A 113,629-nucleotide genomic window follows, 5' to 3' on the forward strand; every position below is an offset into this window, starting at 1 on the left:
TCGTACTCGCCGTCGGCGGCTACGCTCACGGAGCCGCCATCGCCCGCGGCCGCATCGTCGGCCCTCGCCGCACGGCCGCCCAATGCCAGGGCCACCGCGCCGGCGGAGCCGGCGGTTAACAGCTGCCGGCGCCTCAATGACTCCGGACTATCTTTCTTGCCGAGCTTCTCACTCATGTTGTTTCTCCTGGTTTGTCGCCGGGGATCCGATCTCGCGGTCGAGAAACGCCTTCACGGCGCGGCCGGTCGCTTCCGGCCTTGAAATATGCAGGAAGTGCCCGCCGCCGTCGAAGATGATCTTCTCCGTGCTTGCAGCGTTTTTCATCGCATCGACGAACGCCTGCGCCGTTTCCGGCGAGAGCGCCCTGCTGTCGCCACCCCACATGACCAGCGCCGGGGCGCGGACCCGGGCCAGCACCCGTTCCGGGTTCCCCCGCTCGTACATCTGCGTGGCGATGAACCCTTCCCGGTCGCGGCCGATGACGTTCCAGTAGTCGGTCTTTCGCCGGATCAGTTCCTGGGTAATGTTGCCGTGCTCGTTCACCGAGTAACGCAGGTTGACGCCCATTTCCTCGGTCGTGTAGCGTTTCGGCACGAACGCCGCGGACGGGTCACGCACGCGCTCGGTGGTGCCCCCGCGGCCGCCGTATTCGATGCCCGCCGAGTTCAGCAGGATCAGGGCCGTCACGCGATCGGTACGGGTACCGGCATACCGGAACGCAACGAGCCCTCCGTACGAGGCGCCGGCGATCGCGAAACGCTCTATCCCCGCGTGGTCCATCAGGCTGTCCACCAGCGTCATGAACCGGTCGATCGAATAGTTGCCGCTCGGCACCGGACCGGTCAGGCCGAAGGCCGGAAGATCGAGCCGCACGACGCGATAGTCGGCACTCAGAATGTCCACCCAGACGTCGTAGTCCTTGAGATCGCCCGTCGAACTGTGCACGAGCAGCACCGCGGGGCCCGATCCCTCGTCCTTGTAGTGGACGTTTATGCCGTCGTTCCCTTCCAGCACGACGAACCGGGAATCCGGGTCCGCGTACTGCGCGACGATCTCCTCGTAGCTGATCGTGCCGGCGGAAGACGGTTCGGCGCCGGGGTCCATCTCCGGGGAACAGGCAAATGCCGCCAGCGCGGCAACTGCCGCGAGACAGGCAGGCAGCGCGGCCCGGTTCGGACCCGTTTTCATGCTTCTATCCCTCAAGCGCGCCCGCGGGGTCGTCGTAGATCTCCGGGTGCCTCGTGCGGATGAGTTCCCGCAACCTTGCCGGCATGGAATCGAAAGACGAAACCTTGCGGCCGAAACCGCGCGAGACATAGTCGCCGGGCCTGTCGCCCATGCCCATCCAGGGCAGGTAGCTCAGGATGTCGTTGAAGTGCCAGGTTGCGGGCGCATTCAGGACTTCGGGGTTGGCCACGTCCTTCAGCGAACCGTGATAGGTGCTCCAGTCGTTGCCGCGAAATGGCCGGCCGGCCTCCGGCGTCTCGGGTTCCATGCGGAAAATGGCGTCGTCCCGAACCCATACGTCGTCACCCTCGATCACGGCCGGGCCGAGCGGATGGATGCGGATACTCCTGAACCCTTCCCCGGCCGGTCGCTCCTCGGGGGACTCGTCGATGCTGCGCACCTGTGTCGCCGGCCTCGCGGGAAAATAGCCGACTTCGGCCTCCTGGCCCGTAAACGGGTTGTTGAAGGTTTCCAGAAATTCGCCGGTCTCCAGGTCGGTGTAGAAGACCATGCTGATGGCTGTCGTCTCGTATGCGCCGTTCTCGTCGACATCCCGGGTCTTGAGCAATGCGCCGACATGGACGTCCCATAGCGGGGTCGCTATCTTGTCCACCACGGCCATCCGCAGCAATTTCGCCCACCAGTAGACAATGCTGTCGTCCATCGTATGCGCCAGCTTGCGCGTGATCATCAGCGTGTGGTGCGGATCGGACGGATCCAGATCCAGCAACTCCGCCCGCGCCGGCTGCGCCCTGACCAGGGGTGCCGCGGCGGCGGCGCCGATAAGTCCCAATGCCGTTCTGCGTTTCATGAAACCTCTCCTGATTTGTCAGCGGCCAATAATACGGCCGGTATTCAGAGCCGGTCGGCCACCTCCAGCGCGACCCGCTCGGCGGACTCCATCGCACCTTCCATGCCCCGGTTCATCGTGGCCGTGTGTTCGCCGCAGAAGTGGATCCGGCCATGAGGCCGGGCCATGTCAGGGAGCAGTCCCTGCACCTGGCCGGGGCCGAAGATCGCCCAGTCGCCCGCGTTGTGCGGATCCAGCCACCAGGAATGAAAGCCGCCCGGTTCCAGCGCTCCCCTGGCGGCCGGACGCAGCCGCTCGATCTCGCGAATCACCCAGGCCTGCGCATCGACGGGTCCCAGGCGATCGAGCTGATCCGCGACCCAGCCGCGGGTGTTGACCACCAGTCCGGTGACTTCGTCCGGATTCTCGCCGAAGCGCTGCCCGAACACCACGCCCAGCCTGCCGTTGGTCCACATGGACGGCGAAAGCCCATCGTCTTCCCAGAATGGCCGTTTGGGCACCAGAAACACCAGCGTGTTGCGCATATAGGCCAGCGTGCCTACCGCCTGGCGCTGAATGCCCTCAAGGGAGGGCGAGATGGCCATGTCCCTGACCTTCGAGAATGGCGCCGAACACACCACGAAGGGCGCGCGAAACGAGTCGCCGCCGCGACACCGGACCCGAACGCCATCGCCAAGGTCCTCGATACTCACGACATCCTGCTCAAACCGGATTTCCCGCTTGAGCGCTCCCGCCATGGCCTCGGGCAGGCGCTGATTGCCGCCTTCCACGGCGTAGGCCGCCGGCCCGATTACGGTCTGCTCGCGTATCCAGCGCTCGTTGAACAGGTACATCAGCGCCGAAACGTCCCAGGCGGATGTCCCGTAATACGGATTGGTGTCGTAGGCCGTGCGGACCTCGCCGTCGCTCAGGCCCTGGTCCAGGAAGTAGTCGTGCAGCGGAACATCCAGCGAACCGAACTTCGGGTTGAGCCAGTCGGAGGACACGGGCAGCGGATTGCCCGAAGCCGTACGCGCGGCAATCAGCTCCCAGGGCATCCTGTCGCGGAACCCTTCGGCGAACGGATTACCCGGCGAACGGACCCATTCGGCCCGGCTAAGCAAGGCATCGTCATGGACCAGCTCCGGCGGCGGTCCGCCGAACAGGCGCGGGGCATAGTCCACCAGCGTGACATCCAGCCTTTGCGCCATCGCGATCATTCGCGCATAGCCGCTTGCGATGGTGTTGCCGCCCACCTCGGGATGGCCGGGCAGGTCGTAGAGGGTATGCAGGCGGCCCCCGACCCGCGCGCGGCTCTCGATAATCTGCACCGACGCGCCCAGCTCCTCCAGGATCAGTGCCGCGTAGAGACCGGACAGGCCGGCGCCGACGATCAGCACGTCGGGAGGCGCCGAAACCCCGCCGCCGGTCGTGCGGTCCGGCTGACCGGCGCCCGCTGACGGCGCCCGGGCGGCAATCCCGGCAAAACCCGCCAGCGATATCAAACCGCTACTGAAGGCCCTTCGGCTCAGCATGAAATAACAAGCCCCCTACCGTTTGGGACTCTAGCATGCCGTCGGGAAGCCCGGTGCGATTGCAAACGACCTGCGGCCTGTCTAGACTCGCGGGTTGGGAGTAAGCGCATCAACCGGGAGGACCGTCATGCCGCACCACTTCGATTCACCGTTCAGCCGGCGCAATATCCTGTTGGGGGGCGCCGCCCTCGCGGCCGCCTCGGCCCTGCCCGGCTGCGGCCAGGGCCAGGACCAGAACCAGGTCCAGAGCGGGGACCAGGACGGGGCACAGGACCGGATCGACTACGACTGGATGAACCCGATGGACAACCTTGAAGCGTATTTCAAGCTGACGAATTCGCTGAAGGACCGGGACTGGGTGCATGGCTGGTACTCGGGCCTGGTGTTCGGAATGCTGCCGAACAACACGCCCGATGCGCTGTTCGGCCTGGAAGGCTTCGGCCTGGGCTACACGGTGCGCCAGGAGGACGGCGCGTTCGCCAGCTTCTGGAAGGAAGTCGGCTTCTACAAGGACCTCAGGACCAACGAGATCATCGAAACCTGGGAAAACCCGTACACCGGGGAGACCAACAAGGTCATGCACATCCACAACCGCATGGTGAAGGGCGTGTTCGGGACCAATTTCCGCTCCCAGGCGCCGGTCGGGGACCAGGCCGGCGAAATGTTCTTCAAGTTCCCCAATTACCGGGCGTCCGACGACCCCAGCAATCCGTTCATCCTGAACTGGCAGACGAGCGGCGACCAGACGTCCGTGTGGCTGGACTTCCGCGGCGTGGTGCCCAACCTGCTCGACCCCGAGGTCTGGGTTCGGGAATCAACCGGCGAACTCCTGCCCGTTTGCGAAATGTTCGAGTACGTATGCAACGACGACGATCTTCGCAACCCCGCGCTGGATCGCGTCAAGCACAGCGGTTCCTGGATCCGCCTGGCCCCCTGGCTGCCGTGGCAGATGATGGGCCGGCACGAGGGCCGCCTGTTCTATCGCTGCACGACCCGGGGCCTCGGCAGCCTCGACGAATTGCCGGCAAACATCCTCGCCTACGCGGAGCAGAACTATCCGGAATACCTGGTCAACGAGCTCGACGAGGACATGCCCAGCGAGTCGTCGTTCGAGGTCTACATGAAGGAGAACGAGCCCGCCCCCACGTAAGCCCGGAAACGTGATCCGGGAGGGAAGGCGTCCCGCCTTCCCCGGAGGGCGGGACGCCGCGAAGGACATGCCTCCGCTCCCAGGGTCAGTCGTCGCTGGCGGCGGCATCCATCAGTTCGCCCAGGCGCATTTCCAGGCTTTCGCCGCGCAGGTCGCGGGCGACTGTGGCGCCGTCGGAAGCGAGCAGAAAGCTGGCGGGAATCGCGTTGATCCGGAACAGGCTGGCGACAGGGCTCTCGAACGCCAGTCCGTCGGTGACGTTCAGCCAGGGAATGTCGTAGCGGTCCCCGGAGGCCTCCCGCCAGTCTTCCGGTTCGTCGTCGAGATTGAAGGCGAGTATCTCGAAGCCTTCGTCCCCGAAGCGCTCGTAGGCGGCCTGAAGGTACGGAATCTCGGCGAAACACGGCGCGCACCAGGAGGCCCAGAATTCCAGCAGCGTGTAGCGGTTCCCCGCGAGCACGTCGGCCACGCGCACTTCCTCGCCGGCCAGGTTCAAGGCGGTTATTCCCATGACCGCCTGCGCCAGGAAGGCGGCGCGTTGTTCGGCCAGCGCCCCGAGCAGGTCGAAAGTGCGGCTTTCGCCCAGCAGAGACTCCAATTCGGCCAGGATCGTGATCTGCTCTTCGTCCTCGCCATCCAGCCAGGCGTTGCGCAGCGCCATGAGCCGCGCGACGGGATCGTCAAAATCGCGATAAATCACCTTCAGGGATTCGGTCGCCATTTCCCCCGGCTCCGCCATGGCGCTGCGGATCAGTTCGTCGTAAGGGCCGCCGGTAAACGCCAGGGCGCTTCGGTCCGCATCCCAGGCCAGCTCATGGCGGACGCCCGGCTCGACGATCGCCCGAACCCGGAGTCCCTCGGCCGGACCGGCCTCCGGCAGCCTGATTTCGACCTGCATGACCTCGCGCAGGCCAGTCTCCAGGGTGGCCTTGCCGTCCCTGACAACGGCGCTTCCGAGGACCTCGAAGCCCGCTTCGCTGCGCGGATCGGAATAACCCAGTTCGATGCGCGCCCCGTCGAACCGCTCAAGCCCGGCGGCCCTGACGACGATGCCGTCCTGCGCCGCCGCGGCGGCAGCCATTGCCCACAAAGCCAAGGCGGACAGTGCCGCGTCAAACAGATACCTTCGTATCAGAGCCTTTCTCCTAGTGCCGTGTCAAGCTCATATTGCCGCATCAGAGCGGGCGTAGCGTGTCCCTGCAAGGCGCAGTCCGCAGGGAATACTGCCTGTATTGCCCAGGGCTGCAACGCCGCAGGGGCGCGCTACGCCCGCTCCCGAAGGGCGTGACTCCCCTGGCCCGTGGCCGCGTTGCGCCCCTGGGCAATGGAAGACACCATTCCCGGCGGGACGCGCCTTGCCACGAACCAGGGGAGACACGCTGATGCGGCAATATGAGCTTGACACGGCACTTGTCTTTCGGCCTCCGAAGTCTTCACCGGCAATGGTACGCCCTCCGCCCCAGAGCATAAAATTCACGGCCGTCCCGCGATGAAGAAAGCGCTCAGCAAACTCCTTGAACAGGCCCTGCTCCCGGTAGCCGGGGAACACGCCGGCCGGTTGCGGCATGCGGGGCTGGAACAGGCCCGGGATGCGCGCAATGGGCACTATGCCTCGAGCGCCGCGATGCAACTTGCCGGCCGGCTCAAGCGTCCGCCGGCGGACATTGCCGAAGAGATTGCCGCGGGACTTTCGCAGCATTCGCTGATCGGACGCGTCGAGACCGCCGGGCCCGGATTCATCAACATCTGGCTGGATCCCGAAGCACTGCAGGCCGAACTCGGCCGAATTGTTGCGGACGGCGAGGCCTATGGGTCCAGCGATCTCGGCGCGGGACGGAAGGTGCTGGTGGAATTCGTCTCCGCCAATCCCACCGGGCCCCTGCACGTGGGGCATGGCCGGCTCGCGGCGGTCGGCGACTGCCTGGCGAGCCTCCTTGAAGCCACCGGCCACGAAGTCTGGCGCGAGTACTACGTCAACGATGCCGGGCGGCAGCTGGCGGTGCTGGGTCTCTCCGTGTGGCTGCGGATGGTGCAGCGCGAGAACGACGGCGCGCGGTTTCCCGACGGCGCGTACCGGGGCGAGTACGTTCTTGACCTGGCAAGACGCATGGCCGGCGAGTTGCCGGAAGCGGCCGAGGCGGCGCGGAAAGGGATGGAATGGCCGAAAGACGAACCGCCGGACGGCAAGGACGCCGACGGATACGTGGACGCACTCGTCAACGCCGCGCGCGAAACCCTGGGCGACGAACTGTTCGTCGACATCGGCCGCCTGGCGGGCGAATGGGTGCTGGACGACATTCGCGACGATCTCAATCAGTTCGGCGTGCAGTTCGATCACTGGCAGTCCGAGCGCGAACTGGTGACGGGCGGAGAAATCGACGCCTGCCTGAAGAGACTCGCCGGCGTCACCTACCGGCGCGACGGCGCACTGTGGTTTCCCGCGGAAAAATACGGCGACGAGAAGGACCGCGTGGTGGTTCGGGCCGACGGCCGCAGCACCTATTTCGCGTCCGACATCGCCTATCATTACGGCAAGCGCAAGCGTGGCGCGGACGTGCTGCTCGACGTGCTCGGCGCGGACCACCACGGCTATGTCGGACGCGTGCGGGCCGGTCTCGAGGCGCTGGGCGAACCGCCCTCGAGCCTGGAAGTCCGGCTGGTGCAGTTCGTGGCCCTGTACCGCGGCGGCGAACGGGTGGCCATGTCCACCCGCGGCGGCGAGTTCGAGACCCTGCGGAACCTGCGCGAGGAAGTGGGCGTGGACGCGGCGCGCTTCTTCTACGTATCCCGGGCAGGAGAACAGCATCTTGATTTCGACCTCGATCTCGCCAGGAAGCAGTCCAACGACAATCCGGTCTATTACGTGCAATATGCCCACGCGCGCGTTGCCAGCCTGTTCGAAAAGATGCAGGCGCGAGGCATGGACTTCAGCCAGGATGAGGGCGCGGAGCACGCCAGCCTGCTTGAGCACCCGCGGGAGATCGACCTGATGCTGGCGCTGGCGCGGCTGCCCGAGACCGTGGAGCAGGCAGCCGTGCAACGGGCGCCGCAGGTGCTGGCGCATTACCTGATCGGCCTGGCCCAGGCCTTCCACGGCTGGTACAACCACTGCAAGGTGCTGGACGCCGAATCCGGCCTGCGCGGTGCGCGGCTGCTGCTGGCGCAAGCCAGCGGCCAGGTCCTGCGCAACGGGCTGGGATTGCTGGGCGTATCCGCGCCGAGGAGCATGTAGGCATGGCAAGGAACAAGAAATCCGGCTCCGGCGGCTGGCGCGGGGGCCAATTCGTGGCGGGAATCGTGGTGGGCCTGGTTCTGGGCCTTTGGGGCTACCCCATGTTCAGCGAGTGGTGGTCGCAGCCTTCGTCGGGCACGCCGGCGGACAATCCGTCGTCTTCTCCAACCTTCGATTTCTACGATATTCTCGAGCGTGGCGAGGAGGTCGTCGAGGAGACCCTGGCTTCCAGGCCGGAGCCGGCCGCAGAACCTGCGGCTGCGGAACCCGCCGGCGGGGCGCCCGCGTCCGAGTCCGTTCCGGAAACGGTGGCTTCGACCGACACCGAGCCTGCCGCGCCGCAGGTTACGGATACGGAGCCGGAACCCCCGGCGCCCGATCCGGTGGATACGCCGGGCATGTACGTCCTGCAGATGGGCGCGTTCGTCCGCCAGACCGAAGCCGAGTCGCTGAAGGCCAGGCTGGCGCTGGTGGGCATGACGGCACGCATTCAGCCGGTGATGGTCGACCGGCAAACCTATTACCGCGTCCGGATCGGTCCCACCGACGATCTCGTGCAGCTGAACGCGGACCGCGCGCGGCTGCAGCAACATCGATTCGACTCCATCCTGCTGAAGCTGGTCCAATAGCGTTGATTTCCGCCTCAAGGGCCCGCGCCTGCCGCGAGGCCATTCGACAAGGCTTCCCCTGGCGCGCCATTGCCGATACGCCCACGCCCGTGGACCGCCACGTCTCGCTGGCCGGGGAACTCGGCGCCCGCTCGGCCTGGATCAAGCGGGACGACATCAGCGGCGTAAAGCACGGCGGCAACAAGCTCAGAAAGCTCGAGTTCCTGCTGGCCGACGCGCTGGAGGGCGGTTACCGGGGCGTGCTGACCTACGGCGCCGTGGGATCCAACCATATTCTCTCCACCGCGCACGCCGCCCGCAGCCTCGGCCTCGATTGCTGCGGCATCGTCCGTCCGCAGCCGCCCACTCCCTACGTCGAGGAAACGCTTCGCTGCCACCTCCTGCTGGGCACCCGGCTGGTGGCGGTAACCGACCCGGAGGCGACCGAGCGGGAGCGGGAACGGATGCTGGCCGAAGGGGGCGCCTGGTACGAGGTGCCGCTGGGTGGCTCCTCGGCGCTGGGTTGCCTGGGTTACGTCTGCGGCGCGCTCGAACTGGCCGAACAGGTCAAGGCCGGCGAATGTCCCGCACCGGACCTGATATACCTGCCCTGCGGGTCTTCCGGCAGCACGCTGGGACTCGACCTGGGACTTTCGCTGGCCGGGCTGCCCACGCGCATGGTGGCGGCCCGCGTAGTGTCCGAAAGCATGATGCCGATGAGCAGAGTCCGTTCGCTGGCGGGGCAATTGAGACAACTGCTGGACGGCGTCTGCCCCTTGCCGGAAGACGAGCCCCTGAGCCGCGTGGAGTTTCGCACCGAGTTTCTGGGTACGGGCTACGCGCTGCCCACCGACGAGGCGCTGGCGGCAATCGAATTCATGAAGCAGGAAACGAACACGCAGTTGGAGTACACGTACTCGGGGAAGGGCGCTGCGGCCATGCTGAGCGACGGACGCAAGGGACGCCACAAGGACCTGAACGTGCTGTTCTGGAACACCTACAACTCGCGGCCCGCGCCCGCCGGCCTGCCGCCCCTGATTCGCGAAGGGTTGCCCGAGGTCATCCGGGCGAGTCTGCCGCCGGCCTAGCCTGCATATTGCAGCTGTCCGCGCCGTGAGCGACTCGCTGCCCCCGGAATTTCTGCCGCTGCTGGCTCTGGCGGGCTGCGCGGCGGGTTTTCTGAACGTAATGGCGGGCGGCGGTTCGCTGCTTACGCTCCCGGTACTGCTGCTGGCCGGCGTACCGGCGCCGATCGCCAACGGGACCCTGCGCATATCCATCGTCGCCCAGAACCTGGTGGCGCTGGGCACCTTCCGTCGTCACGGTTTCAGCGAACTGAAGCAAGCGCTGTTCCTGTCGCTGTTCGCCTGCGCCGGCGCGGTGGGCGGCGCGTTGCTGGGCGTGCGGATGAGCGGGCCGTGGTTTGACCGCATCGTGGTTCTGACGATGGTGGTCTGCACGCTGCTGATCCTGCGTCGCGGGAAGACCGGGAAGGCGCCGGCGCCGGGTCCCGGCCGCCGCTGGCTGGGTTACGCGGCCCTGGTGTTTGCCGGCGCCTGGGGCGGCTTTATCCAGGTGGGCGTGGGGTTCCTGCTGATGCCCGCGCTCAATCGCATTCTCGGCATGGACCTGGTGCGCGTGAACATGTACAAGGTCGTGATCATCCTGCCGTACACGATCCTGGCGCTGGCGATCTTTGCCTGGCAATCGGAAATTCTGTGGCTGGCGGGCCTGGCGCTGGCGCTCGGCAACTCCACCGGGGGATGGCTGGGCGCGCGGCTTACCGTCTCCAGGGGAGAGCCGCTGATTCGCGCCGTTTTCCTCGTCGCCGTCGCGGCGATGGCCGCCAGCCTGCTCCTTCGCGGTTAAGGCGTTACGGACCAGGTATAGGTTTGGCTGCGCAAGAAGAGGCCGAATCCAAGGCGGCCGGTCACGTTTCGGCTCCACCAACCCGATTCGTCCGGAAACAGCCGTGCCTGCACGGAGAAAGTATGCGGTTCTCCCGGCTGAAGTTCATCCTGTCCGACCAGGGGCTGATCGGCCACGTAGCCGATCTTGCGCAGGGCGGAGAACATCGTCGCGAATTCCGCGCGGGCGTCGGCTGACGGGGAACTGACGACAAAGCGTTCGGCCTCGCGGTCGAATTCGAGGTAAACGGTGCGCACCACCAGGGTCAGCTGACTGTCGGGAATCACGGGCCTTGGCCGGGCGACGGCGAACTCCACCTCGACCCTCAGCCTCAGTCCCGCGCGCAAGAGCCGCTCGGCCTCGTCATCCAGCTCGATGTCCACCCGCGTGGTAACCAGCCAGCTGTCTCCGTCCGCGCGCGCATAAGCCAGGCGCACGTCAAGCTCCGAAGCCTGCGCCGCCAGTGGAAGACAGATCAGGCACAGCAGCGCAAGACCGCGCCGGCGGCCGGGCGAATCAGCGAATCTGAAGCGGCTTCTCAAGCAGCGCATTGAAATGTCCGTCGGCGCAACGCCTCCCGGGCAATGTGTGATAGCCGTGTCGCGCCAAGGGCAGCGCCCATCCCCCGGTGACGCCGCCGCAACTCCTCACTTCACGGGCCAGGCCCCTATTTTCGCCCAGAAAGCGCCGGATTACATCAACGGTTTCTTCCGGCAACACCGAGCAAACGCTGTACAAGAGGCGCCCGCCGGGCTTTAGCAGCGGCCAGAGGCTTTCGAGCAGCCGTCCCTGCGCGCGGGCGAAAGGCGCAATGTCGTCATCGCGGCGCAGGTGCTTGATGTCCGGATGGCGGCGAATGACGCCGATTGTCGAACAGGGTGCGTCGAGCAGAATGCGGTCGAAAGCGACACCGTCGAACCATTCCCGGGGACGCAAGGCGTCGCCGCGACGAACGGTGGCGTTCAATCCGAGCCGTGCGAGATTCTCTTCAAGCCGCGCGAGCCTTTCGCCGTCGACATCCAGCGCCACCAGCTCGCCCGGTTCCGGACACAACTCCAGCAATTGCGCGGTCTTGCCGCCGGGCGCCGCGCAGGCGTCCAGGACCCGCATGCCGGGACGAACGCCGAGCAGTGGCGCCGCCAGCTGCGCGCCGGCGTCCTGAACCGACACCAGGCCCTCGGCAAAACCGGGCACATCCCGCACCGGAACGGGAGGATCGAGCTGCAACGCGCCCGGCAGATCGTCGGGCAGGACGAAACGCCACGGGCCGGCGCCGGTGGCCTGCGCCCGGTAGGCCTTGCGCCCGATTCTTGCGCGATTGACCCGCAGCCACATCGGCGGCTTGCGGTTGCCGGCCCGCAGAATCGAACGCCAGTGGCCCGGCCATGCGGCCTGCAATCGGCGGATCAGCCACCCGGGATGCGAGTAGCGCCCTTCGAGGCTTCGGTCGGTCGCCTTTTCCAGTCGATGGCTTTCGCGCAGATAGCGGCGCAGGATTGCGTTGACCGCGCGCGCCCGGGCCGGGCCGAGCAGCGCCTTGCCCGCGGAAACGCAGGAACTCACGGCGGCATGGTCCGGTATCCGCGTGCGGACAAGCTGGAACAGCCCGACGGACAGAAGCGCGCCAAGCTTGCCGGACGGACGCGGCCGCTCCATCAGTCTTTCCAGCAACTGCGCGTGCCGATGGTGCCAGCGCAGCGCGCCCAGCGCCAGTTCCGAGGCCAGCGCCCGCCGCTCGGGCGTCAGTTCCGAATACCCGGCCGCGTCAAGCGCGCGAGGGTAGCTCCGTCCCTGCAGCACGCCATGTACGGCCAGCGCGCTTACCCGCCGGGGACCGGCGCCGGTTCCGCTCACGTCAGTACCGCTCCGGCCAGAGGGGCGCCGCGCGCCGCGTCGCTTGCGGGCATGCGGCGGCGGCCCGGCAACTGGACCTCCAACACCCGCAACACGCCGGAGACGGTCGCAACGTCCATCCCGTCGCGGGAAATACCAAGGACGCGACCCGGCTCGCCCGCGGAGCCATCCAATGCCTGCGCCTTCCAAAGGCGCAGCGGCCTGTCCTCCCACATCGCGTGCGCGACCGGCCAGGGATCGAAAGCGCGCACGCGGCGGGCAAGAGCTTCGGCCGGCCGGGTCCAGTCCAGGAGGCCCTGCCGTTTGGTGATCAGCGGCGCATAAGTGGACAGGACCGCATCCTGCGGAACCGCTTCAAGCTCACCGGCGAGGATTGCGGGAAGCTGCTCGAGCAGCAGATCGGCGCCCAGCCGGGCCAGGCGCCGCTCCAGGGCCCCTGTGGTCTCATGCGGTTCAATGCGGGTGCGCCGGGCCGCCAGCAGCGGGCCCGTGTCCAGGCCGGTATCCATTTGCATCAGCGTTACCCCGGTGTGGCCGTCGCCGGCCAGGATCGCCGCCGCTACCGGCGAGGCGCCGCGCCAGCGGGGCAGCAGCGACGCGTGAATGTTGACCGCGCCCAGCGCGCATGCATCGAGCGCGGCGGCCGGCAGGATCGATCCGTAAGCTGCAACCACCAGAAGGTCGGCGCCGAAGTCCTCAAGCTGCCGCGTCAGTGACGCGTCTTCCCAGTCTGCCGGCTGCAGCAGGGTCAGCCCGGCCTGCCGCGCCCATCTCTTGACCGGCGAGGCCGCGATCCTGCGACCGCGGCCGGCGGCGCGATCGGGCCGCGTGATTACGGCCGGAATGACATGGCCCGCGCCGTGCAGCGCGCGCAGCGCTGCCAGCGCAAAATCCGGCGTGCCTGCAAACAGTAGCTTGGCAGGCGCGGTCATGGTGTAGCGACAGTGAAGGCCGCGCTAGAACTCCAGGACCGCCGGCTTGCCGGTGCGCTCGGCTTTCTCCAGGCGTTTGCGCAGCATGCGGCGCTTGAGCGGCGACAGATAGTCGATGAACAGCTTGCCGTCCAGGTGATCGATCTCGTGCTGAATGCAGATCGAAGCCAGTCCCTCCAGTTCCTCCTCCACCGGTTCCATTTCGGTCGTGTATGCCCGAACCTTCACCCGCTCGGCGCGCGGCACCTCGGCGGTGAACTCGGGCACCGACAGGCAACCCTCCTCGCTCACGATCTCGCCCTCGGAGGAAACGATCTCCGGATTGACATAGCAGCGAGGCGTGTCGCGTTCCTCCGAAACGTCCATGACCAGCACGCGCTCGGCGACGTTCACCTGGATCGCCGCAAGACCTACGCCCTTCGAGGCGTACATGGTCTCCAGCATGTCGTCGGCCAGGCGCCGCAACCGTTCGCCGGCCACCGCGACCGGCTTTGCCTTGCGGCGCAGCCGGCGGTCCGGGAAGGTCAGTACTCGCAGTTCCGCCATCGGTACGGTGTCAAGTTCGTGGATGTGGTATTTTCCCACAGTCACCAAAGGATGTCCCGCATGGAAGCAAAACCCTGGATTACCCTCCAATTGTGTCCCGCGCTGTCGCCGTTGCTGCGGCGCAGGCTGCTCGAGCGCTACGGCCAGGCGCAGGCCGTCATTGCCGCACCGGGCGCCGAACTGCTCGAAGCGGGCGTGAAGCCGACCGTTCTCAAATGGCTTCGGCAGCCGGACCCCGCCGTGATCGGCCCCTGTCTCGACTGGCTCGCCGGCGAGGACGCTCACGTGGTGCCGTTCACCGACGAACGCTTTCCCCCGCTATTGCGCGAGATTGACGATCCGCCGGCGGCGCTGTTCGCCCTCGGACAGGTGGCCGCGCTGGCCGAACCGCAATTGGCGATCGTGGGAAGCCGCGCGGCAACGCCGCTGGGACGATCGACCGCAATGGACTTTTCCCGCTCGCTGGCGCGCCGCGGCCTGGCCATCGTCAGCGGGCTGGCGGAGGGCATTGATGCGGCCGCGCACGAAGCGGCCCTGGAGTGCGGCGGCATCACGGTCGGCGTCTGCGCCACGGGTCTGGACCGCGTCTATCCGCGGCGCAACGAGCAACTGGCGCGCCGCATAATCGCGAGCGGTGCATTGATCTCGGAAAATCCGCCGGGCATCGAACTGCAGCATTGGATGTTCCCGCGCCGCAACCGGATCATCAGCGGCATGTCGGCGGGCGTCCTGGTTGTTGAAGCGGCCGCGCGCTCGGGGGCGCGCATTACGGCTCGCGCCGCGGCCGAGCAGGGCCGGGAGGTTTTCGCCGTGCCCGGCTCGATACACAGTCCGCAGTCGCGAGGCTGCCACGCACTGATCCGCGCGGGCGCCAAGCTGGTCGAGCGGCCCGGGGACGTGCTGGAAGAGTTGCCGGCCCTGCTGCAGATCGGCGGCGCGGAAGCGCCGGCGCAGGCGGCGCTCGAACCCGCTCCCGGAGAACTGCCTCTGGTGGGCGGGCTGCTGCGACAGGGACCCATGGGCATGGACGAACTCGTGCGCCGGACCGGGCTGGACGCGTCCGAGCTTTCCGCCGCGCTCACGCGCATGGAGCTCGAGGGCCGCGTGCATTCGCTGCCGGGCGGCCGGTTTCAATACGGCCGCTGAACAGTGCTAGGATGCGCGCTCGATTTCAGTAGACTCCGTGTAGTAAAGCGCAACAGTCAGATGATTCCATCCAGGACAATCCGGACCATGCGGGTCCTTCCCACGTGACGCGCGCCGCGACCGCAAAGGCCGCGGGGGGCCTTATCGTGGTCGAATCTCCCGCCAAGGCGCGGACGCTGCAACGCTATCTCGGCAAGGATTACCGCGTGCTGGCCTGCAACGGGCATGTGCGGGACCTGAAGAGCGGCGGACTGTCCATCGACACCAAAAAGGGCTTCGCGATGGAGTTCGAGCCGGTGGAGAGTTCGAAAGCGGCGGTGGCGCGGATCCGCAGCGCGCTGGCGAAGATGCCGGCGCTTTATCTCGCCACCGATCCGGACCGCGAGGGCGAGGCCATCGCCTGGCACCTGCTGGAGCTGTTGTCCGACGCGGGGGCGCTCGATGACAAGCAGGTGCACCGCGTGGCCTTCAACCAGATCACGCGCAGCGCGGTCAACAATGCGGTCGACGATCCCCGCGACGTGTCCATGCCGCTGGTGGAGGCCCAGAAGGCCCGGCGCTGCATGGACCGGCTGCTCGGATTCACCCTGTCGCCGCTGCTGTCGCGGATACTCACGCGCGGCCTTTCGGCGGGTCGGGTGCAGAGCCCCGCCCTGAAGCTGATCGTGGAGCGGGAAAAGGAAATCGAGGCGTTCAGGCCGCGCGAGTACTGGAGCGTCACCGCGCACCTGGGCAAGGGCGGCCAGGACTTCGAGGCCGCCCTGGTGGAGCTGAACGGCGAGAAGCTGAAAAAGTTCTCGCTGGGCGATGCCGCGGCAACCGGACAGGCCCGCGACGCGCTGCTGGATGCGATGAAGGAGGGCGCATCGGGCGACGGGCCCGGAGTGTTGACCGTGGCGAACGTCAAGCCCACCCGGGCCAAACGGGGTCCGCCCCCTCCGTTCACGACCTCGACCATGCAGCAGGCCGCTTCCCGCCAGCTCGGCATGCAGGCGCAACGCACGATGCGGGTGGCCCAGTCACTGTACGAAGGTATCGATACCGGCAGCGGGTCTGTCGGACTGATCACCTACATGCGCACCGATTCCGTGCAGATGGCGCGCGAAGCGGTGCAGGAGATCCGTGAATACGTCGTCGAGAAACTGGGCGCCGGTTTCGTTCCCAAGTCGGCGCGCCGGTATCGCACCAAGACCCGCAACGCGCAGGAGGCGCATGAAGCGATCCGGCCCACGAGCATCGCGCGCGCACCGGAAACGCTCAAGAGTCATCTGGATTCCGACCAGTACCGCCTCTACGACATCATCTGGCGGCGCGCCGTGGCCAGCCAGATGAGCGACGCCCTCTACGACCGCGTCAGCGCAGAGTTCACTCCGGGCAGGGCAGCGGCGGGCGCCGCGGAGACCATCCCGGCGGGACGCTTCCGGGCCACCGGCAACACGCTCGCGCATCCGGGCTTTCTCAAGGTCCTGGCGCGTTCGGCGGACAGCAGGGACAAGGCGCTGCCGCCGCTCGCCACGGGAGAAACGCTGGACGTGCGCGAACTCGCGACCGAACAGCACTTCACCGAGCCGCCGCCGCGCTACACCGAGGCAAGCCTGGTCAAGGCGTTGGAAGACCACGGCATCGGACGGCCTTCCACCTACGCCGAGACCCTGCGCAAGATCCGCGACCGCGAATACGCGGTCATGGAAAAACGCAATTTTGCGCCTACCCAGAAGGGCAGGATGGTGGCCGACTTCCTCACCCGTCATTTCAACGACTACGTCGATTACGACTTCACCGCCGGCATGGAGGAATCCCTGGACGCCGTGGCCAATGGCGAGAAGCACTGGGTCCCGGTAATGGACGAGTTCTGGAGCCACTATTCGGAGCAGCTCGCGGAGAAAAAGCGCACGCTGAAGGGCATCGAGGAACGCCCGCGCCGGCTGCTCGGCGAGCACCCGGAAAGCGGAGAATCCGTCTACGCAAGGCTGGGCCCCTACGGGTACTTCGTGCAAGTCGGCGAGCGCACGGAGGACCACCGACCCCCGGTGGCCACCCTGCGCGAGGGCTTCAATTACGAAGACATCACGCTGGAACAGGCGCTGGAACTGTTGCGGGGACCGCGCCTGCTGGGAACCGATCCGGCCACCGGCCAACCGGTCTATGCCGGCAGCGGTCGCAGCGGCCCCTACGTGCAACTCGGCGAAAGGGGCGACGGGGAGAAACCGAAATATGCCTCGCTGACCGACGGGTTGAGCGAGGAGTCGGTGACCCTTGAGGATGCCCTGAAGCTGCTTTCACTACCGCGGGAGCTGGGGCCGCACCCGGAGACAGGCGACACGGTCTATGCCGGGCGGGGGCGATTCGGACCGTACGTGCAGCTCGGCGAACGCGGCAAGGAAAAGCCCAAATACGCGTCGCTGCCGCCGGAAATCTCCCCTTACACGGTCACGCTGGACGAGGCGGTCGGCCTGCTCCGCCTGCCCCGCGAACTCGGAAAGCATCCGGACAACGGACGGCCCGTTTTCGTCGGCTGCGGGGTCAAGGGACCGTACGTCCAGATCGGGGAACGCGGCGGCAAGACGCGGCCCCGGTACATCCGCCTGCCGAAGCCCCATTCGGTGTTCACGCTGACGCTGGAGGAAGCCCTCAAGGTGCAGCCGGCCCGGCGCGCCAGGCGGCCGGCGATCAGGGAATTCGAGGACGACGGAATCAGGATACTGGATGGCCGCTACGGCCCGTACGTGACCGACGGGTCACGCAACGCTTCGGTGCCGCGCGGTCAGGATCCGGCCGCCCTGTCGTTGGAGCAGTGCCGGGAACTTCTGAAGAATGCGCCGAAGAAAAGATCACGCAGAAGGCCCGCGCGACGCTGATGCGAACATCGGCCGCGGCGCCCGCATCCTTCGCGCCGGCGGCGTGATCGCCTATCCGAACGAGTCGGTCTACGGGCTCGGTTGCCTGCCCGGCAACGAGGCGGCTGTCGAACGCGTGCTGAGGCTCAAGGGCCGCGACCGGTCGCTGGGCCTGATCCTGATCGCCGGCGAATGGGAACAGTTCGACGGCTGGGCGGCGGAAGTATCCACGGCGCCGGACTTGGCGGAGTTGCGGGAAAGCAAGGGGATTACCTGGGTGGTGCCTGCTTCTTCAGACACGCCGGAATGGATCACCGGCGGACGCGACACCGTGGCAGTGCGCCGGAGCCTGCATCCGCTGGCCGCGGCCCTGAGCCTGACGCTGGACTCTCCGCTGATTTCCACGAGCTGCAATCCGCACGGCAGGCCGCCCGCCCGAAACGAGGCCCAGGCCCGAAGCTATTTCGAGGCCGAGGTCGACTGGGTGATGCCCGGCGAGTGCGGCCCGCTCAAGGGGCCGAGCGAAATCCGCGACGCCGCCACCGGAGCGGTGCTGCGACCGGCATAATGGCGCCGATTGCAGAAGAGTTTTGCTCGCAGCGGGGGCGATGCCCATGATCACATTTGCCGAAGAGACTCTGGCGCTTCTTCTGGACGACAAGACCGGCACCTTCCTGCCGATCGGGAAGTACGCGCTGGAGCATGCGCTGGTGGGCGGCGTCCTGATGGACCTGGCGTTCGCTGACCGCATAGACACCGATCCGGAGCAATTGATCCTGATCGATGCGGCGCCCACGGGGAACCCCATGCTGGACCGCGTGCTCAAGCGCATCAGTAACAGCAGTGAAACCCGGGACACCGCCGCCTGGCTGGAAATAATTTCCGAGGAGCAGGGCGAATCGATACAGGATCAGGCCATCGAAAGCCTGATCGAGCGTGGCGTGCTGGAGCGCCGGGAAGAGAAGTTCCTGTGGGTGTTCCGTTCCCGGCGCTATCCGATGATGGACGGCAAGATACAGCGCGAGGCCCGGCAGCGCGTGGTGGGCGTGCTGTTCTCGGGCGACATTCCCGATCCCCGCGACATCGCCCTGATCTGCATCGCCGACGCCTGCGGCGTGCTCAAGACCGTCTTCGGCGACAAGGAACTGGACGAGGTCTCGCCGCGCCTCGAACAACTGCGCAAGATGGACCTGATCGGCCGGGAACTGATCACCCAGCTTTCCGTCTGGCGCTGGTCCGGGACAATCACGCGAATCTAGCCCCAGGGAAGACCGGTAAAGGCTTCCTGGCATTCCCGGTGCCGAAAGCAGCTCACCAGGTGATCGTTGATCAGGCCGCAAGCCTGCAGGTGGGAATACATGATGGTCGAGCCCACGAACTTGAAACCGCGGGCCTTGAGATCGGCCGATAGCCGGTCGGAAAGTGGCGAGGTGGCGGGCACTTCGTGCTGCTCGCGCCAGTGATTGACGACCGGTTCGCCGTCGACGAAGCGCCAGATATAGCGAGCGAAGGATCCGAATTTCTCGCGGACATCAAGAAAGCGGGAGGCGTTGTTGACCGCGGCTGTGATTTTCTGCCGATTGCGGATAATTCCCGGATCGGATACGAGGACGTCGATTTCCCTGTCGCCGAACTTTGCCACGCGTAGCGGATCGAAGCCGGCGAAAGCCTTGCGATACCCCTCCCGCTTGTGCAGTACGGTCCTCCAGGAAAGCCCCGCCTGGGCCGATTCGAGGATCAGGAATTCGAAGTGGGTGGGATCGTCCAGAACGGGCAGACCCCATTCCTTGTCGTGATAGGCCTGGTATTCGTCGCTTACTCCGAGCGACCAGGGACACCTTTCCCGCATTGGGGCCGCACTCCGTTACATGTACAAACGAAACAGCGCAGCCAGGCCGTCTGCACTGAACATGGACCCCGTGGAGAACCCACGGGCCGCTTCCAGGCGCTACGCCCCCCCGCTTGGCTGCCGGCTCAACTAGGCCGGCGGACTTGGACGACACAGCCGGCGAGCCCGCGAGCCCGCCGGCTGTCGTCCTGTAGTGCTACCGAAGTAGCGGCGACTTATTCCTCTTCGCCGCAGCTACCTTCGCCGCAACTGCCTTCGTCGTCGTCGCCGTCGTCGTCATCGTCGTCGCCATCGTCGCCATGGCCGTCCATCAGTGACGGAAGCTCGGGCGCATGGGAGCCGTCAATGGCTGCAGCGGCCGGGCCGGCAACGCCGGCGGCGAGGGCTGCGCTAAGGGCAAGGGCGAGTAGTTTGCGTTCAGGACTGGTCATAAAAATGCCTCCAGTTTGTAGCGTTGTTTCCCTGTTCAGGGATATTTAAGGCCGCGCACCCGTAAACGAATACGCAGCCGATTCGGGAATGTATCCTCCCGCTGCCGAAGTCTAGCACACGGTTTCCACGCTACCGGCCCACAGACTTCTGCGGTACGCTTCGCTCCGACAGGCGCTCCGGATTCAGATTGGTCCCAGGAAAATGTCCGCACTCTACGCCGTAATGGGGTATCCGATCGGCCACAGCCGATCACCCGAAATCCATGCCCGCTTTGCCGCGCAAACCGGTCTGGACATGGAGTACCGGCGCATCCAGGTACGCCCGGGCTCCCTGGCCTCCGCGGTGGAGAACTTCAGGGCCCAGGGCGGACTCGGTTGCAACGTCACCGTGCCGCTCAAGGAGGAGGCTGCGGAGTTGAGCGACGAGCTCGGCCCCGAAGCCGGGCAGGCAGGAGCGGTGAATACGCTGACCGCAGGCGCGGGTGGCCGGATGCGGGGGGACAACACGGACGGATTGGGCCTGATTCGCCATTTGCGCACAAACCTGGGCGTAGAACTTGAAGAAACCAGGGTGCTGATCATCGGCGCCGGCGGAGCCGTTCGCGGGGTACTTCCGGCGGTGCTGGCCGAGGGCGTCGGAGAGACCATCGTCTTCAACCGCACGCAGGAACGCGCCCGGGAACTGGCGCGCCGATTCGCTTCGCTCGGGGCCATACGTGTCGCTGCTTCCGGCAAGCCTAGGCTTCCGGCGGTGGATCTTGTTATCAACGCCAGTTCAGCGGGAATCTCGGGTGAGCCGCCCGGCCTGGCTCCCGCATCGGCAAGAGGCGCGCTGTGCATGGACCTGGCTTACGGACGGGCCGCGGAGCCCTTCGTTTCCTGGGCGCGGGAAGGCGGCGCGCGCGCCGCTCACGACGGCTGGGGAATGCTGGTGGAACAGGCGGCCGAGAGCTTCAGAATCTGGCACGGCACGCGCCCGGACACGACGGAACTGCTTGAACCCTGATCCCGGAGCGAGCCGCGCCGGCGACCGTCGGATCACCGCATCGTCACGAGTTCTTCGGCCGCCGTGGGATGGATGGCCACGGTGTCGTCCAGGTCGGACTTGAGCGCACCCATCCTTATCGCCACCGCAAACCCCTGAAGCATCTCGTCGGCGCCGGGTCCGGCCAGGTGGCATCCCACGACTCTTTCCTCTTCCCCGGCCGTTACCAGTTTCATGCGCGCCTTCGGCTTGCTATCGGAAATACCGTAGAACAGGGAAACGAAATCGGCCCGGTAACAGCGCACCGCATCCCCATATGCCTCGCGCGCCTCTTCCTCGGTAAGGCCGACGGCGCCCAGCGGCGGGTGGGCGAACACCACGGTGGGTATATCGCGGTATTCCATGCGCCGCTCGGGCATTCCGCCGAATTGGCGGTCCGCCCAGCGGCGCCCGGCGGCGATGGCTACCGGAGTCAGTTCATGATGCCCGGTCACATCGCCCAATGCGAACACGCCGGGCGCCGTGGTTTCCTGCCATTCGTCCACCTCGATTGCGCCGCGCCCGTCGCACTGCACATCGGCGAGGTCGAGATTCAGGCCGGCAGTGCGCGGACGCCTTCCCACAGCCCACACGAGGGCGTCGAACGGCCCGCTGCGTTCTCCCGAAACGGCCGTCAGACAAAGACCCTCGGCATCCCTCTCGACGGCAGCGGGCACGAAACCCGGGGCGATCCGCACCCCCGCCCCGGCGAGCCCCTCCATGCAGGCCTGCTGCAGGATCTCGTCGAAGCTGCGGAGCACCGAGTCGCGCCTGAGGTGCAGGGTCACTTCCGTGCCGAGACCTCGGAGAATCCCGGCCAGTTCCACCGCGATATAGCCGGCGCCGACAACTGCCGCGCTCGCCGGCCGGCGTTCGAGTTCGAAGAACCCGTCGGAAGTGATTCCGAATTCGGCCCCCGGAATCGTGGGGACGATCGGAACCCCGCCGGTGGCGATCAGAATCCGTTCGGCGGAATAGTCCTCGCCGTTCACGGCCAGTACGCGCGGAGCGGAAAAAGTGGCGTGTCCGGAAACGCTGTGCACGCTGCGCCGCTCAAGGTTGCTCGCATAGATGCCGTTCAGCCGGCGGATGTAGCGTTCGCGCCGTCTGACCAGTGCCCCGAAGTCGTGGCCGTTCACGGCAAGATCGAAACCGTAATCGCCACCATGCCCCAGCTCCCTGGCCAATTCGGCGGCATGCCACATGATCTTCTTGGGCACGCAGCCACGATTGACGCAGGTGCCGCCGAGACGCCCGGATTCAATCAGCGCCACCCGCGCGCCGTATTCGGCCGCCCGCTGCGCCGCGGCCAGGCCGCCGCTGCCCGCGCCCACCACGATCAGGTCGAACTTGTCCATGCGCGGGAGCATAACGCCTTCGCTCCCGCGCCTTGTCTTGACCCGGCAACAAAAATTGGCGAAAGTGCACGGCTGGCGGGGCGAAAAGTTGATACCCGCCGCCGAAGCGGATGAGTGAATTATTTGACTATTACCGTCCGAGCCTGACGGTACGGGGGATCGAGCGGCGGTTTCCGGCGCGGCGCGTCTTTTGCGTAGGCTGGAACTACGCGGACCACATCAAGGAGATGAACCGTGAGAATGTCCCGGAGCCGCCGGTATTCATGAAACCCGCGGATGCGCTGCTGCCGGGCGGCGGCGAGGTGCCCTTTCCGCCGCGCACCAAAGACCTGCAGCACGAAGTGGAACTGGTGGTCGCGCTGCAGGGGGGCGGGCTCAACATCTCCGCGGACGACGCGATGGGCCATGTGTACGGCTACGGTGTCGGGATCGACCTCACGCGCCGCGACCTGCAAAGCGAGGTCCGCGAAGCCGGCGCCCCCTGGGAAATCAGCAAGAGTTTCGACTACTCCGCCCCGGTGAGCACACTGCGGCGCGCTTCCAGCATCGGGCATCCCGCCAAGGGCCGCATCTGGCTGGCCGTCAACGGCGCGGTCCGGCAGGAGGCCGACATAAGCCACATGATCCACAAGCCCATGAACCTGATTGCGCAGATATCCACGTTCTTCGAACTCAAGCCCGGCGACCTGATCTTTACCGGCACGCCGGCCGGCGTGAGCCGTCTCAAGCCCGGCGACCACGTCACGGCCGGCATAGACCGGGTGGGAGACGTCCACATCCGCATGGGCCGCCTGCGCGCCTGACCGGCTTCCCGCCGAATTCCCGGCCATGATGATTGCAAGCTGGAACGTCAACTCGGTGCGCGTGCGCAAGGAGCATGTGGCGGACTGGCTTAAGTCGCAGGCCCCGGATGCGCTGGGCCTGCAGGAACTGAAATGCCGAGACGAGGATTTCCCCCTGGACGACTTTGAAGACCTCGGTTACCGGTGCCTGGTGCACGGGCAGAAGACCTACAACGGCGTGGCGCTGCTGACCCGCGATGAAGCATCGGAGCCGGTTGTCGGAATACCGGGGCTGGACGACCCGCAGGCACGGGCGGTCGCGGCGACGGTCGGCGACGTTCGCGTGATCAACCTGTACGTGCCCAACGGCAAGGAGGTCGGTCACGATCACTACCATTACAAGCTGCGCTGGCTGGATGCGCTGACCGAATGGGTCCGCGCCGAACTGCAGCGCTGGCCGCGGTTGGCGGTGATGGGCGACTTCAATATCGCGCCGGACGATCGCGACGTGCACGATCCCGAGGAGTGGCGCGACAAGATCCTGTGCAGCGCGCCGGAGCGGGACCGGCTCCGCGCGCTCGAGGATCTCGGCCTGAAGGACAGTTTCCGCCTGTTCGAGCAGCCCGAGCAGACGTTCAGCTGGTGGGACTACCGGGCGGCCGCGTTCCGGCGCAACCGCGGTCTACGCATCGACCTGGTCCTGCTCTCGGAGGCGCTGGGCCCCGCATGCGCAGAGGCCGGCATCGACAAGGCGCCGCGCAAACTCGAACGCCCCTCCGACCACACCCCCGTCTTCGCCCGCCTCACCTCCTGACCCCTCCCGCTTGCTGTGTTCTACCCGGTGCGCGGAGCTTTCCTCCGCCCCTTCTTTCCGGAGACGCCATCCTGGCTCGATTCTCGCTGTCCCTGCTCCAACGCTCCTGAAAGAAGGGGCGGAGGAAAGCTCCCAAAGGCGCAGCGCAAACCCTTCAACCGCGCCGGCTAAAGCCCTTCGTTCGTCCCCCTCCTCGTGGGAGCGTTGGAGCAGGATAGCGAGAACCGAGCCAGTGAGCGCCGATACCCCGGCGCGAACAGCGTCTCCAACGAGGAGGGGGACGAACGAAGGGCGAGGAAGCAGGAAGAGGGGTGGGCTTAGTCGACGGTGACGGACTTGGCGAGGTTGCGGGGGCGGTCCACGTTGTTGCCCTTCTGCACCGCGACGTGATACGCGAGCAGCTGCAGCGGCACGGTGTAGAGAACGGGCGCCTGCAGCGCCGACGGCGGCGCCGGCAGCCGGAGCGCGATCATGCCGTCTTCGTGCCCGAGGTTGGCGTCGGGGTCGGACACCACGAACAGTTGTCCGCCCCGCGCGCGGACTTCCTCGAGATTGGACCGGAGTTTGTGCAGCAGGCCGTCGTTCGGGGCCAGGGCCACGACCATCATCCGGTCGTCCACAAGCGCCAGCGGACCGTGCTTCAGTTCGCCCGCGGCATAGGCCTCGGCATGGATGTATGAAAGCTCCTTCAGCTTGAGCGCTCCTTCCATGGCCACGGGCCACATCGGACCGCGACCCAGGAACAGCACGTGCTCGCGGCCCCGGAAATGCGCGGCCAGTTCCGCTAGGCGCCCGTCCATCTCCAGCAACTGTTCGATCAGACCGGGCAGCGCCGCGGCCTCCTGCGTCAGGCTGCGTATCTCCGCCTCGCTGCCGCCCCGGGCGCGGGCCAGCGCCAGGGCCATCATCGCCAGCGCCGCCAGCTGGGTGAGCAGGGCCTTGGTTGAGGCTACGCCGACTTCCAGGCCGGCGCGCGTCAGCAGGCTGTGCTCGACGTTACGCACCAGGCTGCTGGTCGCGACATTGCTCAGGGCCAGCACGGCCTGGTAGCCCCGTTCGCGGGCGGCCCGGGTTGCCGCCAGCGTGTCCGCCGTCTCTCCCGACTGGGAAATGGCGAGGAACAGGCAGTTCGGCGGGCAGGGTGGCGGCCGATAGCGGTATTCGCTGGCGATTTCGACGGTACAGGGCAGTTTCGCGTAGTCCTGTATCCACTGCCGCGCGACCAGACCGGCGTTGAAGGCGCTGCCGCAGGCGGCGATATGCACGGCCGTGATTTCACCGAGCTTCGCGTCCATATCGGGGCCGAACATGGCCGCATCCGGCAGGCCGCCGGAAATCAGCGGCAGCAGCGTATCGCGGACCGCCCTGGCCTGCTCGAAGATTTCCTTTTGCATGTAGTGCCTGTACGCGCCCCGCTCCACCGACTCGGGGCCGAACTCGCTCTCCACCATCGGCCTATCCACGACTTTGCCGGCGGCGCCGGTGATCACGACGACGCCGGGGCTGAGCAAAGCCAGGTCTCCATCGCGCAGAAAGCGGTAGCGGCGCGTCACCGGAAGCAGCGCGGCAATGTCGGAAGCGGCATAGTTCTCCGACTCGCCCAGGCCGACCACCATCGGCGCGCCGCGATGGGCGGCCAGGATCGCGTCCGGCTCCGCCGCAGCCAGCACGACCACGGAGTAACTGCCTTTCAGTCGCGCCAGCGCATCGCGCGCGGCCGCAACAAGGTCCTTGCCTGCGCGCAGTTCCGCGTCGATCAGGTGGGCGATGCACTCGGTGTCCGTTTCGCTCGAGAAAACCACGCCTCCGGCCGTGAGCTCCTCCTTGATCGCCTCGTAGTTCTCGACGATGCCGTTGTGTGCAACCGCTACCCGCTCGCCCGCGAATATTGGATGAGCGTTCCGCTCCGTGGGCGCGCCGTGCGTGGCCCAGCGCGTGTGGGCGATACCAACCTCGCCCTCCAGGGGCTCCTTATCGAATTCCTCCACCAGCCGGGCCACGTTCCCGGGCCGGCGAAGGCGTTTCAGGCCACCGCTGTCGAGCAGCGCCAATCCGGCGGAGTCGTAGCCGCGGTACTCCAGGCGGCGCAGCCCATCCAGCAACAGCGGGGCGATGTCCCGCTCGGCCGCGACTCCGACAATTCCGCACATGGCCCTGCCCGTAGGGGGCTAGCGCTTCTTCAACGGCAGTGTTTTCTGCCGTGACCGGGCCACGGTAAGCCGCTCCGCCGGAGCCGGCTTGGTAATCGTGGAGCCGGCGCCTATCATGGCCCCGGCGCCGACCTCCACCGGAGCCACCAGCTCCACGCCCGAGCCGATAAACGCGCCCTCCCCGATCACCGTGCGGTGCTTTCGCTTCCCGTCGTAATTGCATGTAATCACGCCGGCGCCGATGTTCACGTCCCTGCCGACCTCGGAATCGCCGACGTAACTCAGGTGCGATGCCTTGGCGCCGTCGCCCAGCTCGCTGTTCTTGACCTCGACGAAATTGCCGACCCGCGCTTCCTCCCCCAGGCGGGCCTGTGGCCGCAGCCGGGCGAAGGGACCCACGCGGGCCCGCGCCCCGATGTGGGCGCCGTCCACCACGCAATGCGGTTCAATGCGCGCGCCCTCGTCGATCCGGGTGTCCGACACCACGCTATAGGCGCCGATGCTGGCGCCGTCGCCCAGGACGATGTCCCCTTGCAGGACTACGCCCACGTCGAGGAAGACGTCCCGGCCCGCCTGCACGTCGGCCCGGATCTCAATGCGCTTCGGGTCCGCAATCCGCACGCCCGCCTCCATCAATTCGCCGGTTCGCCGGCGCTGAAGCAGGCGTCCGGCTTCGGCGAGTTGCGCGGGGCTGTTGACGCCCATTGCCTCGTCCGGTCCACCGGTCCTGACCGCGCGCACAGGCGTTCCCTCGGCAAGTGCGATGTCAACCGTGTGGGTAAGGTAGATTTCCTGTTTTGCCCCGGCAGGCTTGAGCGCCCGGCAAGCCTTGCCCAGCCAATCGCCGGGCGCCGCCATCGGCCCGACGTTGATTTCGCGCACAAGCCGCTGCTCGGGCGTGGCGTCCGCATGTTCGACAATGCCCGCCACCGCGCCGTCCGGGTTCCGGATGATTCGTCCGTATCCCGATGGGTCTTCCACTTCGGCCGTCAACAGCGACACGCCATCGTCGTCGGCCACCAGCCGCCGAAGCGTTTCGCCGGTAACCAGCGCGACGTCCGAGTACAGGACAAGGACGCGCGCGCCGGGATCGATTGCCGGCAGCGCCTGGATTACGGCGTGCCCCGACCCCAGTTGTTCGTCCTGCTCGACCCAGTCGATCGGCGCCCCGGAGAAAACTGCGCGCACCGGTTCGGCGCCGTGACCGCAGACCACTACGACGCGATCGGGTTCAAGGACGGCCGCGCCGTCGATTACGTGGGCCAGCAGAGGTTTGCCTCCCAGCCGGTGCAGCGGCTTGGGCATGGCGGAGCGCATCCGCGTGCCCTGGCCGGCGGCCAGGATGACCACGTTCAAGGCCCCGGCCATCAGGAAGACCCGTCGTATCGCGGACAAAGTCCGGTCCATGGACGCGCGCGTTCCAATTGCGCCGCCAGGCCGAACAGCAGGCCTTCGCCGCCCTGCGCGGCGGCGAGTTGCACGCCGATCGGCAGGCCCTCGGTCGACCGGCCGAGCGGCAGGGAGACGGCCGGCTGACCGGTCACGTTGAGCAATTGAGTAAAGGCGGTGTAGGGGTTAGTGGCTTGCATATAGCCCTTCAGGTCCTCGGTGTCCATGTCGATCTCGCCCAGGCGGGGCGCCGGAGCCGCCGTGGTGGGGGAGAGTATGACGTCATATTGGCCGCAGAATTCTCCCATCCGGCGCCCAATGTAATGGATATGGCTTATCGCCGCAGCATAATCCGACGCGCTGGCTTGAGCCCCGGCCCGCGCCATTCGCCAGGTCACGTACGACACGTCCTCCCGACGGAATTCGCGACCAAGCGCCTGGCAACGCGCCTGAATGTCCGCGTTGACGTGCGAGCTCAGGATCAGCGTGGCGCAGTTGTGAAGCTGCTCGGGCGACAGCGGACAACGCGCCTCCTCCACTCGATGGCCGAGCTCTTCGCACAACCGTGCCGTGTCCCTGACCACTTCGATGACGTCGGTGTCGACGGGCGCTCCATTGAACGAGTCCTGAACAAGCGCCACGCGCAATGCGCCGGCGGGTCTTTCCAGTGTTTCCATCCACGACCCGTGATGGGCCGGCGGATGATAGGGGTCCCCCGGTTCCGGGCCCTCCACCGCGTCCAGGAAGGCCGCGGAATCGCGCACGCTGCGCGTAATCACGTGATTCTGGGCCATGCCGGCCCAGCCCTCGGCCCGGTCCGGGCCGGTGGGGACACGGCCGCGGGTGGGCTTGAGGCCGACCAGACCGCAAAGGGAAGCCGGTATGCGGATGGAACCTCCGCCATCGCTGCCGTGCGCTGCGGGAACGATGCCGGCCGCCACGGCCGCCGCCGCTCCGCCGCTGGAGCCGCCCGGCGAGTATTCGGTATTCCAGGGGTTCAATGTCGGCCCTGTCAACTCCGGCTCGGTAGTGACCGCCAGCGCCAGCTCCGGCGTATTGGTCTTCCCGAAAATAACCAGCCCGGCCTGCCGGTAGCGGCGAACCAGAGTGGTGTCCCGCTCGGCGACGAACCCGTCAAACAGGCGACAGGCGTAGCCGGTGGGCTCTCCTCCGTAATGGGCGCCGACATCCTTCAGCAGGAAGGGTACGCCGGCAAGCGGGCCGTTGCCCCCGCTTTCGGCCAGGGTTGCGCGGGCGCGTTCAATAAATTCATGGACCACCGCGTTGAGCGACGGGTTGCGCCGCTCGCAACGCTCGACGGCTGCCTCCAGCAGTTCGGCGGCTCCGACCTGACCGGAACGCACCAGCTCGGCCAGGCCGACGGCATCGTACGATTCGTATTCGGGAAAAATGCTCACGCGCGGGATACAAGTATCCACATTTTCTGTGGAAAAACTTGTGGGGAACTGCCGAATTCAAGCCCGGAAAGCGCGCCGTTGTAACACTTTCCTGACTTTGGTGAAAAATTCAGTCCTGTCCGCGAAGTTTCTTCAGCGCACGGTGGCGCGCCGCGGCCTCGGCGAGGTCGCGCTGGGCCTTTTCGATGTCGGATTTTTCGGTGGCGCCCTCCAGGGCTTCCTCGGCCTGCCTGCGCGCTTCCTCGGCCGCGTTTATGTCCAGCTGGTCCGGCCGGAGCGCCGAATCGGCCAGCACGATCACGGCGTCGGGCTGAATCTCGAGCAAGCCTCCGGTCACGTAGAAGAGCCGCTCGTCCTCGCCCTCGCGTTGCACCCGCACCGGACCGGGACGCAGTTCGGTCAGGAGCGGAGCGTGCCGCGGCGCGATGCCGACATCGCCCTGCGACGCGGGCGCGACGACGAAATCCGCGTCGCCGGAGTAGATTGCGCCCTCGGCGCTGACGATGTCTATGTGAATGGAAGCCACGGCTACTGCAACTGCTTTGCCTTCTCCTCGACTTCGGCGATGCCGCCCGCCATGTAGAACGCCTGCTCGGGCAGGTGGTCGCAATCGCCGCTGAGGATGGCGCCGAAACTGCGAATCGTCTCCTTCAGGGTAACGAACTGGCCGGGGGTGCCGGTGAACACTTCGGCCACGAAGAACGGCTGCGAGAGGAAGCGCTGGATCTTGCGCGCCCGCTGCACGGTCAGCTTGTCCTCCTCGGACAGCTCGTCCATGCCCAGGATGGCGATGATGTCCTGCAGCTCCTTGTAGCGCTGCAGCACTCGCTGCACGCCGCGCGCGGTGTCGTAGTGCTCGCGGCCCACCACCAGGGGATCGAGCTGGCGCGAAGTGGAGTCCAGCGGATCCACTGCCGGGTAGATGCCGAGCTCGGCAATCGAACGCGACAACACGACCGTTGCGTCCAGGTGCGCGAAAGTCGTCGCCGGCGAAGGATCGGTCAGGTCGTCGGCCGGCACGTAGATCGCCTGCACCGAGGTGATCGAGCCGGTGCGGGTGGACGTGATCCGCTCCTGAAGCGCGCCCATCTCTTCCGCCAGCGTGGGCTGGTAGCCCACGGCCGAGGGCATGCGCCCCAGCAGCGCGGAGCATTCCACGCCGGCCAGCGTGTAGCGGTAGATGTTGTCGATGAACATCAAGATCTCGCGGCCTTCGTCGCGGAAAAACTCGGCGATGGTGAGTCCCGTCAGCCCGACGCGCAGGCGGTTTCCGGGCGGCTCGTTCATCTGGCCATAGACCAGCGCCACCTTGTCGAGCACGTCCGACTCCTTCATTTCGTTGTAGAAGTCGTTGCCCTCGCGGGTGCGTTCCCCCACGCCTGCGAACACCGAGTAGCCCGAAGCCTCGACCGCGATATTGCGGATCAGCTCCATCATGTTCACGGTCTTGCCCACGCCGGCGCCGCCGAACAGTCCGATCTTGCCGCCCTTGGCGAACGGGCAAAGCAGGTCGATGACCTTGATGCCGGTTTCCAGCAGCTCGGTGCTGCCGGCCTGGTCCTCGAAGCTGGGCGGCGGGCGGTGGATGGGCCAGCGCTCGTCCTCGCCGATATCGCCCTTGCCGTCCACCGGGTCGCCGAGCACGTCCATGATCCTGCCGAGCGTCTTGTGCCCGACCGGGACCGTGATCGGCCCGCCCGTGTTGTTTACCGGCAGGCCGCGGCTCAGGCCTTCGCTGGACCCCATGGCGATGGTGCGGACCACGCCGTCGCCGAGCTGCTGCTGCACCTCCAGGGTGAGATTGCGGTCTTCCACCACCAGGGCGTCATACACCTGGGGCATGGATTCGCGCGGGAACTCCACGTCGATCACGGCGCCGATGATTTGCACGATGGCGCCGTTGGCGTTAGCGGTCATTCTTTTCTCCTTGGAACGTAATTCATACGGCTTCGGCGCCGCCGATGATCTCCGCGATCTCCGCGGTAATCGCCGCCTGCCTCGCCTTGTTGTATTGCAGTTGCAGTTCGTCGATCAGCTTGCCGGCATTGTCGGTGGCCGATTTCATTGCCACCATCTTCGCCGCCATCTCGCAGGCCACGTTCTCCATGGCCGCGCGGAACACCTGCGTTTCGATGTAGCGCTCCAGCACGCCGTCAAGCAACTCGCCGGCCGACGGTTCGTAGATATAGTCCCAGTGCGCGGCCAGGGTGTCGTCCTGCTCCAGCGCCACGGGCAGCAACTGCTGGATCACCGGCTGCTGGCTCATCGTGTTGACGAACACATTGCGGGCTAGGTACATCCGGTCGATGCGCTCCTCCCGAAATTCCTGAAGCAGCACCCGCACCGCGCTGACCAGGTCCACGATATGCGGCTTCTCTCCGAGGTGCGAGGCCACGCCGGTGATGTTCACGTCGAGATTGCGAAAGAATTGCACTGCCTTGGCGCCGATCAGGACGATCTGCGTGGAGACGCCCGCGTCTGCCTGCCGCCTGAGTTCGCCGAGAAAATGCCGGAACAGGTTGACGTTCAGGCCGCCGCAAAGGCCGCGGTCGGTGGAAATGAGGATGTAGCCGGCCGATTTTTCCTCGCGCTCGGCGAGGTACGGCGGCGTGTAGTCGGGCCGGGCATGGTAGAGATGGCTCGCGATCTTGCGTATGCCGTCGGCGTAGGGACGGGCCGCGGTCATCCGCTGCTGGGTGCGGCGTATCTTGCTGGCCGCGACCATTTCCATGGCGCGCGTGATCTTCTGCGTGTTCTTGACGCTGCCGATCTTGCTGCGGATTTCCTTTGCGCCAGGCATTGCCGTATCCCTGCTGTTGCTCCCGGGCGCGCCGCCTAGTAGGCGCCGCTGCTCTTGAACTCCTCGACCAGCGCCTTGAGACCGGCCTCGATCTCGTCGTCGTAGTCGCCGGTTTCGTTAATGCGTTCGAGCAACTCCGCGTGGTTGTCCCGCGCGTGCGCGTGCAGGGCCTTCTCGAACGCGAGCAGCTGGTCTACCTCCATGTCGTCCATGTGGCCCTCCTGCACGGCGTAGAGCGACACCGCGGTCTCGGCGACAGTCAGCGGTTCGTACTGGTTCTGCTTCATCATCTCGGTAACCCGCTGGCCGCGCTCCAGCTGCCGGCGCGTGGCCGCGTCCAGGTCCGAGGCGAATTGGGCGAACGCGGCGAGGTCGCGGTACTGGGCCAGCGCCAGACGGACGCCGCCGCCGAGCTTCTTGATGATCGTGGTCTGGGCGGCGCCTCCCACCCGCGATACCGAAATGCCCGGGTCGATGGCGGGCCGGATGCCGGCGTTGAAAAGATCGGTCACCAGGTAGATCTGGCCGTCCGTGATGGAAATGACGTTGGTCGGAACGAACGCCGAGACGTCGCCCGCCTGCGTCTCGATGATCGGCAGGGCGGTGAGGGAACCGGTCCGGCCCTTGACCTCGCCGTCCGTGATTTCTTCAACGTATTCGGCGTTGACCCGCGCGGCCCGCTCCAGCAGGCGCGAATGCAGATAGAAGACGTCGCCCGGGTAGGCCTCGCGGCCCGGCGGCCGCCTCAGCAGCAGCGACACCTGGCGGTACGCCCAGGCCTGCTTGGTGAGGTCGTCGTACACCACCAGCGCGTCCTCTCCCCGGTCGCGGAAGTATTCGCCCATGGCGCAGCCCGCATACGGGGCGATGTACTGCATGGCGGCCGTATCGGCGGCCGGGGCGGACACCACGATGGTGTGTTCCAGCGCGCCGAACTCCTCGAGCTTGCGCACCACGTTGGCCACGGACGAGTTCTTCTGGCCGATGGCCACGTAGATGCACTTGATGCCGGTGCCGCGCTGGTTGATGATCGTGTCCACGGCGACGGCGGTCTTGCCGGTCTGGCGGTCGCCGATGATCAGCTCGCGCTGGCCGCGGCCGATCGGGATCATCGAGTCCACCGACTTCAGCCCGGTCTGCACCGGCTGGCCCACCGACTGGCGGGTAATGACGCCCGGGGCCACTTTCTCGATCGGCGAATACTCGCTGGTTTCCACCGGGCCCTTGCCGTCCACCGGGTTGCCCAGCGCATCGACGACTCGGCCGAGCAGGGCCTCGCCCACCGGCACTTCCAGAATACGCCCGGTGGCCTTGACCACGTCGCCTTCGGTGATGTGCCGGTATTCGCTCAGGATCACCGCGCCCACCGAGTCCTGCTCCAGGTTCAGGGCCAGGCCGTAGGTGTCGCCGGGAAACTCCAGCATCTCGCCGTATTGCGCCCCGGACAGGCCATGGATGCGGCAAATGCCGTCAGTCACGGACACTACCGTTCCTACTTCGACCTGTTCGGCCTCGGCATCGAAGTTCTCGATGCGCTGGCGGATCAGATCACTGATTTCGTTCGCTTTCAAAGTCATTCCACTACCCGTTTTCTGTTTGGCCTAATTCCCGGGACGGCTGAGTGCGGCGGCCAGGGTGCTCAGGCCGGCCCGCGCCGAGCCGTCGAGAACCTGGTCGCCCACCTGCACTCGGACTCCGCCCAGAAGGTTTTCATCCAGTTCGAAGCGAAAATCCACTTCGCGACCGAGGCGTGCCTTGAGCGCCGCGGCGATTGCCTCCTGCTGCTCGACGTCCAGCGGCGCCGCGGAGACCAGCACCGCTTCAACCCGCCGGGAGTCTTCGCGCCACAGTTGCTCGAACTGCTCCGCGATCGCGCCCAGCGCGCCCAGGCGGCGGTTTTCCCGAAGCAGACGCATCAGGTTGCGCACGCCGTCGAATTCCCAGGCGGCCGGATCTTCCAGCAGTTGGCACAGCAGTTCGGTCGCTGCCTCGCTTGTTTCGGACGATTCCAGCGCCGCGCGCATTTGCGGTTCCGCGGCCGCCGCCGCGGCCGCCTTCAGCGCCGCCGACCACTGGGCCACGCCGCCGCGGTCCTTCGCATGGGCGAAAGCCGCCCGCGCGTAAGGCCTGGCAATGGCGCCGGGTGAATCCATCAGATCCGGTCGGCGAAGCGCTGCAGCATGGCGCCATGGGCACCCGCGTCGATCTCGCGCCGGAGGATCTTCTCGGCGCCCGCAATCGCCAGCTCGGCCACCTGTTCGCGCAGATCGTCGCGGGCCTGCATGGTCTCGCGTTCGATCTCCGAGTGGGCCGACTCGACCAGCCGCAGGCGCTCGCGTTCGCCCTCCTCGCGCGCTTCATCCACGATGCGCGACGCGCGCCCGTTGGCCTGCTCGATGATTTCCGAGGCCTGGCTGCGCGCCTCCGACACGAGCTGCTCGATCCGGCCCTGCGCCGCGTCCAGTTCGCTGCGCCCGCGGGCCGCGGCCTCCAGGCCGTCGGCAATCTCCTTGTTGCGCTGGTCGATGGCCTCGAGCACTTGCGGCCAGATGAACTTCATCGTGAACCACACCAGCGCCGCAAAGACGAGGCATTGCGCCAGCAGTGTTGCGTTGATGTTCATTCGCCGGCGCCTACCCTATGGCTGCGTTGAGCTGTCCCAAAAACGGGTTGGCGAATGTGAACAGCAGGGCCACGCCCACGCCGATCATCGACACCGCGTCCAGCAGGCCGGCGATGATGAACATGCGGATCAGCAGCATCGGCGCCAGTTCCGGCTGCCTGGCGGTGCTCTCCAGAAAGCGCCCGCCCAGCAGGCCGAAGCCCAGCGCGGTGCCCATCGCGGCCATCCCGATGATGATCGCGACCGCCAGGGCCGTGATGCCCAGCACCTGGGCCTGGGACGCGGCCAGTTGGATCAATTCTCCTGCTTGGTTTTCCATGAGGTCTCCTGTTAAGCGGAAGTGCTTGGTTTTCTAGTGTTCCTCGCTCGCCATGCTCAGATAGACGATGGTGAGCATCATGAAGATGAATGCCTGCAGCGTGATGACCAGGATGTGGAACAACGCCCAGGCCAGGCCCAGCGCGAACTGGACCACGAAACTGAATGCCGCGGCCGACGTAACCAGGGAAGTGAGCGTATTGCCCAGGGTAAACAGCGCGATCAGGATGAAGATCAATTCGCCCGCGTAGAGGTTGCCGAACAGCCGCAGGGCCAGCGACATCGGCTTGGCCAGTTCCTCGACGATTTTCAGCGTGACGTTGAAGGGCAGAAGCCACTTGCCGAAGGGCTTGAAGAAGATCTCGCGGCCGAAGCCCCCCAGTCCCTTGGCCCGGATGCTGAACACGATGATCAGCAGGAACACGCTGATCGAGAGTCCGAAGGTGATATTGAGGTCGGTGCTCGGCACGACCTTCATGTACTCGATACCCATCAGCATACCGATCTCCGGCAGCAGGTCCACCGGCACCAAGTCCATGAAGTTCATCAGGAACACCCAGCAGAAAATGGTGAGCGCCAGAGGCGCCAGCAGTTTCGACGGGCCGTGGTAGGCGTCCTTGACCTGCGTGTTGACGAAGTCGACGAGCATCTCGACGAAGCTCTGCCAGCGCCCGGGCACGCCGGCGGTGGCGCGGCGCGCGGCGAAGTAGAAGGACCCCGCGAACAGCACGCCGAGCAGGACCGAGTAGAACAGGCTGTCGATGTGAAAGGTCCAGAAGCCTTCACCGGCCTGGAGGTTGGTCAGGTGGTGTTCAATGTAGCCGGCGCTGCCGCCGCCGCCGGATTCAGCCGCCATGCCTGATCTCCCCTATCGTCCCGCGGGAACGACGGGCGGCGTGCCTTCCCCGAGCACCGCCGGCAGCAGTCCGGCCCAGTATCCCAGCATCGTGGCCACGAATCCGGCCAGCAACCCCAGGAAAACCAGGTCGAAGACGATGATGCAGACGGCGAAACCCACCGCGCAAACGACCAGTTTTGCCGCTTCGCCCACCAGTACCATGGCGAGCATTTGACCGGGCGTGGCGCCGCTGCCGACCCGCAGCAGCCCGGCAATCATGAACAGGCTGCCCAGCAGTCCGATGAACGCGCCGGCCAGGGCGGCGATGCCGGCCGCGCGGCCGAACACCGGCCAGGCAATCGCGCCCGCAATGGCCCCGGCCGCTGCCTGCACCAACACCAGACGCATGGCCGACTTTCGCATGGATTCAAACATAAAAACGCCACCTGCCCTCTGTCGGCTCGGGTGGCACTTGCCGGCAATTGCCGGATTCGCTTCGACGAACCGCAATTGTACTCCGAGTTGCAGGCGCCATGCGAGGCGTACGGGGCGATACGGGACACCGGAAATCGTGATAGCTTTCCCTGACCGCACGGCACAGGCCCCGCAATCCCGGATGACTCGGTACCGCCACGAAATCAGCACGGACGAATCCCGGCGCATACAGCGATTCCTCTACGTTGTCGCGGCCGGCACGACTGCCTTTGCCCTCATTCTGATTGTGGCTTTTCTGACGGCCGACCGCTGGCTGCTCCTGATCAGCCACGAGAGCGAAAGGCGCTTCGTGGACCGGTACGTGACGGTGGTGAAAAATCAATTCCTCGAACCCGGCGATCCGGTTCTGCAGCGCTACGTTGAGGACCTGACGCACCGGATCGCAGCGCATATGCAGCCGCCGCGCGATCTGAACATTCGCGTCCACGTGGTCAAGGGCCCGCCGAATGCCGCCGCGACCCTGGGCGGTCACATATTCGTGCTCGAAGGGCTGCTGCGCGCGCTCGACAGCGAGAACAGTCTGGCCATGGTGCTCGCGCACGAACTGGCCCACTGCATCAATCGCGACCCGTTGCGAAGCGTCGGGCGGGGTCTGCTGCTTGACATTGCGCTTTCCTCGGCCGGCGGCGGAGGCCTGGCCGGCAGCCAACTGCTGATGAGACGCTACAGCAGGGAGCAGGAAGCGGTTGCGGACCGGGATGCACTGCTCGCGTTGAACGAGCAATACGGCCACGTCGGCGGCGCGGCGGGCCTGTTCGAGGCGCTGCGCCCACCGGACGTCGAAACCCTCCGGGGAACCGGGAGCCCGGTGCGCGACATCCTGTCAACCCATCCCGCCATCGATCGGCGAATCGAGGCGATCCGGGCTTCGGCGGCCGGGAACGGGTGGCCGACGCTTGAAACGCGGCCGTACCCGGAAGAGGTCAGGAAAGCGCTGGGGTCTGCCGGCCCTAGTTCGAAGCCTTGATCAGCAGACCCTGCTTGTCCTTGAAGGAACCCGTGATGATGAGCACCGTGTCCACGATGGTCCAGATGCCGAAACCGCCAATGGTGAGAAGCATCAGGATGCCGGTGCCGACTTTTCCTGCGTAGAAGCGATGCACCCCAAGCCAGCCGAGAAAGTAGCAGAGGAGTGCCGTTGGAACGAAGCCCTTGTCGCTCACCATTGCCTGCGCGGACGTTACGCCGGCGCTCATCTGATTCAGTTCACTCATTACTGGCCTCCAACCTTTAGCCTTTGTCCGGGATAGCACACGCGCTTGCCGTGACCGTCGTTGAACGATCCGGTCAGCAGCAGGATCGTGACGATCAGCGTGTGCAGGGCGTCCGCTGCGCCGACCAGGATCGCCCAGAAGATGTGCCCGGTGAACAACAGGTAAAAGGTCGCCACAAATGCCGACAAGTCGAGTATGGCCTCAACCCAGCGTTCCAGGTAGAAGTGCTGAATGCCGGCCACGCCGAAGATTCCGGACAGGCATACGGCAATCGGATAGCTCTTCTCGGAAACTTGCGGATGGCTTGACTTCAATACCTCTACCCACGTCAATCAGCGCGCGCCGGCAACGCTATACGAAACGTTGCGCAAGCGCAAGCGCCTGTGAAAGCTATCGCTGATAGCTGAAACGCAGGTAGCCGACGCGGCCGGGAAGGTCGTGCGCGACGAGGCTCATGCCGATCACTCCGCACGGGAAGCAAAGCGGAGGGTCCATGTCGAACAGATTGTTGAAGCCCAGCGAAACGGTCCAGCGTTCGCCCATCGCCTGCGGGGTGTAGCCGATCCTGAGGTCGGTGTACAGAATTGAGTCCACCTGGCTTCCGCTCTCCAGCCCCATTTCATCGGTCCAGCGGAAACTGAGCGCGCCGGTCCATCGGTCCTTCATCCATTCGATGTCCGTCACCCAGCGCAATTCCGGGAAGGCGCGCTGAAAGGTCTCGTCGGTGTGCGTTCCGGTCCGGTCGGTGTGCGTTTGCGTGCCGTCGGCGTTGGCGGTGCGCTCGACGTACTCGCTCAGCACCGTCGCATTGAAGACGGCCCTGAACCGGCCGATGCGCCACTCGGGACTGTCGTAGGCCAGTCGTACGTCCCAGCCGGAAGCTTCGATGGCGCCGATGTTCTGCAGCCGGTTGTCGATGACCTCCAGCGTGCCGCCCGCGGCGCGCGGCGTCAGGTTGCAGAAAAACGGATCGAGCGTGGCGACGCAGGCGGCCAGCACGTCGCCGGGGTTCCTGCCCTGCACGGCCTCGTCGATCTCGAGTCGGTAGTAGTCGATCGAAGCCGTGAATCCCCCGCCGGCGCCGAATTGGCGGCTCCACACCACGCCCAGGGTCAGGCCACGGGACTCCTCGGGATCCAGCGAGCGGTTGCCGGCGGAAATCGCGGTCAGTTGCGGGTTGGTCTGCACATAAGCCGCAGGCACGCCCAGGGACGCGCAGTTGGCGATGATGGACTGCGGCTGGGGCGCGTCGCGTCCTCCATTGGCGGAGCCGAACTGTCCAAGCACGTCCGAGCAGGGATCCACGAAGGTGAAATGTTCCTGCGCCGCTCCCCCGAACAGTTCGCCGATTCCGGGCGCCCTGAAGCCGGTTGACGCCGACGCCCGCAGCGACAGGTCCTCGATTGGCCTCAGCAGCATGCCGGCCTTGTAGGTGGTTTCCGTCCCGAAGGTGCTGTAGTCGGACGCGCGCGCGGCCAGGTTCAGTTCCCAGTAGCGCGCGCCGGAGTCGAGCAGCGGCATGCTGAGTTCAGTGTAGTACTCCGCGGCGCTGAAGCCGCCGTCCGTACGGCCCGCCGGGACCCCGGCGGTTTCGCCGCGCTCGGCGATGGGGTCGGGGCGGAACCAGCCGGCGTGGTCCCTCCACTCGACGCCGGCGGAAAACCCGGCGTCTCCGGCCGGCAGGCTGAAGACATCGCCGGTGAGGTTGACGGCCGCGTTCTTCAGCGTCTGGCGACTGTAGTCGCGTTGCGTATAGCCGACGAAATCGAGCATTTCGCGGGTAATGGAGCCCTTGCCGTCGGGTCCCTGGCCACCGAAGAAATTGAACGGAACGCAGCCCGGCGTAGCGGCGCACACGTCCGGGTCGCCCATCGCAATCTGCAATCTGGCGGCGTTGTGGGAGTTGTGCTTCGTCTGCTCTCCGTCGTTCTCGCCGTAGCTGGCGTGGAACTCCCAGAAAAAGCCGCGACCCAGGAAACCGACTTCGCCGTTCAGCCCGGCGGTGGCGAACCCGGTATTGACCCGCTGGTAGAACAGGCGGCGGCCGGACTCCAGCGGCCGGCGGCCGAAGAAGAGCAGCGTCCCGTCGGCCGGGGAGAGGTCCACGCCGAAGGGGTTGTACGGGTTGCGCGCCGAAATGAAGAAGTTCTCGGCGATGCGGCTGCCGCAGCCGCTGCCCAGGCACAGCGGTTCGGGGGCGGCCTTGGTGGCCGACGAACGCCGCGTCCAGGAAGCCGTGACGAAGAATTCCAGGCCCGCGCCCAGTTCGCCGCGCGTACTCGCAAACAGGTTGTAGCGCTCATTGGGCGTACGCAGGTAGTTGAAGTCGGAGCCGTTGTAGTTGAAGCGGTCCGCGCCCGTGAAGACATGGAAATCGCCCGAGGCCGGTTCGGCGGGATCGAAGCGCGGAATGTTCGCGGCTCCGTCGTTCAGCACGCCGTCGTTCAGCGTGATGCTGGCGCCGGAAGCGAAATTGGGCCCGAAAAAGAAGCGGCCCTGCGGAGTGAACGATGAGCACAGGGATTGGGGCACGTCGCAACTCGTGGCGTCGGGGTTGGGAAAAGCCGAACGTGCGCGGCTGGCCGTGTTCACGCCACCTTCGCTGCGCCAGCTCGCGCTGAGGAAAAAACGGGTGCGTTCGCCTCCGCCCCACTTGAGGTCCAGCGCCGTGGACTCGCCGTCCCGCTCGCTAAGATGGCCGCCGGTCTGCACGTCCACGCGGAAGCCGTCGAAGTCCCGGTCGGTAATGATGTTCACCACACCGCCAATTGCATCGGATCCGTACACCGCCGAAGCGCCGTCCTGCAGGATCTCGATGCGCCGTATCGCGTTGTCAGGAAGGGTGTTGAGGTCCACCGTTCCGGGCACGCCCGAGGCCGAGGCGCCCGCAATCCAGCGGCGGCCGTCCACCAGCACCAGCGTGCGCTTGGCGCCGATGTTGCGGAGCGAGATCTGCGCCGACCCGGCGCCGATCCCGGAACCGTCCTGGGGGAAGCCCAGGTTGCCCGGCACATTGAACTGCGAATTCAGGGCGGAACCGGCAATGGGCAGGTTCTGCAAAGCGTCGGCCAGGTTGGTAAGGCCCGTATTCTCAAGTTGCTCCATGCCGATCCGAAGGACCCCGGTGGCATCGTTGATCGGATCGCGCCGAATGCGCGAACCCGTCACCACCACCTCTTCGATAACCGCATCCGCCCCGTCGCCGGGCGCCTGGGCGGGCGCCGAAATCCCGCCGAGCAAACATATGGCGGCGATTGCCGCGCTTACCCCCCGCACCATTGCGCTAGCCGAAGCGCAAGCCCTTGCGGTAGGCGTCGCCCGCCGCCTCTTTCTCGTCCAGTTCCTCGAGCATTTCGGCCAGTTCCAGCCAGCCGACGCGTGACTCCTCGAGGCCGAGCGAGGTTTCGATATAGGAGCGTGCCTTGCCCCACAGCTTCGCCTTGCGGCACAAACGCCCGAGCGCCAGCAGCAGCGCGGCGTCCTGCGGATTCTCCGCCAGCCAGCCTTCGGCATGGCGTATGGCCGCGGGCACGTCCCGGAGTTCGAGTTCGCCGTAGGCGCCGGCCAGTTCCGAGTTCCACTGCGTGTCGAGACGGCGCCGCAGGCCCTGTTCGGCAAGTTCGTGGGCGCCATTCCGCATCAGCGCGCGGGCATGCGCAAGGACCAGGTTCTCGTTGCCGCGCAAATCACGCGGGATCTCTCCCCAGAGGCGCTGCACGCGGCGCGCATCATCCGCTTCGCCCAGCAGGCCGGTGTAGGCCTTGACGGTCCAGAGGGCCGCGTCGCCGGCGGCCGTCTGCCCATGCTTGCGCAGCGCCTTGAGGCGCCGGGCCGCCTCCCCCCATTCCTCCCGCTGCAATTGCAGCGGAATGAACAGGCGCAGGGCCTGCAGGTGCCGCGGCTCGCGCTCGAGTATCCCGGCGAGATGGCTCATGGCCGCGGCCTGCTCCCCGGCGCCGAGGTGAAGTTCCGCCCGCTCCAATGCGATCGCGTCCCGCGCCTCGGGCTGGGCCTTCTCGGCAAGCGAAAACCAGTGATTCCGGCGCTCGGCATCGCCGGAACCATGCGCCAGACGGGCGGCCGCCAGATATTGCAGCACGGGCGCCTGGCTTCTTTCCGCGGACCTGGCCAGCAGCCGCTCGGCGCGGGCGAGCCGGCCAGCGGCCAGCGCCGTGAGGCCACGCGCGACGCGCCGGCCGGTCCTCCTGGCGCTCGCTTTCGCCGCTCGTTCGGCCACGAGCCGCGGCGCCTGGCGGATCCTGCGCAGCAGCCCGGCCACGAACAGCAGCAGGGCGAGCAGGACGACGAGTATGGGAACGGTCATCTCTACCGCCCAACCCTGGAAGGATATGAGCACGTAGCCGGCGTCCCCGGCAAGGAACTGCGCCGCCACCGCCACCAGCAGCAGCACCAGGAGCACGATCAGCCCGGCGCGCATGTCAATCGGAGCGGATGTTCCGCAGGCGCTGCAGCGAAGACGCGATATCGGGCGTTTCCCGTCCCTGCGCCAGCTCCAGCAACTCGTCGATGTCGGCCAGCGTATCGGAAACGTCCGGATCGTCCCCCGCGTAGAGGCGCGCCAGTCGCCCCCGGGCGGCAACCAGGGCCGCGGCATAGGCCTGCAGGTCGCCCTGGATGTAGGCCAGGCGCGCCAGGTGCAGTTCCGCCGTCAGCAATCGCTGCAGCATTTCCGTATCGGTATCGGTCAGGAGCGTATCGACGCTGCCCTCGGTGCGCCGGATCGTGATCAGCGAGCGCAAAGCGCGCCGGGTGCTGGCCAGCGCCCGTTCCCAGCCCTGGTCCGGAAGTTCTTCCGCGGACGGCACTTCTCCGGCCGAGGGTCGGAGGTCCGGTTTGAGGCCCTCGACCCGGGCAAGAAGGGCGCCCAGGCGGACCACCACGCCCTGTATGTCGCGGGCCGGCATCCTTTCCAACGCCCGCGCCTGCTCCTGCAGTTCCGCCCGCACCGCGCCGTAGCGAGGATCGCCCACCTGGGCCAGCAAATCCAGCGCTTCGCGGACGGCCAACGCCGCTCCTTCATGGTCTTGCGCGAAACGGTTCTGGCGGTCGGCCAGGGCCAGCAGATTGTCGGCCGCGTCGAGGCGCCAGCGCACCTGCTGGCCCGCGGGCCGGCTTCCCAGCGCCTCCAGCGCCTGTTCGGCCGCTGCCAGTCGCACTTCCAGCGCGTCGCGCACCCGCTCGGACGCCCGCCTGGCGGCCTCGGCATCGGCCGCCTGCTGCGCGGCGTCCGCGTCGCGACGGCTCTCAAGCTCCTGGAGCCTTGCCTCGAGTTGCCCGATTCCGGCAACTTCCTGTTCAAGTTCCGCAACGCGGGACGGCAGACCGGCCAGGTAGTCATACCAGAGCCAGAAGCCCGCCGCGAACACGATCAGCGGGATCAGCCACAACCACCACAGGCGCCTGCGCGGAGCCGCTTTTTCGGTCTTCGACGAATCGGCCTTCGCGGGAGGGCTGCCGGCCGAAGCGGCCTTCTTCGCAGCGCCAGCCTTCGGCTTCGCCGCCTTGCCGGGGGGATTGGATTTTGCTCCCGCCATACGGTCCTCCGGTGCAATCCGGGTAGTCTATCAATTCAGTGCGCTAATTCTCCGCTTATGCGGACAATTCGATACTGGACAAACCGGCGGCCGATAACGCAACCTTGCCCACCATGAACGACGAATTCATTTCCGATCTGGCCCGTCGCCTGCGCAAGCTGGTTCCGCCCTCGGCCCAGGGAGCGGCGAAAGACCTGGAAACCAATTTCCGGGCCCTGCTCCAGTCCGCCCTGGGGCGGGGCGACTACGTGACCTTCGAGGAATTCGAGGCGCAAAAGCGTGTGCTTGAGCGCACGCGCAGGAAAGTCGAGGCGCTGGAGCAGGCCATGGCGGAGATCGAACCGCAACGAGACTGACCAGGACGGCGGGCCAGGGAAGGCAGTGAATCCATCGACGATCCACACGAGCGCGCTCAACGGCGTCGACGCCCCCAGCGTCACCGTGGAAGTGGGCATCACCAACGGACTGCCGGGCATCACCATCGTGGGCCTGGCAAAAAAGGAAGTGCGGGAAAGCGCCTCGCGGGTGCGCCACGCGCTGCGGAGTTCGAACTTCGAGATGCCGCCGAGCAGCATCACGGTAAACCTGGCGCCCGTGGAATTGCCCAAGAGCGGCGGGCGCTACGACATCCCCATTGCCCTGGGGATCCTGGTTGCAAGCAAGCAGATCGACCCGGCCGTGCTGGCGGGGGCCGAGTTCCTGGGCGAGTTGGCGCTGACCGGTGCGCTGCGGCCCGTCCCGGGCGTGCTGCCTTCCTTGCTCGCCGCTTCGCGGCGCGGCAGGACGCTGTTTCTTCCCGAGGCCAATTCCGCCGAAGCGGGGCTCGTGAGGGCGGCGCGCGCCGTAGCGGTGACCGACCTCAGGCAGCTCCTGGCCAGGCTGTACGCGCACGGCGAACCCGAGCGTATCGCCTACAGCGGCGACCGTGTCCGGGAGTCCGCCTACCCCGAGTTGAACGACGTGATCGAAATGGCGCAGGCCAAGCGGGCAATGGAAATCGCCGCCGCCGGGGCGCATAACCTGCTGTTGAACGGACCCCCGGGCGCGGGCAAGAGCATGCTGGCCAAACGCTTCCCGGGCCTCCTCCCGCCCATGAGCGAGAAGGAAGCGCTGGAAACCGCGTCGCTGCATTCGCTCAAGGGCATCGCGCTGGAGGAAAGCTGGCGGCGGCGACCCTTCCGCAATCCCCATCACACCTGCTCGGTCGCCGCGCTCGTCGGCGGCGGCGCGCGGCCCACTCCGGGCGAAATCTCGCTCGCCCACAACGGGGTGCTGTTCCTCGACGAGTTGCCCCAGTTCCGCCGCGACGCCCTGGAATCCCTTCGCGAACCGCTGGAAACCCGCAACATCGTCGTGTCCAGGGCCCGTTACACGGTCACCTTTCCGGCGCGCTTCCAGTTGCTGGCGGCAATGAATCCCTGTCCTTGCGGATTCGTCGGCGATCCGCAGCGCGAGTGCCGTTGCACTCCGGAGGCGGTGCGCCGCTACCAGGGACGGATATCCGGACCGTTTCTCGACCGCATCGACTTGAGGGTGCAGGTCTGCCGGCCGGCGCGCCCCATCCTGACCCACGATCCCCGCGATGGAAACGGAAACTCGAGCGCCCAGGTCCGGACGCGGGTCGTGGAAGCCCGGGAAATACAGATGGACCGAAGCACAAAATGCAATGCCGAACTGGAGGACGTCGAACTCCGCGGCCACTGCCGCCCACGGCAGGACGGACGGGCCCTGCTTGAACACGCCGCCCGGAAACTTCCGCTCTCGCCGCGCGCATGCGCACGAATCCTCAAGGTGGCCCGCACGATCGCCGACCTGGAATCCGCCGGCCGCGTGGCCGAGCCCCACATCGCGGAAGCTCTCGCACTGCGTGGAAGCGGCTTTTCCTGAATGCGAGCGGCCGCAACCCGATTGACGCCCGGCGCCGTTCGCGTCTAACGCCGATAGATGCCGCCGGGCTCGATCAGGCCGAGCCACCAGAACAGGATGATCAGCAGGAAGAGAGCCGCGGAAAGCGCCACGCGCCACGCGAGCGATCGCGCCATTCGGCCCGGATCGCCCTTCGCGGCCACCATGTGGTACAAACCCGACCCCAGGCTGGCGATAATAGCCAGCAGCAGCACGACGATGAGTGCTCGAATCATCTTCCTTTTCCGGCGCGAAACCGCATGATAACTCGGCCTTCCCACCGGCGCTCCGGCGTCCGCAACCTCCTGCTCATGTTCCTGGGCCTGGCGGTGTTCGGCTCGCTGGGGACCTGGCAATTGAACCGCTCCGCGGAAAGGCGCGCGGTGCTGGACGCGTTCGAAAGCGCCGAGGCGTCGCTGCCGGTCGGCGGGCTGGCGTCGGTGCCGACCGGCGGAGACAACACGCGTGTGCGCCTGACCGGACGCTACCTGGCGGACAGGCAGGTGCTGCTCGACAACATGACCCACGAGGGCATGCGGGGCTACCACGTTCTGACACCGCTCGAAACGGCCGAGAGCCTGGTGATGGTGAATCGCGGTTTTGTGGCCGGCGGGCCGGACCGCTCGGAACTGCCGGACCTGGCGGTAAGCGGGGGCCAGCGCGAGGTGGTCGGAATAGCGGTCCCGTACTTCCGGCGCGGCCTTCAACTGGAGGAAGAGGCCGCGGAGGCCGCCTGGCCGCGACGGATGGTCTATCCGACCGCCGATCAGTTGCGCGGCCTGTACGAATCGCCGCTGCCCGGCTACCAGATCCTGCTGGGCGGCGAGGAGCCGGACGGCTACGTGCGGGCCTGGCGTCCCTACGGCATGGCGCCGGAGCGGCATCTGGCCTACGCCGTGCAGTGGTACGGCCTGGCCGCGGCCGCGGCCGGAATCTGGCTGGCGGTAACCTTGAGACGCGGGAGAACGCGGGATGCGAATTAATACGAAGCAACTCCAGATCATTGCGATAGCCGCACTGTTCCTGGTTCCGGTGATCGTCGCCTGGTTCCTGTACTCGGGCCGGGCCGGACTTGATCCCGGGCCGGACGCTCATGGCGTGCTGGCCGACCCGCCGGTCGAACTCGGCGACATCGATCTGCCGCCGGGCGGCGACGCCGGGGCCGAGGGCCGCCTGACCGGGCGCTGGACTTTCCTCTACCTCGAGCGGGACGAGTGCGGGACCGTCTGCGAGGAAGCGCTGATCCGCATGCGCCAGGTCCGGCTGGCGCTGGGCAAGGACGCGAACCGGGTGCAGCGCGTGTTCCTGCCTTTGGTCGGAGACCCGGATTACGAAATGGCGGCGCAGGCCTTCCCGGGCATGGTGGTCCTGGCCGACGGGGCGCCCGGGCGCAGCGAGTTGATCGAGCGCATCGGAGCCCGCCAGCCGGGAGAGGTCCTGCTGGTGGACCCGCTCGGGAACCTGATTCTGAGCTATCCGCCCGGCCTTGATCCCGACGGCCTGTTCCGCGACGCGAAGCACCTCCTGAGGCTGTCGAAGATCGGCTGACGCAGCGGGGTTCCCGCATGGACGTTACCCACATCCTGGAACCGCTGAACACCGCCCAGCGCGAAGCGGTAACGGCCGGCGAACAGCCGGTCCTGGTGCTGGCCGGCGCCGGCAGCGGCAAGACGCGCGTGCTCGTGCATCGCGCCGCCTGGCTGGTCGCCGCCCACGGCGCTTCGCCGTGGAACCTCTACGCCGTCACCTTCACCAACAAGGCCGCCAACGAGATGCGCACGCGCATCGAAACGCTGCTGGAGACACCCACCCGCCAGCTCTGGATCGGCACGTTCCACGGCCTGGCGCACCGGCTCCTGCGGCGGCACTGGAGCGAAGCGGGGTTGCGGCAGGATTTCCAGATTCTCGACGCCTCCGATCAGCTTCGGCTGATCAAGCGGCTGCTGAGCGACGAGCGAATCGACGAGCGGATGATCACGCCGCAGTCGCTTCAGCACTTCATATCCGGCGCCAAGGAAGCGGGCCTGCGGCCGCGGCAGGCGCCCGCCGGCTCCGCGCCCTACGGCGAAGAGAGGAAGCAGCTATACGCCCTCTACCAGAAGCGCTGCGAGACCTACGGGCTGGTGGATTTCGGCGAACTGCTGATGCGCTCCACGGAACTCCTGCAGGATTCCTCCGAACTGCTGGCCCGCTACCGGGAACGCTTTCGCTGGCTGCTGGTGGACGAATTCCAGGACACCAACGGCATCCAGTACGACTGGCTGAAGCTGCTGTGCGGAACCAGCGGCGTGCCTTTCGCGGTGGGAGACGACGATCAGTCCATCTACCGCTGGCGCGGGGCGCAAGTCGAGAACATCCGGCATTACACCCGCGATTTCCGCGACGTTCGGATGGTGCGGCTGGAGCGCAACTACCGCTCCACGGCAACCATCCTCAAGGCGGCCAACGCGGTCATCGCGAACAACGCCTCACGGTTCGGCAAGAAGCTGTGGACCCGCGGAGACCGGGGCGCTCCGGTACGCCTGTTCGCCGCCTATAACGAATGGGACGAAGCCAACCAGGTCGTAAGCCGCGCGCGCGAACACGACACCGGTTCCCTGCGCGACCTGGCCGTGCTGTACCGCTCCAACGCCCAGTCGCGGGTGTTCGAGGAAGCGCTGGTGGGCGCGGGCATTCCCTACCGCGTCTACGGGGGACTGCGGTTCTTCGAGCGGGCCGAGATCAAGGATGCGCTCGCCTATCTGCGCCTTGTGGCCAATCGGGGCGACGACCCTTCGTTCGAACGGGTCGTGAACAACCCGCCGCGCAGGATCGGCGAGGCAACCATGCGCGCCGTTCGCGGTTACGCCGGGCGCCGCGCGCTGACACTCTGGGATGCCGCCGGACAGTCCGAGCAATTCCTCAACTCCCGGGCAGCGGGGGCGCTCAAGGGTTTTCTGGCCCTGATCGAGTCGCTGGCCGAGGACACAGCGCATCTGGAACTCGGCGAACAGGTCAGCCGGGTCGTGCGCGGCAGCGGACTGGTCGAAAGACTGGCAGCCTCAGGCAGCGAGACCGACCGCATGCGGGTCGAAAATCTCGACGAACTGGTCAACGCCGCGCAGATGATCGAGGAATCCATGCAGGACCGGCCGGTGTCTCCGCTTAACGCCTTCCTCGCCCACGCGGCACTGGAGAGTGGCGAGGACGGCGCGGCCGACGACGACGCGGTGCAGCTGATGACCATGCACGCCGCAAAAGGCCTGGAGTTTCCGGTCGTGTTCCTGACGGGCATGGAAGAGGGCCTGTTCCCGCACAGCCGTTCGATGCACAGCGAGGCGGAACTGGAGGAGGAGCGCAGGCTGTGCTACGTGGGTATTACCCGGGCGATGACGGAACTCAACCTGAGCTATGCGGACGTTCGCCGGTTGCGCGGCCAGGAACACCGCAATCGCCCTTCGCGCTTTCTTTCGGAGATTCCGGCGGAATTGCTCGAGGAAGTGCGCCCTCAGCCCAATGTTTCGCTGCCCGTGCGCATGGGTGGGGCGGCCCCGGGAACGGATAAACCCGACGCCGGGGCGGGACCGGCGCTTGGCCAGCGAGTCTCGCATCCGAAATTTGGCGACGGGGTGGTACTCAACCGCGAAGGAGCCGGGGACCATGCGCGGGTGCAGGTCAATTTCGAACGACACGGATCAAAATGGCTGGTCGTGGCCTATGCGCGCCTGGAATTGATATAGTTTCGCCGGGCCTTTGCGCTCGAAGCCCATGCGCTTGAACAAATGAAGATACTGATCCTCGGGGCCGGCGTCGTGGGCTCCACGATCGCCGAGCGTCTTTCCCGCGAACCCGAAAACGAGATCACGATCGTGGATCTCGACGCCGATATCCTGCGGGGCATACACGAACGCATGGACGTGCGCACCGTTGCCGGCCATGCCTCGCGGCCCGGAGTTCTGGATCACGCCGGGGCCGGGGCCGCGGACCTGGTCATCGCCGTAACCGGCAACGACGAAGTGAACATGGTGGCCTGCCAGGTCGTGCATTCGCGCTACCGCGAGTTCGAGGCCGGCGCGAGGCGTCGCACCAAGATTGCGCGCCTGCGTTACACCGAGTACAGCGGGATCGCCGCGCTGTTCGGCCCTGACGGATTGCCGGTGGACGTTGCCATCGCCCCGGAAGACCTGATTACGCGTTACGTGGAGCAACTCGTCCGTTTCCCCGGCGCCTCGCAGGTGCTGGAGTTTTCCGATGGACGGGCGTTGTTGCTGGGCGCCGAGGCCAGGGCCGGCTCCTGGCTGGTGGGCAGAACTCCCGCCGAACTGGGCGAGCGCAGCATCAAGGGCCGGATCGCCGCCGTGTACCGCTCCGGTCACGCCCAGACCGTCAACGGGCGGACCGTCATCGAGAACGGCGACGACGTGTACTTCATCGCCGGATCCGACGATGTCCGGCCCCTGCTATCGGCGCTGAGACCCGAGCCTCAGGACGTGCGCAACATCATGATTGCAGGGGGCGGCAACATTGGCGCGAGAGTGGCCGAGTCGCTCCAGAACCACTTTCAGGTGAAGCTGATCGAGCGCTCGGCCAAACGCGCCCGGCAGGTGGCCGAACGGCTCGGCCGAGTCATCGTGCTGCACGGCGACGCCACCCACGAGGAACTCCTGATCGAGGAGAATATCGAGCGCATGGATGCATTCGTGGCGCTGATGAACGCCGACGAGGCCAACCTTCTGGCGGCCGGACTGGCCAAGCGGGCGGGCTGCAAGCGTGTCATGGCGCTGGCCAACCGCCAGGCCTATGCCGCGCTGGCCGGGCAGATGGGTATCGACGTGTCGATTTCGCCCGCCCAGATTACGATCAGCGAACTCCTGCGGCACATACGCCAGGGCGACGTCGCCAGGGTGCATTCGCTGCGCTTCGGCCGCGCCGAGGCGATCGAGGGTGTGGCGCACGGCGGCGACGGACAGCGATCGCTTGTGGGCCGCGCGGTCGGAGAAATCAATCTGCCGCACGGCACCTCGATCAGCGCGATCGTACGCGACGGCGAGGTGCTGCCTCTTGACGACGATACGACGGTGCGCGACGACGATCACGTCATTCTCTTCATGACCAACCCGCGGGCCAAGGCGCAGATCGAACGGCTGTTCGAGGACGAAGCCTGACAAGGGCGCCCCCATGCAGATAGCGCTAGTCGGCAGCGTGCTGGGCCGCTTGCTCATGCTGTTCAGCGTAACGATGCTGACGCCGCTGCCCGTGGACCTGTACTACGGCGAAGGCGCCTGGCCGGTATTCACGCTCAGTTTCGCCGCCGCCCTCGCGGCCGGGTTTCTGATCTGGCTGCCGGCGCGCCGGGCGCGGGGCGAACTCAAGCTGCGCGACGGTTTCCTGATCGTGGCGTCCTTCTGGGTGGTTCTCGGCAGCTCCGGCGCACTGCCCCTGCTTTTTGTCCAGGTGCCCGAGCTCTCCTTCACCGACGCCATGTTCGAGGCGATATCGGGGCTGACGACCACCGGGGCCACCGTGCTGACCGGGCTTGACGAAGCGCCGAAGGCGATCCTGTACTACCGGCAACAACTCCAGTGGCTCGGCGGACTGGGAATCGTCGTGCTGGCCGTGGCCGTGCTGCCCATGCTGGGCGTGGGCGGCATGCAGCTCTACCGCGCCGAAACACCGGGACCCATGAAGGACACCCGCCTGACTCCGCGCATCAAGGAAACCGCCAAGGCGCTCTGGTACATCTACCTGGCGCTGACCATTGCCTGCGGTGCGGCCTACAAGGTGGCCGGCATGGGCTGGTTCGATGCCGTGTGCCATGCCTTCTCCACCGTCGCGATCGGTGGTTTTTCTACCCACGACGCCAGCTTCGCCCATTTCCCCCAAACGAGCATCCGCCTGATCGCGATCGTGTTCATGTTTCTGGCGGGCATCAATTTCGCGCTGCATTTCATCGCCTTCAACCGGCGCACGCTGGCTGGGTATTTCCGCGACGCGGAATTCCGAGCCTATGCCGTCGCCCTGCTGGCGCTGTGCGCGCTGGTCGTGGGCGGCCTGCTGCTCTACGGCTGGAAGGAAGATCCTTCCATGGCGCTGATCGACGGCCTTTTCCAGTCGGTGTCCATCATGACGACCACCGGCTTTACCACCTCCAATTTCTCGCGCTGGCCGGGCATCCTCCCGATGCTGCTCATACTGGCCGCCTTCATGGGCGGATGCGCCGGCTCCACGGCCGGCGGCATGAAGTGCGTGCGAGTGTTGCTGCTGGTCAAGCAGGGCATACGCGAGGTGCGCCGCCTCGTGCATCCGAGCGCCGAAATCCCGGTAACGCTCGGCAGCACGCCGGTTTCGACCCGCGTGGTCGATTCGGTGTGGGGCTATTTCGCCGTCTACATGGCCGTTTTTATCGTGATTCTGATCGTCCTGCAGGCGGCCGGCCTCGACTCCTTCACGGCATTCTCGGCCGTGGCCGCCACCCTCAATAACCTGGGTCCCGGGCTGGGTGAGGTCGCTACCGGATACGGCGGCATCGGGGTGACCGCCAAGTGGGCCTGCATCGTGGCCATGCTGCTGGGCCGCCTGGAGATCTTCACCTTCCTGGTGCTCATCTCACCGACCTTCTGGCGCCCATGAGTTTCGTGCTGAAGGTAGCCGGCGCGGTCGAGCGTGCGATCGTCCGCACGGGCGAGGCGGTTGCCTGGCTCACGTTCGTCATGACCGTCGTGACCTGCCTGGTCGCGGTGTTGCGTTACGGCCTGTCCCTGGGGTGGATCTGGCTCCAGGAAACGATCACCTGGATGCACGCCGCGGTATTCCTGCTGGCCGCCGGCTACACCCTGGCGCGCGACCAACACGTGCGCGTGGACATCTTCTACCGCGAGATGAGCCGGAGGCGCCAGGCGCTGGTGAACCTGTCCGGATGCGCGCTGTTCCTGTTGCCGCTGTCGGCCGGTCTGCTGCTGGGTAGCCTGGAGTACGTGCAGACCTCGTGGCTGATTCAGGAGTCCTCCCGCGAGGCGGGCGGCCTGATCTATCCCTTCCCCTCGTTGCTCAAGACCCTGTTGCCCGTTACCGGCGGAATCATGACGTTGCAGGCGCTGGTGATCTGCGCACGCAGCGTGGCCGAGTTGCTCGGGCCCTCTGAAACGGCGGAGCCCTCCCTGGGAGCGAAGGCGTCCCGCCTTCGTGGAGGGCGGGACGCCCTCCCCCCCGGGGAAGATCGGCCCGGCGGCGGAGCATAGCGATGTACTGGCCGGCCTTCGCGCTCTTCGTTTGCGTGGTGCTGCTCCTGCTTGCCGGCTTCCCGGTGGCCTTCACGCTGGGCGGAACGGCACTCCTGTTCGCGCTGGGAGGCGCCCTGGCCGGCATCTTCGACATCTCCTTCCTGGGCACGATGCCCAACCGCCTGTTCGGGATCATGAGCAACGAAACGCTGGTAGCGGTTCCGCTGTTCGTGTTCATGGGCGTCACGCTGGAGCGGGCGCAAATCGCGGAAGACCTGCTGGACTCGCTCAGCCGGATGTTCGGAGGTCTCCCCGGCGGGCTCGGAATCGCGGTCATCATCGTGGGGATGCTGCTGGCGGCCAGCACCGGCATCGTGGGCGCCACGGTCATCACCATGGGTCTGCTGGCGCTGCCCACCATGCTGAAACGGGGCTACGACCCGGCCATTGCCACCGGCGTCATCAGCGCTTCCGGCACCCTGGGGCAGATCATCCCGCCATCGATCGTTCTGGTGCTGCTGGGCGACGTGCTTTCCTCGGCCTACCAGGAAGCCCAGCTTGCCCAGGGGGTGTTCGCGCCCCGGACGGTCTCGGTGGGCGACCTGTTCATGGGCGCGCTGCTGCCGGGCCTGATGTTGGTGGCGTTGTACGCCGCCTGGATGCTGATCCTCGCCGTTTTTCGCCCGGCCTCGGTTCCCGCTCGCCAAGCGACCGGTGACGACCCTCCGCCGGCTGCAGACGGCCCCGAAACACTGCCGTCCCCGGCCGAACGGTTCGCCGAAATGGTGCTCCGGCCGGCGGCGCGCCTGGTCCGTCTGCTGGCCGCCCTGGCGCCGCCGCTGGTGCTGATCGCGGCCGTGCTCGGTTCGATCATCCTGGGACTCGCCACCCCCACCGAAGCGGCCGGTGTCGGAGCAGTCGGAGCGATGCTGCTGGCCGCTCTGCGGCGCAAGCTGAGCCTGGCCCGGATTCGCGAGGTCGCGCGCTCCACGGCGCGGGTCAGCAGCATGGTGTTTCTGATACTGATCGGCGCGTCGGTGTTCTCGCTGGTGTTTCGGGGCTACGGCGGCGACGAGATTGTGCGCGAGTTCCTGATGTCGCTTCCCGGCGGCGTCTTCGGGGCGGTGCTGCTGGTCATGCTGGTGATGTTCCTGCTCGGCTTCGTTCTGGACTTTATCGAGATCACCTTCGTGGTGGTGCCGATCGTCGGCCCCGTGCTGCTGTCGATGGGCCTGGACCCGGTCTGGCTGGGCGTGATGATCGCGATCAACCTGCAGACATCGTTCCTGACCCCGCCGTTCGGCTTTGCGCTGTTCTACCTGCGTGGCGTGGCGCCGCCTGAAGTGCCCACCACAGCCATTTACCGGGGCGTTGCGCCCTTTATCGCGATCCAGCTCGCGGCGCTGGCGCTGCTGGCGCTGTGGCCGGAGATCGCGACCTGGCTGCCCGGGGCGCTCTACGGCGGATAGGCGTCACGGGGCGCCCGTAGTGGGCCGAACCGGCATTCCGCCGGCCCCGCGCTAAAACTCGAACCGTATCCCCAGGCGTATCCGGTACACGGACCGGGAGCGGCTCGCGATCGCCCTGGGTTCGGCGTCGAAAGAGTTGAAGCGGTACGCGCAGTCGGTGCGGTACCGGCAGGCCGTTCGCGGGGCGTCGCCGGTCAGGGCGGGGGCGGCATCGACTCCCAGGGCCGCAACGTCGGCGGCGCGCACAAGGTCGGCGCGCACGACCGCGGCCTGACCGTTGCTTGGGCCGAAATCGAAGCGTCCCCATTGCGAGTTCAGCAGGTTGGGAAAATTCTCGACGTCGAGCACCAGCCGGACCCGGTTCTCGCCGACCCACCGGGCCAGTCGCGCCGCTCCGGGCAATTCGACCTGAATGCGCAGATCCCAGATCCGGTTCCAGCCGCTGACTTCGGAGTACGGCGCGTGGATGCCGCCCGGCACCGCTTGCACGTAGTTCTCGAAGCGGCTGCGGTCGAAAGTCGAGGCGTACACGACGGCCGGATCGTCCACCGCCGGGATGTACAGCGGGTCCGCGTCGAAGGGGCTTTCCCCGGCGCCGGCCCGGCCGAACAGCGCGTTGCCGCGATCGACATCGAAGGTGTAGGTGAACTGACGCCCGGAGAAGACCCGCCCGAATACGTCGATCCGCGTGTTCAACGGTCCGATCGCGCGTTCGTAGCCAAGGCGCAGCTTCCACGAATGCGTGGTCTCATGGGGCGAGCGGCGGGCCTGGGGATCGTTGCGGTCCGCCACGGTGAGCGCGCGCCAGTTGGAGATGCCCCTGGCCGAGGTGCCCTCCGCAACGGCTTCCACGTCCTGCCGGGCGTAGCTGGCCGAGAAATCCACGCCGAAGTCGTAGCTTTTCGAAACGGCAAGGGACCAGACATGCGCGCGGCCGCCGGCGTGATTGCCCAGCGCGGTCAGATTGAGATAACCGAGCGCGTCGAGGTCCGCATAGATCCTTCTTCCGTCCGGCGCCTCGCCCGGGGGCTGGGCGCCCGCAAGATCGGTGTGGGCAAGGTTTCGCCATATGAAGCTTCGATGCGCGCTCGTGTGCAGGTACTGAACCGTGCCGAGAAAGTCCCGCCCCAGGACCGGGAGGTCGAATTCGCGCTGCACCCGCACCGACGCCTTCCAGTCCGCGGGCATATCGAAATCCTCCGCGATCGCGTCCACGGGCACGGCGGCGCCGGCGGCCACCTGGCGCAGCAGCGTCTCCGGCACCGAGAACGGCGTGACGCCGGCGGCCCCGGCGAGTCGCGCGAATACGACCGGCGGCTGAAACGCATTGGAGATCCATACCTGCGGTTCGCCGCCCGCGAAAAGGCCCACGCCGCCGGAGATCACCGTGCGCTCAAGGCCCGAATAGCGCAGACCCAATCGGGGCATCCACGCATCGGCCCCGTCCAGATTCGCGTCGGTGCGCACGCCGTAGGACGCGAAGACGGCATCGCTGTACGCCGGGGTGTCCCCCTGCGCGATGCGCTCGTAGCGCAGTCCCGCGGTCAGTTCCAGCTCGGGCGAAACCGTCCAGGCATCCTGCACGAAGAATGCGCGCCTGCGGTAGCCCCAGTCCGCAGCCGCGTCGCGCGGATCGTTGGAGACCGCGTTGATATAGTCGACACGCGCGACCCCGCCGAGAACCGCCTGAAGGCCGTCGAACACGAACCGGCCCCTAGAGCCCGGCACGAACAGGTTGTACAAATCGAAGCGCCCCACTTCCAGACCCGCCTTGAGCAGGTGATCGCCGAACAGGTAGTCGATGTCGGCATAGAACTGCACACGCTCGTCTTCGTATTCGTTGGCGTGACGGAACCGGTCGCAGCCGGCTGTGAGTGTCACCGGTTCGGTCAAGAGTCCTTCAAGCCCGGTGCCCGCGGCCTGCGCGGGTGCGAGGTCAAACTCCAGCATGCCTACGCCGGGACCCGCCCGGCAAAGCTGGCCGCGGGTGAAAGTCTTGCGGCTGAGCCGCACACCGCTTGAGAGGCGGTCCGTCCAGTCGGAATAGAACTGCAGCGACACCGCGTCCAGTTCGGTGGGCACGTCGTACCAGGCCGACTCGAACCGGTCCCCCTGCCAGCGGGTGTCGCCCTCCTCGCTGCGCTGCCAGCTCAGCGACAGCCGGTGCGCCGCCGCCAGGTTCCAGTCCACTTTCGCCAGCGACCGCCTCGAACGGGTCGGCGTGTCGGCGGCGGACCGCCCCAGTGGATCGTAGCCGTAGGTTTCCTGCACGATCCGGCCGAGCGCTTCGAACAGGCCGGGACGAATGCCGCGGGCCGCATCGAACGCGGTGAAGTCCACCGGGGAGGCCGACTCGAACTCGTCGTGGGAGAGGAACACGAACAGGCGGTCCCTGACCAGCGGGCCGCCCAGCGACACGCCGGTTTCGGTCTCCGTGAACGGCGCCGGAGCGAATTGGCCTCCGTCGTAATTGTTGCCGACCAGGCCGTCGTGGTGGAGGTAGTGAAAGACCGCGCCTTCCCACTCGTTGCCGCCCGAACGGGTCGTGATCTGCACGAGTCCGCCGGTAAACCCGCCGGCGGCCACCGAGTAGTCCGAAGCCACCAGCGAGACCGACTCCACGGCGTCGAGGTTGATCGGCGAGCGTTCGGTGGCGTAGGTGTTGGTGCCCAGACCGAAATCGTCCTGCTGCAGCACCCCGTCGATGGCCAGGCCGTTGAACCGCGGATTGGCGCCGGCAACCGCCAGATGCCCGACGCCGTCGGACTGCGCCAGCGGGTCCGTCAGCAGCGTGCGGATCGCGTCCCGGTGGATCGCGGGCTGCCTGGCGATGTCGACGGACGTGTAGGCGGAACCCACGCCGTTGTTCAGTTCGTGGACCGCACGCACCGGCGCCGTGACCACGATTTCCTCAACCGCGGCGCGTTCGAGGCCGATGATCAGAGGGCTCTGCGTGCCGGGCCGCAGAGTGACGCCCGTAACCAGCGCATCGCGAAAACCCGCGGCGCGCACGCGGATGTCGAACGGTCCGCCCACCCGCAGGCCGCTTTGGAAGAACGCGCCGTTCTGCAGCGTCAGCGCCTGCGCGGCGGTCCCCGAGGGCCGATGCACGATCGAGACCCGCGCATTCGCTACCGCTACGCCCCCCGGGTCCCGCACGACGCCGCTCAGGCTCGCCGAAACGGCGCCGTGTGCGTGCCCGGCCAGGACCGTGCAGAGCAGCAGGAGCAGCCACGCCCGTTGCGCGCACGCGCGGCTCCGCAAACGCAGTTTCATTCCAACCCCCGTTAGCCGCCGTCCAATGCGCGCGGCAGCGGCGATTGTACCCACGCGCCGGATGTCGAAAATCCCGGGGCTATTCGCTCGATTGCTCTTCCGGCGGCGGGTAGGCGAGGATGAAATTGTCGCGGTTGGGCATGCGCACGTCAGGCAGCGTTTGAGCGTTCATCGCTTCGTCCTCCGCGACGATTCCGTTCAGGTACAGCAGATACGCCGTCAACGCATAGACCTGGTCGTCGCTGAGCGACTGCGGCTGCTGGTACGGCATCGTGCGGCGGATGTAGTCGAACACGACGGGCGCGTACGGCCAGAAGCTGCCCACGGTCTTCAGCGGCGCCGGGCCGTCGAGCGTGCCGTGCCCGCCCACCAGGACATCGTTCAACTGGCCCTGTCCCTCGACGCCATGGCAGGAGAAGCAGTACAGCGTATAGACGGGTTCCCCCTCAAGCGCCGTGCCCGATCCGGGCGGGAGCCCCTCACCGTCCGGCTCGACGCTGATTTCCCATTCGGCGACTTCCTCCGGAGTGGCTTCGACGCCCAGTTCCGGCCCTTCCTGGGCCGTTACGAGGGCAGCCAGGGCAAAGACGGCGACCGCCGTCAGGCTACGCATAAACATTGCTTACCTGGCCTTCGCTGTCGATCCCCCAGGCCTGAATACCGTTGTAGTGGTAGGCGAACTTCCTGCCCTTGGCCGCGATGATCGCCTCGCGGGTGGGCTGCACTGCGCCGGTTTCGTCCACGGCGCGGCTCAGGATCGCGGTTTCGGCCCCGTTCCAGCGCCACGCCATGCGGAATCGCGTCACGGCCTTGTCCAGCACGGGTTCGCACAAGGCCGCCTCGCCCCAGGTGGCGCCGCCGTCCGCGGAAACCTCGACCCGGGCGATCCGGCCCCGGCCCGACCAGGCCATGCCGGAGATCTGGTACAGCCCGGCGCCTTTCAACTCCAGACCCGGCGACGGCGACGTGATCACCGACTTGACGTCCATCGGGTAGGTAAAGATCAGCGACCGCCCATCGGGCAGGAGGTCGGTGTACTTGGAGGTCTCTTCGCGGGTCATCGACGGCGCCGCGGTCACCTTGATCCGGCGCAGCCACTTGATGCTCATGTTGCCCTCGTATCCCGGCAGGAACAGCCGCAAGGGGTATCCCTGCTCCGGCCGCAGGCGCTCCCCGTTCTGGTAAACCGCGAGCAAGGCGTCGTCCATGGCCTTGGCCAGCGGTACGCTGCGGTTCATCGCCGCGGCATCGGCGCCCTCGGCCATGATCCAACTGGCCGCCGGATCGACGCCGGCCTCGTCCAGCAGAATTGAAAGCGGCACGCCGGTCCACTCGCTGCACGACACCAGGCCGTGCAGCACGCCGCAGGTGTCGTTGATGGGCCGGCGGGGAAGCCCCGCCAGGTAGCTGTTGCCCGAACACTCGATGAACTGAATGCGCGACACCATCGGATAGCGCGACAGCGCGTCCATGTCGAAGAACAGGTCGCGATCGACCATCCCGTGAATGAGCAGCCGGTGCCGGTCCGGATCGATGTCCGGAATCCCGCTGTGGTGGCGCTCGAAGTGCAGGGGGTTCGGCGTGATCATTCCCTCCAGCGCTTCCAGCGGCGTCCAGGATCCGCCCGCCCCGTCGGCGCCGGTGGCGGCCAGGATCCGGCGCTTGACATGATCTTCATAGGGCGAGCGGCTTCCGTAACCGCTCAGCGGCCGGCCCGGCGCCCGCATCCAGGGCGGCAGGTCCTTCGCCGGCGCCGCCGTCATCAGCCCCAGCGAGCCAGCTCCCAGCACCGCGGCGCCTCCCTTGAGAAAGAGGCGCCGGTGCAGCAGGCCGTTACCGGCTACAGTTTCGAGATTCTCCAGTTTCCGTTCGGACATGGATGCCGCCGGGTCGCCGCTGTCTGATCCAGGTCAGCCGCGGGCGGCCACGGCGGCGCGCTCGCCGATGTCCAGCCATTCGTTCACCTGCTGCTGGAAGGCGGCGTACGAGGCGTAGATGCGCGCTGCGTTTTCGTCGCGGGCAACGAGTTCGTCGATGACCTCCTGCGAGCGCAGGCGCAACTCCGCTATCACCGAGTCGGGGAAGGGTCGGATCTCGATCTTGCCTTCATTGCGAAGCTGCTGAAGGAACTGGGCGTTGCGGGCGCTGTACTCGGCGCCCAACAGGCTGTCCATATGGCCGCACGCGGACTTCACGATGTCCTGAAGATCCTCCGGCAGCGCGTCCCAGGCCTCCTGATTGATCGAGACTTCCAGGATCGCGCCCGGTTCGTGCCAGCCCGGATAGTAGTAGTACTGCGCCACTTCATGCAGGCCGAAACCGACATCGTTGTACGGCCCCACCCACTCGGTGGCGTCCACGCTGCCGGTCTGCATCGCGGTATAGATTTCGCCGCCCGGCAGCATCACAGGCGTGCCGCCCGCGCGTTGCAGCACTTCGCCGCCCAGGCCCGGGATCCGCATCTTGAGGCCCTTGAGGTCGTCGGGCGAGTTGATTTCGCGGTTGAACCAGCCGCCCATCTGGGTGCCGGTGTTGCCGCCGGTGAACACCATGACGCCGAACGGTTCGTAGAGTTCGCGCCACAGCTCCATGCCGCCGCCGTAGTGCAGCCAGGCGGAAGATTCCGCGGGGGTCATGCCGAACGGTATCGCGCCGAAGAACTGGGCCGCCTCCACCTGCGCCTTCCAGTAGTACGAAACGCCGTGCCCGATTTCCGCGGCGCCCGCGGACACGGCATTGAACACCTCGAACGGCGGAACCAGCTCGCCGGCCGCATAGACCTGCACCCTGATCCTGCCGGCGGAAGCCCGGTTAATGGTTTCCGCCAGCAGGGTGGCGGAGGTACCGGTACCCGGAAAGTTCGGCGGCCAGGTCGTGACCATCTTCCAGTTGAATGTCTCGCCCGGCGAGGCGGGCGAGGCGGCGCCGGCCGCCGGCTGTTCCCGGCCGCAACCGGCCAGCGCCACGGCGCCGGCGCCGAGTCCGGCAAGAAGCTGTCTGCGTTTCATATCTTTCCCCTGATTCGTTACTTCATCAGTCGTCATCGCCGGGTTCACGGAAATCGGACATCAGCACCTTGATCCGGTGATCGCTGAAGCGCCGGCCGTCCAGGTGCGTGCCGCGCATGTAGTGGCCCTGCCACTTCTCCGCGGGGCGGCGGAACCGGTCCACCTCCAGCTCCTTGTTGAAATTACCCCGCGACCGGCTCCACTGAATGTGCTCTTTCGCCAGCTCCGGATCGGACGACAGCGGCCGGACGACGGCGGCGAACGATTCGGCGTATTGCCGCGGAATCGGAACCAGCCGGCACACCGGTTCGTCCTTCTCGAAGGTCACCCAGGTACGTTTACGGGTAAAGCGCCAGTTCATCGTGAACGTATAGGGCGCCCAATCGGTCTCGATGATGCCTTCCAGCGGCGCGATGGCGTCCTTGGCCGTGTTGGCCAGGCCCTTGCACCAGAGGTTGTGGCCCTTGCTGGTGCGAAACAGGTAACCGAGCGTGAAGGTAAGCACGCCGCTTCCGAAATGAGCGCTGACCAGTTCGGATTTTTCGCCGGGAAAGCGAATCTCCACGCCCTCCTTGGCCGGCTTGCCGTTCCAGCGCGCCCTGAATTCGACCGGACAGAGCACGTCCCAGCCGGTCTGGTTGGCGATCAGCAGCGGCAGGCAGCGGTTGGCGAAGTGATCCACCGTCGCGTCCATCCACTCCCTGGCGCGCGCGGCGCGGCGCAGCTTCATCGGCCGCTCTATCAGCGGATAGGCGATGATCTCGAGTTTGTCGCTCACGAAGCCCGCCCAATCTCAGGCAACACGGTGCCGTAAGGGTACACTTGCCGGCGTGTTGGCGCATCTCCGCTCCGCCCCGGCAAACCGGGCCCGGTTCCCTTCCCGAGAAACCGTGCCGCGTCGCAGCACGGCATTCGCATCGATCCTGATTGCGCTGGCGCTTTCGGGCTGCGGCTTCAGCGGGGCGCTCTACCTCCCTGAAGATAACCCGCCGCCGCCGCAGGAGCAGCCTGTGCCGGAAGACGAAGGCCCGGCAGCCGAAGCAGGGGCATGAACAGGCTCCTGCTGGTCGACGGAACGGCCTACCTCTTTCGCGCTTACTACGCGCTTCCCGCGTTCACCACGGCCGACGGACGGCCCACCGGCGCGCTGCACGGCGTGGTGAGCATGATCCAGCGGCTGCTTCGCGAAGAACCCCCCGACCTGCTGGCGTTCGTGATGGACGCGCCCGGACCCACGTTCCGCGACGAGATCTACCCGGAGTACAAGGCCAATCGCGACGTGATGCCGGAAGACCTGCGCGAGCAGATCGAGCCGGTCGTGAACGTGGTCGAGGCGATGGGCGTGCCGCTGCTGCGGATCGGCGGAGTGGAAGCCGACGACGTGATCGGAACCCTCGCGGCCCAGGCCCGGGAAGAGGGGCTCGACACGCTGATCTCGACCACCGACAAGGACTTCGCCCAGCTCGTCGGGCCAAACGTCCGGCTGGTCAACTGGACCAACAACCGCGTCATGGACAGCGCGGCGGTGGAGGAAAAGTTCGGCGTCCCGCCGGAGCGGATCCGCGATTACCTCGCCCTGGCCGGCGACACCTCCGACAACATCCCGGGCGTGCGCGGTGTGGGACCGAAGACCGCCGCGAAGTGGCTGCAATCGTACGGCAGCCTGGAAGCCGTAAAGGAGAATGCCGCCGAGATTCGCGGCAAGGCCGGAGAAACCCTTCGGGCCAGCTTCGCCGACGTGGACCTGTCCCTTGAGCTGGCCACCATCCGCGAGGACGTGCCGCTCGACACGACCCCGCGCGACCTGAGGCTCAGGGCGCCGGACATGGACGCGCTCGAAGCGCTGTGCACGACGTTTGAACTCAACACCTTTCTTCGCAGCCTCCGCCAGTCGGTTCCCGCCTCCCCCAAGCAGGCGGAGTACGCGACGGTCCTGAACTCCGAACAGCTTGACGAGTGCCTCGCCCGGCTGCCCGACGCTCCCGCCGTGGGCCTGAGCGTGGAAGCGTCCGGCGAGAATCCGATGGAGCTGCGCCTGGCCGGCCTGGCCTTGTCCACCGGAGACGGCGAGGGCGCCTACGTGCCGCTGGCCCCGCGCGACCTCACTGAAGGCGCCGTCGAGCGTTCCGACGGCCGGGAACTGCTGGGCGGACTCAAGGGCTGGCTAGAGGAACCGGGCGCGCAAAAAGTCGGGCATAACCTCAAGTTCGTCAGCCATGTACTGGCGAACCACGGCATCGAACTGGCGGGCGGTGCGGGCGACACGATGCTGGAATCGTACGTGCTGAACTCCACTGCGATCGCCCACGACTTCGACAAGGCGGTAAAACGCTACCTGGAACTGGACTGCATTTCCTCCGAAGACGTGTTCGGGAAAGGCCGCGGCAAGCTCTCGCCGGCGCAGGCGCCGCTGGAAAAGGTTACGCCGTACGCCGCCCAGAAAGCGGACTACGCGCTGAGGCTCCACCGGCTGCTGGCCGAAAAGCTCGACGAGACACCGGTCCTCAACGAGGTGTTGGGGAACATGGAAATGCCGCTGTCGCCGGTGCTGGCCCGAATGGAGCGCGCCGGAGTGCTGGTCGATGCGAGCGTCTTGTCGGAACACTCGCAGGAACTGGCCGAACAGTTGCGCGAGCTGCAGGACCAGGCGTTCGAACAGGCCGGCAGCGAGTTCAACCTGGGTTCGCCCAAGCAACTCGGCGACGTGCTGTTCAACCGGCTGGGGCTGGAACCGGTGCGCCGCACATCGACCGGTCAGCCATCCACATCGGAGTCGGTGCTGCACGAACTGGCCGCCGTGCACCCCCTGCCCGAAACCATCCTGAAATATCGCAACCTGGCCAAGCTCAAGACCGGCTACACCGACGCTCTTCCGGGCTCCATCGATCCGCGCACGGGGCGGGTGCATACCTCGTACCAGCAGGCCGTGGCCGCCACCGGTCGCCTGTCGTCCATCCATCCGAACCTGCAGAACATTCCGGCGCGCACAGGGGAGGGGCGGCGCATACGCCAGGCTTTCGTGGCGCCGGACGGACGGGTGCTGATGTCGGCCGATTATTCGCAGATCGAACTGCGCATCATGGCCCAGCTCTCGGGGGACGAAGGTTTGCGCAGGGCTTTCTCCGAGGACATGGACGTGCACCGCGCGACTGCCGCCGAGGTTTTCGATACGCCGCCCGATTCGGTCAGCGCCGATCAGCGGCGGGCCGCCAAGGCAATCAATTTCGGGCTCATCTACGGCATGTCGCCGTTCGGCCTCGCCCGGCAACTCGGGGTGACCCGCGCGGAAGCGCAGGAATACGTCAACCACTACTTCGCCCGCTATCCGGGCGTGCAGCAGTACATGGAGAGGACCCGCAAGCAGGCTCACGAGCAGGGTTGGGTGGAGACGCTGTTCGGACGCCGTCTGTATCTGCCGGACATCCGGGCCCGGGACTTTCGCCGGCGCAGTTACGCCGAACGAAGTGCGATCAACGCGCCGATGCAGGGCACCGCGGCCGACATCATCAAGCGCGCAATGATCCGCATCGACGAATGGCTTCAGCCGCGCCGCGACAGGGCGCGGCTGATCATGCAGGTGCACGACGAACTGGTGTTCGAGTGCGAGCGGGACTTCGCCGAGGAACTGGCCGGCGAAGTCACCGTGATGATGGCCGGAGCGGCGTCACTTGAAGTTCCGCTCAAGGTGGACCTCGGCCAGGGCCCGAACTGGGACGCCGCGCACTGACGTGGGAGTGGGGGCATGTCCCCCACAGCGTGCCGCCCTCAAGTACCGGGAAAGGGGGCGTACCGCTCAAGCAGCGCTTCGCTCTCCTGCCAGAGCCGGGTACCGGCATCTTCGTCCATCGCCAGCGGCGACGGACGCGTCTCGCGCATGACGTGCAGGTATGCGCCGCTGCGACGGCCCGTCTCCGCGGCGCAGCAAAGGTAGATCACGGGTCTGGCCGCCCTTGTCGGGCTCAGGCAGAACAGGCGCATGAGCGGATAAATCAGCGGTTTCAGAAATGCCGGCGCGTCCCGTGCGATGCCCGTGGCGACCGGGCCGGGACACAAGGAGTGGACCGCGACGCGAGTTTCTCCGGTCGGGTTGAGCCGGCGGTTCAGCTCCTGCGCGTAGGTGCACAGATGCAGCTTGCTCAGCCCGTAGTGTTTGAGGCTGTCCCGGAGTCCATAGTCGACAAAGGCGCCGAACCGGTCGAAGTCGATCGGGCCGGCGGAACGGTGGGCCTCGGAGCCGACCAGGACGATCCGGGGAGCCTCTTCCCCCTGAACGCACGGCCGGATCAGGCCGTCGTCCAGCAGCCGGGCGACCAGCATCCGGTTGGCCAGAAAATTCACGGCAAACATCACTTCGAATCCCTGTGGCGTCCGGCGCGCCCTGCGCGGGATCAGCCCCGCGTTTAGAACGGCGATATCGATCCGGCGCGCAACGCTCTTCAGGTCGTCACACAGGCGCGCAACCGAATCCAGATCGGCGAGGTCGACAGGCAGCATTTCAACCTGCCGGGAACCCGACAGATGCCTGACTTCCTCGCCGGCCCGCGGATGGCCGCTGCGGCAGGCCATCAGCACGCGGGCGCCCCGCCTTGCCAGGTCGACCGCCACGGCCTTGCCCAGGCCGGTGTTGGCCCCGGTGACCAGGCAGACCTTTCCGTCGACCCGCAAGTCTTCCGGTACCGGGCGCAAGCTCTCCCCTTTTGAGACGCGGCCCCGGACCGCCGCGGTCAGCGCGCGCCGAACGTGCTTGTCGTCGTCGCCCGTCCTCACGCAAGCAGCCAGGTTTCGAGCACGCCGCGGGCTTCTTCCACGCCCACGGACCGCAATGCGGAGAATTCCTGGACCGTGCCGTTTTCGGCGAGAAGCTGCTCGGCGTCCCGCAGGGTCTCCATCAGAGCGCCGCGTTTGAGGCGGTCGCACTTGTTCATCAGCAGATGCACGGGCGCTTCAGATGCCGCGCAGACGTCGAGCATGCGCAGGTCGAGCTCGCCCACCCCCCGGCGCGCGTCCACCACGACGAAGACGCCGCGCAGCGACCCGCGGCGTTGAAAGTAATCGCTCATCATGCCTTCCCACTGCCTGCGAACCCTAAGCGGCGCTGCAGCGTAGCCGTAGCCGGGCAGGTCCACGATCCGCCGTTGCTCGCCGACGGTGAAAAACTGCAGCATCTGGGTGCGCCCCGGAGTCTTGCTGGAACGGGCGAGCCCCCGCCGATTGAGGATCGCGTTGATCGAGCTGGACTTGCCGGAATTCGAGCGGCCGGCGAACGCCACTTCGGCGCCCGCGTCCTCCGGATAGTGCTTCCAGGACGACGCCGATTTAAGGAATGAGGCTTGCAACATGGATAATCGCGCCGGCGATGGCTGTCCGCGGCACAGGTGGGTACACTATGCAAAAAATTCCGCCAAATATGAAACCCATATACCGCAATCTGCTGCTCGCAGCCCTCGTCCTGGTGGCCGCGCCCCTTTCGCTGGCCCAGGATGCGTCCAACTGGAAGTACCAGGAGGGCGTCCACTACGACCGCCTGGTGCCCGTGCAGGGAACCTCGAGCCCGCCGGACAAGATCGAGGTGGCCGAGTTCTTCTGGTACGGCTGCGTCTACTGCTACCGCATGGACGCATACGTCGAGGAATGGAAGAAGGACCAGCCGGAAGAAGTCAACTTCATCAACATCCCGGCGCTGTGGGACCCCACGATGGAAACGCACGCACGCCTGTTCCTGGCGCTGCAGGCGGTGGGCGAGCTTGACGCCGCGCACCGGGACGTTTTCCGCTCGATACACACCGAAAACCGGCTCCTGCTGCGGCTCGGCGACCAGGAGCGATTCGCACAGCGCTACGGAGTCTCGGCGGAGGACTACCGCAACGCCTTCCGGTCGTTCTCGGTCGAATCCAGCCTGCGCAGGATCAAGGACCTGATGCGCCGATACCGCATTCTGGCGGTGCCGGCCTTCGTCGTGAACGGCAAGTACGTGGTGCGCGTTACGCCCAACAGCGACATGCCCGACCTGCTGGAAGTCGTTGACGAACTGGTGGCGCGCGAACTCTCCGAACGCTGATCCCGAGGGCGCCCGCTATTCGTAGCGGCGCAGGAGCTTGCGGGCCTGGGCCAGGTGCGGCTGGTCCACCATCTTCCCGCGAATCGACATGACGCCGGTCTCGCCGGAAGCCTCGAACGCCTCGACGATCTCGCGCGCCTCGGCCAGTTGCTCGTCGCTGGGCGTGAACACCTCGTTGAGGATCTCCACCTGCGCCGGGTGAATCGCCGCTCCGCCCACATAGCCCATCTCCAGCGCCTCCTTCGTGAATTGCCGGAAGCCGTCCAGGTTGCGGAAGTCGGCATAGACCGCCTCGATCGCATCCACCTCGGCCACGGTGGCCGCCGCCAGGGTCAGCGCGCGGGAAATTTCGTAAAGCGGCAACAGGCTGCCGTCCTCACGGCGGCGGCGCAGGGCGCCCACGTCGGTCCCCAGGTCCTCCGAGCCCCAGCTCAGCGCAGTCAGCCTGGGTAATCCGGGCCGGTACTCATGCAGCGACATCAGGCCGCGGGCGGTCTCGCCGGCCAGCGCAAGGATCCCGGCCGGCTCGCCGCGCTCCGGGTCCTCCAGCCGGTCCATCAATTCCGCCACGGCAAAGACGTCGGCCGTCGAGCGCGGCTTGGGCAGGACAATGCCGTCGGCCGCGCCGGCCATTGCCGCTTCCACGTCCTCCCGCCAGTAAGGCGTATGCAGGCCGTTGATGCGCACCCACAACGGGGCGCCGTCGCGCGCGGCCGAGCCGAGGTATTCGCCGATCATCTTCCTGGCCACCGGCTTGCGGGCCGGACTCACCGAGTCCTCCACGTCGAGGATCAGGATGTCGGCGCCGGTCGAGGGACCCTTGGCGAGCTTGCGCTCGCTGTCGCCCGGCACGAACAGCCAGGACCGCCGCCCTTTCATGCGCCCTCCGTCGGCGCCGCGTTGATCCACTCGGCCGGCCCCTCGGGGTAATGCTCGCGCTTCCAGATCGGCACGCGCTTCTTCACCTCGTCGATGACGAAACGCGCGGCGGCAAAGGCTTCTTCACGGTGCCCGGCGGCAACGCCCACCCAGACCGCCGGCTCGCCGATCGCCAGGTCGCCGGTGCGGTGCACGCAGCGCACCTTGCCGACGCCGAATTTCTCCCTGGCCTCGCCGAGAACGCGCTCGCCTTCGCTGACCGCCAGCTCCTCGTAGCACTCGTACTCAAGCCGGGCCACCGAGCGTCCCTCGTTATGGTTGCGCACGCGCCCGCAGAAGGACACGACGGCGCCGGACGCAGCGTCCTCGAGAGCCGCGATTTCCTCCGCCGGCACGATTTCGCTCCGGCTGATGCGGAAATCGCTCATCCGCCGGCCACCGGGGGAATGAACACGACGCGGTCGCCGTCGGCAAGCCGGCAATCCCATGCCCGGAATTCGTCGTTGACCGCAACCTTGAGGCCGGTCTGCGCCGGAAGCCCGCGCCTCGGAGCCAGCTCGAGGTAGAGCTCCCGCGGAGTGGCCGCGCGCGTCTCCAGGGTTTCATGTTCCCGTCCGGCGCGGTCGCGCAGCATGGCGAAATAGTCAACGCGAACGCGCATCGATCGGGCGGATTGCCGGCAGAAATTTCATCGCGTAATGCTACATTAGCGCCATGAATGAAGAAACGCCGATGGTGCGGGAGGACGGCACCTATCCCGCAGCCGATCTGGTCAAGGACACGATCACCGTGTCGGTGGTGCAAACGAGGGTCCGGGCGGTCAACGGCGAGAATCCGGAACCCGATCTGAAAGCCAATCTCCAGTACATGCTGGAGTGCATGGACGCCGCGCAAGGCTACGGCGGGCGCAGCGATCTGCTGCTGTTCCACGAGTTTCCGATCACCGGCTTCAGCCTGTGGACGCGCGAGCAGCATCACCGGCTGGCCATCGAGGTGCCCGGGCCGGAGACCGAAGCGATCGCCGAGAAGGCCAGACAGTACGGCTGCTACGTGGTGTTCGGCACTTATGCGAAGGACGCTGACTGGCCGGGACATATCCTGCACCTGATGATCATGATCGGTCCCGACGGCGAACTGGTCGCGCGCCACTGGAAGCAACGCAACGTGCGGGGCATGTTCCCCGGCGGTGAGCAATACACCACCGCCGTCTACGACGTGCTGGACCGGTTCGTGGAAATGTACGGGCAGGACGCTGTGATACCCGTTGCCCGCACCGGTATCGGCAACATCGCGCTTTCCGCGGTGCAGTTCGAGCCGGAACTGTTCCGCTGCATGGCCTTCAAGGGCGCGGAGATCATCTGCCGGGTGGCCACCGGCGGGTTCGAGTACGAGGACATGCGCCTGACCTCGTATCACAACAGCCTGTACACGCTGATCTGCAACAATTCCGTTTCAACGCACGACCGCAACCCGGGCTTCCTGGAAGACACGGCCTACGGCGGGCCGGGCCGGTCGGCGATATTCGGCCCGCGCGGGGTGGAACTGGCCAAGGCCGGGGCCTTCGAGACCCAGCGCTCGGCCACCATCCCGATCGCCGAATTCCGGCGCAAGCACCGGATCCCCGATTTGCACATGTCGCTCTACCGGCCGGTGCTGGACCAGTACCGCGAACGCTACGATCCCAACGGTTACGCGGAATCGCCGCCGGAAAGCCGCCTCGATGCCTACAAGCAGTTCGTGGCGCGGTCGCGCTGGACCCATTACTGGTAAACGGAGGCCGCACCGTGATCAAACTTGGCCCCTACGAGATCCATCGCGTCGAGGAGCTGATCCTCCCGTACGCCGGCTACGCCGACCTCATTCCGGACATGCCCGCGGAACTGCTCGACGAGCATAGCGACGTGCTCACGGCGCACCAGCTCCAGGCGGAGACCGGCCGGATCGTGCTCAGTTTTCACAGCTGGCTGATCCGCACCCGCCACCACTGGATCCTGATCGACACCTGCATCGGCAACCACAAGATCTACGAACGCAAGGAACTGGCGGCCTTCAGCCAGCTCGACACGGCCTACCTGACCCGGCTGCGGGGCGCCGGCGCGGCGCCGGAAGACATCGACTACGTGTTCTGCACCCACCTGCACTTCGACCACTGCGGGTGGAACACCTCGCTGGTGGACGGCCGCTGGCAGCCCACCTTCCCGAACGCGCGCTACCTATGCCACAAAAAAGAGCTGGAACACTGGTCCAGCGTCCAGGAAGACGACTACGACATGGGTCCGAACAGCGGGGTGTTCGACGCGAACGTCCAGCCGCTGGTCGAGGCCGGGCTGCTGGAGGGCGTCGAAGACGGATACGAAATCGAAGACGGGGTTCGGTTGCGGCTGGCCGCGGGCCATACGCCCGGCCACACGGTCCTGGAGCTCGGCAAGGAAGGATCGCACGGGCTGTTCTCGGGAGACCTCATTCACGCGGTAATGCAGATCTACGGACCGCAGTACACGACCGTGTTCTGCAACAAAGGCGAAGAGGCGGCCGAAACGCGCCGGCAAACGCTGGAACGCATCGCCGACCGCTCGACCCTGCTGTTCCCCGCGCACTTCGGCCACCCGCACTACGGACGGGTCGAGTCCACCGCCTCCGGCTTCAGGTTCGTCTTCGCCCCTTAACCCGGGAACGAACACGTCTCCTGGGAACGAAGGCGTCCCGCCTTCGTCGAGGGCGGGACGCCCTCGCTCCCGGGTTGCTAATGCAAGTCTTGCGTGTTCGGACAGGTACCGAACTGCATGGGACAGCGCCGCGGCCCGATGTCCGACGCCACGCCGTCCCTCCCGACCGCGCTGCGAACCAGGTCGCCCAGTCCCCGGATAAAGTCGCAATCCACCGCCACGGTGGGACACCGGGTAAAGAACGGAACGCCCGTCTCCGCGGCGACCTCGCGCAGCTCCATGTCGATTTCCACGAGCGTTTCTACGTGCTCGGAAACGAATGCGATGGGCACGACCACGACCGGAACGCCCGCCGCTCCGGCGCGGCGCACTTCGTCCTCGGTGGACGGTCCGATCCACTGCACCGGGCCGACGCGGCTCTGATAGCAGGTCGCCCAGTCCAGCCCGGTGCGGTCCAGCGCCTCCACGATGGCCGCGGACGTCATCTCCACCTGCCACTCGTAGGGGTCGCCGGCGTTGATCGTGCGCTGCGGCAAGGCATGCGCGGAAAGCAACAGGCGCGGGGCGCCGTGTCGGGACGCCTCGTCCAGCGACTTCCCGATGTTGGCGACCGTCGCGCCCAGAAAGCCGTGGTGCGCCGGATAGCAACAGACGACGTCCTGCGGCGCAGACAGTCCCTGCCTGCTGGCCTCCTCTCTGAAGGCCTTCATCGAAGTACCGGTGGTGGTGGTCGAGAACTGCGGATACAGCGGCAGTAACACGATGCGGTCCGGCCCGAAGTCCTTGATCCTGCCGACGGTCTCGCGGACCAGCGGGTGCCAGTAACGCATGAAGACGAATACTTCCACCTGCTCGGCGGTGTCGGCGATTTCCTTCTTCAGCGCCTCGGCCTGCTCCACCGTTGCCGGCAGGAGCGCGGAGCCGCCGCCCACCTTTCGGTAGATCTCCTCGCTCGTGGCGGCGCGCCGGGCCGTGATCAGCCGCGCCGCGACCCAGCGGAAGGGATTGGGCATGCGCAGGATCGCGGGATCGCTGAACAGGTTGAGCAGGAACGGGCGGATGGCTTCGGGCGTGTCCGGTCCGCCCAGGTTGAATATCACCACGGCAAGCTTGCGTGGCTTCGCGGATGTCGCATCGACCAAGGCCGTGTCCCCTTGCCTGAGTTACGTTTGAACGCCGGCGCTCAGGAGCCGGCCAGCGCCTCGCGGATCTGCTCGGTGCCGATGCGCAGTTCGAGCATGCGCTGGAACTCTTTCTCGCCGAAGACTTTTTGGGGCAGGACGTTCATCGGATCGAGCCGGTAACCCAACTCGCGCACCCTGAAATCGAAATTGCGCTGCGCTGCGCGTTCCTCTTCGGGCACCGGCTCCGCCTCGTCCAGCCAACCAAACCAACGATCGAGGAATCCATCCAGATATTGCTCGCACAGATCGATATTGGCGTCGGTCAGTTCCGCGGTGTGGCTGATGCACACCGGCGACATCAGCGCCCTCAGGTAGGCGCCGTGGCTGACGTACTGGGTGAACGCCGGATTACCCTGGAACTTGAGGTAGGCGGCGTTGGCCGGCTCGTAGTAGCGTTCCAGGTAGTCCGGATTGACCCTCAGGTCCACGCGCGGCGTGTATTCGGCGTAGAAGAACAGCCGCGGAATCGTCCCGAAGATCACCGCCAGGTGCGGCACGCGGTTCTGTTCGCCCAGGAACACCGTGGCGTTGATGTCCAGGATGCTGGCATGGCGGTTGCCGATCCACGAATGAACCAGCCACGGGACCTCCGGGCTGCTGTACGCCTGGAACGACCCCTCCATGGCGCCGTCCGGCGAGGTGTAGTACTCCCGCCCTTCGCAACTCGGGTGCAATTCACACGGAAACCGCTCACGCACGCGATCGACGATCCCGGTCTGGATCCCCCAGCATCGCTTCCAGGCGGCGGAAACGTCCACCTGCGGGTTTTCCGCAAGAAACTCCATGATCGTCTTGACTTCGGTCTTTGTCATAGGCTGCGCCACTCCCCGGAAACCACTCCCGGCGGTCGGCCGCATATTGCATCAACAGGTCCCCGCAGACAACTTCCGGCGCCACTGTGTGCGGCGGCAGCGCGTAAACTTCCCGCCGGGTAAGCGGGGAGTTCGATGCGCGCGACGAGGCGGAATTTTATTGGCGGCGTGTGGGCGCTGCCGGCGCTGGGCATCGGCGGCTGGGCGGGAGCTTACGAAGCACTGGAGCGGTTTCGGGCGCTGTCGGCGCGGCTGACGGGATTCTCCGCCGCGTCGCTCGACCCGGCGCTAGCGGGCGATCTGCTCGACGCGCTGAAGGCCACGGGCGAAGGCGCCGGCCTGGACGATTTGCCCGACGGAACGGCGGACGGAGCGCTCGGCGGCCTTGCCGCGCAGATCATCGCGGCCTGGTATTCGGGCATCCACCCCACGGCGGATGGCCCGGCGGCCCGCGCGTATCGCGAGGCGCTCGTGTGGCAGGCGCTGGAGTTCGCCCACGCGCCCGGCTATTGCAGCACGGAACTCAACGACTGGAGCCGCCCGCCGGCGGGCGCGGACGCCGCTGTCACGCCGTGAGTGATATCGAGGCCGATGCGGTTGTCGTGGGTTCCGGATTCGCCGGGGCGCTGCTCGCCGACCGACTGGCCGCCCAGGGCGTCCGCACCGCCATCCTGGAAGCCGGCCCCCGCGTGAATCGGGCGCGCGCCTTCGAGACTTTTCTCGGCGCGGTGGTCAAAACGCCGGAGAGTCCCTACGAACGCTCGCCGGAGGCCGACTTTCCGATGAGCGAGGACCCCGATCACTGGTATCGCCAATCGGGGCCGGACCCGTTCAAGAGCACCTATCTGAAAGCGGTGGGTGGCACCTCATGGCATTGGCTGGGCACCTGCGTGCGCTTCCTGCCCAGTGATTTCCGGCTGCAAAGCCGCTTCGGACGCGGCGTGGACTGGCCCATCGGCTACGACGAAATCGAGCCGTTCTACGTTGTGGCCGAGCGCGAACTCGGCGTGGCGGGCGATTCGGCCGACGACCTGGGCTCGCCGCGCTCCGGTCCGTTCCCGATGCCGCCCATCCCGGCCAGCTGGCTGGACGGCGTGTGCGAGCGCGCGCTGGCCGACACGCCCTGGCGCGTGCGGCCCACGCCGCAGGCGCGTAACTCCGAAGTACACCAGGGCCGCCCGGCGTGCTGCGGCAGCGCCAGCTGCATCCCCATCTGTCCGGTGGCCGCCAAGTACGACGCGACGGTTCACCTGCGCCGGGCCGAGGCGCAGGGCGCCGCGCTGCATGAGCAGACCACCGCCACCTTCGTGGAGACCGGCGACGACATGCGGGTAACGGCGATCCGCTTCGCCCGCCCGGACGGAAGCCGCGGCGTGGCGCGTGGACGGGTTTACGTGCTCGCGGCCAATGCCGTGGAAACCCCGCGCCTGCTGCTTCACTCCCGCTCGGAACGCACGCCCGACGGCGTGGCCAACGCCTCGGACCAGGTGGGCCGCAACCTGATGGATCATCCCATTCAGTTGAGCTGGGCGCTCGCGGAGGGGCTCGTATGGCCGTATCGCGGGCCGCTCTCGACTTCGGCCATCGAGAACACCCGCGACGGGTCGTTCCGGCGCGAGCGGTCGGCGCTGCGAATCGAGATCGGCAACGACGGCTGGACCTGGCCCACCGGCGGCGCCCCTGCGCTTGCCGGGCAGTTCGCGCGGCGCGGAATGCGGGGCAAGCCTTTACGGGCGGCCGTCGCCGATCACGCCGCCCGCGAAGTGCGGCTGGCGGCGCTGACCGAACAGCTTCCGGAACCGGACAACCGCGTAATGCTCGACGAGCGCGAGCGCGACCCCTTCGGCGTTCCCCTGCCGCAAATGCGCTACCGCGTGGGCGCCTATGCGCGCGCCGGCCTGGCCGAGGCGCGTCGGATTCACGATCGGATTTTCGCCCGCCTGAACGCATCCGAAACGCACCACAGCGACACCTGGCAGGGTGCGGGCCACATCCTCGGCACTGCCCGCATGGGCGACGACCCCCGGCGCTCGGTGGTTGATCGCGACCTGCGCTGCCACGACCATCCGAACCTTTTTCTGGTGGGCGGAGGAGCGTTTCCCACCGGCTCCACCGCCAACCCCACGCTCACCATCGCGGCGCTGGCGCTGCGCGCCGCCGGCGCGGTAACGGCCACGCTTTCGGCATGAACGAAACCGACCCCGTCCCGCGCAGCAAGCGGGCGGGGCGAACTCAGGTTTTGGCGAGCAGCTCCAGGGCGGCGGCGGTCATTACGCGGACACCGGTCTCAAGGGTCCTTTCGTAGGAAGGCAGAAAGAACGGCGAGTGCGTGGCCGGCAGTTTGAGGCCCCGGGCCTCCGCGCGGGCATATTGCTCCGGATCCGCGGCGCCCAGCCAGAAATAGAAGCCGGGGATACGCTCCTCCGTGCGGCCGAATCGGGCGAAGTCCTCGCCTCCCATGACCGGCTTGCTGAGCTCCACGTTCGCGTCCCCCAGTTCCGCGCGCAACACGCCGGCCAGGCGGTTGGACAGATCCGGATCGTTGAAGAGCGCGGGCGTGTATTCGTTCTTGACGATCACTTCGGGCAGCCGGTCTTCCGGCAGGCCCATCGCCAGGGCCTGCGACCTGGCGATGCGGGCGATGCCCTCGAGCAGCAACGCGCGGTTCTCGTCGGTGTACGAACGTACGGTCAGCTGCAGGTCCACACGGTCGGAGATGATGTTGTGCTTGGTGCCGCCGTGTATGGATCCCACGGTAACCACGCCCTGGTCGATCGGGTTGAGGTTGCGCGCCACCAGCGTCTGCAGCGCGGTAACGATGTAGGCGGACAGCACGATGGGGTCGTGGGTCAGGTGCGGCGCGGCGCCGTGCCCGCCGGTGCCGTGCACGATGATGTCCACCGAATCGACGTTGGCCATCGCGAATTCCGGCTTGTAACCGGCCTGCCCGGCAGGCAGGTTGGCGGTGACGTGCAGACCGAGGTTGTAGTCCGGACGCGGAAAGCGCTTGAACAGCCCGTCCTCGATCATGGCCCGGGCACCGAGGCCACGCTCTTCGGCCGGCTGTGCCACCAGCACCACCGTGCCGCTCCAGCTGTCGCGCATCGATACCAGCTTGCGGGCCACGCCGATCAGGTTCGTGATGTGAATGTCGTGTCCGCAGGCATGCATGACCGGAACCGTACGGCCCTGCTCGTCGAGGGTCGTGACCGTGCTGGCGTAGGGCACGCGGTTCAGTTCCTTGACCGGCAGTCCGTCCATGTCGCCGCGGATCATGACGGTGGGACCTTCGCCGTTGCGCAACACGCCCACCACGCCTGTGCCGCCAACCTCCGACGTGACCTCGTAACCCGCGGCTGCGAATTCCTCGGCCATGCGGGCCGCGGTTTCAAACTCGTAGAGCGACAACTCCGGGTTGCGGTGGAAGTGCAGGTACAGCTCTTCCATGTAGTCCTGTTCGGCTTGGCTGACGCTGATTTCGGCGCTGGCCATGGAGGCGCACAACGCCAGCAAGGCTGCACCGCTGACAAGAATCCGCATGATCGGGCCGCTCCTTGAGTGTTTATCTAATCGCAAGGGGCGTAACTTTACACGAGGCGCCAGGCGCCAAAGATGGTCTCAAGACGGAAGATTCCGCAGTTCCTGAGGGTCATCGATGTCCACAGCGGCGCGAGGCATTGGCACGCTGAACACATTGTTCGAAGACGCCAACAGCAACCGGGCTCCCCGGTCACCGGACAGCGCTTTCAGCGCGGCGAAGTGCGAGCGCGGAAAGATGGCGGGAACGCCGGGTTTCCCGGCGTAGCACGATGCCACAATGCACTGCGGACTGCCGCGCCAGGCCCGCACAAGCACCGCAAGGTCCGCGGCCTCCAGCAACGGCTGATCGGCCAGGCATACGAGCACGGCGCGCGCGCGCGGATCAAGCGTACGCACTCCGCAGGCCAGCGAGCGCCCCATCCCGTCGCGCCAGCGTGGATTCCTCACGGTATTCGTGTCGCCTACGGGCACGCGGCCTTGCTGCAGCACGCGGCGGATCGCTTCGGAGCGATAGCCCAGCACCACGCAAACGGTCCCGGCGCCAGCCTCGTACGCCAGGCGTACGCTGCGCGCCACCAGGGCCTCGCCCCGGTACCTCGCCAATTGCTTCGGCGAACCATATCGGCGGGACGCACCCGCGGCGAGAACGACGGCGCACAGCCCCCGGTGGCCGCTGTGCCCCGTACGTCTATACACAAGCGCCTCGCACCACTCCAGGCAAGAGACGGTGCGCCCTCATTTATTCGGTTCCGAGGTAGCGGTCGAGGATCGGGCTCAGCGTTCCCGGAGCAAGGCCCGTAACTTGCGCAATCTCGTCTGGCCGCGGCGCGCCGCCCAGAGTAAAACCTCGCGCAAGCGCGCCCGGCAAAGCTTGCAGGAAACTGCCATGCCCGCCCTGCCCGACCATCGCGTCATCAATCGCCATCCAGAAGGCCGCCCCCATGTATACCTGCGCGTATGCCTGGCCGTCGCCGGCAGCCGCTCGTTCGCCCAGGACAGGCAGTGGGGCCTCAAGGGCAAGGCCGGGCGCAATAAACGCTTCTTCAACCACGCTATAGAGTTCCGGGGCGGTTTCCCTGATCGCCTTGATCGCGAGATAGCTTGCGAGGCTCTCCCCGATCCAAAGCGGACCGGTCCCATCGAACAAGTGGTGTCCATGTTCATGCAGCACGACATAGAGCGTGATGGCGTAAGCCCTCCTGTCGAAATCCCGTGCGCGTAAAGGATAGTTTGCAAGCACCAGGCCAGTCCCCGCGGCGCCGCCGACGCTTAATCGCCATTCCGCAAGACCCATCCAGAAAACGGGCGGAAGTTCAGCATGCGGCAGCATGTCCAGGAGATAGCCGATGCCCGCGGAATGGCTGTCCAGCAGGCCGGCGAGATGCCGCGGAATGGTTTCGCGGTCGAAGAAGTGACGGACACTGCCCTTGTCGAGATGGACGGGGTGGCCCAACAGCCAGAACCCCGGTGCCTGGTTCAATGCAGGGAGGCGCCGCGGGCCGGCGCGGATTTCAAGCGGCCGGCCATCCAGGAGAAACGAAACGCGTGGCGCTTCGCCGGCGTCGGGCGCCTGCAGAATGACATCGCCCTCGCTGATGATCCACCAGGCGGGGGCTTCCGAATGCCAAGTCAACTGACCGGATGCCATTGCGCCTTCGGCCGGATAGGGATGCAGGTTGAACTCCCAGCCCAGGGCGCCGCAGCCTGAATCGACGGAAACCGTTCCCTGGCTGGCTCGCAATTCACCGCTTTGCGAGCATCGAACCGCTCGAATTCCCGGTTCCTCGACGTCCATCCTCGTCCTGTAGAGCCCTTCCGATGCATCTTCAAGCGTTGCGGAGCCCCATACCCGATCCTTGGCAGACAGATCCACACGTAACTGGGCCGATGCCTCGGACGCCGCCACGACCCACGCAAGGCCCAGGGCTCCAGTCAGAATCAGCTTGTGCTTCAAGGGAACGGACCGTCTGGAGTTGGCGCGCCCGAAGGGATTCGAACCCCTGACCTTCGGTTCCGGAGACCGACGCTCTATCCAGCTGAGCTACGGGCGCGCTGCCGGAAAATGTCGTGGGGATTATGCCGCACTCGCCGCCAGCCGCGTTCGCGTTACTTCCTTTTCGCGCGGGGCTCCCATCTGAACTTGATGTCCGCGAGCTGTTCCCTGTCCGTCGCCCAGGGATTGTCGTCGAAGCTGGCGAAGCCGCGCTCGACCTCCTTGAATCCCCTGCGTATGTAGAAACCCTGTGCGACCTCGTTCCTCTGGAAGCTGAACAGCTCGAGCCCCGCCGGAGATTTCCGCTTGGCCAGGTTCAACAGGGCTGTGCCGAGCCCCAGCCTCTGGCATTCGACGTGAACGTAGAGGTGGTCCAGCCGGGTTCCGGACAGAACCATGAAGCCGAGGACCGTGCTCGATCCGGGGTCCATGGCGACATGGATACGGGCAGGGTCGATGGCTGCCAGGAGGTCAATCTGTCCGTTCAGTTCTCCGAAGTTGTCCTGTTCTGCCAACCCCATGGCGCGCTGGAACGATCGCCGCCACATCTTGACGAGCTCCAGTGCGTACTCCGGTCGGTAATCGACCCATTCGAACCGCAACTTTTCCGGAGTAAGCGTCGGCGTTTCCGAGAGGGTTGGAGGCATAGTTGTTACTGGAACAGGAGCCCGACCCGGCTCTCGAAACTCAGCCGCGGGCCCGCATCCCTCGGCGTCTCGGGATGCGCGCGGCGGGATCCTGAAACTGCAGGTCCTCGGGCTGCCTCGTGGCTTCATTCCAGGCGACCGTGCGGACGGCGTTGTCATGAAGGTTGTAATGCACGGTGGCGCGGCCCGTATGCACGTCCACCAACTGCCAGCCGGTGGCGTCGCGCTCGAAGAGCGGTTCGGCGCGGTTCATCGGCACGGTAAGCACCGGCAGGTAGTGCTCCGCGTGCGCGTAGCTGCCGGGATACGGCCAGGGCCAGGCGGTAGCCATGGCCGAAGTGAAGGCGATGTTGCCGACCTGGTTGTACTGGATCTGGTGAACATGGCCGTACAGCACGGTCACCTTGTCGAACGGAGCGAGTATGGCCTGCACCTGCTCGGCGTCGTCGGTCCAGAAATTCCAGCCCTTGTAGATCTTCTGCAGCGGCGAATGGGAAATCACCACGATGGGCGTGTCCTTGTCCACGCCGGCCAGGTCGTTCTTCAGCCATTCCCGCTGCTTGTCGCCCACCATGAACGGCGAGCCGTTGGGGTTGTCCAGCCCGGCCATCTCGTTCATCCGCTGCTCCGCCGTCTGCCAGCGATCGAACGTCCACTCATCGTGCGTCACGATGGAGTTGAGCAGCACGAAATGCACGCCCTTGTGGTCGAAGCTGTAGTAGTGGGGGCGCTTGAAAAGGTCCGACCAGTACTCGCCGAGATCGAGGTAGTAGTCGTGCTCGCCCAGGATGGGATAGATGTCGTACTTCAGCGCCGAGAGCAGTTCCGCGCCGTGATCCAGTTCCGGCATCGTCCCGAGCTGCGCCAGGTCGCCGCCGTAGATCACGAAGTCCGGTTTCGGATTCAGTAGGTTGGCTTCCGCCACCGCGCGGATCAGCCCGCGGTCCCAGTTGCGCACAAACTCGGTCCCGCGGATGTGCTGGATATGCGAGTCGGAAATGAAGGCGAAGCTGAATCCCGCGGATTGCTCGCTGCGACCCAGCCTCACGTAAGTGAGCGGCAGTGTGCCGACCGCCGCCATGCTGGCCGCCCGCTGGATGAACTTGCGTCTGTCGCTCTGAGTCATCGTTCTCTCCTTATCGGCGCACGATGCACCGCAGACCGCCCCGATAACAAGTAAAGCATCATGCCAGTTCGCTGCACGACGAGCCGTAGGCGAAGCAGCTGTAGCAGCGGTGGTGGCGGAGCATGACGCGCTTGCCGAGACTTTCCGCGAGGCTGCCGCCGAGGTCGAAGGATTCGTCGTCGTCCACCAGCGTGCAGGCGTAGACGCGCATGCGTCCCTGTTTCTTGACCACCATTTTCGAGAAGTAGCACATGAACGAGCGGCGGGACTCCTCGTCGTGATGCGTGGTCATGCAGTGTTCCGTGATCCGCTGCACTGTGGGGTTCGATCCGGGCGGCAGGAAATCCGGAAAAGACACGATTCGCGTGTCCGCGGGCAGGCCGTGCTCGACGAACAGCGCGCGAAACGCCGCGTCCACCTCCGCGCCGTCCTCGCCGGCATCGGACTGCCGGGCCAGCGACACCGCAAAACCTCGCGCGTGCAGGGCCGCAAGGCTTTGCCAGGATTTCGCGAAGTTCCCTCTGCCGCGCGCCGCGTCGTGCCGCGCCGCGTCCGCATAGTCGATGCTGATCCGGAAGCTGACCGGATAGGGCCGGGCGACCAGAGACTCGATCTCGCCCAGGCGCCGGATCATCGGATCGGTGCCGTTGGTCAGCACCAGGCACGGCCCCAGGTCCGAGGCGTAACGCAGAATCCGGATGAAGTCCTTGACGATGAAGGGCTCGCCGCCGGTAAACGAGTATTGCCGAACGCCCAGCGAAGCGGCCTCGTCGAGCAGCGGCTTCGCGTCCGCCAGCGTGATTCGCTGAAGACGATTGTCGCCTGGCCCCGAGCCTTCCAGGCAGAACGGGCAGGCGAGATTGCAGGCCGTCCCGGTATGAAACCAAAGCTCGCGCAGGGCGCCGGGCTGAATGTAGCCGCGCGGTTCGTTCGCCTGAGGCATCATCGAAACCAGGACTTCAACAGGCCCGCCGCGCGGGGCGTCAGCCGGGTGCGCGCGTACTGGTCGGCCAGCCGGCGCAGGTATTCGGCGCGGGTGGGATAGGGAAGCACGGCCTTGCCCACGGCGCCAAGGCCCAGGCCGTTGGCCAAGGCCATGCATAGCGGCGCGATCTGTTCTCCGGCGTCATGTCCGACGATGGTAGCTCCCAGGATCCTGTCGCTCCCCCCGGCGGTCAACAACTCGACGAAGCCGTCGCCTTCGCCCGCGGTCCTGGCCCGGTCAAGCTCCCCGAAATTCAGGCGGTAGCGGTCGAAGGCGATGCCTTCCTCGGCAAGCTGCGCTTGCGTTCGTCCGACCTGGGCCACTTCCGGGTCCGTGTAGGTGCACTGCGGAACCACCAGCCCCCGCGCGCTGGCGGTCGGCGCGAACAGCGCGTTGCGCACGACGATGCGCGCCTGGGCGTCGGCGTTGTGCGTGAACGGCAGTGCGGAGCAGACATCGCCGGCCGCGTAGATTCTCCTGTTCGTCGTGCGCAGCTTGTCGTCCACGGCGATCCGTCCGTCGCGCACCTCGACGCCCGCGGCGCCGAGGTGCAAACCCTCCAAGTTGGCGCGGCGCCCCGCCGCGACAAGCAGGCGGTCGGCCGTGACCGAAGCGCCGGGGGCATGAACCGTCGGACGGCCGCCCTGCGAACTGATCCGGGTCACCTTCGAGTCCAGGTGCAGCCTCACCCCGTCGGACTCGAGCGCGGCCGCCACCGCGTCGCTGGCCGGAGCAACCGCACCGGGCAGCACACGCCCGGCCATCTCGAAGAGGTGCACCTCGACACCGAGCCGGGCCATTCCCTGAGCGAGTTCGCAACCCACGGGGCCGGCGCCGAGAATCGCCAGGCGCCCGGGGCGGTCGACCAGGTCGAAGAACGAGTCGTTGGTGAGCGCATCGCACTCCTGCAGTCCCGGAATCCGCGGTAGTTCGGCCCGTGCGCCGGTCGCGATCAGGAAGCGCCGCGCGGCCAGGCGCTGACCGTCCACTTCAACGCTGTTGCGGCCGGCGAACCGGGCCGATCCCAGGAAAACGTCCACGCCGCTTCGAACATAGCGTTCCACCGAATCATGCGCCGCGATCTCCGAGCGGACCTGCCGGAGCCAGGCGAAAGCTTCATCGAAGCCGGCGTTCGGATTGCGCCGCGTAAATTCAAGAAGAGATTTGGAAGGTACGCATCCGACGTTCAGACAATCTCCACCCATCGCCTTCCTTTCCACCAACGCGACACGGGCGCCCAGGCCTGCCGCCGCGATCGCGGCGACCAGACCGGCGGGCCCGGCGCCGATCACGGCCAGGTGATACTTCCGGCGGGGCTCCGGATTGCGGTAGTTCCCGGGAAAAACCCGTTCCCGCCAGCGGCGGTCATGGTCGTCGCCCGGGTAGCCCATGTGCTTGCCGTCTCGCATCAAGCTCGTTCCCGTCCGCCGGCGTAGTTCAATTGGTGTCGGCCATCCTACATTGAGTATCCGTGCCGCCCGGGACCGAAAGATTCACTTGTGGGAAACCCGGTTCGAATTGGCTATGCTGGCATCCATGCTTTTTTCGGGCAGGGGACGGAACGGGACGGCGCGGTTGTTGGGCACGGCCGTGCGGGCGCTTGCGGTCGGCGCGGTGTTCTGCGCGGGAAGCGTGCCGGCGCCCGCCCAGCCGGCGTCTTCGACCCTGGTATTCGCCGCCGCCAGCACGATGGTTCCGCTGAACGATCTCGCACAATCATTTGAGCGGGAACGGGGGCGGCCTGTCCGGTTCTCCTTCGCCGCCTCTTCAACGCTGGCCCGGCAGGTCATGCACGGCGCAGGCGCGGACCTGTTCCTTTCCGCCAACAGGCAATGGCTGGATCGTCTCGAGCGGGACGGTTTCCTGGCGGCGGGCTCGCGGCGCGAATTGACCGGCAATCGGCTTGCCCTGATCCGGCCTGCCGACGGGAACGCAAACGTGATCCTCGGCCGCCCCGCGACGCTGCTGGGTGCGCTTGCGGACTTTCCGCTGATGCTGGCCGATCCGTCACACGTACCGGCAGGCATGTACGCGCGCGAGGCCCTTGAGCACCTCAACCTGTGGGAACCTCTCCAGGGACGGCTGGCATTTGCCGCCAACGCGCGCGCCGTGACGGTGCGCGTGGCGCGCGGCGAGGCGCCGCTCGGCATCACCTACGCCAGCGAACTGCGCGCCGAGTCGGGCCTGGAAGCGGCTGCATTGCTCCCTGCGGAAAGCCATTCGCCGATCCGCTACGAACTGGCCCTGATTGAGCCGGCCGACAACCCCTCGGCGCTGGCCTTCTACGAATACCTGCTCAGCGGCGAAGCGCAGCAGGTTTTCCTGAAGCACGGATTCACACCCGGGAGCGACGGGAAGCGATGACGCCCGTCTGGGAAATCGCGGCGCTGTCGCTCAAGGTTTCGCTTTGGGCGGTGGCCTGTTCGCTTCCGGTGGGGATCGCCTGCGCCTGGGTGCTGGCGCGCTGCCGTTTCCCGGGAAAGATCCTCCTCGACGGCCTCGTGCACCTGCCGCTGGTCACGCCACCGGTGGTGGTGGGCTATCTGCTGCTGATCGTGCTGGGACGAAACGGCTGGCTGGGGCAACTGTTCCACGACTGGTTCGGCATCACATTCACGTTTACCTGGAAGGGCGCGGCCGTGGCCGCGGCGGTCATGGCCTTCCCGCTCATGGTCCGGGCCATCCGCCTCGGGATCGAGTCGGTGGACCGGCGCCTGGAAGAGGCGGCCCGGACACTGGGCGCGACCCCCGCGCGCTCGCTGTTTACCGTCACCCTGCCGCTGGCGGCGCCGGGCCTGCTCACCGGGGCGCTGTTGGCTTTTGCGCGCTGCCTGGGCGAATTCGGCGCCACGATCACTTTCGTGTCCAACGTCCCCGGGCAGACCCGGACCCTTCCGCTGGCGATCTACACGCTGCTGCAGGCGCCCGAAGGCGAGACCGCCGCAGCGTGGCTGGCTGGGGTATCGCTGGCTCTGGCCATCGTGGCGCTGGCGGCGTCGGAGCTGGCCGCGCGCGCTGTGCGCAAGCGCCTGAACTGACCGGACGCGCGCCATGCTGAAGATCGACGCACGCAGGAAACTGGCCGAATTCGAGTGGCAGGGCCGGCTCGAGATCCGGCCCGGCGTTACCGCCCTTTTCGGCCAGTCCGGCGCGGGCAAGACTTCGCTGGTGAACATGGTCGCCGGCCTGCTCGCGCCGGACGAAGGCGAGATCGCGATCGGCGGGACCTGCGTGTTCTCGAGCCGCAAGGGCGTAAACCTGCCGCCCGAGCGGCGGCCCGTGGGCGTCGTCTTTCAGGACGGAAGGCTGTTCCCTCATCTGAGCGTGCGCGGGAACCTCCAGTACGGCCGCCCCCGCGGACGGCGGTCCTCGCCGGCCCTTGACCAAGTCGTCGAACTACTGGAACTCGAGGCGCTGCTCGGGCGGCGGCCGATGAGTCTTTCCGGAGGCGAACAACAGCGCGTGGCGATCGGGCGGGCGTTGCTTACAGCGCCGGACGTGCTGCTGCTGGACGAGCCGCTTGCCGGGCTGGACGGAGAGCGCCGTGGGGAAGTGCTGGATTTTCTCGAGCGGCTCAAGCGGGACAGCGACCGGATCATCGTGTACGTAACGCATCGCATGGAGGAGGTGGTGCGGCTGGCCGACCGCCTGGTCCTGATCGATCGTGGCGAGGTGCGGTCGTCCGGGGGGCTTCAGGACCTGCTGGGCCGCCCGGAATTGCAGGCGGTAATAGGCCAGCGCACGGCGGGAGCGCTGCTGCGTTGCCGGATCGAGCAAATCGACGACGGCGACGGCTTGAGCCGACTGTCGTGTTCCGGACACACCCTGTTACTGCCGCGGCTGGACTTGCAGTCCGGAAGCGAAGGCGTCCCGCCTTCGCCGAGCGCGGGACGCGCTCGCTCTCAGGGGGCGGACATCGTGCTGCAGGTTCGGGCCGGAGACGTTTCGCTGTCTCTGGAACCGCCACGCCGAAGCAGCGTGTTGAACGTGATGAAGGGCACGGTCGAGCGGGTCGTGCAGGAAGACGGCGCGCTTGCCGACGTGGTCGTCGACGTGGGCCAGACCCTGTGGGCGCGCGTCACCCGGCGCTCGGTGAGGGAACTCGGCCTGTCGCCCGGCGTGGAGATCTACGCCACGATCAAGGCCGCTTCGCTTTACTCCGCAAACTGATCTCCTCCAACGGAACCTCCGTTGGTTCCCCGCGGCCCTTCGGCGGAACGACCCAAGCCTGACCGTAGACCACCTCGATGCTGACGGCGACCATGCCGTCGGCGCCGCGTTGCGCTGCAAAGGCCTCCTCCACGACCCGCCGGCGCCGACGCCCGGCCAGGCCCGGAGAGCCGGGCATCATCGCCCCGCCGGCCCCGCAACGGCGCAGGTCGCCTTCCAGCGTGGCGTAGTCCGCGTACGGTACCGGAAACCGCTCGGCGCTCATGACCGGGTCGGCAAAACCGGCCTGCACCAAAGCGTCGCCCAGATGGTGCATGTCCAGAAGCGTTTCCGGATCGTCCTCCAGGCCTGCGCTGCTACGCGCACGGCGCAGTTCCCTGAGCGTGTCCGGGCCGAACATCGAGAAGAAAACCAGGCCGGGCGGTTCCAGCACCCGGCGAAACTCGGCCAGCGCCGCGCCTATGGAAGGACACCAGTGCAGGGCCAGGTTCGAGAACAGCAGTTGAGCGCAGCCGTCGGCCAGCGGGATCTGCTGCATGTCCCCGCAAATCCGCTCGCCGGTCCCGGCGCGCAGCATGCCGAGCGAGCTGTCCAGCGACAGCACCCGGGCCTCGGGAAAGCGCCGGGCCAATTGATCGCGCGCATCCCCGGCGCCGGCGCCGGCATCGACGATGCGGGCGGGGTCGATACGCACCCAGTCAAGCTGCTCCAGCATCCGGCGGCGTATCTCCGCGTGGAGGAAATCATGCTCCGCAAAGCCTGCCGCGGCGCGGTCGAAGGCGCGCCGGACACGCCAGGGTTGAGGACGGGCCATTAAGCGGGCGCGCCTATGCCCGACAAGCCGGAGCGGCGGTTAACATGGCGCGCTGCGGAACGCGGGAAACAGACCGGATGAGCGCAGGCGACGCGGCGGAGGTAACACCCACCCGGGAGCGCGGGCAGTTCTCGCTTCTGCTCACGCGGCGGTTCGCGCCTTTCTTCTTCACCCAGGCGTTGGGCGCTTTCAACGACAACGTGTACCGCAACGCCGTGATCGTGCTGATCGTGTTCGGCGCCGGCGCGGCCAATGCCGACACGCTGGCCAACCTGGGCGCGGGCCTGTTCGCCTTGCCGTTTTTCCTGTTCTCGGCATGGGCCGGCGAACTCGCCGACCACGGCGACAAGGCGGCCCTGGCGCGCCGGATCAAGATCGCCGAGATCTGCATCATGCTGCTGGGCGGCCTCGCGGTGGCGTCCGGCTCGGTGTGGGCGGTGATGGCGGTGCTGTTCCTGATGGGCACGCAGTCCACCTTCTTCGGTCCGATCAAGTACGCCATCATCCCCCAGCACCTGAGACAGGCGGAACTGGTCGGCGGCAACGGACTGGTGCAGATGGGCACCTTCGTGGCCATTCCCGCCGGGCTCGTGCTCGGCGGCGCGCTGGCGGCGGCGGAACCGCAATCATCGCGGCCGCTGCTGATCGCAGTCACCGTCGTTGGGCTGGCGGTGGCAGGATACCTGGCCAGCCGCTTCATTCCGGCCGCGCCACCCGCCCAGGGCGCCGGCAGGATCTGCTGGAACCCCTTCACCGTCGTCGCCCGCATGGCGCGTGCTTCGGCCGCCAGGCGTTCGGTGCTGTTGTCGATACTGGGCATTTCCTGGTTCTGGCTGCTTGGGTCCGTGGTCCTCACACAGATGCCCAATTATGGCAAGGAGGTCCTCAACGCCAACGAAACGGTCACGACCTCGCTTATGGCCACGCTGGCGGTCGGCATCGGCGTGGGTTCCATGGTGTGCGAATGGCTGTCGGGACGCCGCGTGGAAATCGGCCTCACACCCATCGGCAGCCTCGGGTTGTCGGCCTGCGCTGCGCATTTCGCCCTGACCACGATGAGTCCGGTTACGCCGGCGGCGGGAATGGGGCAGTTTCTTGGCGCCGGCGGCTGGAACCCGGCGCTCGACCTGTTCCTTATCGGGTTCTTCGGCGGGCTTTACGCGGTCCCGATGTACTCGGTGATCCAGCAGCGCACGCGCCAGGAGACCCGCGCCCGGGTCATCGCGTTCAACAACATAGTCAACGCGGTGTTCCTGGTGACCGGCGCGGGACTGAGCATCCTGGTGCTGGTCGTCATGGAAATGAGCATCCCGCAATTGTTCCTGGTGCTGGCGGTGGTCAACCTGGGCGTTTCGATGTTCGTCTTCTGGGAAGTCCCCGAATTCGTTGCCCGTTTCCTGATCTGGTGCCTGATGCGCAGCCTCTACCGTCTGCGCTTCCGCAATCTCGACCGCGTGCCCGAACGCGGCGCGGCGGTGCTGGTCTGCAACCACGTGAGCTATGTCGATGCGCTGCTGATCCTGGGCGTGCTTCGCCGGCCCGTGCGCTTCGTCATGATCAGGCGCATCTACGAAATGCCGCTGCTGAATTTCATCTTCCGCAGCGTGGACGCCGTTCCGATCACGGCGCGCAAGGACGATCCCGAGACCTACCGAAAGGCGTTCGACTCGCTGGCGCACGCGCTGCGCAACCGCGAGCTGGTGTGCATCTTCCCGGAAGGACACCTGACGCGCGACGGGAAGATGCACGAGTTCCGCCCCGGGGTGCTGAAACTGCTCGAACAGGTTCCCGTTCCGGTCATCCCGATGGCGCTGCGCGGTTTGTGGGGCAGCCTGTTCTCGCACCAGGGGCGCGGCGCGTTCCGCGGCGGTCTCAAGTGGCTGCGGGCGCCGGTGGAGCTGCGTGTGGGCAAGCCCATGGCGCCGGAAGGCATCACGACCGACCAGTTGTACGCCGAGGTCGCCCGGCTTCGCGGCGCAGGAAAGGCAGGGGAATGAGTCGGGGCGTGGTGGCCTGGTAGTCGCGGTAAGCGGGGTACTTCGCAAGCGTCAGCGATTCCGTAAGCTGGGTCGAGCTCTGGAAGAGCAGCGTCAGAACCACGAAGCCCAGGCCGGTCCAGTGGAGCCACACGCCGGAGGCGCCCACCGCAAACAGGTAGAACACCCACCACATGCCCATCTCGCAGAAGAAATTGGGGTGGCGGCAATAGGCCCACAGGCCGGTCGTGACGAATGGCCGGGCCACATCCTCGCCCGCATCGATCTTCCGCTTCTTGTCACGCTGAAATCGCCACATCTGCTCGTCAGCCACCCATTCGCCGATGAAGAACACCACGAAAAACGCACCGGCGATTCCATCCAGGAAAGTCATGGGCGTTTCCCGCCACAGCCAGGCCTGGTGCACGGGCGATGCGAACAACCACACGATGAGCATCTGGCCCGGAGCGATAAACAGCAGGTTCAGCGCCTGAAATCCGACCGGTCCGATCTTCTCGTACACCGCCACCCAGCGGTAGTCTTCACCTCCCCTGGAGAAGCCGCCTTTGCGCGCGAAGTTGTGGGTCAGCCTCAGGCCCCACAGGGCGACCAGGACCGCCATGAGATTGAGGCGGGGCGAGGCGAAATCGGCGTCCGCCGCAACGACGAGGCAATAGACCGGCGGGCACAGCGGCCACAGCCGGTCGGCCCAGGAGTACTCGCGGGTGATTACCGAGGTGAGCCAGGCCATGATGGAGATCACGACGCAAAGATCGAGCGCCGTCCCGTACGGCGTGCCCGTGAGCGGGTGGTTGATGAAATTCAGCATGAGTCAGAAATAGGCGCGCTCACTTGCGTGGAACATCCCGGGAGCGAAGGCGTCTCGCCTTCGCGGAGGGCGGGACGCCCTCCCGCCCAGGTGCTTACCAGGCGACTTCTTCTCCGAAACGGTTGATGAACTCGCCCGATCGGGAAGACTCGACCCGCTCGAACAGCTCCTGCTGCATGCGCACGCTCTCGACCGGGTCCACCGGCGCCTCCGGGCCGCCCAGGTCGGTGCGGCACCAGCCCGGCGCCATGGCGATGACCGTGATGTTCTGCCACTCGATCGCCATACCCTTGGTCAGCATGTTGAGCGCCGACTTGCTGCTGCGGTAGGCGTAGGCATGTCCCATGGAGTTGTTGGCGATCGATCCCATGTCGCTGGACATGTTCACCAGGAGCGGATTGGCGGCGGCCTCCAGGTGCGGCTTGAAACAGACCGCCACCTTGAACGCCGCCATGACGTTGATTTCGTGCATTTCGCGCCACAGCTCGTAGTCCATGCTTTCCAGCGACTGATAATGCATGCCCTCGAATGCCGACTTCGGCCCGTAGGTGCCGGCATTGTTCAACAGAATGTCCAGCGAGTCGCCCGCCAGTTCCCCGGCCAATGCCTCAATGCGCTCGTGGTCGGTGACATCCAGGGTTACCGTGCGCAGCGATCGGGAACCGTTTGATTCGAGCTCCTTGAGTCCGGGCGACGCTTCCGGGTTGCGGGCGGTGGCAATCACTTCCCAGTCCTTGGCCAGGTACTGCCTGGCGTGCTCCAGGCCCAGACCGCGCGAGGCGCCCGTAATCAGGATGCGTGGCATAGAGATTCCTGTATTTCCCTGGCAGGGTTAGCATAACCGCAATGACTCCGGGAAACACTGGCCTGGCGCGCTTCCTTCTGCCCTGGCGTTGCGCGCTCTGCGCCGGTGTGGCGCGCGACGGTCGGGGATTGTGCGACGCATGCGCCGAGGACCTTCCCCGTGCCGACCAGGCTTGCCCCCGATGCGGAATCCGCGTGTCCGGGACCGCTGTCACGGGCACTTGCATGCGTTGTTCGTTCCGGCCTCCGGGCTTTCACCGAATGGTTGCTCCGCTTGCCTACGACTATCCGGTGGACCGACTGCTCCTCGGGCTGAAATTCGGCCGCCGGATGCACCTGGCGCGGGCGCTCGGCCAGGCCATTGCCGAGGGCGTTCGCTCGCAAGTCGAGCGGGGCGTACTGGAAGTGCCCGAAGCGCTGGCTCCCGTTCCACTGCATCCGCGCCGGCTGGCGAAGCGTGGTTTCAATCAGGCGGAGGAAATCGCCCGCCTCATCGCGCGCGAAATCGGCGTGCCGATGCTGCCGGACCTCTGCCGCCGGGTCCGGCACACGCGCATGCAGAGCCGCCTGAGCGACGAGGAACGCCGCCTGAACGTCGCGGGAGCATTTGCATGCGCGCAGTCGCCGCTCCGGCCGGCGATAGTGGACGACGTGGTGACGACGGGGGCAACGGCCGACGCTATGGCGGCGGCGCTTATCGCCGCCGGCGCCGAGCATGTGCAGGTATGGGCGGCGGCCAGGGCCGCGTGACAACCTTGTCCGGATCCGGGCGCTGAACCGCGCGGGAAGGGCGCGCGCATACTACTCTTTCCGGCGGGCCGACGGCGGCGAAAAAAGTGGTGAAATAGGCGGCCAGGAACGAACACGAAGAGATGTGAGATGAGCAGCGCACTGAATCGAATCGACAAACACAAGTTTGCGCCGGAAATTCCGCTCGTGAGGCGGCTGGCGAAAGAATTCACGCTCGACGAAGCCACGCGCCGGTCCATCGTCGAACAGGCCGCCGAACTGGTGCGCCGGGTGCGCACTTCGCCGAAAGGCCCCACCATGCTGGACGCCTTCCTCAACGAGTTCGGGCTGCACAACGACGAGGGCGTGGCGCTGATGTGTCTGGCCGAGTCCCTGCTGCGGGTGCCCGACCCGCAGACCGCCGACGAACTCATCGCCGACAAGCTGGGTCCGGCGCACTGGGACGAGCACCTGGGTCATTCGAGTTCATTGCTGGTGAACGCCTCCACCTGGGCGCTGATGCTCACCGGCCGGGCGGTGTCCATGCGCCGCTTCGAGGGCCAGTCCGGCGGCGCAGTGCTGCAGTCGCTGGCGGGTCGCCTCGGCGAACCGGTCATCCGCGGGGCCGTACGGCAGGCCATGAGCATTCTCGGCCAGGAATTCGTGATGGGCGAGACCATGGAGGAAGCCGTAAAGCGCGCCTACAGGCTGGACGATAGCGTCGAGTATTCGTTCGACATCCTGGGCGAAGGCGCGCGCACGGCCGGGGTCGCCGACGACTATTTCCAGGCCTATTGCAAGGCGATTCCGATGGTGGGGGAACGGCAGCCGGACAAGCCGGCGCGCCGCTGCGGCATGTCCATCAAGCTCACCGCGCTGCACCCGCGCTACGACGCCAGGCAGTCCGCAAGGGTTCACCAAGAGATGTATCCGCGGCTGCTCAGGCTGTGCGAGCTCGCCCGCGAGCACGACATCCCGCTGTGCCTGGACGCCGAAGAGGCCGACCGGCTGATCCTGTCGCTGGAGCTGACCGAGCGCCTGTGCGCGGAGCCCTCGTTGCGCGGCTGGAACGGCCTGGGACTGGCTGTGCAGGGCTACGGCAAGCGCGCCAAGCGGGTGATCCGATGGCTGAGCGAACTGGCGCAGGCCACCCGGCGGCAGATTTCCGTTCGGCTGGTCAAGGGCGCCTACTGGGACGCGGAGATCAAACGCGCCCAGATCGCCGGCATGCCCGACTACCCGGTGTTCACGGCCAAGGACAACACCGACACGTCCTACCTATCCTGCGCCGAGGCCATGCTGGCCGAGCGCCCGCACCTGTTCTGCGCCTTCGCCACGCACAATGCCCACACGCTGACGACGGTGCTCGCGCTTACGGACGAAGACCGCTCGAACATGGAACTGCAGCGTATTCACGGCATGGGCGAGCGCCTGCACGAAACCGCGCGCGAGATGTTCGACGACTTCCCGCCGGTTCGTGTCTATGCGCCGGCCGGCCTCTACGAGGACCTGCTCGCCTACCTGGTCCGGCGGCTGCTGGAGAACGGCGCCAACTCCAGCTTCGTCAACCGGCTCTACGACGAGGAGCTTGCGCCCGAGGCGATCGTGTCCGACCCGATCGAGATCTCGCTGGCCCGGACCTCTTCGACACTACCCACACCCGAGCTGCTGTACGGACCGGACCGCCCCAACTCGGCCGGTTGCGACCTGGCCTCGCAAACCGCGCTGGGACGTTTTTCAGCGCTCCTTTCGGAACGGGCCGACATGCCTGAGCCGCAAGCCGCGGACCCGGCTTCCGGTGAGATCGACGCCTGGGTCAAGACTGCAGCCGAAGCCCAGCCGGCCTGGAACGCGCTCGGCGGACGGCGGCGCGCCAACGTATTGAGGACGGCGGCGGATGCGCTGGAAGAAGGGCGTAACGAGTTCTTCCGCGTGCTGGCCGGCGAGGCCGGCAAGACGGTGGACGATGCGGTGGCCGAAGTGCGCGAGGCGGTGGATTTCATGCGCTACTACGCCCGCCAGGCGGAACGGGATTTTGAATCGCCCATGGCCCAGGACGGGCCCACCGGAGAGTCCAACGACCTGAGCCTGCACGGACGCGGCGTGTTCGTGTGCATCAGCCCCTGGAACTTTCCGCTGGCGATCTTCCTGGGCCAGGTGTCCGCCGCCCTGCTGGCCGGCAACGCCGTGCTGGCCAAGCCCGCCGAGCAGACCCCGCGCATCGCGAAGTTGGCCGTGGACCTGCTGCACAGCACCGGCGTCCCTGCGGACGTGCTGCGACTGGTCGCCGGCGCCGGGGACGTGGGCGCGGCGCTGGTCAATCACCCGAGAATCGCCGGCGTGGCGTTTACCGGAGGCACGGACACCGCGGCGCGCATTCAGTCCGCGTTGGCCGGCAAGTCCAACCGTCCCATCGTGCCGTTCATCGCCGAGACCGGCGGTCAGAACGTGATGGTCGCGGACTCGTCGGCCCTTATCGAACAGACCACCGACGACGCCATACGCTCGGCGTTCCTGAGCGCCGGCCAGCGCTGCTCCGCCCTGCGGGTGCTGTGCGTGCAGGACGAGGTGGCCGACACGCTGCTGGAATCGATCCGCGGCGCAGCGACCGAACTGACGATCGGCGACCCGCACGACCCTTCAACGGACATCGGCCCCATCATCGACCAGCCTTCCCTGGACCGGATCCAGGCGCACATCGAGCGCATGCGCTCGCTGGGCTGCGAAGTCTGGACCGGCGGCCGGCTCAACGAATCGCTGGAAGGCCCGTACATCCGACCGCACATCATCGAACTGGAAAGCCTGGCGCAGCTTGAGGGCGAGTGTTTCGGCCCGGTCATGCACGTATTGCGCTTCGACGCCGCCGACCTGGCAGGGTTGGTGGACTCGATCAACCGCCTCGAATTCGGACTGACCCTGGGCGTGCAGAGCCGCATCGACGCCCGCGTGAACGAGGTCATCGCGCGTGCGCGCGTCGGAAACATATATGTAAACCGCGACATGGTCGGCGCCGTGGTAGGCGTGCAACCCTTCGGCGGCATGGGCCTGTCCGGCACCGGGCCCAAGGCCGGCGGCCCCCACTACCTGCACCGCTTCGCCGTCGAAAAAACCATCACCATCAACACCACCGCCAAAGGCGGCAACGTCGAACTCCTCCGCTCCGTAGCCATTGATGCCCCGACCTGAGTCGCGACGCAAAAAGCAGCGCGGTTGCAACCCGTTGCCCACGGTGCGGAAATAGGCACGCTTGAGCTTCAATTTCGACCAGGCCGCCACACCTCCCAGCGTTACAATGCGCGACATGGCTGCCGCCGCTTTCGATACCTTTCAAGCTGCGCGAGCGCTCGAATCCGCGGGCGTGGAGCGCGCCCAGGCGGAAGCCATCGCCGAAGCAATACAGCAGCGCCAAGACTCCGCAACGAAATCAGATCTCGCGAAGCTGGGTAGCGAACTGCGCGCCGAAATGGCCGCGCTCGAAACGCGCCTGACCAATCACTTTTACGCTGCCACCGTCGGACTGGCCGCGACCGTTGCGGCATTTGGCCTGTTCACGTAGCTCCGCCGTTCAAGCTTCCGACAGTTCGATAACTTCCAGGCTGTCTTCCATTCGCTGCAGTCCGCAGCGCAACGAGCGCACCTGACTGTCAAGCTTGTCCAGCTCGTCGCGGAAATCCTCCACGAGCTGGCCCAGCATTTCGGGATCAGGTTGCAGTTCCTTGCGTTCCGTATAGAACGTCTTCTTCGTATCGTCCAGCTGCATCCCGATATGCTGCAAAGTAAGTTGAATCTCCATCTCTTGTTCCCTCCTCGGAACTTCCTCACCGCCCGGATGGCGGATCTCCATTCAAGATAAATTCTCGGCGAAAGCGCGCTGTTGAACAAGCAGGCGCGCATGGCCAACAGTTGTCGCTGCATGCTATTGTCAGGAAACGCCGTGCGTGTCGCCTGCGGTTACTGCAGGCTTCTTGTAAGCGGCTTTAGACCAACAGCAAGAATCAAGAACAAGCCTTTTCATCCGGCGAAAGATGCCAACGGAATTAGTGTCCGGCCATTCCGACAATAGTCCGGGGAACATCTCGGCTACGGCTCGATCCGAGAGCTTCGGAGTGCGCGATGTCGTGGCGGCGTACAACGCCAGGGCGCCAGTGCTCTCCGATGGCTACGAACGCATACCGTTTGTCAGCGTGCATCGGCAGGTTGCGGACCTGCTGCCCGAGTCTTCCGGCAATGTGTTGGACGTGGGTGCGGGAAGCGGACGGGATGCCGCCTGGTTTGCGGAGCGGGGCCATAGCGTCGTGGCGGTCGAACCTTCTTCCGGAATGCGCGAGGCGGGCAACGCACGACACAAGTCGTCGAAAATTCGTTGGCTTGATGACCGGCTTCCGGCGCTCGAAAAGTTGCTGCAAACCAAGTCCTCTTTCGACCTCGTGTGGGTAAGCGCCGTCTGGCACCACTTGCCAGCCAGCCAGAGACATCGGGCCTTTCGCAAGCTCGTTTCGGTGCTCAGCCCCGGCGGCAGCATGATGATCAGCCTTCGCCAGGGCCCGCCCTCGCCGGAACGCCCCATGGTGCCCGCCACCTCTGCGGAAATAGAACGACTGGCGCGACGACACGGACTGCAGGTGATCCGTGTGACGGAAAGCAATGACGCGAGCGGGCGAAAGGAAGTCTCATGGGAGGCTGTTTGGCTGCAGTTGCCGGACGACGGTACGGGCGCATTGCCGCTGCTTCGGCACGTTGTGTTCAATGATCAGAAATCTTCAACCTACAAACTGGCCTTGTTGCGGGCGCTGTTGCGAATCGCCGACGGCGCCGCAGGCTTCGCGCGTCCCGGAGCCGGCGATGATGACGTGGTATTGCCCCTCGGACTTGTGGCGCTCTACTGGATCCGATCCTTCCAGCCGCTGATCAAGGCGGACCTTCCGCAACAGCCTCGCGGCAATCAGCACCTGGGCTTCGTAAAGGCAGGTTTTCGAGGTCTGATGGACCGATCGCCATTCGATCTGCGCGTTGGCCAGCGCTTCAGCGAAAAGGATGCCGAAAACCTGATTCTGGCGATTCGCGAAGCAGCGAACTGCATTCGACGTATGCCGGCCAACTACATTACCTACCCCGGAAGCGACAAGCCCGTTTTTCCGTGCACTCGCAATGGTCCGGTGCGCGTGAGGAACTCGGTCAGCATTGATGAGGCTTTCCTGTGGTCGTTAGGTTCCTTTTCGGTGCCGCGTAATCTCTGGCAGGCCATGGGCCGTTATGCAGCCTGGCTGGAGCCGGCGGTATTGAACGAATGGATACGGATGATGCGGACTTATGAACAGAAAACCACGGAAGGCAAGCAATCCTGGGACGCGCACTGGAAAGCTCTCGAGTGGCTTGCTCCCGAGCACGACACCGATATTGCCCGAAGGCGCGCGGAAATTCTGCGCGCTGATGGATTTCTCTATTGCGTGTGGACCGGAAAGAGGCTGACGAAAGTGTTTGAGATTGATCATTGCTTACCCTTCGCCGCCTGGCCGTGCAATGACTTATGGAATCTGCTGCCCAGCGACCGCCGCGCCAACCAGAACAAGTCCGATCGACTGCCAAGTCCTGAAGCGCTGGACAGCGCAAAGCCGCGACTTCTGGACTGGTGGCATTCCGCATACCAGCAAGACTTCCGGCTGAAGGCGACATTCGAGGACGAGGCGCGAAGCGCCCTGCCCGCAACTGATCTCGGCGAGGATGGATTCACACTCGAGTCCGTATTCGATGGCCTGATGTTCCAGCAACTGGTGCTGAAACGGGATCAGCAACTCCGCGAATGGCAGCCGGCTTAGTCCGCTTATTGAGTGCTAAAGCAGGCCGGGGATCAGGGCGGCGCGGGTCCTGGGGAAGTCGGGGAAGTTGGTGCGGTACCAGGAGCGGCGCCAGAGTGCCCGGGGGACGAGATTGGCGATGCTCCAGAGGGCGAAGGCGAGCGCGGGCAGGCACCAGGTCAGGAGGGCGAAGCCGAGCCATTCGATGATTTCGCCCAGCAGGTTCGGGCAGCAGCTCAGGTTGAACGCGCCGCCATCGGGCATGACGCGTTGGTGCCCGCTGCGACGGCGCAGGGCGAGCAGACGGTAGTCCGACCACAGGTTGAGCCAGGCGCCGCCGAGCATCAGGACCACGCCCAGAATGAATCGCGGATCGGACAGCCAGGCTTCACCGAGCTGGGGAGCGAACGCCAGGTAGGACCCCAGCAAGGCGCCGTTGATTACGTTGAAGGCCCCTCCGCTCATCCACATCCCGGACGGTATCGTGGCGCCCGGTTTGAGTACGACGAGGGGCCAAGCCAGGGTGCGATGGGCGTAGTGCGCCAGCCACAGCGCAACCGCAATGTTTCCGACGAGGTGGAGGTTCCCACTTGCGAAGTAAACCGCGGGGAACATGACGAGCGCTGGCAGCTCCATCCAGAACCAGCCCCAGCGCGCGTCGATATGCCTGCCCCAACCGCTACCGCCGATCCGGCCGGTGATATCGCGCACCTTGAAGCTCACTGCGAACGCGAGAACGGCAAGCGCCGCCCAAATTGCGGATAACAGGGTCAAGGGAACGATCAAGACAGAAGTGAGAGTTGCTCCTCCGGAACCGTGTTCCGTCGAGAACGGCGCGCAGGCTTTGGCGGAGCGGCGGGCGGGCGGAAGAGCGTGGTCTTGAGTTGCGGGCGGGTGCCGCGATTCAGGCCGTGGCGGCGGCAGGCGCGGTCGAAGCGCTGGCGGAGCAGGTCGGCGTATTGGCCCTGGCCGCGCATGCGGCGGCCGAAGGTCGTGTCGTTCTCCCTGCCGCCGCGGATCTGGCGGACGCGGCTCATGACATGTTCGGCGCGCAGGGGGTACTGCTCGGCCAGCCAGTCCTTGAACAGCGGGCGGACTTCGTTGGGCAGGCGCAGTACCGCGTAGCCGGCCCACAGCGCGCCGGCCTCGGCAGACGCCTCGAGGACGGCTTCGAGTTCGTGGTCGTTGAGCGCGGGAATGACGGGAGCGAACATGACCCCTGTCGGCACGCCGGCCTCGGTGAGGCGTTCGACGGTCGTCAGCCGTCGGCGGGGCGATGCGGTGCGCGGCTCCATGCGGCGCTTGAGTTCGTCGTCCAGCGTTGTGATGCTCAGCGCGACCTGGGTAAGGCCCAGCCGCGCCAGTTCGCCCAGCAGGTCCAGATCGCGTTCCACCAGCGCGGACTTGGTGACGATCGTTACCGGGTGGCGGGTTTCGAGCATGATCTCGAGCAGCGAGCGCGTGCTGCGCAACTGCTTCTCAAACGGCTGGTAGCCGTCGGTGTTTATGCCCAGAGCTATCGGCGAGCACCGATATCCGGGTTTGGCCAGTTCCTTCCTGAGCAGCTCGGCGGCGTTGGGCTTGTGGACGATTTTGGTCTCGAAGTCGAGGCCGGGGGAAAAATCGAGGTAGGCATGCGCCGGGCGCGCAAAGCAGTAGATGCAACCGTGCTCGCAACCCTTGTACGGATTGATGGACTGTTCGAAGCCGACATCCGGCGACTTGTTGCGGCTGATGATGGTCTTGCTGAGTTCGGGGATCAGCTCGGTTTCGGGATGCGGGGCCATCTCGGCGACGCCCGGATCCGGCTCGTAGGTCTGCCGCTCGAAGCGGCCGGGCAGGTTGCCGCGGGCGCCCCGGCCGCGGATGTTGTGGCCGTGTTCGGGGAGGGTGTCTCGGGTGCGGGCGGTCATTCGGGAAATATAACGCGGGTGGCCGGTCGGACGCGGCTATACTCACGCAGCCATGCGCCCGGCAGTCAAGTACGGCATCTGGATCGCGATCGCCGCGGTCCTGGTCGTGGGCGCCCTCATGCTGTTTTCGCGCGGTGAAGACGGCGTCGAAGTGCGGGTCGCCGAGGTGACCACCGGGGAGATTCGCAAGACGGTGCTGAACACCCGCGCAGGCACCGTGGATGCCTGCCGGCGGGCGCAGATGTCGCCGGCTTCCGCGGGTCAGATCGCGAGTCTTCCCGTAGCGGAGGGCGACTCCGTGACCGAAGGCCAGGTTCTTCTTGAGATCTGGAACGAGGACCTGCGCTCGGAAATCGAACTCTCGCAGCGCAACCTGATCGCGGAGCGCTCGCGGGCGGCGGAGAGCTGCACGCGCGCCGATCTGGCGGCGCGCGAGGCGGTGCGCCTGGCCAAGCTGCGTGACGACAACCTGGTCTCCGAGGAGGAACTGGAAAGGGCGCAGGCCGAAGCCGAAGCGCGGGCCGCCTCCTGCAAGGCGTCCAACGACTCCGCAAGCGCAGCCGAGGCCCGTGTGGAAGTCAACCGCGCACGCCTGGAGCGCACCATACTGCGCTCGCCCTTCGACGGCGTAATCGCCGAAATCAACGGCGAACTGGGCGAGTTCGTGACCCCGTCGCCGATGGGCGTGGCGACGCTGCCCACGGTGGACGTCATCGACAACAACTGCCTGTACATCACCGCCCCGATCGACGAGGTCGATGCGCCGCTGGTCCAGGCCGGCCAGGAAGCCCGGATCCTGCTCGACGCTTTCCCGGACCAGTTCTTTCCCGGATTCGTGCGGCGCGTTGCCCCTTACGTGCTGGACCTGGAGAAACAGGCGCGCACCGTGGAGATCGAGGCCGAGATCGACAACCCGCAGCGCTACGGGCTGATGCCCGGCTACAGCGCCGACGTGGAAGTGATCGTGGACGTGCGCGACGAAGCCCTCCGCGTGCCGACGGAGGCGGTCATCGAGGACGAACGGATCATGGTGCTGAACACGGAAACCGGGCGTCTCGAGGAACGCAGGGTCGAGATCGGCCTGGGCAACTGGGAATTCACCGAAATCACCGAAGGGGCCAGGAACGGGGAGCTCGTGGTCCTGAGCCTGGACCGCGCGGGCGTCGAGCCGGGCGCGCCGGCAGTGCGCGCAGCGGAATAGACCGCAGCCGATTCCGGCCTGAGGGTATCGCCCGGTGTTGGCCCTCACCAGCGTTTTCCGCGACTACCCGGTCGGAGAGCAGGTGGTGCATGCCTTGCGCAACATCACGCTGGAAGTCGAGTCCGGCGAGTACCTGTCGATCATGGGACCGTCCGGGTCCGGCAAGTCAACGCTGCTGAACATCATCGGACTGCTGGACTCGCCGGACGGCGGCAGCTACCGCCTGCTCGGCGAAGACACCGCGAAGATGTCCGACGACAAGCTGGCGCGCACCCGGCGCGAGGTGATCGGCTTCGTGTTCCAGTTCTTTCACCTGGTCCCGCGCCTGACCGCCTTCGAGAACGTCGAACTGCCGCTGACGCTGGCCGGCTGGCGCCGCCGCAAGCGCCGCGAGAAGGTCAGGCACGCACTTGAGCGCGTCGAGCTGGCCGACCGCATGGAGCACCGTCCGAACCAGCTCTCGGGCGGTCAGCTACAGCGCGCCGCCATCGCCCGCTCCATCGTGATGTCGCCTAAATTGCTGCTGGCCGACGAGCCGACCGGCAACCTCGATTCGCGCTCGAGCATGGAAATCATCCGGCTTCTGGAATCGCTGAACGAGGACGGGCTGACACTGGTTGTCGTGACCCACGACCCGGACCTCGGCCGCCGCGCGCGGCGGCGGCTGACCATGCTGGACGGCCGTATCGGCGGCGACGAGCGCCTCTGATTCCGGGCAACCATAAGGCCATCGCCTTGCCCCAGCCGGCGCTTCCCGGCTTCCCGATTTCGCGTGATAAGGTTGGGAAGCTTGTTTAGCCAACATGGGAGGAATGGAAATGGCGACACGTGTGGTTTACAGTCTTGCGATCCTTGCTGCTGTAGTAGAGGGCCTTGCGCCCGGCGCGGTCCCCGGCGGCCTTCTCCCGCTGGCCATGGTCGTGCTCGGAGTGGCTTATGCCGTGATGAACGTTGATGCCGCAAATCCGCAGGCGTTTCTTACCACCGCACTGGTGGTCGCCGCGGCCGGCGGAGCGGACGTGCTTTCAAACGTCCAGGCAGTCGGCGGCTTCCTCGACGCCATCGTCGACCAGGTTGCGGTCGTTTACCTGTCAGGCGGCGCGGGCGTGCTGGGCGTACGTGCCTGGAACCTGATATCCAAGGGAAGCTTGTAACAGGATTTCTCGGGCGCCCATGTCGCCGGGGCACCCTCGGCGACATGGTCGCGCTCCCTCGAGACTTCGGAAAAGAACCGGGCGGTTAACGCTCGGCCGCGGCGCGCGCGAGCCCGGTCCGCTTCCAGGTCCGGGCCCAGTAGATGAACGGCGTATCGATCACCGCGATCAGGAACTTGAATACGTACTTGGCCGCAGCCAGTTGCAGCGCGGTCACGAGGTCGACGATCCCCCACCACACGACCAGGCCGTAGATCAGCGTATCGACGACCTGGGACAGGAGCGTGGAACCGGTGTTGCGCAGCCACAGGTGCTTCACGCCGGTCGCCTTGCGAATCCGGTGAAACACCCACACGTCGAAGCTCTGGCTCAACAGGTAGGCCAGCAACGAACCGAACACGAAACGCGGCGTGTAGTCGAACAGCGCCGCCATGGCCTCGTGCATTCTCAACGCGTATGAGGCTGTGTCCGGGTCCGACGTGGGCGCATAGAACAGGCCCACCCGGCTGATCACAACCACCATCACGCTCACGGCAAACCCCAGCAGGACCGCCCGTTGCGCCTCCCGCCGGCCGAACTTCTCGCTCAGGAGGTCGGTGGCGAAGAAGATGCTGGAGTAGAGGATGACCGCCATGCTGGTCTCAAGGCCCATGACGGTCGTGAGTTTCGGGCCCTGGATATTGGCCATCACCAGGCTCAGCACGATGGCGCCGTAGAGGCCGTAGCGCCCGAAGAACCGGTACAGCAGGATCGCGAATCCCAGGTCCAGCATGACCGTCAGGAACCACAGCCAGGCCTGGTGTTCCTGCAGAAGTTGTTCGAAACCGGCAAACATGGTGGGCCCCGGTCAATCGGAAGCCGCTACTGTAACCGTTCGGCGTCCGTGAGCCACATGAGGCACAATTCATTTGCCCACGAAGACCCCGGCAAATGAAAACCAACGACCTGCTGTTGATGGCGACGCGCTCGATGTTCCGTCACCGGCTGCGCGCCGCCATGATGATGCTCGCCACGTCGATCGGGATCGTGTCGGTGTTGCTGCTGACCGCGCTGGGCGAGGCGGGCCGCCTGTTCGTTACCGGCGAATTCCGAATCCTGGGAACCGAACTCATCATCGTGCAGCCCGGCAATCCCGGCGAATCCGGCTCCAATCCGTTCGGTTTTTCGGGCGAGGCCCCCCGGGACCTGACCTATCGCGACGCGGAAGTGGTGATGCGCGTGCCGGGCGTGATGAAGGCGGCGCCAATGATGATGGGCGCCCTTCCCGCCTCGCGCGGCGGGAAGGAACGGGAAACGTTCGTGATGGGCACCACCCGGGACTATTTCCACATCCGGGGGCTCGACCTGAGCGCCGGAACTTTCTTTCCGCGCATGGACATGGACCGCATTTCACCGGTGTGCGTGGCGGGAGAGTTGCTGGTCAAGGAACTGTACGGGTCCGAACCCGCGCTGGGCACCTGGCTGCGGCTCGGGGACTCGCGCTGCCGGATCGTGGGACTGCTGGCCGATACCGGCCAGAGCATCGGGATCAACGTGGGCGAGATCGTGGTGGTGCCGGTGGCTTTCGCGGCAACCACGTTCAACACCGAAGCCCTGACCAACATCATGGTTCAGGCCCGCGACCGCGAGTCTGTGCCCGGAGTCATCAGCCGACTGACCGAACGCCTGAAGGAACAGCATTACGGCAAGCAGGACTTCATAACCATCACCCAGGACGCGGTCCTGTCGGTATTCGACGGCATCTTCAACGCGATTACGGCCGCACTCGGCGGGATCGCCGGGATCAGCCTGATCGTGGCCGGGGTCCTGATCATGAACGTGATGCTGGTGGCGGTCAGCCAGCGGACTTCGGAGATCGGCCTCTACATGGCCATTGGAGCAGCCCGCCGGCAGATCATGCGCCTGTTTATCGGCGAAGCCGCGCTTCTTGCGGTAATCGGGACCGTGTGCGGGCTGGGACTGGGTTACCTGCTGATCTGGTTCGCGCAGCAACTGTTCCCGGCGATTGAAATCCGGCCGCCCTGGTGGGCCGTGGTGGCGGCGGTGATTACCGCCGTGGGCAGCGGCCTGGTATTCGGGGCGCTGCCGGCGCGCAAGGCGGCCCGTCTGGACCCGGTGCAGGCGCTGAGGGGACGCATCTGATGAGTGCCCTGGATCTGTTGCGCCTGGCTTTGCGCGCGCTGTCCATGCATCGTCTGCGCACTCTGCTGACCGCTCTCGGCACCGGAATCGGCGTCGCCGCCGTGATTCTGCTCACGTCCATCGGCGAGGGCATGTATGAATTCATGGAGACCGAAGCCACTCGCTTCGGAACGCACTTCCTGGTCATCACGCCCGGAAAGACCGTCACCATCGGCGGACCCCCCGGGCTGAACACCAATACGGTGCGTCCGCTGACCCTGGACGATGCGCTGGCGATCGGGCGACTGAGTTCGGTCAAGGCCGTTGCCCCCGCGGTCATGGGATTTGCGGAAGCGGAACGCGAGGGCATCAAGCGCGACGTGACGGTGCTGGGGACCGGCCCCGACCTGCCCGAGATATTCACGCTGGAAGTCGCGTCGGGCCGTTTCCTGCCGAAGGAAGACTTCGAGGCCTCGCGACCGCTTGCGGTGCTGGGCAGCGAAATGAAGAACCGGCTGTTCGGACCGGACAACGCGCTCGGAGCCTACATCCGTGTCGCCGGGCAGCGCTTCCGTGTGGTCGGGGTGCTTGCCGATGCCGGCACCATGGTCGGCTTCGACATGAACGACATCATCTTCGTGCCGGTCAGGCACACGATGGAAATCTACAACATGCTGGGCGTGCAGGAAGTGGACGTGCGCTACGACGAAAACCGGCCGGCCAGCGAGGTGGAGGGCGACATCACGCGCCTGCTGATCGCGCGGCACGGTTCGGAAGACTTTTCGATCACGACCCAGGACCAGATGCTCAGCACCATGCGGGTGATTCTGAGCACGATCACTTCGGCGGTCGCGGCCCTGGGGGGGATATCGCTGGTGGTGGGCGGCGTGGGGATTTTCACGATCATGACCATCTCGGTTCAGGAGCGCATCTTCGAGATCGGCCTGTTCCGCTCGCTGGGGGCACGCCGCCGCGAGGTTCGCCGCCTGTTCATGGCCGAAGCGCTTGCGCTTGGTGCCGCCGGGGGCCTGCTCGGCCTGGTACTGGGCCAGGGCGCGGCCTGGTTGCTGAGCGCTCTGTTCCCGGTCATACCGGTCAGTATTTCAGTGGCCTATACCATTGCAGCCCTGATGATCGCGGTGCTGATCGGAATCCTGGCGGGCGTGGCCCCCGCCGTGCGCGCGGCGCGCATGAACCCCGTTCTGGCGCTGCGCGCCGAATAACCGCCGTTTTACACACAAGGAGCAGCAACTTGATTGATCTCTACTACTGGCCGACGCCCAACGGGTTCAAGATCACCATCATGCTCGAGGAGTGCGGACTGCCGTACAACATCAAGCCGGTGAACATCGGCGCGGGCGACCAATTCACGCCCGAGTTCCTGGCGCTGAATCCCAACCACCGGATGCCCGTGATCGTCGACAACGACGCGGCCGGCGGACCGCTTTCGGTGTTCGAGTCCGGCGCCATCCTGGTCTACCTGGCCGAGAAAACCGGGCGCTTTCTGCCCACCGATACGCACGAGCGCTTCGACGTGATGCAATGGCTGTTCTGGCAGATGGCCGGACTGGGACCCATGGCCGGCCAGGCGGGGCACTTCCTCATCTACCAGGAAGGCAAGCACGAGTACGCAACCGAGCGCTACACGAACGAATACGGGCGCTTGCTGGCGGTCATGGAGCGCAGGCTCAGGGACCGCGATTACCTCGCCGGCGAGTATTCGATCGCTGACATGGCCTGCTATCCCTGGGCGGCTCCCTACAAGCGGCTCGGTCAGGGCATCGACGAGTTGCCCAATGTCGCCGGATGGATTGAAAGGCTCCGCGCGCGTCCGGCCCTGGAGCGTGGCATGGACGTCGGCAGGGAACTGCGGTCCGACCAGCCGCTGACCGAGGAACAGCGCAAGATGCTCTATGGTCAGACTGCAAAGAAAACGCTGGAGAAGGCATGAAGCTTTACGACTACGCCTATGCGCCGAACCCCCGGCGGGTGCATATTTTCCTGGCCGAGAAGGGCCTGGACATGGAGCGCGTGGAGATCGACCTGACGAAGAAGGAGCAGTTGAGCCCCGAATACCAGGCGGTCAATCCGCTGTGCCAGGTTCCGGTGCTGGAGACCGACGACGGCACGCGCATCAGCGAGTGCGTGGCGATCTGCCACTACCTGGAGGACCTGCATCCCGAGCCGAACCTGTTCGGGTCCGGTCCCGACGAGCGCGCGCAGGTCCTGATGTGGAACCACATCGTCGAGCAGGAAGGCATGCCCGGACTCGCCGAAGCTCTGCGCAATCGGATCAACAACTTCCGGGATCATGCGTTACCGGGTCCGGTGCACTATGCGCAGCTTCCCGAACTGGTGGAGCGGGGCCGCAAGCGCGCCCGGCACTTCCTGGACTTCATGGACCGGCGGCTGACCGGCCGCGAATACCTGGCGCTGGGCCGCTTCACGATCGCCGACATCACGCTGCGGGTGGCCGTGGACATGGCCGCGCGCATGGCCGGCAAGTTCGATCTCACCGTGCTGGAAGGCCGTGCGGCGCTTGCGGCCTGGCACGCCCGCGTATCCGAACGCCCCAGCATCCAGGGAGGAGCGTGACGACGCATGCCCTGACCCCGGGAGCGAGGACATCCCGTCCTCGCCGTAACATGACCACGCATGCTTGAACTCGGCCTCTCCCTCGTTTTCGCCTACCTGATCGGCTCGATCAACTTCAGCCTGGCGCTCGGCAAGCTCCGGAACCTGGACGTACGCGAAACGGGCAGCGGCAACGCCGGCGCCACCAATGCCCTGCGCGCCGCCGGTTTCTGGTTCGCCCTGGCGGTCATGATAGGCGACGTGGGCAAGGCGATCGTGGCGGTGGGTCCGCTCGCCACCCTGGCCTACTCGTTTGCCGACGAACCGACGTTCTCCCTGGCCTGGGTCCAGGTCGCCACGGGAGCGTCCGTGACCGCGGCGCATTGCTATCCGCTGTGGCACGAGTTCCGGGGCGGCAAGGGATTCGCCGCGCTGCTCGGCGCGTACCTGGTGCTGCACGCGCCGCTGGTGGGCGCGGTGCTGGCCGTTTGGGTGCTGGTGATGATCTTCAGCGGCTACGTGGGACTGGCGACCATGGTGGCGGCCGTCTCCGCGCCGCTGTTCCTTGCGTTCTTCATGCCCGATGCGCCGCCGGAACTCTTCTGGCTGGCGGCCGCGGCGGGTGCGTTTACGGTTATGACGCACCGCGACAATATCCGCAACCTGCTCGACGGATCGGAACATTGTTTCGTACGGGTGCGGGTCGATCATTGGTTCAAGAGCGGCGGCTAGGCTCTGTACGACCGGCACGCATTGCTGGGAGCGCTCGATCCGGCCCTGCTTCGGCGAATCACGCTGCTCGAGATTCACGACTCGCTGCCGTCCACCAACCAGCGATTGCTGCAGGTTCCCGCAACGACGAATGCCGGCAGCGTGGCGGTATGCCTAGCCGGCCATCAGAGCGCCGGGCGGGGGCGGAACGGAAAAAGCTGGTATGCGCCGGCAGGCGCCGGATTGCTGCTCAGCGTGAGCCGGACCTCGCCAAATGCGCCGGACGGATCTCTCGCCCTGGCGCTGGGCGTCGCGATCGCCGAAGGCCTGGAGACATTCGTATCCGACCGCGTGGAACTGAAGTGGCCCAACGACCTGGTCGCGCAAGACCGCAAGCTGGGCGGCATCCTGGTCGAGACCGCCACGCAGGGCGGTGCCGAGACCCGCGTCGTGGCGGGCCTGGGCGTCAACATCCGGGTAAGTGAAGAACAGCGTGAGCTGGTCACCGGGGAAGGCGGCATGCACCCGGCCGGTCTTTCGGAATTCAATCTGCGGAAAGCCCCCGAGCCCAACGACCTGGCGGCGGCCATGATCAACGCGATCGCCCAAGTGCTGAAATCGCATCCAGTGGATGGTTTCGGCGGCTGGATGGACGACTGGAACGCGCGCGACTGGCTTGCGGGAAGGCGAATCGAGGCACGGAGCGGCGCCGATACGCACGCGGGCACGGCCGCCGGAGTCGATTCGTCGGGCGCCCTGCTGCTTGAGGAATCCGGCCGCGAGCGGCGCATCCTATCGGCGGAGATCCGCTTGTGAACGCCGCTTCTTCACGCGTCCTCCTGATCGATCTGGGCAACACGCGTATCAAGTGGGCCTGGCTGTCCGGCGACGGGCAGGAACCTGAAGGCGCCGGCGCCGCACGCACCGGCGACGGGCTGTCCGATCTGCCGTTTCTGGACAGCGAAAAAAAGGTAACCGGGGCGGTGGCCTGCAATGTCGCGGGCATCGAACTCGGACGCAAGCTGTCCGGGCTGGTGCGGGAAAGACTGGACGTCGAACTCGTTTTCGTGCAGGCGCAAGCCTCCGCCTGCGGCGTGACCGCCGCCTACGCCAACCCCCTTAACCTGGGCGCGGACCGCTGGGCGGCGCTGATCGGCGCGCACGCGCTGGGCCCCGCCGACTATTGCATCGTCGACGCGGGCAGCACCGTAACCATGGACCTGCTGCTGGCCGACGGGCGGCATCTCGGCGGATACATCGCGCCCGGCCGGGAAATGAGTCTGGCCGCGATGGCGAAGGGAACGGCGGAACTCGCCTCACGGCTGAAGGATCATGCCGGCCGGCCGCCCGATCTCGCCCCCGGCACCGACAGCGCGGAGGCAATGGAAAAGGGAACGCTGGCAGCGCAACTGGGGATGATCCGCTCGGGCATGGAAAGGCTGGCAAGCGAGGGAAGGGGTTTGCCGGTACTGCTCCTGACCGGCGGAGGCGCCGACGCCCTGATCGCCACCGGTGAACTGCCGGAAGCACAATTGGCCCCGGACCTGGTGCTGCGCGGGCTGGCCGCGCTCGCGTTAGAATTGCGCGTCAGGCCGGAATAGCTCAACTGGTAGAGCACCCGCCTTGTAAGCGGAAGGTTGCGGGTTCAAGTCCCTCTTCCGGCACCAGTGGTGATGTAGCTCAGCTGGTTAGAGCGGCGGACTCATAACCCGCAGGTCGGTGGTTCAAGCCCACCCATCACCACCACTTTTCGCTGCAGCGCGCTACGTTACGCGGATGACGATCTTGCCGATCTTTTCGCCGCTTTGCATGTAGTCGATCGCGCCGTAGACGTCGTCCCAGTCGAAGACGCGGTCGATAACGGGCCTGACGTCGTTGCGGACCATGGCCCGGATGAGGTCCGTGAACATGCGCCGGCTGCCGACGATGATGCCCCGCACGGTGAGGTTCTTGAGAATGAGGTTCGGCAGCTTCGTCAGGACCGGGGGCTCCTGCGGTTCCTGGTTGTGGACCACCGGGTTGGCGCCGATGTGCATGATTCGGCCATTGGAGGCGGCGGCCATCAGGCAGTTCTCCATTTCGCCCAGGCCCACGTTATTGAGAATGATGTCCGCGCCTTCGCCGTCGGTGAGTTCCAGGACCTCCCCGGGCCAGTCGGGATTGGTGCGGTAGTTCACGCCGAGGTCCGCGCCAAGTTCCTTCAGGCGGGCAAGCTTCGCGTCGCTCGATGACGTGATGATGCATCGCGCGCCGAGCATCTTGGCCCATTGCATTCCAAACACGGACACGGCGCCTGAACCCAGCGTCAGCACCGTGTCGCTGGCCCGGGCCGCGCCCGCCTCCACCACCGCGTTCCAGGCGGTCAGGCCGGGGCTCTGCAGCGTGCTGGCCTCTTCGTAACTCAGGCTGTCGGGCAGCCTGATCAACGCCGCCGCCGGCACCACGACCTGCTCCGCCAGAAAACCGTCGAGAGTGGCCGAGTAGTCCTGCTCCGACATGGACGCGTGCCAGTCACCGTCCAGCCATTGCCAGTAATGGCTCATGGTCACCCGGTCGCCCACCTGGATGTTTTCCACGCCGGCGCCGACCGCGATGATGTCGCCGGCATTGTCGCTCAGCGGGACGCGGGTATAAGGCATGACGGTCTTGCCAAGACTGCCGTGCATGATGGTGAGGTCGCGGGCGTTGATGCCGGTGGCACGCACCCGCATGACCGCTTCGCCGTGGCCGGGAACGGGCTCGGGCCGCTCGACCGCATGCAGGGCCAGGCCCTTGCTGTAGTCCCCTATTTCAAAGACTTTCATGGCGCGCGCCCGTTCCCGCGCGGCTACGACCCGTAGGTGTCCTTGTATTCCTCTATGTAGTCGTGGTACTCGGTCCAGTTCTCCACGTCGAAGATTTTCGGCGCCTTCAGTTCCAGCGACTTCCGGGCCCCGGCCGGCAGTTCGTCGATGCTGGCCAGCTTTGTGCCGTAGGCACGGCCGTAGCTGCGACCCTCGTGGCCGCCCATGCCGACCCAGGGGCCCCAACTCACCAGGTTCTGAAACTGGCAGAAGGCCGGCGCGTTATTGATTTCCGGATTGACCACATCCTCCAGCCTTGCGGCGTGAACGAACAGGGAGTCCCAGTAATGGGTGCGACCGGGTGATTCCTTCGGCCATTCATCGGGGTCGAAAGGACTGGGATACGAAAAATGCGAGGCAATAGGCACGAAGACCATGCCGCCGTAGGTTTCCATGCGCAGGGGCGTCGGGTGGACCGTGGCCTCGGGCGGTGTCTCCACTCCGTCGGGGCCCATTTTCACGTGGAGGGGACCGCCGAGGAACGTCCAGGGCTCCCTGACTTCGCCCGTAATCGGGTTTTCCCAGGATTCCAGCACCTCGTCGGTGTCGAACTTGCAGTAGACGCCACACTCGAACACCTTGAATGCGTACTGATTGTCCGCCAGCGGACTGCACTGCGTGACGTTCAGGTTGTTCATCGTGAACAGCGGTATGAGGTTGCCGTCGTTCATGTAGGCGTAAAGGTGCAGGCGGTAGAACCTGTATACCGTTTCCTCCGCGGCGGAACCCGACACCTTGGCGCGCACGCGAGCGCGAACGGCAGGATCTTCGAGGTCCAGCGACGGCGATGTCTCGGCCGCGCATCCGGAAAACACGCCGCCCGTCAGCGCGGTTCCGGCGCCCGCAAGTATGGCGTCCCGCCGGGTTAACGCAAATTGTTCCATTTGTCCCTCCTCTCCCGATTTTGTGGCATGCCCATGGGTGGGGACGGATGATAGCGCGGCTCTTGCGAGGGCGAGACGCCCTCGCACCCAGGGCTACTTCATGGGGTTGTTCTCGTCCATGAATGCGCCGTCGATCAGGGTGACGCCCTTTTCCTTGGCCTTGGCGATCATGGCCTTCAGCGCCACGCCGCGGACAAAGCCGGGAATGCGCTCGATATAAGGCGCCGCATCCGCCGCGAACTTCACCTCTTCGTCGATCTCGTTGGCTTCCGCCAGAGCACTGTCGTCAGACATTTTCAGTCACCTCCGTGGCCCAACTATAGGCCAACAATCCGTCGGCGAGCTTGGGCTCGAACCAGGTGGACTTGGGCGGCATGATCTCGCCGGCGCCGGCCACGTCCATCAGCGCCTTCATCGGCGTGGGGTAGAGCGCTATCGCAACCGACGCATCGCCGCTATCCACGCGCCGCTCCAGTTCTTCGAGACCGCGCGCGCCTCCCACAAAGTCGATCCGTGGGTCGGTGCGGGAATCCTCGATGCCAAGGACCGGCCCCAGCAGATATTCCCCCAACAGGCTCACGTCGAGGCTGCCCACGGGATCGTCGTCGCGCGCGAGGCCCTGACGCAGCCGCGCCCGGTGCCAGTTGCCGTCCAGGTAGAGTCCGTACTCGCGGGATCGAGCGGGTCGCGCCGGCGCCGATGATGCGGTCACCTCGAAACAGGCGGACGACGCTTCAAGGAACGACGCGGGGCTGTGCCCGTTCAGGCCCGACACGACGCGGTTGTAGTCGAGGATCCTCAATTCGTCGGCGGGAAACGTGGCCCCGATCAGCCACTGCGCCTCGGGCCTTCCATCATGCGCCGCCGCGGCCCGATTGCCCGCCGCCACTCGGTGGTGGCCGTCGGCGATGTACAACTCGCCCAGATCGGCAAACGCCTGCGTGATCCGTTCCATCGAGGACTCGTCATCCACCACCCAGACGCTGTGCCCGGTGACCGCACCGCCCTGCTCCAGGGTTGCTTCGCAATCGGGCGCCACCTGAGTTGCTTCGGCCATCAGCGCGGCCAGGTCGTCATGCGCGCGGTGCGCCAGCATCACCAGCCCGGTCTGCGATTCCAGCGCCTGGATCAGCCTTGCACGCACGGTTTCCTTGTCGGGACGGGTCAGTTCGTGACGGCGCAGCGTGCCTGCGCGGTAGCTCTCCACCGAAACCAGCAGCACGATTCCGGTTTGCGCATGGTCTCCGCTCCGTACCCGATATATGTAATAGGCCGGTTTGGCATCGCGGGCGATCACGCCGTTCGCCAGGAATTCATCAAGCGTCCGGCGCGCCGTGGCGTAGCGCTCCGCCGGCCCGCTATCGCCGGAGTCCGTCATGGCGGCCTCGGGCAGCGACAGGCGGAAGAAATCGTGGGGCCGGCCGGCGATTCGTGCCCGGGCTTCGTCTATGCTCACTACGTCGTACGGCGGAGCGATGGTCTCGGAAGCCTGTCCCGGCGAGGGACGCAACGCGCTGAAGGGTGCTACATGAAGCATGCGGGGGACCAGGCCGAAGCGCTCATTTGTGGCGTATCAAGAGTGAGTGCGGGACACCGCGCGGGGCATGCCCTCGCTCCCGGGTGTCGATCATCGAAGTCAGATCAGGTCGAGCACTTCGAAGGCGACGCGGTCGCCGGATTCCAGCGCCCCTTCCATGCCGCGGTTGGCCACGGCCGTGTGTTCGCCGCAGAAATGTACCCGGCCGTGCTGTTTCCCCACTTCCGGCGCGTATTTCATGACCTGGCCGGGCTTCCAGACTGCCCAGTCGCCGGCCGAGTCGGGATCGTTGAACCACGACTGGTAGGCCATGACCTCAAGCTGGCCCTTGGCGGCCGGGCGCAGGCGCTCGATGTCCGCAACGATTCGGGCGGCGGCTTCTTCGTCCGACAACTGGTCCTGCTCCACCGCGTGAGCGCCGCGCGTCCAGCTCGTGAGGCTGGTGACTTCCTCCGGCGTGTCGCCCTTGCGCTCGCCGACCACCATTCCGGCCAGCGAATCGGTCCACATGTTGGGGGAAAGGCCGTCGTCCTCCCAGAAGGGACGCTTCGCGACCATGTGCAATTGATTGAGTATCTGGGAATCGACGTTTTGCGCCGCCTCGGCCTGCAATCCTTCAAGCCCGGGTTCCAGGTTCAGGTGACGCAGCAGGGAGCATGGCAGCGAGCAGACCACGCGGCCGGCGTGATGACGGCTGCCGTCATCGCAATGCACTTCGACACGGGAACCGGTATCGGTGATACCCGTAACGCGGCGCTCCAGCAGCACCTCGGAGTTCAGCGCAGCGGCCATGGCCTCGGGTATTGACTGGTTGCCGTTCACGGCCGTGTACGCGGAGCCGCCGTCCGGCCCGGTAAATCCCTGCACAGCGGCCGCAAAACGCATCGCGAACAGCACCAGTGCCGCCGACACCTCGTCGGCATTGTTACCCCAGCCCGGATTGTTGTTGTAGCAGAGGTCCACGATCGCATCGGTCTCGCCCTGACCGGTGAGGTATTCGCGCAGCGACACGTCCAGGTGGGCAAACTCGGGCGACACCCAGTCCGGCGGCGACGGATAGGGATTGTTCGTGAACATCTTGAACCCCAGGTAGGCCCAGGGCGGGAACTGGCGGGACTGCTCCGGCAGCGGATTCAGTGCGTGCGTGGGCCACTCTTCAGTGGGAATGATCTCGCCGTTCAGCGCCAGTGTCCGCACCCCGAAGAGCTCAACCATCGCGTCCAGGTTCACCAGTCCCACGCCCAGGTCCTGCACCACTTGCATGAGGCGCGCGTAGCCGGCCCCGAAGCTCGTGCCTCCGGCTTCCGGCGAACCGGGGATATGCCGGTAGGACAGGATCCGCCCGCCCACGCGGTTGCGCGATTCCAGCACCGTGACGCTCAGGCCTTCCGACTCGAGCAGACGCGCCGCCTGCAGGCCGGACAGCCCAGCGCCTATGACGATGACGTCGCTGTCGGTAGTGGGCCGCCGCGCGCACCCGGCGAGCACCGCCGCGGCCGCGCCGATCCCCAATAGCGCCTCGCGCCGATTCAATCTGGTCACTGTCTCCCGCCTCCACATGCCTGGAATGGACGCAAGAGTATAAGGCCCTCCGGATCGTCGCGCCCGATGCCGGCTAGCGGATAAACTGAGCGGATGCGCTTATTGATTGTGGGCGGCGGGCCGACCGGGCTGTACCTGGCGATTTCGATGCTGCGGCGCTCGCCGGGTCACCGAATCACCGTGCTGGAACGCAACCGGCCCGACGACACATTCGGCTGGGGAGTGGTCTTTTCCGACGCCACGCTCGAGAACCTGACCGAAAACGACGCGAAGACCGCCGACGAGATTCGCGGCCGGTTCACCCACTGGGACGACATCGAAGTGCACTATCGCGGACGCAAACTGCTGTCCGGGGGTCATGGATTCTGCGGCATCGGCCGCGCACGATTGTTGCGCATCCTGCAGCGCCGCGCTTCGGAACTCGGCGCGGAACTGCGCTTCGAGACCGAGGCGGAACCGGACCTCGACCTGTATCGCGACCACGACTTGGTAGTTGCCACCGACGGCGTCAACAGCCGCTTCCGCCAGGCCTACGCCCCGCACTTCGACGTGGAGATACAGACACGGGCCAATTACTTCCAATGGCTTGGCACGGAAAAGCACTTCGAGGCCTTCAACTTCATCTTCAGGGAGCTTGATGAAGGCTGGATATGGGCGCACGCCTATCGCTTCGAGGACGGGCTGTCCAGCTTCATCCCGGAGTGCGAGCCCGACACCTGGGAGCGGCTGGGTCTCGGCGAGATGGGCCAGGAAGAAAGCTGCCGGGTGCTGGAGAAAATCTTCGCGCGGCATCTGGGCGGACACCGGCTGATGAGCAACGCCGGCCATATCAAGGGGCACGCCTGGCTGAACTTTCGCCGGGTGCATTGCGGAAAGTGGCGCTACCGCAACCTGATCCTGGCAGGCGACGCGGCGCATACCGCACACTTCTCGATCGGTTCGGGCACCAAGCTGGGGCTGGAGGACGCCATCGAGCTGGCCGAGGCGCTGAACGGCGGCGGCGCCACCGACGAGGCGCTTCAGGAATACGAGGAGAGCCGGCGGCTGGAGGTGATCAAGCTGCAGTCGGCGGCGCGCAATTCCACCGAGTGGTTCGAGAACGTTCCCCGCTATGCGCGCTTCGCGCCGCAGCAGTTCAACTATTCGCTGCTGACCCGCAGCCAGCGGGTAAGCCACGAGAACCTGAGGCTGCGCGACAGCCGCTGGCTCAAGCGGATGGAGCGCTGGTACAGCCGGCGGGAAACGGGCAGCGCCCGCGCGGTCGCACCGATGTTCGTGCCTTATCGCATCAAGGACCTGGAGCTGTCCAACCGCGTGGTGGTGGCGCCGATGGACATGTACAGCGCGGTGGACGGAACCGTAGGCGACTTTCACCTGGTGCACCTGGGTTCGCGCGCGCAGGGAGGCGCGGGACTGGTGTTCACCGAAATGAGTTGCGTGTCGCCCGAGGGGCGGATCACGCCGGGCTGCGCCGGCGTCTACCGCCGCGAGCACGCCGACGCCTACCGGCGCATCGTGGACTTCGTGCACGAACACAGCGAGGCCCGGATCGCGCTGCAGATCGGGCACTCGGGTCCCAAGGGCTCGACCCGCCTGATGTGGGACGGGATGGACCAGCCGCTGGAGTCCGGGAACTGGCCGGTGATCGGGCCTTCGGAGAAGACCTACCGGCGGGGCGGCCAGGTTCCCCGCCCGATGACCCGCACCGACATGGACGAGGTCGTAGAACAGTTCCGGCATGCGGCCCGGCTCGGCCTCGAGGCCGGTTTCGACTGGCTGGAGCTGCATTGCGCCCACGGCTATCTGCTGTCCTCGTTCATCTCGCCGCTGTCCAACCGGCGCCGCGACGAATACGGGGGGTCGCTCAAGCGCCGCTTGCGGTTCCCGCTGGAGGTGCTGGAAGCCGTACGCGAAATCTGGCCGGACGAGCGGCCCCTGTCGGTGCGGATTTCGGCCACCGACTGGGTCAAGAGCGGGGTCACAGGCGAGGACTCGGTGGAGATCGCCCGCGCCATGACCGCGGCCGGCGCGGACATCATTCACGTATCGGCCGGACAGACCTCCACCCGCGCCCGGCCGGTCTACGGCCGCATGTTCCAGACGCCGTACTCGGACCGGATCCGCAACGAGGCCGGCGTGCCCACGATCGCGGTCGGAAACATCTACGAGACCGACCACGTCAACAGCATCCTGGCCGCCGGCCGCGCCGACCTGTGCGCGCTGGCGAGGCCGCATCTCAGCGACCCGTACTGGACGCTGCACGCCTCCACGTCGCTGGGCTACGGCCGGCAGCACTGGCCCATACAATACCTGTCGGGCAAAGAACAGGCCGAGCGCCTTGCGGCCCGGGCGGCACTGTTGCAGGAAGCGGACATATGAACTTCAGTCCGGAGCATTTCCTTATGGAATTGCGCGGGCGCGTGGCCGTCATCACGCTCAATCGCCCGGAGCGCAAGAACCCG

Annotated in this window: 109 protein-coding genes and 3 tRNA genes (2 of these 112 running past the window's edge); 50 read left to right on the plus strand and 62 right to left on the minus strand. The window is 66.3% G+C overall.

Annotated features, from left to right (window positions below; translation table 11 throughout):
• The 4 genes in view from F4036_08275 to F4036_08290 are tightly spaced (at most 44 nt apart) and all read right to left on the minus strand, a layout consistent with a single transcriptional unit that may run on beyond the window.
• On the minus strand, positions 1–176 hold the beginning of the coding sequence (locus tag F4036_08275) for a hypothetical protein (GenBank protein ID MYK37733.1). 994 nt of this gene lie to the left of the window's left edge; the window shows 176 of its 1,170 coding nt (coding positions 1–176); it begins with the start codon at positions 174–176; its stop codon lies beyond the left edge, outside the window.
• Positions 169–1,317 carry an alpha/beta hydrolase gene (locus F4036_08280; GenBank protein MYK37734.1) on the minus strand — a complete coding sequence of 383 codons (1,149 nt, stop codon included), beginning with the start codon at positions 1,315–1,317 and terminating at the stop codon, positions 169–171. Before F4036_08280 ends, F4036_08275 begins: the two co-directional genes overlap by 8 nt.
• A complete protein-coding gene (locus F4036_08285) occupies positions 1,193–2,038 on the minus strand; it encodes a DUF1838 domain-containing protein (GenBank protein ID MYK37735.1) in 846 nt (281 codons plus the stop codon). Before F4036_08285 ends, F4036_08280 begins: the two co-directional genes overlap by 125 nt.
• Positions 2,039–2,082: 44 nt before the next feature.
• The gene (locus F4036_08290) at positions 2,083–3,552 is read right to left on the minus strand and encodes an NAD(P)-binding protein (protein ID MYK37736.1); all 1,470 of its coding nucleotides are present in this window, start codon (positions 3,550–3,552) and stop codon (positions 2,083–2,085) included.
• A gap of 127 nt (positions 3,553–3,679) precedes the next feature.
• Between F4036_08290 and F4036_08295 the strand changes: the two genes are divergently transcribed.
• Complete coding sequence (locus F4036_08295; GenBank protein ID MYK37737.1) at positions 3,680–4,702, plus strand: DUF1838 domain-containing protein; 1,023 nt, start codon at positions 3,680–3,682, stop codon at positions 4,700–4,702.
• A gap of 85 nt (positions 4,703–4,787) precedes the next feature.
• Here the strand turns inward: F4036_08295 and F4036_08300 are convergent, their stop codons facing one another.
• Entirely contained in the window at positions 4,788–5,783 is a 996-nt protein-coding gene (locus F4036_08300; GenBank protein MYK37738.1) for a TlpA family protein disulfide reductase, read from the minus strand.
• 408 nt (positions 5,784–6,191) lie between these two features.
• On the opposite strand from F4036_08300, the gene F4036_08305 reads away from it, so the two are divergent.
• The 3 genes from F4036_08305 to F4036_08315 all read left to right on the plus strand — a co-directional run bounded on the left by F4036_08305 (position 6,192) and on the right by F4036_08315 (position 10,411).
• Positions 6,192–7,934, plus strand: a complete 1,743-nt coding sequence (locus F4036_08305; protein ID MYK37739.1) for an arginine--tRNA ligase — start codon at positions 6,192–6,194, stop codon at positions 7,932–7,934.
• 112 nt (positions 7,935–8,046) lie between these two features.
• Positions 8,047–9,630, plus strand: a complete 1,584-nt coding sequence (locus F4036_08310; protein MYK37740.1) for a pyridoxal-phosphate dependent enzyme — start codon at positions 8,047–8,049, stop codon at positions 9,628–9,630.
• Positions 9,631–9,730: 100 nt separating this feature from the next.
• Positions 9,731–10,411 carry a sulfite exporter TauE/SafE family protein gene (locus F4036_08315; protein MYK37741.1) on the plus strand — a complete coding sequence of 227 codons (681 nt, stop codon included), beginning with the start codon at positions 9,731–9,733 and terminating at the stop codon, positions 10,409–10,411.
• Here the strand turns inward: F4036_08315 and F4036_08320 are convergent.
• The 4 genes from F4036_08320 to def are packed head-to-tail and all read right to left on the minus strand — an operon-like array spanning position 10,408 to position 13,782.
• Entirely contained in the window at positions 10,408–11,001 is a 594-nt protein-coding gene (locus F4036_08320) for a DUF4390 domain-containing protein (protein MYK37742.1), read from the minus strand. The genes F4036_08315 and F4036_08320 overlap by 4 nt on opposite strands.
• Positions 10,967–12,304 carry a 16S rRNA (cytosine(967)-C(5))-methyltransferase RsmB gene (gene rsmB, locus F4036_08325; protein ID MYK37743.1) on the minus strand — a complete coding sequence of 446 codons (1,338 nt, stop codon included), beginning with the start codon at positions 12,302–12,304 and terminating at the stop codon, positions 10,967–10,969. Before rsmB ends, F4036_08320 begins: the two co-directional genes overlap by 35 nt.
• The gene (locus tag F4036_08330) at positions 12,301–13,236 is read right to left on the minus strand and encodes a methionyl-tRNA formyltransferase (protein ID MYK37744.1); all 936 of its coding nucleotides are present in this window, start codon (positions 13,234–13,236) and stop codon (positions 12,301–12,303) included. Before F4036_08330 ends, rsmB begins: the two co-directional genes overlap by 4 nt.
• A 24-nt stretch (positions 13,237–13,260) precedes the next feature.
• Entirely contained in the window at positions 13,261–13,782 is a 522-nt protein-coding gene (def, locus tag F4036_08335) for a peptide deformylase (GenBank protein MYK37745.1), read from the minus strand.
• A gap of 51 nt (positions 13,783–13,833) precedes the next feature.
• Here def and dprA point away from each other — a divergent pair, with 51 nt between their 5' ends.
• The 4 genes from dprA to F4036_08355 all read left to right on the plus strand — a co-directional run bounded on the left by dprA (position 13,834) and on the right by F4036_08355 (position 19,024).
• Entirely contained in the window at positions 13,834–14,928 is a 1,095-nt protein-coding gene (gene dprA / locus F4036_08340) for a DNA-protecting protein DprA (GenBank protein ID MYK37746.1), read from the plus strand.
• Between the two features lie 146 nt (positions 14,929–15,074).
• Positions 15,075–17,786, plus strand: a complete 2,712-nt coding sequence (topA, locus tag F4036_08345; protein MYK37747.1) for a type I DNA topoisomerase — start codon at positions 15,075–15,077, stop codon at positions 17,784–17,786.
• Positions 17,743–18,333, plus strand: coding sequence for an L-threonylcarbamoyladenylate synthase (locus tag F4036_08350; protein ID MYK37748.1), 591 nt, complete (start codon positions 17,743–17,745; stop codon positions 18,331–18,333). The genes topA and F4036_08350 overlap by 44 nt, the downstream gene beginning before the upstream one ends.
• 40 nt (positions 18,334–18,373) lie before the next feature.
• On the plus strand, positions 18,374–19,024 hold the full coding sequence (locus F4036_08355; protein MYK37749.1) for a GPP34 family phosphoprotein: 651 nt from the start codon (positions 18,374–18,376) through the stop codon (positions 19,022–19,024).
• On the opposite strand, the gene F4036_08360 is transcribed toward F4036_08355, so the two are convergent.
• Positions 19,021–19,614: a DNA-3-methyladenine glycosylase I gene (locus tag F4036_08360; GenBank protein ID MYK37750.1), complete on the minus strand. Its 594-nt coding sequence runs from the start codon at positions 19,612–19,614 to the stop codon at positions 19,021–19,023. The two genes, F4036_08355 and F4036_08360, sit on opposite strands and share 4 nt — an antisense overlap.
• Positions 19,615–19,829: 215 nt before the next feature.
• On the minus strand, positions 19,830–20,045 hold the full coding sequence (locus F4036_08365; GenBank protein ID MYK37751.1) for a hypothetical protein: 216 nt from the start codon (positions 20,043–20,045) through the stop codon (positions 19,830–19,832).
• A gap of 202 nt (positions 20,046–20,247) precedes the next feature.
• Here F4036_08365 and aroE point away from each other — a divergent pair, with 202 nt between their 5' ends.
• The gene (aroE, locus tag F4036_08370) at positions 20,248–21,051 is read left to right on the plus strand and encodes a shikimate dehydrogenase (protein ID MYK37752.1); all 804 of its coding nucleotides are present in this window, start codon (positions 20,248–20,250) and stop codon (positions 21,049–21,051) included.
• Between the two features lie 32 nt (positions 21,052–21,083).
• Here aroE and gorA read toward each other — a convergent pair whose 3' ends face one another.
• Complete coding sequence (gene gorA, locus F4036_08375) at positions 21,084–22,427, minus strand: glutathione-disulfide reductase (GenBank protein MYK37753.1); 1,344 nt, start codon at positions 22,425–22,427, stop codon at positions 21,084–21,086.
• Positions 22,428–22,537: 110 nt separating this feature from the next.
• On the opposite strand from gorA, the gene F4036_08380 reads away from it, so the two are divergent.
• Both F4036_08380 and xth read left to right on the plus strand, forming a co-directional pair.
• Positions 22,538–23,230, plus strand: coding sequence for a fumarylacetoacetate hydrolase family protein (locus tag F4036_08380; protein MYK37754.1), 693 nt, complete (start codon positions 22,538–22,540; stop codon positions 23,228–23,230).
• A gap of 25 nt (positions 23,231–23,255) precedes the next feature.
• A complete protein-coding gene (gene xth, locus F4036_08385; protein MYK37755.1) occupies positions 23,256–24,023 on the plus strand; it encodes an exodeoxyribonuclease III in 768 nt (255 codons plus the stop codon).
• Positions 24,024–24,340: 317 nt separating this feature from the next.
• On the opposite strand, the gene glmS is transcribed toward xth, so the two are convergent.
• The 12 genes from glmS to F4036_08445 form a co-directional block, all read right to left on the minus strand.
• Complete coding sequence (gene glmS, locus F4036_08390) at positions 24,341–26,173, minus strand: glutamine--fructose-6-phosphate transaminase (isomerizing) (GenBank protein MYK37756.1); 1,833 nt, start codon at positions 26,171–26,173, stop codon at positions 24,341–24,343.
• 18 nt (positions 26,174–26,191) lie between these two features.
• Positions 26,192–27,541 carry a UDP-N-acetylglucosamine diphosphorylase/glucosamine-1-phosphate N-acetyltransferase gene (gene glmU / locus F4036_08395; protein ID MYK37757.1) on the minus strand — a complete coding sequence of 450 codons (1,350 nt, stop codon included), beginning with the start codon at positions 27,539–27,541 and terminating at the stop codon, positions 26,192–26,194.
• On the minus strand, positions 27,541–28,980 hold the full coding sequence (locus F4036_08400; protein MYK37758.1) for an amidase: 1,440 nt from the start codon (positions 28,978–28,980) through the stop codon (positions 27,541–27,543). The genes glmU and F4036_08400 overlap by 1 nt, the downstream gene beginning before the upstream one ends.
• A gap of 109 nt (positions 28,981–29,089) precedes the next feature.
• The gene (locus tag F4036_08405) at positions 29,090–29,506 is read right to left on the minus strand and encodes a F0F1 ATP synthase subunit epsilon (protein ID MYK37759.1); all 417 of its coding nucleotides are present in this window, start codon (positions 29,504–29,506) and stop codon (positions 29,090–29,092) included.
• A 2-nt stretch (positions 29,507–29,508) separates the two neighbouring features.
• Complete coding sequence (atpD, locus tag F4036_08410; GenBank protein ID MYK37760.1) at positions 29,509–30,897, minus strand: F0F1 ATP synthase subunit beta; 1,389 nt, start codon at positions 30,895–30,897, stop codon at positions 29,509–29,511.
• 22 nt (positions 30,898–30,919) lie between these two features.
• On the minus strand, positions 30,920–31,780 hold the full coding sequence (gene atpG, locus F4036_08415; protein MYK37761.1) for a F0F1 ATP synthase subunit gamma: 861 nt from the start codon (positions 31,778–31,780) through the stop codon (positions 30,920–30,922).
• A gap of 35 nt (positions 31,781–31,815) precedes the next feature.
• A complete protein-coding gene (locus F4036_08420; GenBank protein ID MYK37762.1) occupies positions 31,816–33,357 on the minus strand; it encodes a F0F1 ATP synthase subunit alpha in 1,542 nt (513 codons plus the stop codon).
• A gap of 24 nt (positions 33,358–33,381) precedes the next feature.
• A complete protein-coding gene (locus F4036_08425) occupies positions 33,382–33,933 on the minus strand; it encodes a F0F1 ATP synthase subunit delta (GenBank protein MYK37763.1) in 552 nt (183 codons plus the stop codon).
• On the minus strand, positions 33,933–34,403 hold the full coding sequence (locus tag F4036_08430; protein MYK37764.1) for a F0F1 ATP synthase subunit B: 471 nt from the start codon (positions 34,401–34,403) through the stop codon (positions 33,933–33,935). Before F4036_08430 ends, F4036_08425 begins: the two co-directional genes overlap by 1 nt.
• 10 nt (positions 34,404–34,413) lie before the next feature.
• The gene (gene atpE, locus F4036_08435) at positions 34,414–34,722 is read right to left on the minus strand and encodes a F0F1 ATP synthase subunit C (protein ID MYK37765.1); all 309 of its coding nucleotides are present in this window, start codon (positions 34,720–34,722) and stop codon (positions 34,414–34,416) included.
• Positions 34,723–34,755: 33 nt separating this feature from the next.
• Positions 34,756–35,577 (minus strand): F0F1 ATP synthase subunit A, encoded by an 822-nt coding sequence (gene atpB, locus F4036_08440; GenBank protein MYK37766.1) that lies wholly within the window; start codon positions 35,575–35,577, stop codon positions 34,756–34,758.
• 12 nt (positions 35,578–35,589) lie between these two features.
• Positions 35,590–36,222, minus strand: a complete 633-nt coding sequence (locus F4036_08445) for a hypothetical protein (protein MYK37767.1) — start codon at positions 36,220–36,222, stop codon at positions 35,590–35,592.
• On the opposite strand from F4036_08445, the gene F4036_08450 reads away from it, so the two are divergent.
• Entirely contained in the window at positions 35,837–37,021 is a 1,185-nt protein-coding gene (locus F4036_08450) for a M48 family metalloprotease (protein MYK37768.1), read from the plus strand. The two genes, F4036_08445 and F4036_08450, sit on opposite strands and share 386 nt — an antisense overlap.
• Here F4036_08450 and F4036_08455 read toward each other — a convergent pair.
• The 5 genes from F4036_08455 to F4036_08475 all read right to left on the minus strand — a co-directional run bounded on the left by F4036_08455 (position 37,005) and on the right by F4036_08475 (position 42,823).
• Positions 37,005–37,250 carry a TM2 domain-containing protein gene (locus F4036_08455; protein MYK37769.1) on the minus strand — a complete coding sequence of 82 codons (246 nt, stop codon included), beginning with the start codon at positions 37,248–37,250 and terminating at the stop codon, positions 37,005–37,007. The genes F4036_08450 and F4036_08455 overlap by 17 nt on opposite strands.
• Positions 37,251–37,267: 17 nt before the next feature.
• Positions 37,268–37,582: a hypothetical protein gene (locus F4036_08460; protein MYK37770.1), complete on the minus strand. Its 315-nt coding sequence runs from the start codon at positions 37,580–37,582 to the stop codon at positions 37,268–37,270.
• Between the two features lie 76 nt (positions 37,583–37,658).
• Positions 37,659–40,547: a TonB-dependent receptor gene (locus F4036_08465; protein ID MYK37771.1), complete on the minus strand. Its 2,889-nt coding sequence runs from the start codon at positions 40,545–40,547 to the stop codon at positions 37,659–37,661.
• Between the two features lie 4 nt (positions 40,548–40,551).
• Positions 40,552–41,706, minus strand: a complete 1,155-nt coding sequence (locus tag F4036_08470) for a hypothetical protein (protein ID MYK37772.1) — start codon at positions 41,704–41,706, stop codon at positions 40,552–40,554.
• Position 41,707: 1 nt separating this feature from the next.
• A complete protein-coding gene (locus F4036_08475) occupies positions 41,708–42,823 on the minus strand; it encodes a hypothetical protein (protein ID MYK37773.1) in 1,116 nt (371 codons plus the stop codon).
• 113 nt (positions 42,824–42,936) lie between these two features.
• On the opposite strand from F4036_08475, the gene F4036_08480 reads away from it, so the two are divergent.
• Entirely contained in the window at positions 42,937–43,179 is a 243-nt protein-coding gene (locus tag F4036_08480) for an accessory factor UbiK family protein (protein ID MYK37774.1), read from the plus strand.
• A 25-nt stretch (positions 43,180–43,204) separates the two neighbouring features.
• Positions 43,205–44,710 carry a YifB family Mg chelatase-like AAA ATPase gene (locus tag F4036_08485; protein MYK37775.1) on the plus strand — a complete coding sequence of 502 codons (1,506 nt, stop codon included), beginning with the start codon at positions 43,205–43,207 and terminating at the stop codon, positions 44,708–44,710.
• Positions 44,711–44,754: 44 nt separating this feature from the next.
• Here the strand turns inward: F4036_08485 and F4036_08490 are convergent, their stop codons facing one another.
• The gene (locus tag F4036_08490) at positions 44,755–44,961 is read right to left on the minus strand and encodes a twin transmembrane helix small protein (GenBank protein ID MYK37776.1); all 207 of its coding nucleotides are present in this window, start codon (positions 44,959–44,961) and stop codon (positions 44,755–44,757) included.
• A gap of 27 nt (positions 44,962–44,988) precedes the next feature.
• Here F4036_08490 and F4036_08495 point away from each other — a divergent pair, with 27 nt between their 5' ends.
• From F4036_08495 to F4036_08525, 7 genes are read left to right on the plus strand one after another with little or no spacing between them, the layout of a single operon-like run.
• Positions 44,989–45,711, plus strand: coding sequence for an SURF1 family protein (locus F4036_08495; GenBank protein ID MYK37777.1), 723 nt, complete (start codon positions 44,989–44,991; stop codon positions 45,709–45,711).
• A complete protein-coding gene (locus F4036_08500; protein ID MYK37778.1) occupies positions 45,701–46,276 on the plus strand; it encodes a hypothetical protein in 576 nt (191 codons plus the stop codon). Before F4036_08495 ends, F4036_08500 begins: the two co-directional genes overlap by 11 nt.
• 17 nt (positions 46,277–46,293) lie before the next feature.
• The gene (gene uvrD, locus F4036_08505) at positions 46,294–48,447 is read left to right on the plus strand and encodes a DNA helicase II (GenBank protein ID MYK37779.1); all 2,154 of its coding nucleotides are present in this window, start codon (positions 46,294–46,296) and stop codon (positions 48,445–48,447) included.
• Positions 48,448–48,489: 42 nt separating this feature from the next.
• A complete protein-coding gene (gene trkA, locus F4036_08510) occupies positions 48,490–49,872 on the plus strand; it encodes a Trk system potassium transporter TrkA (GenBank protein MYK37780.1) in 1,383 nt (460 codons plus the stop codon).
• A 13-nt stretch (positions 49,873–49,885) separates the two neighbouring features.
• Positions 49,886–51,337: a potassium transporter gene (locus F4036_08515; GenBank protein MYK37781.1), complete on the plus strand. Its 1,452-nt coding sequence runs from the start codon at positions 49,886–49,888 to the stop codon at positions 51,335–51,337.
• Positions 51,334–51,945 carry a TRAP transporter small permease subunit gene (locus F4036_08520; protein ID MYK37782.1) on the plus strand — a complete coding sequence of 204 codons (612 nt, stop codon included), beginning with the start codon at positions 51,334–51,336 and terminating at the stop codon, positions 51,943–51,945. Before F4036_08515 ends, F4036_08520 begins: the two co-directional genes overlap by 4 nt.
• Positions 51,946–51,947: 2 nt before the next feature.
• A complete protein-coding gene (locus F4036_08525) occupies positions 51,948–53,396 on the plus strand; it encodes a TRAP transporter large permease subunit (protein ID MYK37783.1) in 1,449 nt (482 codons plus the stop codon).
• Between the two features lie 51 nt (positions 53,397–53,447).
• On the opposite strand, the gene F4036_08530 is transcribed toward F4036_08525, so the two are convergent.
• The 5 genes from F4036_08530 to F4036_08550 form a co-directional block, all read right to left on the minus strand.
• The gene (locus F4036_08530) at positions 53,448–56,672 is read right to left on the minus strand and encodes a TonB-dependent receptor (GenBank protein MYK37784.1); all 3,225 of its coding nucleotides are present in this window, start codon (positions 56,670–56,672) and stop codon (positions 53,448–53,450) included.
• A 79-nt stretch (positions 56,673–56,751) separates the two neighbouring features.
• Entirely contained in the window at positions 56,752–57,291 is a 540-nt protein-coding gene (locus F4036_08535; GenBank protein MYK37785.1) for a cytochrome c, read from the minus strand.
• On the minus strand, positions 57,278–58,549 hold the full coding sequence (gene soxC / locus F4036_08540) for a sulfite dehydrogenase (GenBank protein MYK37786.1): 1,272 nt from the start codon (positions 58,547–58,549) through the stop codon (positions 57,278–57,280). The genes F4036_08535 and soxC overlap by 14 nt, the downstream gene beginning before the upstream one ends.
• 33 nt (positions 58,550–58,582) lie before the next feature.
• The gene (locus tag F4036_08545; GenBank protein MYK37787.1) at positions 58,583–59,680 is read right to left on the minus strand and encodes a TRAP transporter substrate-binding protein; all 1,098 of its coding nucleotides are present in this window, start codon (positions 59,678–59,680) and stop codon (positions 58,583–58,585) included.
• A gap of 25 nt (positions 59,681–59,705) precedes the next feature.
• Positions 59,706–60,458, minus strand: coding sequence for a hypothetical protein (locus F4036_08550; protein MYK37788.1), 753 nt, complete (start codon positions 60,456–60,458; stop codon positions 59,706–59,708).
• Between the two features lie 112 nt (positions 60,459–60,570).
• Here F4036_08550 and F4036_08555 point away from each other — a divergent pair, with 112 nt between their 5' ends.
• Both F4036_08555 and polA read left to right on the plus strand, forming a co-directional pair.
• A complete protein-coding gene (locus tag F4036_08555; protein ID MYK37789.1) occupies positions 60,571–60,732 on the plus strand; it encodes a lipoprotein in 162 nt (53 codons plus the stop codon).
• Positions 60,729–63,407 carry a DNA polymerase I gene (gene polA, locus F4036_08560; GenBank protein ID MYK37790.1) on the plus strand — a complete coding sequence of 893 codons (2,679 nt, stop codon included), beginning with the start codon at positions 60,729–60,731 and terminating at the stop codon, positions 63,405–63,407. Before F4036_08555 ends, polA begins: the two co-directional genes overlap by 4 nt.
• Positions 63,408–63,445: 38 nt before the next feature.
• Here the strand turns inward: polA and F4036_08565 are convergent, their stop codons facing one another.
• Positions 63,446–64,597: an SDR family NAD(P)-dependent oxidoreductase gene (locus F4036_08565; protein MYK37791.1), complete on the minus strand. Its 1,152-nt coding sequence runs from the start codon at positions 64,595–64,597 to the stop codon at positions 63,446–63,448.
• Positions 64,444–65,019, minus strand: coding sequence for a YihA family ribosome biogenesis GTP-binding protein (locus tag F4036_08570; protein MYK37792.1), 576 nt, complete (start codon positions 65,017–65,019; stop codon positions 64,444–64,446). The genes F4036_08565 and F4036_08570 overlap by 154 nt, the downstream gene beginning before the upstream one ends.
• Here F4036_08570 and F4036_08575 point away from each other — a divergent pair.
• Positions 65,004–65,738, plus strand: coding sequence for a thiol:disulfide interchange protein DsbA/DsbL (locus tag F4036_08575; GenBank protein MYK37793.1), 735 nt, complete (start codon positions 65,004–65,006; stop codon positions 65,736–65,738). The genes F4036_08570 and F4036_08575 overlap by 16 nt on opposite strands.
• 15 nt (positions 65,739–65,753) lie before the next feature.
• Here the strand turns inward: F4036_08575 and F4036_08580 are convergent, their stop codons facing one another.
• The 3 genes from F4036_08580 to F4036_08590 are packed head-to-tail and all read right to left on the minus strand — an operon-like array spanning position 65,754 to position 67,278.
• The gene (locus F4036_08580) at positions 65,754–66,617 is read right to left on the minus strand and encodes a CoA ester lyase (GenBank protein MYK37794.1); all 864 of its coding nucleotides are present in this window, start codon (positions 66,615–66,617) and stop codon (positions 65,754–65,756) included.
• Entirely contained in the window at positions 66,614–67,045 is a 432-nt protein-coding gene (locus tag F4036_08585; GenBank protein ID MYK37795.1) for a molybdenum cofactor biosynthesis protein MoaE, read from the minus strand. The genes F4036_08580 and F4036_08585 overlap by 4 nt, the downstream gene beginning before the upstream one ends.
• Positions 67,042–67,278 (minus strand): MoaD/ThiS family protein, encoded by a 237-nt coding sequence (locus F4036_08590; GenBank protein MYK37796.1) that lies wholly within the window; start codon positions 67,276–67,278, stop codon positions 67,042–67,044. Before F4036_08590 ends, F4036_08585 begins: the two co-directional genes overlap by 4 nt.
• A gap of 53 nt (positions 67,279–67,331) precedes the next feature.
• On the opposite strand from F4036_08590, the gene F4036_08595 reads away from it, so the two are divergent.
• The gene (locus tag F4036_08595; GenBank protein ID MYK37797.1) at positions 67,332–68,387 is read left to right on the plus strand and encodes a hypothetical protein; all 1,056 of its coding nucleotides are present in this window, start codon (positions 67,332–67,334) and stop codon (positions 68,385–68,387) included.
• A gap of 14 nt (positions 68,388–68,401) precedes the next feature.
• Complete coding sequence (locus F4036_08600; protein ID MYK37798.1) at positions 68,402–69,283, plus strand: MBL fold metallo-hydrolase; 882 nt, start codon at positions 68,402–68,404, stop codon at positions 69,281–69,283.
• Positions 69,284–69,360: 77 nt separating this feature from the next.
• Here F4036_08600 and hemH read toward each other — a convergent pair whose 3' ends face one another.
• On the minus strand, positions 69,361–70,425 hold the full coding sequence (gene hemH / locus F4036_08605) for a ferrochelatase (GenBank protein ID MYK37799.1): 1,065 nt from the start codon (positions 70,423–70,425) through the stop codon (positions 69,361–69,363).
• A 41-nt stretch (positions 70,426–70,466) separates the two neighbouring features.
• A complete protein-coding gene (locus F4036_08610; protein MYK37800.1) occupies positions 70,467–71,324 on the minus strand; it encodes a red chlorophyll catabolite reductase in 858 nt (285 codons plus the stop codon).
• Positions 71,325–71,414: 90 nt separating this feature from the next.
• Here F4036_08610 and F4036_08615 point away from each other — a divergent pair, with 90 nt between their 5' ends.
• Together F4036_08615 and F4036_08620 are read left to right on the plus strand one after the other, a co-directional pair.
• Positions 71,415–71,855: a hypothetical protein gene (locus tag F4036_08615; GenBank protein ID MYK37801.1), complete on the plus strand. Its 441-nt coding sequence runs from the start codon at positions 71,415–71,417 to the stop codon at positions 71,853–71,855.
• Positions 71,852–73,468: a GMC family oxidoreductase gene (locus F4036_08620; protein ID MYK37802.1), complete on the plus strand. Its 1,617-nt coding sequence runs from the start codon at positions 71,852–71,854 to the stop codon at positions 73,466–73,468. The genes F4036_08615 and F4036_08620 overlap by 4 nt, the downstream gene beginning before the upstream one ends.
• Positions 73,469–73,511: 43 nt before the next feature.
• Here the strand turns inward: F4036_08620 and F4036_08625 are convergent, their stop codons facing one another.
• The 8 genes from F4036_08625 to F4036_08660 all read right to left on the minus strand — a co-directional run bounded on the left by F4036_08625 (position 73,512) and on the right by F4036_08660 (position 80,979).
• Positions 73,512–74,819, minus strand: coding sequence for an amidohydrolase (locus tag F4036_08625; protein ID MYK37803.1), 1,308 nt, complete (start codon positions 74,817–74,819; stop codon positions 73,512–73,514).
• A gap of 78 nt (positions 74,820–74,897) precedes the next feature.
• Positions 74,898–75,536 carry a nucleotidyltransferase family protein gene (locus F4036_08630; GenBank protein MYK37804.1) on the minus strand — a complete coding sequence of 213 codons (639 nt, stop codon included), beginning with the start codon at positions 75,534–75,536 and terminating at the stop codon, positions 74,898–74,900.
• 22 nt (positions 75,537–75,558) lie between these two features.
• Positions 75,559–76,773, minus strand: coding sequence for a hypothetical protein (locus F4036_08635; GenBank protein MYK37805.1), 1,215 nt, complete (start codon positions 76,771–76,773; stop codon positions 75,559–75,561).
• A gap of 20 nt (positions 76,774–76,793) precedes the next feature.
• Positions 76,794–76,870, minus strand: a tRNA-Arg gene (locus tag F4036_08640).
• 55 nt (positions 76,871–76,925) lie between these two features.
• A complete protein-coding gene (locus F4036_08645) occupies positions 76,926–77,618 on the minus strand; it encodes a GNAT family N-acetyltransferase (protein ID MYK37806.1) in 693 nt (230 codons plus the stop codon).
• Complete coding sequence (locus F4036_08650) at positions 77,500–78,585, minus strand: serine/threonine protein phosphatase (protein ID MYK37807.1); 1,086 nt, start codon at positions 78,583–78,585, stop codon at positions 77,500–77,502. The genes F4036_08645 and F4036_08650 overlap by 119 nt, the downstream gene beginning before the upstream one ends.
• 58 nt (positions 78,586–78,643) lie before the next feature.
• Entirely contained in the window at positions 78,644–79,531 is an 888-nt protein-coding gene (locus F4036_08655) for a radical SAM protein (protein ID MYK37808.1), read from the minus strand.
• Positions 79,528–80,979 carry an FAD-dependent oxidoreductase gene (locus F4036_08660; protein ID MYK37809.1) on the minus strand — a complete coding sequence of 484 codons (1,452 nt, stop codon included), beginning with the start codon at positions 80,977–80,979 and terminating at the stop codon, positions 79,528–79,530. Before F4036_08660 ends, F4036_08655 begins: the two co-directional genes overlap by 4 nt.
• On the opposite strand from F4036_08660, the gene modA reads away from it, so the two are divergent.
• The 3 genes from modA to modC are packed head-to-tail and all read left to right on the plus strand — an operon-like array spanning position 80,960 to position 83,740.
• Positions 80,960–81,934 carry a molybdate ABC transporter substrate-binding protein gene (modA, locus tag F4036_08665; protein ID MYK37810.1) on the plus strand — a complete coding sequence of 325 codons (975 nt, stop codon included), beginning with the start codon at positions 80,960–80,962 and terminating at the stop codon, positions 81,932–81,934. The genes F4036_08660 and modA overlap by 20 nt on opposite strands.
• Positions 81,931–82,608: a molybdate ABC transporter permease subunit gene (modB, locus tag F4036_08670; GenBank protein MYK37811.1), complete on the plus strand. Its 678-nt coding sequence runs from the start codon at positions 81,931–81,933 to the stop codon at positions 82,606–82,608. The genes modA and modB overlap by 4 nt, the downstream gene beginning before the upstream one ends.
• A gap of 13 nt (positions 82,609–82,621) precedes the next feature.
• Entirely contained in the window at positions 82,622–83,740 is a 1,119-nt protein-coding gene (gene modC, locus F4036_08675; protein ID MYK37812.1) for a molybdenum ABC transporter ATP-binding protein, read from the plus strand.
• Here modC and F4036_08680 read toward each other — a convergent pair.
• Complete coding sequence (locus F4036_08680) at positions 83,709–84,554, minus strand: methyltransferase domain-containing protein (protein MYK37813.1); 846 nt, start codon at positions 84,552–84,554, stop codon at positions 83,709–83,711. The genes modC and F4036_08680 overlap by 32 nt on opposite strands.
• Positions 84,555–84,631: 77 nt before the next feature.
• Here F4036_08680 and F4036_08685 point away from each other — a divergent pair, with 77 nt between their 5' ends.
• Positions 84,632–86,551: an MFS transporter gene (locus tag F4036_08685; protein MYK37814.1), complete on the plus strand. Its 1,920-nt coding sequence runs from the start codon at positions 84,632–84,634 to the stop codon at positions 86,549–86,551.
• On the opposite strand, the gene F4036_08690 is transcribed toward F4036_08685, so the two are convergent.
• Together F4036_08690 and F4036_08695 are read right to left on the minus strand one after the other, a co-directional pair.
• On the minus strand, positions 86,487–87,281 hold the full coding sequence (locus F4036_08690) for a DUF1295 domain-containing protein (protein MYK37815.1): 795 nt from the start codon (positions 87,279–87,281) through the stop codon (positions 86,487–86,489). The two genes, F4036_08685 and F4036_08690, sit on opposite strands and share 65 nt — an antisense overlap.
• A gap of 172 nt (positions 87,282–87,453) precedes the next feature.
• Entirely contained in the window at positions 87,454–88,164 is a 711-nt protein-coding gene (locus tag F4036_08695) for an SDR family oxidoreductase (protein ID MYK37816.1), read from the minus strand.
• A gap of 260 nt (positions 88,165–88,424) precedes the next feature.
• Between F4036_08695 and F4036_08700 the strand changes: the two genes are divergently transcribed.
• From F4036_08700 to F4036_08710, 3 genes are all read left to right on the plus strand, one after another.
• A complete protein-coding gene (locus F4036_08700) occupies positions 88,425–88,913 on the plus strand; it encodes a ComF family protein (GenBank protein MYK37817.1) in 489 nt (162 codons plus the stop codon).
• A 129-nt stretch (positions 88,914–89,042) separates the two neighbouring features.
• On the plus strand, positions 89,043–92,078 hold the full coding sequence (putA, locus tag F4036_08705; protein MYK37818.1) for a bifunctional proline dehydrogenase/L-glutamate gamma-semialdehyde dehydrogenase PutA: 3,036 nt from the start codon (positions 89,043–89,045) through the stop codon (positions 92,076–92,078).
• Between the two features lie 115 nt (positions 92,079–92,193).
• The gene (locus tag F4036_08710; GenBank protein ID MYK37819.1) at positions 92,194–92,448 is read left to right on the plus strand and encodes a hypothetical protein; all 255 of its coding nucleotides are present in this window, start codon (positions 92,194–92,196) and stop codon (positions 92,446–92,448) included.
• 9 nt (positions 92,449–92,457) lie between these two features.
• Here F4036_08710 and F4036_08715 read toward each other — a convergent pair whose 3' ends face one another.
• Positions 92,458–92,685: a hypothetical protein gene (locus tag F4036_08715; GenBank protein MYK37820.1), complete on the minus strand. Its 228-nt coding sequence runs from the start codon at positions 92,683–92,685 to the stop codon at positions 92,458–92,460.
• 232 nt (positions 92,686–92,917) lie between these two features.
• On the opposite strand from F4036_08715, the gene F4036_08720 reads away from it, so the two are divergent.
• Positions 92,918–94,708: a methyltransferase domain-containing protein gene (locus F4036_08720; protein MYK37821.1), complete on the plus strand. Its 1,791-nt coding sequence runs from the start codon at positions 92,918–92,920 to the stop codon at positions 94,706–94,708.
• A 15-nt stretch (positions 94,709–94,723) separates the two neighbouring features.
• Here F4036_08720 and F4036_08725 read toward each other — a convergent pair whose 3' ends face one another.
• The gene (locus F4036_08725; protein MYK37822.1) at positions 94,724–95,410 is read right to left on the minus strand and encodes a DUF1295 domain-containing protein; all 687 of its coding nucleotides are present in this window, start codon (positions 95,408–95,410) and stop codon (positions 94,724–94,726) included.
• Positions 95,411–95,469: 59 nt separating this feature from the next.
• Positions 95,470–96,600 carry a PA0069 family radical SAM protein gene (locus F4036_08730; GenBank protein MYK37823.1) on the minus strand — a complete coding sequence of 377 codons (1,131 nt, stop codon included), beginning with the start codon at positions 96,598–96,600 and terminating at the stop codon, positions 95,470–95,472.
• Positions 96,601–96,652: 52 nt separating this feature from the next.
• Here F4036_08730 and F4036_08735 point away from each other — a divergent pair, with 52 nt between their 5' ends.
• The 3 genes from F4036_08735 to F4036_08745 all read left to right on the plus strand — a co-directional run bounded on the left by F4036_08735 (position 96,653) and on the right by F4036_08745 (position 98,955).
• Entirely contained in the window at positions 96,653–97,801 is a 1,149-nt protein-coding gene (locus F4036_08735) for an efflux RND transporter periplasmic adaptor subunit (GenBank protein MYK37824.1), read from the plus strand.
• A gap of 34 nt (positions 97,802–97,835) precedes the next feature.
• Entirely contained in the window at positions 97,836–98,510 is a 675-nt protein-coding gene (locus tag F4036_08740) for an ABC transporter ATP-binding protein (protein ID MYK37825.1), read from the plus strand.
• Between the two features lie 109 nt (positions 98,511–98,619).
• On the plus strand, positions 98,620–98,955 hold the full coding sequence (locus F4036_08745) for a hypothetical protein (GenBank protein ID MYK37826.1): 336 nt from the start codon (positions 98,620–98,622) through the stop codon (positions 98,953–98,955).
• A gap of 85 nt (positions 98,956–99,040) precedes the next feature.
• Here the strand turns inward: F4036_08745 and F4036_08750 are convergent, their stop codons facing one another.
• Positions 99,041–99,790 carry a queuosine precursor transporter gene (locus F4036_08750; protein ID MYK37827.1) on the minus strand — a complete coding sequence of 250 codons (750 nt, stop codon included), beginning with the start codon at positions 99,788–99,790 and terminating at the stop codon, positions 99,041–99,043.
• A 95-nt stretch (positions 99,791–99,885) separates the two neighbouring features.
• Between F4036_08750 and F4036_08755 the strand changes: the two genes are divergently transcribed.
• The 9 genes from F4036_08755 (at position 99,886) to F4036_08795 (ending at position 106,107) form a co-directional block, all read left to right on the plus strand.
• Positions 99,886–101,097 carry an FtsX-like permease family protein gene (locus F4036_08755; protein ID MYK37828.1) on the plus strand — a complete coding sequence of 404 codons (1,212 nt, stop codon included), beginning with the start codon at positions 99,886–99,888 and terminating at the stop codon, positions 101,095–101,097.
• Entirely contained in the window at positions 101,097–102,299 is a 1,203-nt protein-coding gene (locus tag F4036_08760; GenBank protein ID MYK37829.1) for an FtsX-like permease family protein, read from the plus strand. The genes F4036_08755 and F4036_08760 overlap by 1 nt, the downstream gene beginning before the upstream one ends.
• A gap of 29 nt (positions 102,300–102,328) precedes the next feature.
• Complete coding sequence (locus tag F4036_08765) at positions 102,329–103,027, plus strand: thiol:disulfide oxidoreductase (GenBank protein MYK37830.1); 699 nt, start codon at positions 102,329–102,331, stop codon at positions 103,025–103,027.
• Positions 103,024–103,671, plus strand: coding sequence for a glutathione S-transferase family protein (locus tag F4036_08770; protein MYK37831.1), 648 nt, complete (start codon positions 103,024–103,026; stop codon positions 103,669–103,671). Before F4036_08765 ends, F4036_08770 begins: the two co-directional genes overlap by 4 nt.
• 60 nt (positions 103,672–103,731) lie before the next feature.
• Positions 103,732–104,382: a glycerol-3-phosphate 1-O-acyltransferase PlsY gene (gene plsY / locus F4036_08775; protein MYK37832.1), complete on the plus strand. Its 651-nt coding sequence runs from the start codon at positions 103,732–103,734 to the stop codon at positions 104,380–104,382.
• Between the two features lie 3 nt (positions 104,383–104,385).
• Positions 104,386–105,177 carry a biotin--[acetyl-CoA-carboxylase] ligase gene (locus F4036_08780; protein ID MYK37833.1) on the plus strand — a complete coding sequence of 264 codons (792 nt, stop codon included), beginning with the start codon at positions 104,386–104,388 and terminating at the stop codon, positions 105,175–105,177.
• Positions 105,132–105,962, plus strand: a complete 831-nt coding sequence (locus F4036_08785; GenBank protein MYK37834.1) for a type III pantothenate kinase — start codon at positions 105,132–105,134, stop codon at positions 105,960–105,962. Before F4036_08780 ends, F4036_08785 begins: the two co-directional genes overlap by 46 nt.
• Positions 105,953–106,028: transfer RNA gene (locus F4036_08790), tRNA-Thr, on the plus strand. The genes F4036_08785 and F4036_08790 overlap by 10 nt, the downstream gene beginning before the upstream one ends.
• A 2-nt stretch (positions 106,029–106,030) precedes the next feature.
• Positions 106,031–106,107 (plus strand) — tRNA-Met (locus F4036_08795).
• A gap of 17 nt (positions 106,108–106,124) precedes the next feature.
• On the opposite strand, the gene F4036_08800 is transcribed toward F4036_08795, so the two are convergent.
• The 5 genes from F4036_08800 to F4036_08820 form a co-directional block, all read right to left on the minus strand.
• Positions 106,125–107,165 (minus strand): NAD(P)-dependent alcohol dehydrogenase, encoded by a 1,041-nt coding sequence (locus F4036_08800; GenBank protein MYK37835.1) that lies wholly within the window; start codon positions 107,163–107,165, stop codon positions 106,125–106,127.
• Positions 107,166–107,188: 23 nt separating this feature from the next.
• On the minus strand, positions 107,189–108,088 hold the full coding sequence (locus tag F4036_08805) for a DUF1838 domain-containing protein (GenBank protein ID MYK37836.1): 900 nt from the start codon (positions 108,086–108,088) through the stop codon (positions 107,189–107,191).
• 93 nt (positions 108,089–108,181) lie between these two features.
• The gene (locus F4036_08810) at positions 108,182–108,382 is read right to left on the minus strand and encodes a hypothetical protein (GenBank protein ID MYK37837.1); all 201 of its coding nucleotides are present in this window, start codon (positions 108,380–108,382) and stop codon (positions 108,182–108,184) included.
• The gene (locus F4036_08815; protein MYK37838.1) at positions 108,375–109,625 is read right to left on the minus strand and encodes a DUF1015 domain-containing protein; all 1,251 of its coding nucleotides are present in this window, start codon (positions 109,623–109,625) and stop codon (positions 108,375–108,377) included. The genes F4036_08810 and F4036_08815 overlap by 8 nt, the downstream gene beginning before the upstream one ends.
• Before the next feature lie 99 nt (positions 109,626–109,724).
• Entirely contained in the window at positions 109,725–111,185 is a 1,461-nt protein-coding gene (locus F4036_08820; protein ID MYK37839.1) for an FAD-dependent oxidoreductase, read from the minus strand.
• 75 nt (positions 111,186–111,260) lie between these two features.
• Between F4036_08820 and F4036_08825 the strand changes: the two genes are divergently transcribed.
• Both F4036_08825 and F4036_08830 read left to right on the plus strand, forming a co-directional pair.
• Positions 111,261–113,546, plus strand: coding sequence for a bifunctional salicylyl-CoA 5-hydroxylase/oxidoreductase (locus tag F4036_08825; protein MYK37840.1), 2,286 nt, complete (start codon positions 111,261–111,263; stop codon positions 113,544–113,546).
• Positions 113,543–113,629 carry the beginning of an enoyl-CoA hydratase family protein gene (locus tag F4036_08830; protein MYK37841.1) on the plus strand. 714 nt of this gene lie beyond the right edge of the window, so only the first 87 of its 801 coding nucleotides appear in the window; it begins with the start codon at positions 113,543–113,545; the stop codon falls past the right edge of the window. Before F4036_08825 ends, F4036_08830 begins: the two co-directional genes overlap by 4 nt.

This window comes from Gammaproteobacteria bacterium (genome assembly GCA_009845905.1).
Classification (GTDB): Bacteria; Pseudomonadota; Gammaproteobacteria; order Steroidobacterales; family Foliamicaceae; genus Foliamicus.

Bases quoted from the DNA above. Each gene is read 5' to 3' on its own strand.
- F4036_08610 (MYK37800.1), bottom strand. From the start codon at position 71,324: ATGCGGCCGACCGCCGGGAGTGGTTTCCGGGGAGTGGCGCAGCCTATG.
- F4036_08495 (MYK37777.1), top strand. From the start codon at position 44,989: ATGATAACTCGGCCTTCCCACCGGCGCTCCGGCGTCCGCAACCTCCTG.
- atpD (MYK37760.1), bottom strand. From the start codon at position 30,897: ATGACCGCTAACGCCAACGGCGCCATCGTGCAAATCATCGGCGCCGTG.
- F4036_08525 (MYK37783.1), top strand. From the start codon at position 51,948: ATGTACTGGCCGGCCTTCGCGCTCTTCGTTTGCGTGGTGCTGCTCCTG.
- F4036_08810 (MYK37837.1), bottom strand. From the start codon at position 108,382: ATGTCTGACGACAGTGCTCTGGCGGAAGCCAACGAGATCGACGAAGAG.
- F4036_08580 (MYK37794.1), bottom strand. From the start codon at position 66,617: ATGAAAGGGCGGCGGTCCTGGCTGTTCGTGCCGGGCGACAGCGAGCGC.
- F4036_08380 (MYK37754.1), top strand. From the start codon at position 22,538: ATGAGTGAATTATTTGACTATTACCGTCCGAGCCTGACGGTACGGGGG.
- F4036_08470 (MYK37772.1), bottom strand. From the start codon at position 41,706: ATGCGCGCCGGGCTGATCGTGCTCCTGGTGCTGCTGCTGGTGGCGGTG.
- F4036_08645 (MYK37806.1), bottom strand. From the start codon at position 77,618: ATGACAACGCCGTCCGCACGGTCGCCTGGAATGAAGCCACGAGGCAGC.
- F4036_08735 (MYK37824.1), top strand. From the start codon at position 96,653: ATGCGCCCGGCAGTCAAGTACGGCATCTGGATCGCGATCGCCGCGGTC.
- F4036_08320 (MYK37742.1), bottom strand. From the start codon at position 11,001: ATGCGCTGCTTGAGAAGCCGCTTCAGATTCGCTGATTCGCCCGGCCGC.
- F4036_08570 (MYK37792.1), bottom strand. From the start codon at position 65,019: ATGTTGCAAGCCTCATTCCTTAAATCGGCGTCGTCCTGGAAGCACTAT.
- F4036_08430 (MYK37764.1), bottom strand. From the start codon at position 34,403: ATGAACATCAACGCAACACTGCTGGCGCAATGCCTCGTCTTTGCGGCG.
- F4036_08355 (MYK37749.1), top strand. From the start codon at position 18,374: ATGCCCATGATCACATTTGCCGAAGAGACTCTGGCGCTTCTTCTGGAC.
- putA (MYK37818.1), top strand. From the start codon at position 89,043: ATGAGCAGCGCACTGAATCGAATCGACAAACACAAGTTTGCGCCGGAA.
- F4036_08720 (MYK37821.1), top strand. From the start codon at position 92,918: ATGCCAACGGAATTAGTGTCCGGCCATTCCGACAATAGTCCGGGGAAC.
- uvrD (MYK37779.1), top strand. From the start codon at position 46,294: ATGGACGTTACCCACATCCTGGAACCGCTGAACACCGCCCAGCGCGAA.
- F4036_08465 (MYK37771.1), bottom strand. From the start codon at position 40,547: ATGGTGCGGGGGGTAAGCGCGGCAATCGCCGCCATATGTTTGCTCGGC.
- F4036_08730 (MYK37823.1), bottom strand. From the start codon at position 96,600: ATGACCGCCCGCACCCGAGACACCCTCCCCGAACACGGCCACAACATC.
- dprA (MYK37746.1), top strand. From the start codon at position 13,834: ATGTCCCGCATGGAAGCAAAACCCTGGATTACCCTCCAATTGTGTCCC.
- F4036_08660 (MYK37809.1), bottom strand. From the start codon at position 80,979: ATGCGAGACGGCAAGCACATGGGCTACCCGGGCGACGACCATGACCGC.
- F4036_08445 (MYK37767.1), bottom strand. From the start codon at position 36,222: ATGCGCCGGGATTCGTCCGTGCTGATTTCGTGGCGGTACCGAGTCATC.
- F4036_08295 (MYK37737.1), top strand. From the start codon at position 3,680: ATGCCGCACCACTTCGATTCACCGTTCAGCCGGCGCAATATCCTGTTG.
- F4036_08530 (MYK37784.1), bottom strand. From the start codon at position 56,672: ATGAAACTGCGTTTGCGGAGCCGCGCGTGCGCGCAACGGGCGTGGCTG.
- F4036_08365 (MYK37751.1), bottom strand. From the start codon at position 20,045: ATGACCAGTCCTGAACGCAAACTACTCGCCCTTGCCCTTAGCGCAGCC.
- F4036_08745 (MYK37826.1), top strand. From the start codon at position 98,620: ATGGCGACACGTGTGGTTTACAGTCTTGCGATCCTTGCTGCTGTAGTA.
- F4036_08575 (MYK37793.1), top strand. From the start codon at position 65,004: ATGAGGCTTGCAACATGGATAATCGCGCCGGCGATGGCTGTCCGCGGC.
- F4036_08300 (MYK37738.1), bottom strand. From the start codon at position 5,783: ATGGCTGCCGCCGCGGCGGCGCAGGACGGCATCGTCGTCAGGGCCGCC.
- soxC (MYK37786.1), bottom strand. From the start codon at position 58,549: ATGTCCGAACGGAAACTGGAGAATCTCGAAACTGTAGCCGGTAACGGC.
- xth (MYK37755.1), top strand. From the start codon at position 23,256: ATGATGATTGCAAGCTGGAACGTCAACTCGGTGCGCGTGCGCAAGGAG.
- F4036_08450 (MYK37768.1), top strand. From the start codon at position 35,837: ATGAACAGGCTGCCCAGCAGTCCGATGAACGCGCCGGCCAGGGCGGCG.
- F4036_08625 (MYK37803.1), bottom strand. From the start codon at position 74,819: ATGCGGATTCTTGTCAGCGGTGCAGCCTTGCTGGCGTTGTGCGCCTCC.
- F4036_08595 (MYK37797.1), top strand. From the start codon at position 67,332: ATGAATGAAGAAACGCCGATGGTGCGGGAGGACGGCACCTATCCCGCA.
- F4036_08825 (MYK37840.1), top strand. From the start codon at position 111,261: ATGCGCTTATTGATTGTGGGCGGCGGGCCGACCGGGCTGTACCTGGCG.
- plsY (MYK37832.1), top strand. From the start codon at position 103,732: ATGCTTGAACTCGGCCTCTCCCTCGTTTTCGCCTACCTGATCGGCTCG.
- atpG (MYK37761.1), bottom strand. From the start codon at position 31,780: ATGCCTGGCGCAAAGGAAATCCGCAGCAAGATCGGCAGCGTCAAGAAC.
- F4036_08590 (MYK37796.1), bottom strand. From the start codon at position 67,278: ATGCGCGTTCGCGTTGACTATTTCGCCATGCTGCGCGACCGCGCCGGA.
- F4036_08545 (MYK37787.1), bottom strand. From the start codon at position 59,680: ATGAAACGCAGACAGCTTCTTGCCGGACTCGGCGCCGGCGCCGTGGCG.
- gorA (MYK37753.1), bottom strand. From the start codon at position 22,427: ATGGACAAGTTCGACCTGATCGTGGTGGGCGCGGGCAGCGGCGGCCTG.
- F4036_08480 (MYK37774.1), top strand. From the start codon at position 42,937: ATGAACGACGAATTCATTTCCGATCTGGCCCGTCGCCTGCGCAAGCTG.
- modB (MYK37811.1), top strand. From the start codon at position 81,931: ATGACGCCCGTCTGGGAAATCGCGGCGCTGTCGCTCAAGGTTTCGCTT.
- modC (MYK37812.1), top strand. From the start codon at position 82,622: ATGCTGAAGATCGACGCACGCAGGAAACTGGCCGAATTCGAGTGGCAG.
- aroE (MYK37752.1), top strand. From the start codon at position 20,248: ATGTCCGCACTCTACGCCGTAATGGGGTATCCGATCGGCCACAGCCGA.
- F4036_08520 (MYK37782.1), top strand. From the start codon at position 51,334: ATGAGTTTCGTGCTGAAGGTAGCCGGCGCGGTCGAGCGTGCGATCGTC.
- F4036_08680 (MYK37813.1), bottom strand. From the start codon at position 84,554: ATGGCCCGTCCTCAACCCTGGCGTGTCCGGCGCGCCTTCGACCGCGCC.
- F4036_08655 (MYK37808.1), bottom strand. From the start codon at position 79,531: ATGATGCCTCAGGCGAACGAACCGCGCGGCTACATTCAGCCCGGCGCC.
- F4036_08805 (MYK37836.1), bottom strand. From the start codon at position 108,088: ATGGAACAATTTGCGTTAACCCGGCGGGACGCCATACTTGCGGGCGCC.
- F4036_08755 (MYK37828.1), top strand. From the start codon at position 99,886: ATGAAAACCAACGACCTGCTGTTGATGGCGACGCGCTCGATGTTCCGT.
- modA (MYK37810.1), top strand. From the start codon at position 80,960: ATGTGCTTGCCGTCTCGCATCAAGCTCGTTCCCGTCCGCCGGCGTAGT.
- trkA (MYK37780.1), top strand. From the start codon at position 48,490: ATGAAGATACTGATCCTCGGGGCCGGCGTCGTGGGCTCCACGATCGCC.
- F4036_08315 (MYK37741.1), top strand. From the start codon at position 9,731: ATGGCGGGCGGCGGTTCGCTGCTTACGCTCCCGGTACTGCTGCTGGCC.
- F4036_08815 (MYK37838.1), bottom strand. From the start codon at position 109,625: ATGCTTCATGTAGCACCCTTCAGCGCGTTGCGTCCCTCGCCGGGACAG.
- F4036_08330 (MYK37744.1), bottom strand. From the start codon at position 13,236: ATGACCGCGCCTGCCAAGCTACTGTTTGCAGGCACGCCGGATTTTGCG.
- F4036_08695 (MYK37816.1), bottom strand. From the start codon at position 88,164: ATGCCACGCATCCTGATTACGGGCGCCTCGCGCGGTCTGGGCCTGGAG.
- F4036_08800 (MYK37835.1), bottom strand. From the start codon at position 107,165: ATGAAAGTCTTTGAAATAGGGGACTACAGCAAGGGCCTGGCCCTGCAT.
- F4036_08305 (MYK37739.1), top strand. From the start codon at position 6,192: ATGAAGAAAGCGCTCAGCAAACTCCTTGAACAGGCCCTGCTCCCGGTA.
- F4036_08760 (MYK37829.1), top strand. From the start codon at position 101,097: ATGAGTGCCCTGGATCTGTTGCGCCTGGCTTTGCGCGCGCTGTCCATG.
- F4036_08420 (MYK37762.1), bottom strand. From the start codon at position 33,357: ATGACTTTGAAAGCGAACGAAATCAGTGATCTGATCCGCCAGCGCATC.
- F4036_08475 (MYK37773.1), bottom strand. From the start codon at position 42,823: ATGGCGGGAGCAAAATCCAATCCCCCCGGCAAGGCGGCGAAGCCGAAG.
- def (MYK37745.1), bottom strand. From the start codon at position 13,782: ATGGCGGAACTGCGAGTACTGACCTTCCCGGACCGCCGGCTGCGCCGC.
- F4036_08290 (MYK37736.1), bottom strand. From the start codon at position 3,552: ATGCTGAGCCGAAGGGCCTTCAGTAGCGGTTTGATATCGCTGGCGGGT.
- F4036_08535 (MYK37785.1), bottom strand. From the start codon at position 57,291: ATGTTTATGCGTAGCCTGACGGCGGTCGCCGTCTTTGCCCTGGCTGCC.
- F4036_08360 (MYK37750.1), bottom strand. From the start codon at position 19,614: ATGCGGGAAAGGTGTCCCTGGTCGCTCGGAGTAAGCGACGAATACCAG.
- F4036_08500 (MYK37778.1), top strand. From the start codon at position 45,701: ATGCGAATTAATACGAAGCAACTCCAGATCATTGCGATAGCCGCACTG.
- F4036_08650 (MYK37807.1), bottom strand. From the start codon at position 78,585: ATGACTCAGAGCGACAGACGCAAGTTCATCCAGCGGGCGGCCAGCATG.
- F4036_08280 (MYK37734.1), bottom strand. From the start codon at position 1,317: ATGTCTCGCGCGGTTTCGGCCGCAAGGTTTCGTCTTTCGATTCCATGC.
- F4036_08715 (MYK37820.1), bottom strand. From the start codon at position 92,685: ATGGAGATTCAACTTACTTTGCAGCATATCGGGATGCAGCTGGACGAT.
- F4036_08685 (MYK37814.1), top strand. From the start codon at position 84,632: ATGAGCGCAGGCGACGCGGCGGAGGTAACACCCACCCGGGAGCGCGGG.
- F4036_08455 (MYK37769.1), bottom strand. From the start codon at position 37,250: ATGAGCGCCGGCGTAACGTCCGCGCAGGCAATGGTGAGCGACAAGGGC.
- F4036_08425 (MYK37763.1), bottom strand. From the start codon at position 33,933: ATGGATTCACCCGGCGCCATTGCCAGGCCTTACGCGCGGGCGGCTTTC.
- F4036_08770 (MYK37831.1), top strand. From the start codon at position 103,024: ATGAAGCTTTACGACTACGCCTATGCGCCGAACCCCCGGCGGGTGCAT.
- F4036_08820 (MYK37839.1), bottom strand. From the start codon at position 111,185: ATGTGGAGGCGGGAGACAGTGACCAGATTGAATCGGCGCGAGGCGCTA.
- glmU (MYK37757.1), bottom strand. From the start codon at position 27,541: ATGGCCGGGGCCTTGAACGTGGTCATCCTGGCCGCCGGCCAGGGCACG.
- F4036_08285 (MYK37735.1), bottom strand. From the start codon at position 2,038: ATGAAACGCAGAACGGCATTGGGACTTATCGGCGCCGCCGCCGCGGCA.
- F4036_08690 (MYK37815.1), bottom strand. From the start codon at position 87,281: ATGGCCTGGCTCACCTCGGTAATCACCCGCGAGTACTCCTGGGCCGAC.
- atpE (MYK37765.1), bottom strand. From the start codon at position 34,722: ATGGAAAACCAAGCAGGAGAATTGATCCAACTGGCCGCGTCCCAGGCC.
- F4036_08350 (MYK37748.1), top strand. From the start codon at position 17,743: ATGCGCCGAAGAAAAGATCACGCAGAAGGCCCGCGCGACGCTGATGCG.
- atpB (MYK37766.1), bottom strand. From the start codon at position 35,577: ATGGCGGCTGAATCCGGCGGCGGCGGCAGCGCCGGCTACATTGAACAC.
- F4036_08750 (MYK37827.1), bottom strand. From the start codon at position 99,790: ATGTTTGCCGGTTTCGAACAACTTCTGCAGGAACACCAGGCCTGGCTG.
- F4036_08710 (MYK37819.1), top strand. From the start codon at position 92,194: ATGGCTGCCGCCGCTTTCGATACCTTTCAAGCTGCGCGAGCGCTCGAA.
- F4036_08615 (MYK37801.1), top strand. From the start codon at position 71,415: ATGCGCGCGACGAGGCGGAATTTTATTGGCGGCGTGTGGGCGCTGCCG.
- F4036_08700 (MYK37817.1), top strand. From the start codon at position 88,425: ATGGTTGCTCCGCTTGCCTACGACTATCCGGTGGACCGACTGCTCCTC.
- polA (MYK37790.1), top strand. From the start codon at position 60,729: ATGAACAGGCTCCTGCTGGTCGACGGAACGGCCTACCTCTTTCGCGCT.
- glmS (MYK37756.1), bottom strand. From the start codon at position 26,173: ATGTGCGGAATTGTCGGAGTCGCGGCCGAGCGGGACATCGCCCCGCTG.
- F4036_08585 (MYK37795.1), bottom strand. From the start codon at position 67,045: ATGAGCGATTTCCGCATCAGCCGGAGCGAAATCGTGCCGGCGGAGGAA.
- F4036_08515 (MYK37781.1), top strand. From the start codon at position 49,886: ATGCAGATAGCGCTAGTCGGCAGCGTGCTGGGCCGCTTGCTCATGCTG.